Source organism: Streptomyces sp. Je 1-369 (genome assembly GCF_026810505.1).
Classification (GTDB): Bacteria; Actinomycetota; Actinomycetes; order Streptomycetales; family Streptomycetaceae; genus Streptomyces.
Genome location: NZ_CP101750.1, coordinates 3883096 through 3995070, shown reverse-complemented (window position 1 = coordinate 3995070; position 111975 = coordinate 3883096). Strand labels below are relative to the sequence as shown.

General features: G+C 72.4%; 104 protein-coding genes and 1 pseudogene (2 of these 105 cut by a window edge). 53 read left to right on the top strand and 52 right to left on the bottom strand.

Features of this window, described 5'->3' with window-relative positions; translation table 11 throughout:
- Both NOO62_RS18070 and NOO62_RS18065 read right to left on the bottom strand, forming a co-directional pair.
- Positions 1-726: the 5' portion of a glycosyltransferase 87 family protein gene (locus tag NOO62_RS18070; RefSeq protein ID WP_268775674.1), read on the bottom strand. Its footprint begins 432 nt before the window's first position; the window shows 726 of its 1158 coding nt (coding positions 1-726); it begins with the start codon at positions 724-726; the stop codon falls past the left edge of the window.
- A gap of 119 nt (positions 727-845) precedes the next feature.
- Entirely contained in the window at positions 846-1034 is a 189-nt protein-coding gene (locus NOO62_RS18065; protein WP_268771925.1) for a hypothetical protein, read from the bottom strand.
- A gap of 196 nt (positions 1035-1230) precedes the next feature.
- Between NOO62_RS18065 and NOO62_RS18060 the strand changes: the two genes are divergently transcribed.
- Complete coding sequence (locus tag NOO62_RS18060; RefSeq protein ID WP_268771924.1) at positions 1231-2349, top strand: HAAS signaling domain-containing protein; 1119 nt, start codon at positions 1231-1233, stop codon at positions 2347-2349.
- An 84-nt stretch (positions 2350-2433) separates the two neighbouring features.
- Here the strand turns inward: NOO62_RS18060 and NOO62_RS18055 are convergent, their stop codons facing one another.
- Genes NOO62_RS18055 through NOO62_RS18040 form a run of 4 tightly spaced genes read right to left on the bottom strand, consistent with a single transcriptional unit; the run spans position 2434 to position 6417 of the window.
- Positions 2434-3423: an ABC transporter substrate-binding protein gene (locus NOO62_RS18055; RefSeq protein WP_268771923.1), complete on the bottom strand. Its 990-nt coding sequence runs from the start codon at positions 3421-3423 to the stop codon at positions 2434-2436.
- Positions 3424-3434: 11 nt separating this feature from the next.
- Positions 3435-4298: an ABC transporter ATP-binding protein gene (locus NOO62_RS18050; RefSeq protein WP_268771922.1), complete on the bottom strand. Its 864-nt coding sequence runs from the start codon at positions 4296-4298 to the stop codon at positions 3435-3437.
- Positions 4295-5383 carry a FecCD family ABC transporter permease gene (locus NOO62_RS18045; protein ID WP_268771921.1) on the bottom strand — a complete coding sequence of 363 codons (1089 nt, stop codon included), beginning with the start codon at positions 5381-5383 and terminating at the stop codon, positions 4295-4297. The genes NOO62_RS18050 and NOO62_RS18045 overlap by 4 nt, the downstream gene beginning before the upstream one ends.
- Positions 5380-6417: a FecCD family ABC transporter permease gene (locus NOO62_RS18040; RefSeq protein WP_268771920.1), complete on the bottom strand. Its 1038-nt coding sequence runs from the start codon at positions 6415-6417 to the stop codon at positions 5380-5382. Before NOO62_RS18040 ends, NOO62_RS18045 begins: the two co-directional genes overlap by 4 nt.
- Before the next feature lie 83 nt (positions 6418-6500).
- Here NOO62_RS18040 and NOO62_RS18035 point away from each other — a divergent pair, with 83 nt between their 5' ends.
- On the top strand, positions 6501-7130 hold the full coding sequence (locus tag NOO62_RS18035) for an HAD family hydrolase (protein ID WP_268771919.1): 630 nt from the start codon (positions 6501-6503) through the stop codon (positions 7128-7130).
- 12 nt (positions 7131-7142) lie between these two features.
- Here the strand turns inward: NOO62_RS18035 and NOO62_RS18030 are convergent, their stop codons facing one another.
- Positions 7143-7394 (bottom strand): hypothetical protein, encoded by a 252-nt coding sequence (locus NOO62_RS18030; RefSeq protein WP_268771918.1) that lies wholly within the window; start codon positions 7392-7394, stop codon positions 7143-7145.
- Positions 7395-7587: 193 nt separating this feature from the next.
- Between NOO62_RS18030 and NOO62_RS39125 the strand changes: the two genes are divergently transcribed.
- Positions 7588-7971 carry a cold-shock protein gene (locus NOO62_RS39125; protein WP_076685560.1) on the top strand — a complete coding sequence of 128 codons (384 nt, stop codon included), beginning with the start codon at positions 7588-7590 and terminating at the stop codon, positions 7969-7971.
- A gap of 53 nt (positions 7972-8024) precedes the next feature.
- On the opposite strand, the gene NOO62_RS18020 is transcribed toward NOO62_RS39125, so the two are convergent.
- From NOO62_RS18020 to NOO62_RS18005, 4 genes are all read right to left on the bottom strand, one after another.
- On the bottom strand, positions 8025-8939 hold the full coding sequence (locus NOO62_RS18020) for a 1,4-dihydroxy-6-naphthoate synthase (RefSeq protein WP_268771917.1): 915 nt from the start codon (positions 8937-8939) through the stop codon (positions 8025-8027).
- Positions 8929-9579, bottom strand: coding sequence for a futalosine hydrolase (locus NOO62_RS18015; RefSeq protein WP_268771916.1), 651 nt, complete (start codon positions 9577-9579; stop codon positions 8929-8931). The genes NOO62_RS18020 and NOO62_RS18015 overlap by 11 nt, the downstream gene beginning before the upstream one ends.
- Positions 9580-9634: 55 nt before the next feature.
- A complete protein-coding gene (locus NOO62_RS18010) occupies positions 9635-10144 on the bottom strand; it encodes a DUF2771 domain-containing protein (protein WP_268771915.1) in 510 nt (169 codons plus the stop codon).
- A gap of 127 nt (positions 10145-10271) precedes the next feature.
- Positions 10272-11663, bottom strand: a complete 1392-nt coding sequence (locus NOO62_RS18005) for an MFS transporter (RefSeq protein WP_268771914.1) — start codon at positions 11661-11663, stop codon at positions 10272-10274.
- Between the two features lie 883 nt (positions 11664-12546).
- On the opposite strand from NOO62_RS18005, the gene NOO62_RS18000 reads away from it, so the two are divergent.
- A complete protein-coding gene (locus NOO62_RS18000; RefSeq protein WP_268771913.1) occupies positions 12547-13485 on the top strand; it encodes a DUF3027 domain-containing protein in 939 nt (312 codons plus the stop codon).
- A 32-nt stretch (positions 13486-13517) separates the two neighbouring features.
- Here NOO62_RS18000 and NOO62_RS17995 read toward each other — a convergent pair whose 3' ends face one another.
- Positions 13518-13994 carry a hypothetical protein gene (locus NOO62_RS17995; RefSeq protein WP_268771912.1) on the bottom strand — a complete coding sequence of 159 codons (477 nt, stop codon included), beginning with the start codon at positions 13992-13994 and terminating at the stop codon, positions 13518-13520.
- A 154-nt stretch (positions 13995-14148) separates the two neighbouring features.
- Here NOO62_RS17995 and NOO62_RS17990 point away from each other — a divergent pair, with 154 nt between their 5' ends.
- Entirely contained in the window at positions 14149-17406 is a 3258-nt protein-coding gene (locus NOO62_RS17990; protein WP_268771911.1) for a sacsin N-terminal ATP-binding-like domain-containing protein, read from the top strand.
- Between the two features lie 175 nt (positions 17407-17581).
- Complete coding sequence (locus NOO62_RS17985) at positions 17582-18427, top strand: calcium-binding protein (protein ID WP_268771910.1); 846 nt, start codon at positions 17582-17584, stop codon at positions 18425-18427.
- 15 nt (positions 18428-18442) lie between these two features.
- Here the strand turns inward: NOO62_RS17985 and NOO62_RS17980 are convergent, their stop codons facing one another.
- On the bottom strand, positions 18443-20845 hold the full coding sequence (locus NOO62_RS17980; RefSeq protein WP_268771909.1) for an HAD-IC family P-type ATPase: 2403 nt from the start codon (positions 20843-20845) through the stop codon (positions 18443-18445).
- A 106-nt stretch (positions 20846-20951) separates the two neighbouring features.
- Positions 20952-21209: a DUF2530 domain-containing protein gene (locus NOO62_RS17975; RefSeq protein ID WP_055568429.1), complete on the bottom strand. Its 258-nt coding sequence runs from the start codon at positions 21207-21209 to the stop codon at positions 20952-20954.
- Positions 21210-21426: 217 nt separating this feature from the next.
- On the opposite strand from NOO62_RS17975, the gene NOO62_RS17970 reads away from it, so the two are divergent.
- Complete coding sequence (locus NOO62_RS17970; protein ID WP_268771908.1) at positions 21427-22881, top strand: NCS2 family permease; 1455 nt, start codon at positions 21427-21429, stop codon at positions 22879-22881.
- A gap of 21 nt (positions 22882-22902) precedes the next feature.
- Here the strand turns inward: NOO62_RS17970 and NOO62_RS17965 are convergent, their stop codons facing one another.
- Complete coding sequence (locus NOO62_RS17965; RefSeq protein WP_079075028.1) at positions 22903-23085, bottom strand: ribbon-helix-helix protein, CopG family; 183 nt, start codon at positions 23083-23085, stop codon at positions 22903-22905.
- 143 nt (positions 23086-23228) lie between these two features.
- Between NOO62_RS17965 and NOO62_RS17960 the strand changes: the two genes are divergently transcribed.
- Positions 23229-23666 carry a MarR family winged helix-turn-helix transcriptional regulator gene (locus NOO62_RS17960; RefSeq protein WP_268771907.1) on the top strand — a complete coding sequence of 146 codons (438 nt, stop codon included), beginning with the start codon at positions 23229-23231 and terminating at the stop codon, positions 23664-23666.
- Positions 23667-23757: 91 nt separating this feature from the next.
- A complete protein-coding gene (locus NOO62_RS17955; RefSeq protein WP_268771906.1) occupies positions 23758-25104 on the top strand; it encodes an MFS transporter in 1347 nt (448 codons plus the stop codon).
- A gap of 37 nt (positions 25105-25141) precedes the next feature.
- Here NOO62_RS17955 and NOO62_RS17950 read toward each other — a convergent pair whose 3' ends face one another.
- Positions 25142-25666: a GNAT family N-acetyltransferase gene (locus NOO62_RS17950; protein WP_268771905.1), complete on the bottom strand. Its 525-nt coding sequence runs from the start codon at positions 25664-25666 to the stop codon at positions 25142-25144.
- 23 nt (positions 25667-25689) lie between these two features.
- Here NOO62_RS17950 and thpR point away from each other — a divergent pair, with 23 nt between their 5' ends.
- Entirely contained in the window at positions 25690-26280 is a 591-nt protein-coding gene (thpR, locus tag NOO62_RS17945; RefSeq protein WP_268771904.1) for an RNA 2',3'-cyclic phosphodiesterase, read from the top strand.
- Between the two features lie 202 nt (positions 26281-26482).
- On the opposite strand, the gene NOO62_RS17940 is transcribed toward thpR, so the two are convergent.
- Together NOO62_RS17940 and NOO62_RS17935 are read right to left on the bottom strand one after the other, a co-directional pair.
- Entirely contained in the window at positions 26483-27475 is a 993-nt protein-coding gene (locus tag NOO62_RS17940; RefSeq protein ID WP_268771902.1) for an aldo/keto reductase, read from the bottom strand.
- A 205-nt stretch (positions 27476-27680) separates the two neighbouring features.
- The gene (locus NOO62_RS17935) at positions 27681-28241 is read right to left on the bottom strand and encodes a MarR family winged helix-turn-helix transcriptional regulator (protein WP_268771901.1); all 561 of its coding nucleotides are present in this window, start codon (positions 28239-28241) and stop codon (positions 27681-27683) included.
- A gap of 23 nt (positions 28242-28264) precedes the next feature.
- Between NOO62_RS17935 and NOO62_RS17930 the strand changes: the two genes are divergently transcribed.
- Together NOO62_RS17930 and NOO62_RS17925 are read left to right on the top strand one after the other, a co-directional pair.
- Positions 28265-28771 carry a carboxymuconolactone decarboxylase family protein gene (locus NOO62_RS17930; protein ID WP_414930847.1) on the top strand — a complete coding sequence of 169 codons (507 nt, stop codon included), beginning with the start codon at positions 28265-28267 and terminating at the stop codon, positions 28769-28771.
- A gap of 66 nt (positions 28772-28837) precedes the next feature.
- Positions 28838-30016: a hypothetical protein gene (locus NOO62_RS17925; RefSeq protein WP_268771900.1), complete on the top strand. Its 1179-nt coding sequence runs from the start codon at positions 28838-28840 to the stop codon at positions 30014-30016.
- Here NOO62_RS17925 and NOO62_RS17920 read toward each other — a convergent pair.
- A complete protein-coding gene (locus NOO62_RS17920; RefSeq protein WP_268771899.1) occupies positions 29970-30968 on the bottom strand; it encodes an AraC family transcriptional regulator in 999 nt (332 codons plus the stop codon). The genes NOO62_RS17925 and NOO62_RS17920 overlap by 47 nt on opposite strands.
- A gap of 89 nt (positions 30969-31057) precedes the next feature.
- On the opposite strand from NOO62_RS17920, the gene NOO62_RS17915 reads away from it, so the two are divergent.
- Positions 31058-31960 carry an MBL fold metallo-hydrolase gene (locus NOO62_RS17915; protein ID WP_268771898.1) on the top strand — a complete coding sequence of 301 codons (903 nt, stop codon included), beginning with the start codon at positions 31058-31060 and terminating at the stop codon, positions 31958-31960.
- A 17-nt stretch (positions 31961-31977) separates the two neighbouring features.
- Here NOO62_RS17915 and NOO62_RS17910 read toward each other — a convergent pair whose 3' ends face one another.
- A complete protein-coding gene (locus tag NOO62_RS17910) occupies positions 31978-32688 on the bottom strand; it encodes a GDSL-type esterase/lipase family protein (RefSeq protein WP_268771897.1) in 711 nt (236 codons plus the stop codon).
- A 134-nt stretch (positions 32689-32822) separates the two neighbouring features.
- Here NOO62_RS17910 and NOO62_RS17905 point away from each other — a divergent pair, with 134 nt between their 5' ends.
- Positions 32823-33857, top strand: coding sequence for a WD40 repeat domain-containing protein (locus NOO62_RS17905; protein ID WP_268771896.1), 1035 nt, complete (start codon positions 32823-32825; stop codon positions 33855-33857).
- 36 nt (positions 33858-33893) lie between these two features.
- Here the strand turns inward: NOO62_RS17905 and NOO62_RS17900 are convergent, their stop codons facing one another.
- On the bottom strand, positions 33894-34661 hold the full coding sequence (locus tag NOO62_RS17900) for a TetR/AcrR family transcriptional regulator (RefSeq protein WP_268771895.1): 768 nt from the start codon (positions 34659-34661) through the stop codon (positions 33894-33896).
- A 135-nt stretch (positions 34662-34796) separates the two neighbouring features.
- Here NOO62_RS17900 and NOO62_RS17895 point away from each other — a divergent pair, with 135 nt between their 5' ends.
- Together NOO62_RS17895 and NOO62_RS17890 are read left to right on the top strand one after the other, a co-directional pair.
- Positions 34797-35822 (top strand): ATP-binding cassette domain-containing protein, encoded by a 1026-nt coding sequence (locus NOO62_RS17895; RefSeq protein WP_268771894.1) that lies wholly within the window; start codon positions 34797-34799, stop codon positions 35820-35822.
- Positions 35819-36670, top strand: a complete 852-nt coding sequence (locus NOO62_RS17890; protein WP_268771893.1) for an ABC transporter permease — start codon at positions 35819-35821, stop codon at positions 36668-36670. Before NOO62_RS17895 ends, NOO62_RS17890 begins: the two co-directional genes overlap by 4 nt.
- 64 nt (positions 36671-36734) lie before the next feature.
- Here NOO62_RS17890 and serC read toward each other — a convergent pair whose 3' ends face one another.
- From serC to NOO62_RS17855, 7 genes are all read right to left on the bottom strand, one after another.
- Positions 36735-37853: a phosphoserine transaminase gene (gene serC / locus NOO62_RS17885; RefSeq protein ID WP_268771892.1), complete on the bottom strand. Its 1119-nt coding sequence runs from the start codon at positions 37851-37853 to the stop codon at positions 36735-36737.
- Positions 37854-37940: 87 nt separating this feature from the next.
- Entirely contained in the window at positions 37941-39149 is a 1209-nt protein-coding gene (locus NOO62_RS17880) for a cytochrome P450 family protein (protein ID WP_268771891.1), read from the bottom strand.
- The gene (locus NOO62_RS17875) at positions 39146-40408 is read right to left on the bottom strand and encodes a cytochrome P450 (RefSeq protein ID WP_268771890.1); all 1263 of its coding nucleotides are present in this window, start codon (positions 40406-40408) and stop codon (positions 39146-39148) included. The genes NOO62_RS17880 and NOO62_RS17875 overlap by 4 nt, the downstream gene beginning before the upstream one ends.
- Complete coding sequence (locus NOO62_RS17870; RefSeq protein WP_414930846.1) at positions 40405-41061, bottom strand: GTP-binding protein; 657 nt, start codon at positions 41059-41061, stop codon at positions 40405-40407. Before NOO62_RS17870 ends, NOO62_RS17875 begins: the two co-directional genes overlap by 4 nt.
- On the bottom strand, positions 41042-41398 hold the full coding sequence (locus tag NOO62_RS17865) for a DUF742 domain-containing protein (RefSeq protein ID WP_268771889.1): 357 nt from the start codon (positions 41396-41398) through the stop codon (positions 41042-41044). The genes NOO62_RS17870 and NOO62_RS17865 overlap by 20 nt, the downstream gene beginning before the upstream one ends.
- Positions 41395-41853 (bottom strand): roadblock/LC7 domain-containing protein, encoded by a 459-nt coding sequence (locus tag NOO62_RS17860; RefSeq protein WP_268771888.1) that lies wholly within the window; start codon positions 41851-41853, stop codon positions 41395-41397. Before NOO62_RS17860 ends, NOO62_RS17865 begins: the two co-directional genes overlap by 4 nt.
- On the bottom strand, positions 41850-43328 hold the full coding sequence (locus tag NOO62_RS17855) for a sensor histidine kinase (protein WP_414930845.1): 1479 nt from the start codon (positions 43326-43328) through the stop codon (positions 41850-41852). The genes NOO62_RS17860 and NOO62_RS17855 overlap by 4 nt, the downstream gene beginning before the upstream one ends.
- A 370-nt stretch (positions 43329-43698) precedes the next feature.
- On the opposite strand from NOO62_RS17855, the gene NOO62_RS17850 reads away from it, so the two are divergent.
- From NOO62_RS17850 to NOO62_RS17840, 3 genes are all read left to right on the top strand, one after another.
- Entirely contained in the window at positions 43699-46518 is a 2820-nt protein-coding gene (locus NOO62_RS17850) for an FAD-binding and (Fe-S)-binding domain-containing protein (RefSeq protein WP_268775671.1), read from the top strand.
- Positions 46519-46626: 108 nt separating this feature from the next.
- On the top strand, positions 46627-47751 hold the full coding sequence (locus NOO62_RS17845) for an SPFH domain-containing protein (protein ID WP_268771886.1): 1125 nt from the start codon (positions 46627-46629) through the stop codon (positions 47749-47751).
- Between the two features lie 20 nt (positions 47752-47771).
- A complete protein-coding gene (locus tag NOO62_RS17840; protein WP_268771885.1) occupies positions 47772-48707 on the top strand; it encodes a C40 family peptidase in 936 nt (311 codons plus the stop codon).
- A 15-nt stretch (positions 48708-48722) separates the two neighbouring features.
- On the opposite strand, the gene NOO62_RS17835 is transcribed toward NOO62_RS17840, so the two are convergent.
- Positions 48723-49637, bottom strand: coding sequence for a LysR family transcriptional regulator (locus NOO62_RS17835; protein ID WP_268771884.1), 915 nt, complete (start codon positions 49635-49637; stop codon positions 48723-48725).
- A 206-nt stretch (positions 49638-49843) separates the two neighbouring features.
- On the opposite strand from NOO62_RS17835, the gene NOO62_RS17830 reads away from it, so the two are divergent.
- From NOO62_RS17830 to NOO62_RS17795, 8 genes are all read left to right on the top strand, one after another.
- Positions 49844-50866 carry an EamA family transporter gene (locus NOO62_RS17830; protein WP_414930844.1) on the top strand — a complete coding sequence of 341 codons (1023 nt, stop codon included), beginning with the start codon at positions 49844-49846 and terminating at the stop codon, positions 50864-50866.
- A gap of 78 nt (positions 50867-50944) precedes the next feature.
- Entirely contained in the window at positions 50945-51754 is an 810-nt protein-coding gene (locus NOO62_RS17825; protein WP_268771883.1) for a TIGR03084 family metal-binding protein, read from the top strand.
- Complete coding sequence (locus NOO62_RS17820; protein ID WP_414930843.1) at positions 51751-53460, top strand: acyclic terpene utilization AtuA family protein; 1710 nt, start codon at positions 51751-51753, stop codon at positions 53458-53460. Before NOO62_RS17825 ends, NOO62_RS17820 begins: the two co-directional genes overlap by 4 nt.
- A gap of 16 nt (positions 53461-53476) precedes the next feature.
- Positions 53477-55081 carry an acyl-CoA carboxylase subunit beta gene (locus tag NOO62_RS17815; protein WP_268771882.1) on the top strand — a complete coding sequence of 535 codons (1605 nt, stop codon included), beginning with the start codon at positions 53477-53479 and terminating at the stop codon, positions 55079-55081.
- An 11-nt stretch (positions 55082-55092) separates the two neighbouring features.
- Positions 55093-56961, top strand: a complete 1869-nt coding sequence (locus NOO62_RS17810; protein ID WP_268771881.1) for an acetyl/propionyl/methylcrotonyl-CoA carboxylase subunit alpha — start codon at positions 55093-55095, stop codon at positions 56959-56961.
- Positions 56958-58124 carry an acyl-CoA dehydrogenase family protein gene (locus tag NOO62_RS17805; RefSeq protein ID WP_268771880.1) on the top strand — a complete coding sequence of 389 codons (1167 nt, stop codon included), beginning with the start codon at positions 56958-56960 and terminating at the stop codon, positions 58122-58124. Before NOO62_RS17810 ends, NOO62_RS17805 begins: the two co-directional genes overlap by 4 nt.
- Positions 58125-58134: 10 nt before the next feature.
- Positions 58135-58869, top strand: coding sequence for an enoyl-CoA hydratase family protein (locus NOO62_RS17800; RefSeq protein ID WP_268771879.1), 735 nt, complete (start codon positions 58135-58137; stop codon positions 58867-58869).
- The gene (locus NOO62_RS17795; RefSeq protein WP_268771878.1) at positions 58857-59456 is read left to right on the top strand and encodes a TetR/AcrR family transcriptional regulator; all 600 of its coding nucleotides are present in this window, start codon (positions 58857-58859) and stop codon (positions 59454-59456) included. The genes NOO62_RS17800 and NOO62_RS17795 overlap by 13 nt, the downstream gene beginning before the upstream one ends.
- A 27-nt stretch (positions 59457-59483) precedes the next feature.
- Here the strand turns inward: NOO62_RS17795 and NOO62_RS17790 are convergent, their stop codons facing one another.
- Entirely contained in the window at positions 59484-60584 is a 1101-nt protein-coding gene (locus NOO62_RS17790) for a citrate synthase 2 (RefSeq protein WP_268771877.1), read from the bottom strand.
- A gap of 373 nt (positions 60585-60957) precedes the next feature.
- Here NOO62_RS17790 and pdxH point away from each other — a divergent pair, with 373 nt between their 5' ends.
- Positions 60958-61593 (top strand): pyridoxamine 5'-phosphate oxidase, encoded by a 636-nt coding sequence (gene pdxH / locus NOO62_RS17785; RefSeq protein WP_268775668.1) that lies wholly within the window; start codon positions 60958-60960, stop codon positions 61591-61593.
- A 73-nt stretch (positions 61594-61666) separates the two neighbouring features.
- Here the strand turns inward: pdxH and NOO62_RS17780 are convergent, their stop codons facing one another.
- Both NOO62_RS17780 and NOO62_RS17775 read right to left on the bottom strand, forming a co-directional pair.
- Positions 61667-62530 carry an alpha/beta fold hydrolase gene (locus NOO62_RS17780; protein ID WP_268771876.1) on the bottom strand — a complete coding sequence of 288 codons (864 nt, stop codon included), beginning with the start codon at positions 62528-62530 and terminating at the stop codon, positions 61667-61669.
- 480 nt (positions 62531-63010) lie between these two features.
- Positions 63011-63703 carry a metal-dependent transcriptional regulator gene (locus tag NOO62_RS17775; RefSeq protein WP_268771875.1) on the bottom strand — a complete coding sequence of 231 codons (693 nt, stop codon included), beginning with the start codon at positions 63701-63703 and terminating at the stop codon, positions 63011-63013.
- A gap of 150 nt (positions 63704-63853) precedes the next feature.
- Here NOO62_RS17775 and NOO62_RS17770 point away from each other — a divergent pair, with 150 nt between their 5' ends.
- On the top strand, positions 63854-64645 hold the full coding sequence (locus tag NOO62_RS17770; protein ID WP_268771874.1) for an SIS domain-containing protein: 792 nt from the start codon (positions 63854-63856) through the stop codon (positions 64643-64645).
- Here the strand turns inward: NOO62_RS17770 and NOO62_RS17765 are convergent.
- Together NOO62_RS17765 and NOO62_RS17760 are read right to left on the bottom strand one after the other, a co-directional pair.
- Positions 64633-65880 (bottom strand): sensor histidine kinase, encoded by a 1248-nt coding sequence (locus tag NOO62_RS17765; protein WP_268771873.1) that lies wholly within the window; start codon positions 65878-65880, stop codon positions 64633-64635. The genes NOO62_RS17770 and NOO62_RS17765 overlap by 13 nt on opposite strands.
- Positions 65881-65936: 56 nt before the next feature.
- Entirely contained in the window at positions 65937-66605 is a 669-nt protein-coding gene (locus NOO62_RS17760) for a response regulator transcription factor (protein ID WP_268771872.1), read from the bottom strand.
- Positions 66606-66726: 121 nt separating this feature from the next.
- Here NOO62_RS17760 and NOO62_RS17755 point away from each other — a divergent pair, with 121 nt between their 5' ends.
- Genes NOO62_RS17755 through NOO62_RS17740 form a run of 4 tightly spaced genes read left to right on the top strand, consistent with a single transcriptional unit; the run spans position 66727 to position 70245 of the window.
- Positions 66727-67239, top strand: a complete 513-nt coding sequence (locus tag NOO62_RS17755) for a hypothetical protein (protein WP_268771871.1) — start codon at positions 66727-66729, stop codon at positions 67237-67239.
- Complete coding sequence (locus NOO62_RS17750) at positions 67236-68306, top strand: peptidoglycan-binding protein (RefSeq protein WP_268771870.1); 1071 nt, start codon at positions 67236-67238, stop codon at positions 68304-68306. Before NOO62_RS17755 ends, NOO62_RS17750 begins: the two co-directional genes overlap by 4 nt.
- Positions 68303-69022, top strand: a complete 720-nt coding sequence (locus NOO62_RS17745) for an ABC transporter ATP-binding protein (protein WP_268771869.1) — start codon at positions 68303-68305, stop codon at positions 69020-69022. The genes NOO62_RS17750 and NOO62_RS17745 overlap by 4 nt, the downstream gene beginning before the upstream one ends.
- Positions 69019-70245 (top strand): ABC transporter permease, encoded by a 1227-nt coding sequence (locus NOO62_RS17740; protein ID WP_268771867.1) that lies wholly within the window; start codon positions 69019-69021, stop codon positions 70243-70245. The genes NOO62_RS17745 and NOO62_RS17740 overlap by 4 nt, the downstream gene beginning before the upstream one ends.
- A 210-nt stretch (positions 70246-70455) precedes the next feature.
- Here NOO62_RS17740 and NOO62_RS17735 read toward each other — a convergent pair whose 3' ends face one another.
- From NOO62_RS17735 to NOO62_RS17720, 4 genes are all read right to left on the bottom strand, one after another.
- The gene (locus NOO62_RS17735) at positions 70456-71841 is read right to left on the bottom strand and encodes a PAS domain-containing protein (RefSeq protein WP_268771866.1); all 1386 of its coding nucleotides are present in this window, start codon (positions 71839-71841) and stop codon (positions 70456-70458) included.
- 395 nt (positions 71842-72236) lie between these two features.
- The gene (locus NOO62_RS17730; RefSeq protein WP_268771865.1) at positions 72237-73856 is read right to left on the bottom strand and encodes a transporter; all 1620 of its coding nucleotides are present in this window, start codon (positions 73854-73856) and stop codon (positions 72237-72239) included.
- Complete coding sequence (locus NOO62_RS17725; RefSeq protein WP_268771864.1) at positions 73853-74767, bottom strand: ABC transporter ATP-binding protein; 915 nt, start codon at positions 74765-74767, stop codon at positions 73853-73855. The genes NOO62_RS17730 and NOO62_RS17725 overlap by 4 nt, the downstream gene beginning before the upstream one ends.
- Positions 74743-75402, bottom strand: coding sequence for a bifunctional DNA primase/polymerase (locus NOO62_RS17720; RefSeq protein WP_268771863.1), 660 nt, complete (start codon positions 75400-75402; stop codon positions 74743-74745). The genes NOO62_RS17725 and NOO62_RS17720 overlap by 25 nt, the downstream gene beginning before the upstream one ends.
- Before the next feature lie 376 nt (positions 75403-75778).
- On the opposite strand from NOO62_RS17720, the gene NOO62_RS17715 reads away from it, so the two are divergent.
- Together NOO62_RS17715 and NOO62_RS17710 are read left to right on the top strand one after the other, a co-directional pair.
- Positions 75779-77167, top strand: a complete 1389-nt coding sequence (locus tag NOO62_RS17715; protein ID WP_268771861.1) for a transcriptional regulator — start codon at positions 75779-75781, stop codon at positions 77165-77167.
- A 191-nt stretch (positions 77168-77358) separates the two neighbouring features.
- On the top strand, positions 77359-79833 hold the full coding sequence (locus tag NOO62_RS17710) for a hypothetical protein (protein ID WP_321170580.1): 2475 nt from the start codon (positions 77359-77361) through the stop codon (positions 79831-79833).
- 15 nt (positions 79834-79848) lie between these two features.
- Here the strand turns inward: NOO62_RS17710 and NOO62_RS17705 are convergent, their stop codons facing one another.
- Entirely contained in the window at positions 79849-81123 is a 1275-nt protein-coding gene (locus NOO62_RS17705) for an ABC transporter substrate-binding protein (protein ID WP_268771859.1), read from the bottom strand.
- Between the two features lie 118 nt (positions 81124-81241).
- On the opposite strand from NOO62_RS17705, the gene NOO62_RS17700 reads away from it, so the two are divergent.
- Both NOO62_RS17700 and purU read left to right on the top strand, forming a co-directional pair.
- Positions 81242-81742 (top strand): SCO4402 family protein, encoded by a 501-nt coding sequence (locus tag NOO62_RS17700; protein WP_268771858.1) that lies wholly within the window; start codon positions 81242-81244, stop codon positions 81740-81742.
- A gap of 79 nt (positions 81743-81821) precedes the next feature.
- The gene (gene purU / locus NOO62_RS17695; RefSeq protein WP_268771856.1) at positions 81822-82703 is read left to right on the top strand and encodes a formyltetrahydrofolate deformylase; all 882 of its coding nucleotides are present in this window, start codon (positions 81822-81824) and stop codon (positions 82701-82703) included.
- Positions 82704-82744: 41 nt separating this feature from the next.
- Here purU and NOO62_RS17690 read toward each other — a convergent pair whose 3' ends face one another.
- Positions 82745-84052: a zf-HC2 domain-containing protein gene (locus NOO62_RS17690; protein WP_268771855.1), complete on the bottom strand. Its 1308-nt coding sequence runs from the start codon at positions 84050-84052 to the stop codon at positions 82745-82747.
- Complete coding sequence (locus NOO62_RS17685; RefSeq protein ID WP_268771854.1) at positions 84049-84645, bottom strand: sigma-70 family RNA polymerase sigma factor; 597 nt, start codon at positions 84643-84645, stop codon at positions 84049-84051. Before NOO62_RS17685 ends, NOO62_RS17690 begins: the two co-directional genes overlap by 4 nt.
- A 298-nt stretch (positions 84646-84943) precedes the next feature.
- Between NOO62_RS17685 and NOO62_RS17680 the strand changes: the two genes are divergently transcribed.
- Both NOO62_RS17680 and NOO62_RS17675 read left to right on the top strand, forming a co-directional pair.
- The gene (locus NOO62_RS17680; RefSeq protein ID WP_150169152.1) at positions 84944-85318 is read left to right on the top strand and encodes an STAS domain-containing protein; all 375 of its coding nucleotides are present in this window, start codon (positions 84944-84946) and stop codon (positions 85316-85318) included.
- A gap of 110 nt (positions 85319-85428) precedes the next feature.
- Positions 85429-85941: an EF-hand domain-containing protein gene (locus tag NOO62_RS17675; RefSeq protein ID WP_268771853.1), complete on the top strand. Its 513-nt coding sequence runs from the start codon at positions 85429-85431 to the stop codon at positions 85939-85941.
- On the opposite strand, the gene NOO62_RS17670 is transcribed toward NOO62_RS17675, so the two are convergent.
- A complete protein-coding gene (locus tag NOO62_RS17670; protein ID WP_268775666.1) occupies positions 85925-87514 on the bottom strand; it encodes a class I adenylate-forming enzyme family protein in 1590 nt (529 codons plus the stop codon). The genes NOO62_RS17675 and NOO62_RS17670 overlap by 17 nt on opposite strands.
- A gap of 180 nt (positions 87515-87694) precedes the next feature.
- Between NOO62_RS17670 and NOO62_RS17665 the strand changes: the two genes are divergently transcribed.
- The 3 genes and pseudogenes from NOO62_RS17665 to NOO62_RS17655 form a co-directional block, all read left to right on the top strand.
- Positions 87695-88837, top strand: coding sequence for an acyl-CoA dehydrogenase family protein (locus tag NOO62_RS17665; protein ID WP_268771852.1), 1143 nt, complete (start codon positions 87695-87697; stop codon positions 88835-88837).
- A gap of 8 nt (positions 88838-88845) precedes the next feature.
- On the top strand, positions 88846-89685 hold the full coding sequence (locus tag NOO62_RS17660) for an acyl-CoA dehydrogenase family protein (protein ID WP_268771851.1): 840 nt from the start codon (positions 88846-88848) through the stop codon (positions 89683-89685).
- 442 nt (positions 89686-90127) lie between these two features.
- A pseudogene (locus NOO62_RS17655) lies at positions 90128-90535 on the top strand (ATP-binding protein); the annotation flags it as partial.
- 614 nt (positions 90536-91149) lie between these two features.
- Here NOO62_RS17655 and NOO62_RS17650 read toward each other — a convergent pair.
- Positions 91150-92100 (bottom strand): cyclase family protein, encoded by a 951-nt coding sequence (locus NOO62_RS17650; RefSeq protein ID WP_268771850.1) that lies wholly within the window; start codon positions 92098-92100, stop codon positions 91150-91152.
- 89 nt (positions 92101-92189) lie between these two features.
- On the opposite strand from NOO62_RS17650, the gene NOO62_RS17645 reads away from it, so the two are divergent.
- From NOO62_RS17645 to NOO62_RS17630, 4 genes are all read left to right on the top strand, one after another.
- Positions 92190-93101 carry an SDR family NAD(P)-dependent oxidoreductase gene (locus tag NOO62_RS17645; RefSeq protein WP_268771849.1) on the top strand — a complete coding sequence of 304 codons (912 nt, stop codon included), beginning with the start codon at positions 92190-92192 and terminating at the stop codon, positions 93099-93101.
- Between the two features lie 54 nt (positions 93102-93155).
- Positions 93156-94484, top strand: coding sequence for an acyl-CoA dehydrogenase family protein (locus tag NOO62_RS17640; RefSeq protein ID WP_268771848.1), 1329 nt, complete (start codon positions 93156-93158; stop codon positions 94482-94484).
- A 10-nt stretch (positions 94485-94494) separates the two neighbouring features.
- On the top strand, positions 94495-95544 hold the full coding sequence (locus NOO62_RS17635; RefSeq protein WP_268771847.1) for a Zn-dependent alcohol dehydrogenase: 1050 nt from the start codon (positions 94495-94497) through the stop codon (positions 95542-95544).
- A gap of 87 nt (positions 95545-95631) precedes the next feature.
- Positions 95632-96897, top strand: a complete 1266-nt coding sequence (locus tag NOO62_RS17630; RefSeq protein ID WP_414930842.1) for an MFS transporter — start codon at positions 95632-95634, stop codon at positions 96895-96897.
- Here the strand turns inward: NOO62_RS17630 and NOO62_RS17625 are convergent.
- Positions 96841-97890, bottom strand: coding sequence for a GlxA family transcriptional regulator (locus NOO62_RS17625; RefSeq protein WP_268771846.1), 1050 nt, complete (start codon positions 97888-97890; stop codon positions 96841-96843). The genes NOO62_RS17630 and NOO62_RS17625 overlap by 57 nt on opposite strands.
- A 71-nt stretch (positions 97891-97961) precedes the next feature.
- Here NOO62_RS17625 and NOO62_RS17620 point away from each other — a divergent pair, with 71 nt between their 5' ends.
- A complete protein-coding gene (locus tag NOO62_RS17620) occupies positions 97962-99299 on the top strand; it encodes an MFS transporter (RefSeq protein ID WP_268771845.1) in 1338 nt (445 codons plus the stop codon).
- A 25-nt stretch (positions 99300-99324) separates the two neighbouring features.
- Here the strand turns inward: NOO62_RS17620 and NOO62_RS17615 are convergent, their stop codons facing one another.
- The 4 genes from NOO62_RS17615 to NOO62_RS17600 form a co-directional block, all read right to left on the bottom strand.
- A complete protein-coding gene (locus NOO62_RS17615) occupies positions 99325-99939 on the bottom strand; it encodes a flavin reductase family protein (RefSeq protein WP_268771844.1) in 615 nt (204 codons plus the stop codon).
- 146 nt (positions 99940-100085) lie between these two features.
- Positions 100086-100943, bottom strand: coding sequence for an enoyl-CoA hydratase/isomerase family protein (locus tag NOO62_RS17610; RefSeq protein ID WP_268771843.1), 858 nt, complete (start codon positions 100941-100943; stop codon positions 100086-100088).
- Positions 100944-101100: 157 nt separating this feature from the next.
- Positions 101101-103326 carry an acetate--CoA ligase family protein gene (locus NOO62_RS17605; RefSeq protein ID WP_268771842.1) on the bottom strand — a complete coding sequence of 742 codons (2226 nt, stop codon included), beginning with the start codon at positions 103324-103326 and terminating at the stop codon, positions 101101-101103.
- A gap of 158 nt (positions 103327-103484) precedes the next feature.
- Complete coding sequence (locus tag NOO62_RS17600; RefSeq protein WP_268771840.1) at positions 103485-104642, bottom strand: flavin-containing monooxygenase; 1158 nt, start codon at positions 104640-104642, stop codon at positions 103485-103487.
- Between the two features lie 230 nt (positions 104643-104872).
- On the opposite strand from NOO62_RS17600, the gene NOO62_RS17595 reads away from it, so the two are divergent.
- Together NOO62_RS17595 and NOO62_RS17590 are read left to right on the top strand one after the other, a co-directional pair.
- A complete protein-coding gene (locus NOO62_RS17595; protein WP_268771839.1) occupies positions 104873-105352 on the top strand; it encodes a Zn-ribbon domain-containing OB-fold protein in 480 nt (159 codons plus the stop codon).
- Entirely contained in the window at positions 105343-106242 is a 900-nt protein-coding gene (locus tag NOO62_RS17590) for a GNAT family N-acetyltransferase (RefSeq protein ID WP_268771838.1), read from the top strand. Before NOO62_RS17595 ends, NOO62_RS17590 begins: the two co-directional genes overlap by 10 nt.
- On the opposite strand, the gene NOO62_RS17585 is transcribed toward NOO62_RS17590, so the two are convergent.
- Positions 106220-106909, bottom strand: coding sequence for a pyridoxal 5'-phosphate synthase (locus NOO62_RS17585; protein WP_268771837.1), 690 nt, complete (start codon positions 106907-106909; stop codon positions 106220-106222). The two genes, NOO62_RS17590 and NOO62_RS17585, sit on opposite strands and share 23 nt — an antisense overlap.
- 35 nt (positions 106910-106944) lie before the next feature.
- Positions 106945-107352 carry a hypothetical protein gene (locus NOO62_RS17580; RefSeq protein WP_268771835.1) on the bottom strand — a complete coding sequence of 136 codons (408 nt, stop codon included), beginning with the start codon at positions 107350-107352 and terminating at the stop codon, positions 106945-106947.
- 89 nt (positions 107353-107441) lie between these two features.
- On the opposite strand from NOO62_RS17580, the gene NOO62_RS17575 reads away from it, so the two are divergent.
- Entirely contained in the window at positions 107442-108281 is an 840-nt protein-coding gene (locus NOO62_RS17575) for a helix-turn-helix domain-containing protein (protein ID WP_268771834.1), read from the top strand.
- Positions 108278-108535: a DUF397 domain-containing protein gene (locus NOO62_RS17570; RefSeq protein WP_268771833.1), complete on the top strand. Its 258-nt coding sequence runs from the start codon at positions 108278-108280 to the stop codon at positions 108533-108535. The genes NOO62_RS17575 and NOO62_RS17570 overlap by 4 nt, the downstream gene beginning before the upstream one ends.
- On the opposite strand, the gene NOO62_RS17565 is transcribed toward NOO62_RS17570, so the two are convergent.
- A complete protein-coding gene (locus NOO62_RS17565; RefSeq protein WP_268771831.1) occupies positions 108509-109690 on the bottom strand; it encodes a thiolase C-terminal domain-containing protein in 1182 nt (393 codons plus the stop codon). The two genes, NOO62_RS17570 and NOO62_RS17565, sit on opposite strands and share 27 nt — an antisense overlap.
- 152 nt (positions 109691-109842) lie before the next feature.
- Between NOO62_RS17565 and NOO62_RS17560 the strand changes: the two genes are divergently transcribed.
- Both NOO62_RS17560 and NOO62_RS17555 read left to right on the top strand, forming a co-directional pair.
- Positions 109843-111114: an acyl-CoA dehydrogenase family protein gene (locus NOO62_RS17560; RefSeq protein ID WP_268771830.1), complete on the top strand. Its 1272-nt coding sequence runs from the start codon at positions 109843-109845 to the stop codon at positions 111112-111114.
- Positions 111114-111593 carry a nitroreductase family deazaflavin-dependent oxidoreductase gene (locus tag NOO62_RS17555; RefSeq protein ID WP_268771829.1) on the top strand — a complete coding sequence of 160 codons (480 nt, stop codon included), beginning with the start codon at positions 111114-111116 and terminating at the stop codon, positions 111591-111593. The genes NOO62_RS17560 and NOO62_RS17555 overlap by 1 nt, the downstream gene beginning before the upstream one ends.
- A gap of 92 nt (positions 111594-111685) precedes the next feature.
- On the opposite strand, the gene NOO62_RS17550 is transcribed toward NOO62_RS17555, so the two are convergent.
- Positions 111686-111975: the end of a TetR family transcriptional regulator gene (locus NOO62_RS17550; protein WP_268771828.1), read on the bottom strand. The gene runs 358 nt beyond the window's last position; the window shows 290 of its 648 coding nt (coding positions 359-648); its start codon lies off the right edge, out of view — the gene reads right to left on this strand; the stop codon is at positions 111686-111688.

The window sequence follows — 111975 nt, the reverse complement described above, 5'->3', positions numbered from 1 at the left end:
GGCCCACGCCGCACCCGGCTCCGCGTCGTGCAGGAGCCGCGCGACCAGGCCCTGAAGCGACTGGTTGTCGACGATCCACACCTTGCCGACGCGGCCCGTCTCGAAGATCCGCCGCGTCCAGAAGTCGACGCTCGCGGCGGGCAGCACCAGCGCGCCGAGCAGCACGGTGCCCGCGAACCCGGCGAACGCGACGGCCGCTTCGCGGACGCGCCCCCGCAGCAGGAGGTACACGACGAACACGGCGGGCGTCAGCTTGATGCCGGCCGCGACCCCGACCGCGAAGCCCTTGCCGACGGCGCCGGGCGGCCGGGTCAGGTCCCACAGGACCAGGCAGGCGAGCGCGAGGTTGATCTGGCCGAACAGCACGGTCTGGAAGACGGGTTCGAGCCACAGGGCGAGGGCGGTCGCGGCGCAGAGGAACGGCGCGCGGACGGGGAGACCGGCCAGCTTGCAGGAGAGGCGGACCAGGAGGGCGAGGAGGGCGACGTTGCCGACGAGGAAGACGGTCTTCAGGGCGCCCAGGGGCAGCCAGGTCGTCGGTACGAAGAGGATCGCGGCGAACGGCGGGTAGGTGGCGGGCAGTTCCCACTCGGTGACGGTGAACCCGTACAGGTCGCTGCCGTTGGCGACGGCGGCGCCCTCGGCCCGGTAGACCAGGGTGTCGGCCATCGGGACGTGCTGGACGACGCAGAGACCGGCCAGGGCGGTGAGAGAGACCGCGAGCAGCGTGCGGGCTGCGGTGGGTGAGGGAGTCGTCACGATCCGTGGTTTCACGGCGTGACTTTAGTGGACCGCGGGCTGTGGGCGGCGGAGAACGGGCGGGCGTGCCCCCGGCCGACGGGGCGTCAGCGGGGTCGTACGCCCGCTTCCTCGGCGAACTCACCGAGCACGACGACGCCGAACGCGGCGCTCACGAGGACCTTGGCGGCGCGCAGGGCACCGCCGATGCCGCGCGGGTGCGGGGCGCCGTGCGGCACGGCGCCGGGGTCGGCGGAGGAACAGGCGGACGCGGGGGTGAAGGTGGTTGCGCTCATGTGTCCATGATGGTTTTCGCGCGTCCCCCGCACATCGGCCTGCGGTGCAACCCGCCCCTCGGTCTGGGGTGCAACCTGCGGCGGAGCCCGTACGCCTCAAGACGGAGGCCGCCCCCTAGGGTCTCCGGAGAAGGTACCGTCGAGAGCGCTGGGTACAACCGCGGCGCGTCAACGCAGCCGCCCCGGAGGGGACTTCGTGGGGATCGAGAGCGATCAGCTGGTCTACGACTATCTGAGCCGGGTCGGAGACCTGGCCCAGCAGCGGCAATTGCCGTCGGGCGACCGGATGCGGCTGGTCGCCGAGCTGCGGAACCGGATCGACCGGGGCAGGGACAGGACCGTCGGCGACAACCCCGCCTCCGTCCGCCGCATCCTCGCCCGCCTCGGCACCCCGGAAGAGGTCGTGGAGGCGGCGGGCGGCGCCGCAGGTGACGTGACGAACGACGTACCCGGACACGCGCCGGGTGACGTACCGGGGCGCGCACCAGGTCACGCACCGGGACACGCGCCCGGCGACGTACCCGCGAAACCGCGCGCCCTCCGCGTACCGATGCCCCGCCGCGTCACCACCAGGAAGACACCGGCACCGGAGGCACCCGAGTCCTCCGACGCGTCCCGGATGCCCGACCCGCGCCGCCCGTCCGACCTCTTCGAGGGCGCCGCGCCACCCCACCTCGCGGGCGTCGACGAGTTGGGGCCCAGCGGCTCCCAGCCCGACTGGTGGCGCGTGGACAGCAGCCCGTTCGGCCTCGCCGACAGCGTCCCCGGCTTCGTCGGCGGCATCGAGATCCCCGAACTCCTCAAGTCCCCGCCCAAGGCGGGCGCCAAGAAGGCCCGCGACGAGGAGGCCGAGGACGAGGACGAGGGCGACGAGGAGGAGGGCGACGAGGAGGCCGCGTACGAGGAAGCGGCGGAGGAGCCGGGCCGGCGCCGGTGGCGGCTGCCCCGGGCCCGGACCGCCGTCGGCACGGGCCCCACGTTCAGCAACCCGTTGCTCCTGCTCGCCGCCGCGCTCCTCACCGTCGGCGCGGTCCTCGGCAACCTCGTGGTCCTCGGCGTCGGCTGGCTCATCGCCTACGCCTCGCGCAGGCTCACCCGTACCGAGGTGAAGTTCGCCGTGATCGGGCTGCCGACCCTCGCGGTGGCCGCGGGGATCACCTGGCTGTGGGGCCGGAGCGAGGGGCGCTGGGGCGACCCGATCAGCGAAGGGCACATGAGCGACGCCATCGCCGACACGTGGCCGTGGGTGGTGCGGGGGGCGGCCGTCGCCACCGCGCTGTTCCTGCTGTGGAGGTCGCAGCGGCAACGGTCGTGAACGGCGAGCGGCGACGGCCGTGAGCAGTCCGGCGGCCGTGAGCAGTCTCGTCGCTACTGCCTCTCCCGTTACTTCTTCTTCGTCTTACTTCTTCTTCGTCAGGTCCGCCTGCATCTCGTCCAGGATCCGGTCCGCGGCCGTGTAGCCGATGCCCTGGATCCACAGCTCGTCGTCGACGGTGTGGACGTTGCCGGACTTCACCGCCTTCATGTTCTTCCACAGGCCGCTGCCGACGGTCCGCGTCTCCTTGGACTTCTTCGGATCCCCGTACGTGGAGCGGAAGATGACGTCCGTGTCGGCGAGGTCGATCTTCTCGGGGGACAGGTCGTACGAGAAGCCGTCCTTGGCCTTCGCGGAGATCGGGGCGCGGCCGAGGCCGACGTCCTTGAGGAGGGTGGCGATGTAGCTCTGGTCGCCGTAGAGGCGGATGTCGGCGCCCTCGATGAAGCGCAGGACGTTGACCTCGGTCTGTTCGGCCTTCGCGGGGCCGCCGATGGCGGTGGTGACCTTCTTGGTGTGCGCCGTGTAGTCGGCGACCGCCTTCTTCGCCTCGGCCCGCTTGCCGAGCGCGTCGGCGTGCACCTGGAAGTTCTCCTTCCAGGGATAACCGGTCGTCTCCGTCATGACGGTCGGCGCGATCGCCCTGAGCTGGTCGTACTTGGCGGCGTGCCGGATCTTCGACGTCAGGATGAGGTCGGGCTTCAGGGCGGCGATGGCCTCCATGTTGGGCGTCATCATCTCGCCGACGTCCTTGATGCCGCTGACCTTGTCCTCCGGCAGGTAGCCGAGGAACCCGGACGACGCCTCGACGTGCGTGGAGCCGACCGGTTTCACGCCGAGGGTGATCGCGGAGTCCAGCTCGGCGGTGTCGAGGACGACGACGCGGCGCGGGTGCACGGGCACTTTCACGTCGCCCATGGCCGTCTTCACCGTGTGGGTCTCGCCGGAGCCCGCGGCCGTGTCGCCGGAGTCCGACGAGCCGCAGGCGGTCAGTGCGAGCGCGCAGGTGAGGGCCAGCGAGCCGGTGAGGAGCGCGCGGCGGCGCAGGGGGTGGGGGGCGCGGGAGCGGGGCATGGGGACGCCTTTCATGGGGTCAGGCGGGAGGGGTCGGGCGGGAGGGGGTCGGCTGGGAGAGGGTGGGAGGGGACGGGAGCGGTCGCGGACCAGGGCGCCCCGGGGACGACCAGCGGGGAGCCGGTCACGGGGTCCGGGACCACCACGCACTCCAGGCCGAAGACCTCGCGCACGAGCTCCTCGGTGACGATCTTCGCGGGCGGGCCCTCCGCGACGACCTCGCCCGCCTTCATGGCGACGAGGTGGTCGGCGTAGCGGGCGGCCTGGTTCAGGTCGTGCAGGACGACCACGATCGTGCGGCCGCGTTCGTGGTTCAACTGGCGTACCAGGTCGAGGACTTCCACCTGGTGGGAGATGTCCAGGTAGGTGGTCGGCTCGTCGAGGAGGAGCAGGCCGGTGTCCTGGGCGAGGGCCATCGCGATCCACACGCGCTGGCGCTGGCCGCCCGACAGCTCGTCGACGGGGCGTTCGGCGAGCGGGACGACGTCGGTACGTTCCATCGCCTCCGTCACCGCCTGCTCGTCCGCGTCGGACCACTGCTGCCACCAGCGCTGGTGCGGCTGGCGGCCGCGCGCCACGAGGTCGGCGACGGTGATCGCCTCGGGCGCCACGGGCGTCTGCGGGAGCAGCCCGATCTGCTGGGCGATCTTCTTGGTGGGGAGTGTGGCGAGGGAAGCGCCGTCGAGGAGGACGGCGCCGCTCCTCGGCTTGAGGAGACGGCCGAGGGCCCGCAGTGTCGTGGACTTGCCGCAGGCGTTGGGGCCGACGATCACGGTGACCCTGCCGTCGGGGATCGTGAGGTCGAGGCTCTCGACGACCGTACGGTCCTCGTAGGCGAGGGTCAGCTCGCGGGCCGTCAGGCGGGCGGCGGTCACGACGTGCCTCCGGTGCGGATGGAGCGGCTGTGGACGATGAGCCAGATCAGGTAGGGCGCTCCGACGGCCGCGGTGAGGACGCCGACGGGCAGCTCGGTGGGGGAGAAGAGCCGCCGGGCCAGCAGGTCGGCGAGGACGACGATCAGGGCGCCGAGCAGCGCCGAGCAGAGCAGCGGGAGCTGCGCGGTGCGGGTCAGCCTGCGGGCGGTCTGCGGGGCGAGGAGCGCCACGAAGTCGACGGGGCCCGCGGCGCCGGTCGCCACCGACGCGAGGACGACGCCGAGCAGGACGAGCCCGAGGCGTACGTGGCCGAGGCGCGTCCCGAGGGCCGTCGCCGTGTCGTCGTCCAGGCCCGCGGCGCGCTGGGCGCGGGCCGCCCACAGGACGAAGGGGAGCAGTACGAGCAGGGTCAGGGCGAGGGGGTTCGCCTCGGCCCAGCCGCGGCCGTTCAGGGAGCCCGTCATCCAGATCTGCGCCTGCTGGGCGACGAGGTAGTCGCCCTTGGTCATGAAGAGCGTCGTCACCGAGCGCAGGGCGATGGCGAAGCCGATACCGATGAGGACGAAGCGGGTGGCGTGCAGACCGCCGCGCCACGCGAAGACGTACACGAGGGCGGCCGCGGCGATCCCGCCGAGCACGGACAGGTAGGGCAGGACGGTGTACGAGGTGACGCCGAAGGTCATCGCGCCGACGGTCAGCGCGCTCGCGCCGTGGCTGATGCCGATGATGTCGGGGCTGGCGAGGGGGTTGCGGGCGACGGTCTGGATGAGTGCGCCCGCCACCCCGAACGCGGCGCCGACGAGCAGGCCGAGGACCATGCGGGGTTCGCGGAGCGTGCCGACGACCAGCTCGTCGGGGGAGGGCTGCCCGAGGACGACCTTCAGGGCCTCGGCGGGGTGGACGAAGGACTCACCGACACAGAGGTACGTGAGACAGCTCGCGGCGAGCAGCAGGGCGAGCGCCACGGCGACGGCGGCGGCCCTGCGGTGCACGAGGAAGGCGGCGCGACGCACCCGCAGCACCGCGTAACCGGCGGGCCGGACCCGGACCTTCTCCCGGTCCCGGACCGGGGCGACGGCGCTCACGCGGCCACCGCCTTCTTGCCGCGGACGAGCGTCACGAGGAACGGCACCCCGATGAGCGCGGTCATCACCCCTGCGGGCACCTCGCCGGGCGGGAAGACGATCCGCCCGACGGTGTCGGAGACCAGCAGCATCACGGGCCCGATGAGGGCGGCGAGCGGCAGCACCCAGCGGTGGTCGCCGCCGATGAGCGCGCGGGCGATGTGCGGGACGGCCAGGCCGATGAAGGCGATGGGGCCCGCGGCGGCCACGCCCGCGGCGGTGAGGACGGTCGCGCCGAGCCCGCCGACGATCCGTACCGCCGCGACGTTCTGGCCGATGCCCTTCGCGACGTCCTCGCCGAGCGCGAGCGCGTCCAGGCCGCGGGCGACCGCGAGGACGAGCAGCAGGCCCACGAGCAGGAACGGCCAGATCCGGCCGACGATGTCGGAGTCGCGGCCGGAGAGCGAGCCGACCTGCCAGAACCGGAACTCGTCGAGCGCGGACGCCTTCGTGGTGAGGACACCGGTGGTGACGGAGACGAGCAGCGCGTTGATGGCGGCGCCGCCGAGCGCGAGCTTCACGGGTGTCGCGCCGCCCCGGCCGCCGGACGCGATGGCGTGGACGGCGACGGACGCGAGCCCGGCCCCGGCGAACGCCCACCAGACGTATCCGGTGAGGGTGTGGACTCCGGCGTAGGCGATGGCGAGGACGACGGCGACGGAGGCGCCCTGGCTGATGCCGAGGATGCCGGGGTCGGCGATGGGGTTGCGGGTGATGCCCTGGAGGACGGTGCCGGCCAGTGCGAGGGAGGCGCCGACGAGTACGCCGGTCACGGTGCGCGGGAGCCGCATCTTGCGTATCACTTCCGCCGAGTTGCCGTGCCCGCCGTGCAGCAGCGCGTCGAACACGGCGGACGGCGCGATGGCGCGGGCGCCGACGGCGAGGCTGAGCAGGACGGCGAGGAGCAGGGCCACGACGGCCGCCGTCAGGACGGTGACGCGTCGGACGGGCAGTGACGGTCGGACGGGCGCAGGCGGTCGGACGGGCACAGACATCGGCCGGGCTCGTTTCACCGGGAGGTAAGGGTGGGCTAAGTCTAGGGGCGGGCGGGGTGCCCGCCCTCGGCACAATGGGGCGCATGACTGCACACACGCTGACCGTCGGCTTCGACCTCGACATGACCCTGATCGACTCCCGGCCCGGCATCAAGGCCGCCTATCAGGCGCTTTCCGCGAGGACGGGGACGTACGTCGACGCCGACCTGGCGGTCACGCGGCTCGGCCCGCCGCTGGAGGAGGAACTGCGGAACTGGTTCCCCGAGGAGGAGATCGCGGAGACGGGTGACCTCTACCGCGAGATCTACACCACACACGCCATCGAGCCGACCCTCGCGATGGCGGGCGCTCGCGAGGCCATAGCGGCGGTGCACGCGCACGGCGGCCGCGCGATCGTGGTGACCGCCAAGCACGAGCCCAACGCGAAGCTGCACCTGTCGCACCTCGGCATCGAGGCCGACGCCGTCATCGGCTGGCTGTGGGCGGAGGCGAAGGCGCAGGCGCTGCGCGAGCATGACGCGACGGTGTACGTCGGGGACCACACCGGTGATGTACGCGGCGCGCGTACGGCGGGCGCGCTCTCCGTGGCGGTGGCGACCGGACCGTGCGACGCAGCGGAACTGCGCGCGGCGGGCGCCGACGTCGTCCTCGGCGGCCTGGCGGAGTTCCCGGCGTGGCTGGACGCGTACGTGGCGGGGCAGGCCGTCAACTAGCGCGGGACGACGTCAGCCAGTGCCGGACCTGGCCTGCCGTCGTTGGAAGGCGATGCCGCGCAGCACCCCGATCCCCGCGATGAGGAACCCGACGCCCATCAGCATGCACACCGCGTACGCGATGGACGGAAAGGGATCGGTGCCCAGGAACAGCGGGGCCACCGTGACCAGTGTGGCCACGGCTCCGACGAAGAAGACGATTGCTCCGGTCCGGACCATTCCGTCGCCGGGCCCGGTGGAATTCGCTTGGGTTTTGTCACGCACCCGACCAGGGTAGTTCCCAGCGCGAAGGAAGAATCCGGGGACGTCTTGTCACCGGCCCACGGACCAATAGTCTTGGTTCCTGGCGGGTCGGGCGACCCGCTGTAGTGCTATCCAGAGCCGTTTTCGCCCGTCGTTCCCCGACGGGCGGACCCGGCACAGACGAGTACGACGAGTACGAGGACGAGGACTTCACGTGCCTACCGGCAAGGTCAAGTGGTTCAACAGCGAGAAGGGCTTCGGCTTTCTCTCCCGCGACGACGGCGGCGACGTCTTCGTGCATTCCTCAGTACTGCCCGCCGGCGTCGACACACTCAAGCCAGGCCAGCGCGTCGAATTCGGCGTCGTCGCGGGACAACGCGGTGACCAGGCCCTTTCCGTGGCGATTCTCGACCCCACGCCGTCGGTGGCGGCCGCGCAGCGGCGGAAACCGGATGAACTGGCGTCGATCGTCCAGGATTTGACGACCCTGCTCGAAAACATCACACCCATGCTGGAAAAGGGCCGCTACCCCGACAAGGCGTCCGGCGCGAAGATCGCGGGGCTGCTGCGGGCGGTCGCGGACCAGCTGGACGTGTAGAGCCGGGGCGCCGCTTGTTCTCCCTCGCGGCGCCTGCGGCGGCTCAAGTCCCGCTAGGGAAACGACAGAGCGTCCGGGCCGAGGGGCGGTATGAGTCCCTCGGCCGCGGCGCGCGTCAGCAGTCCGCGGACCGCCGCGTAGCCGTTCTCGCCGAGGTCGGCCGTGAACTCGTTGACGTAGAGACCGATGTGCTGGTCCGCCACCGCCGGGTCCATCTCCTGGGCGTGCTCGAGTACGTACGGACGCGAGGCCTCCGGATCGTCCCACGCCATCCGCACCGAGGTGCGGGCGGCGTCGGCGAGGGAGCGCAGCCGCTCCGCGCCCAGCGACCGCTTCGCGATGATCGCGCCCAGCGGGATCGGCAGACCCGTCGTGGACTCCCAGTGCTCGCCCATGTCGGCGAGGCAGTGCAGACCGTAGTTCTGGTACGTGAAGCGCGCCTCGTGGATGACCAGGCCCGCGTCGACCCTGCCGTCGCGCACCGCGGGCATGATCTGGTCGAAGGGCAGCACCACGATCTCACCGACGCCGCCGCCGGCGCCGCCGTCTCCGCCGCCGGACAGCGTGTCCGCGGCCCAGAGGCGGAAGAGCAGGTACGCCGTCGACTTCTCGCTGGGCACGGCGACCGTCTTGCCGGTCAGGTCGACACCCGGCTCCCGGGTCAGGACGAGCGGCCCGCAGCCACGCCCGAGCGCGCCGCCGCAGGGCAGCAGCGCGAAGGTGTCGAGGACGTACGGCAGCACGGCGTACGACACCTTCAGGACGTCCAGGTCGGACGTCTCGGCGGCGGACGCGGCGCGCTCCGCGATGCCGTTCGTGATGTCGATGTCGGCGAACGTGACGTCGAGGGCGGGCGCACCCGGCACCCGGCCGTGCGCCCACGCGTCGAAGACGAACGTGTCGTTGGGGCAGGGCGAGTACGCAATGCGGAGGGGGCGGTCGATGGGGGCCGCGGGGTTATCGGTCATGTGTGGTGCAACTCCTCAGTACCGGCGCGAACTTCCCGAACGCGTCGCTCAGCGCGGCCAGCGCGTCGCCGATCCGCCAGGCCGCACGGTCGCGCGGGCCCACGGGATTGGAGACCGCGCGGACCTCGATGACGGGCAGGCCGTGCAGTACGGCGGCCTCGGCGACACCGAAACCCTCCATCGCCTCGGCCAGGGCACGGGGGTGCCGCAACCGCAGGGCGGCGGCACGCTCGGCGGAGCCGGTCACGGTGGAGACGGTGAGGACGGTGCCGGTCGCGGCACCGCAGGCGTCGGCCAGCTCCCGTACGAGGGAAGGCGGCGGACGGTGGGTGACAGCGCCGAACCCCAGCTCGGTGACGGGCGCGAACCCCTCGGGGGTCTCGGCGCCCAGATCGGCGACGGTGATCTCGTCGGCGACGACGAGGGAGCCGACGGGCGCGGCGGGCAGGAAGCCGCCGCCGATACCGGCCGACACGACGAGGGTGTAGGGCCGCCCCTCGGCGGCGGCACGGGCGAGTGCGGTCGCCGTGCCCGCGGCGGCGGCCGCGGGGCCGACGCCGACGGCGAGGGTGTCGAAGGCGGGTGCCTCCGACAGCGCTCCGGCCACCGCGTCCCGTTCGGCAGGGACGGCGGTGGCCACGAGGACGCGTGGGGCGGGCGCGGCGTGCGGAGCGGGCGCGGCGTGCGGGGTCAGGTCAGGAGTCCTTCTCGAACTTGAACGACCACAGGCCCGTCGCCTTGGACTCCGAGCCCTTGCCGCCCTCGAGGAGGCTGACGGTCGACTTGTTGCCGCCACCGCCGTACTGCTGGTTGAAGAAGACGCTGCCCGGGATGACGACGTACGTCTTCTTGCTGGCCTCGGTCAGCGGCTGACCGTTCATCAGCAGGGTCCAGCCCTTCTCGGCCACCTCCGGGTCGACGCCGAAGCGGACCTTCTCGTCCGGGTCGATCTTCACGGACTTGACGTCCTTGTCCTGGAGGCAGGACTTGATCTGCGCCTCCTTCAGCTCCTCGCCGTCGTTGTAGCAGGACGCTTCGGTGTTCACCGAGTCGCTGCCGACGGTGACGGTGGCGAGCGGCGTCGGCTTGTCGCAGGCCGAGAGGACGAGGAGTCCGGCGGAGACGGCGCCAAGAGCGGCCGCGGTGCGGCGGCGGCGCGCCGCGCTGTTCACATTCGCGGCTCCGCCGCGGAGCAGGGAGGTCATGGGCGAAGGCTATCGGGCGCGCCGGGGGGTGCTGTTACGCGGGGGGCTTGGGCGTGCCGTTCGGGGTGGGGGAGGGGTGGGGGAGATGTGTAGGGGAGATGTGGGGGGGGGGGGGGGGGGGGGTGGGTCAGAGGACTCGGGGGCGGGGGCCCGCTCGGCGGGATGACGCGAGGAGGCCTCGTACGGTCGACAGCCAGCCCACCGCCACGATGCCCGCGGCCACCGAGAGCCCCAGCGTCCCGATCAGTGGCAGTGCGATGCCGATGCCGCCGCCGACCACCCACGCCATCTGGAGCAGCGTCTCGGAACGGGCGAACGCGGACGTGCGGACCTGCTCCGGGACGTCCCGCTGCAGCAGCGCGTCCAGGGACAGCTTCGACAGGGCCTGCGCGAACCCCGCGCAGGCGCCGAGACACGCGACGCCCACCGCCCCGAAGAACAGCGCGGACGTGATCGCCACGCCGAGCACCACCGCGACCACCGTCACGATGATCAGCTCCGGCGCGCGCGACTTCAGCCACGCGCCGACCGCCGTGCCCAGCGCGTTGCCCGCGCCCGCCGACACGCCCACTATGCCGAGCGACACCGCCGCGCTCTGGCCCGCGAGCGGATGCTCCCTCAGCAGGAACGCCAGGAAGAAGATGAGGAACCCGGAGAGACAGCGCAGTGACGCGTTCGCGGCCAGGGCGTGGGTGACGGCGGGGCCGACCGTACGTAGCCCGAGGCGTCGTTTGCGGGACGTGTCGGAGGCCGCCTCGGCGCGGGCGTGCAGATGCAGGTGCTCCTCGTCCGCGGCGAGCAGCGCCTTGCTCTCGCCCTTCGACGAGTCCACCTTGTGCGGCAGCGAGAACGACAGGAGCATCCCCGATACGAAGATCACGAAGGCGCCGAACAGCGGCCATCGTGGACCGACCATCTGTAGCCCCGCGCCCATCGGCGCCGCGACGGCCGTCGCGAGCAGGCCGCCGAGCGTGACCCGGGAGTTGGCCTTGACCAGGGAGAACCCTGGTGGAAGGAGGCGCGGCACGACCGCGCTTCTCACTACTCCGTACGCCTTCGACGCGACCAGCACGCCGAGCGCTGCCGGGTACAGCTCCACGCTGCCCGACACGACCGCGCCCGACAGGACGAGCGCGAGCAGGGCCCGTGCCAGCATCGCGCCCGCCATCGCGGCGCGGCGGCCGTGCGGCAGGCGGTCGAGGAGCGGGCCGATGACGGGGGCGAGGAGCGTGAACGGCGCCATCGTGATCGCCAGGTACAGCGCGACGCGGCCGCGGGCCTCGTCCGTCGGCACCGAGAAGAACACGGTCGAGGCGAGCGCGACGGTGATCATGACGTCGCCCGCGCCGTTCACGGCGTGCAGCTCGATCAGCTTGCCGAGCCCCGACTCACCCGCTCCGTGGGCGTGGGTGGCCTTGCGGATGCCGCGGGCGGTGCCGGTGAACGGGAGGTGGAGGGCGCGGCCGAGCGCGCGGGCGGTCCGTCTCGCCGGGCCTGGCGAGACTGTTCCTGCGGGCATCGTCCTGGTGGGGGCCACCCCGTCATAGTGCCCTGTTGGGGGGGCCACTAGTACGGATACTGGCTGTGAGCCCGTGGCGGCGTCTCTCCGCCGCTCCGCGGCGGGGGTGGGGTGGTTGCCCCGCGCCGCCGGGCGCAGGCGCTTCGCCGCTCCGCGGCGGGGGTAGGGGTGGTTGCTCCGCGCCGCCGGGCGCGGGTGCTTCGCCGCTTCGCGGCGGTTTTCCCTCCCGCCCGCCCGTTTACCCCGCACCGCAGGGTGGGCGTAGTGCTTCGCCGCTTCGCGGCGGCCGGTGGGGTGGTTGCTCCGCGCCGTCGGGCGCGGGTGCTTCGCCGCTTCGCGGCGGGGGTGGGGTGGTTGCTCCGCGCCGTCGGGCGCGGGTGCTTCGCCGCTTCGCGGCGGGGGTGGGGTGGTTGCTCCGCGCCGTCGGGCGCGGGTGCTTCGCCGCTTCGCGGCGGTTTTCCCTCCCGCCCGCCCGTTTACCCTGCACCGCAAGGTGGGCGCAGTGCCGCGCCGCTTCGCGGCGGGGTGGGTTTTTTGGGCGTCCACCCGATTGCCTCGCGCCGAGCGTTTCCGGGGGGATGGGGGCCGCAGGGGTGGGTTTCGGGCGGGTGTGTGGGGGGTTTGCGGGTGCGTGGGGGAGCGGAACGGCGCGTGGTGGCGTACGTCGGTGTAGGCCCAGGGGCCAGGAGAAGGTAGCGTGCGTAGCGCGCCTGCGGCGGTTGTTCTTGGCCGCGCGCCTCTCGGTCATCCCGCAGAATGGGTGACGTAGGCGCGCCCCGGAACGTCGGGCGCGGACGTTGACGCGGCCCTCTGGTCCGCTCCGTCCGCACCCCCGCGTAAAGGTGGCGCACTCGTGAGACGGCGTAGGAGAGAAGCGATACTTGTGAGCGCAGCGACAACGCGAAGCCGTACCCCGCGCACCCCGCGTACCCCCGACCGCCTCTGCGCCGAGGCGGTGGGCCTGGCACGTGCCGCGGCCGAGGAGGCCGCCGCGCCCGGTGTGGTCGGTGAGCATGTCGAGGTCGTCGTCGAGGGCGACCGCGTCGTCACGCACTTGTTCGAGTGCAAGGAATTCGGCTACCGGGGCTGGCGCTGGGCCGTGACGGTGGCCCGCGCCTCGCGGGCGAAGGTCGTCACCCTCGACGAGACCGTGCTGCTGCCGGGCCCCGACGCGCTCCTCGCCCCCGAGTGGGTGCCGTGGAGCGAGCGGCTCCGGCCCGGCGACATGGGTCCCGGTGACCTGCTGCCGACCGATGCCGAGGATCTGCGCCTCGAACCCGGGTACTCCGGTGAGGAGGAGCCGCCGCCGAACTCCGTCGTGTCGCAGGAGATGGCCGAGCTCGTCGAGGCCGAGGACGCGGAGGTGACGGCGGGGCCGCCCGCCGAGCTGCCCGTCCCGCCCGCCCGCGGCTCCATCGCGGCGGTCGCCGAGGAACTCGGCATGCGCAGGGAGAGGGTCCTTTCGCGGTACGGGCTGCATGTCGCGGCGGACCGCTGGGACGAGGCGTACGGAGCGAAGACCCCGATGGCGCAGGCGGCGCCGGCGGCGTGCGTCAGCTGTGGGTTCCTCGTGCGGATCGGCGGCTCGCTCGGGCAGGCGTTCGGTATCTGCGGCAACGAGTTCGGGCCCGCGGACGGGCATGTCGTGTCGCTGTCGTACGGGTGCGGAGGGCACTCGGAGGCCGCGGTCATGCCGAAGCCGCCGCGTCCGGCGCCGCCCGTCCTCGACGAGACCCGCGTGGACGTACTGCCGCTGCGGCCCGGGGCCGACTCCGGCTCCGTCAGCGCGGAGGGCCCCGGCGAGGACCTCGGCCACTCCTAGCCCCCCGGGGCACGCCAGTCCGACGGGGCACGCTAGTCCGTGACGAAAGGCGCGTAACCGACCGGGACCTCGCTGACCTCCAGGTCGGAGAAGACCAGCGTCAGGTCGTGCGCGTCGGTCTCGACGCGCACCTCGTGGAAGTCGATGCCGATCTCCTTCGACCAGCGGTCGGCCGCCTTCGAATTCCGGACCGGCTCCGCTCCGGGGTACATGGCGTGGCACTTCACGCCCCAGACATACCCGCCGAGGTCCGGATCGGCGTTCTCGTGGTCCAGGAGACGGTCGTCCAGCGATTCCCGCCAGGTCCCGGCGGCCACGGACGTCTCGCAGCGGGCCTCGACGCAGTACCGGAAGAGGTAGCGCAGGTAGGCCGGGGGTATGCCGGTGCGCGGGTCGGCCGTCGCGTAGATGATGAGCTCGTAGTCGCGCATGTAGTTCGTGTATCCGTGGTGCACGACGGCGTGGTCGAACGTCTCTTCCAGTTGCTGTTCGAGCAGAGCGGTGTCCATGCCTGCTTTCTATCCCACCTGACGAGCCGGTCGGCAGCGGGTTTCGCCGGGGCCGTCCGCCCCCCGGCCCCCCTCCCCGGACGCGATAGCGTTCGCCCGCAAGCACGTCGCTCCACCCCATGCACGTCCCATCCCCCAGAGGAGACAGTCGACCGTGAGCAAGACCGTGCGGCCGGCGGCCGAGGGTACGGATCCCTTCGGCACCGCCCGCCTCCGCCGCGGAGTACTCGACGCATGGGCCGCTGCCCCGGCCCGTTTCCGTGAGGACGCCAACGCCGAGGAGGACCTCGCCCTCGGCGGGTACCGCGACCGCCTCGTCGTCGAGCTCGCGCAGAACGCCTCGGACGCCGCCGCCCGCGCGGGCGTCCCCGGCCGCCTCGCGTTGACGCTGCGCGGCGGCGTCCTCGCCGCGGCCAACAGCGGCGCCCCCCTCGACGCCACCGGCGTCGAGTCCCTCTCCACCCTCCGCGCCTCCGCGAAGCGGGAGTCGCGAGGGGCGCCCACAGACACCGCCACCACCCCCGGCGCCGTCGGCCGCTTCGGCGTCGGCTTCGCCGCCGTGCTCGCCGTCTCCGACGAGCCCGCCGTCGTCGGACGCACCGGCGGCGTCCGCTGGTCGCTGTCCGAGGCGCGGGAACTGGCCGCGGAGACCGCCCGGTTCAGTCCGGGTCTCGGGGACGAGGTGCGGCGCCGTGACGGTCACGTGCCGCTGCTCCGCCTCCCCTTCGCCGCCGAGGGCTCCGCCCCCGACGGCTACGACACCGTCGTCATCCTGCCGCTGCGCGACGCCGCCGCGGAGGACCTCGTGGCCCGGCTCCTCGACGGCGTCGACGACGCGCTGCTCCTCGCCCTGCCGGGGCTCGCGGAGGTCGGCATCGAGACCCCGGACGGGACGACGCGCACGCTGCGCCGCCGTACCGAAGCCCCGTACACCGTCATCGAAGACAGCCGCGACGGCACCACCCGCTGGCGCACCGTCAGCAGGCAGGGGCCGATCGAGGCCGCCCTCCTGAAGGACAGGCCCGTCGAGGAACGGCTGCGCCCGCACTGGTCGGTGACGTGGGCCGTGCCCACGGGGGCCGACGGCGCGCCCGAGCGGCCGGTCACCAGTCCCGTCGTGCACGCGCCGACGCCGAGCGACGAGCCGCTGGACGTACCGGCGCTGCTCATCGCCTCGTTCCCGCTGGACACCGCACGTCGGCACGCCGCTCCAGGGCCGCTCACCGACTTCCTGGTGGAGCGGGCCGCGGACGCGTACGTCGAACTGCTCGCCGACTGGCGGCCGGTCGCCGAGGGGATCATCTCCCTCGTGCCGGGGCCGCTCGGCAAGAGCGAGCTGGACGGCGCGCTGCGCCGGGGCATCCTGGACCGGCTGCCCCGTACCGCCTTCCTGCCGCCCGCGCTGCCCCGCGCCGAGGGCGACGAGGACGAGCTGCCGGAGGCGCTGCGGCCGCGGGACGCGGAGGTCGTGGAGGGCGCGGGCGCCGAGACGGTCCGGGTCCTCGCCGAGGTGCTGCCGTGTCTGCTGCCCGCGGGGCTCGAGCGCCGCGCCGAGCTGCGCACGCTGGGCGTGGCGCGGATCGCGCTGACGGAGGCGGTGGACCGGCTCGCGGGTCTTGAGCGGGAGCCCGGCTGGTGGCGGCGGCTGTACGACACGCTGGCCGGGGTCGACCCGGACCGGCTCTCAGGGCTGCCGGTGCCGCTGGCGGGCGGGCCTTCCCCGTCGTCCGCGCGCACGCTTGAGCCCGAGGAGGAGTTGGCTTCGCGGGAAGGGTCCCGTGTCGCGCGTACCACCATCGGGCCCCGTCAGGTCCTTCTCCCCGCCCCCGGCGGTGCTGACGGGCACGGCAGTGACGGGCACGGCGATGGCGTCGGCCCCGCCGCCCCCGCCGTCCTCGCCCGCCTCGGGCTGAAGATCGCCCACCCGGACGCCGTCCACCCGCTCCTGGAGAAGCTCGGCGCGCTGCCCGCCACGCCCCGCGCCGTCCTCACGACGCCGCAGGTCCGTGCCGCCGTGGCCGCGTCGCTGGACGACGACACGTGGGACGAGGACGCCCTGGACGCCGAGGAGTTGGCGGACGTCGTCCTCGCGCTCGTGCGGGACGCGAACCTGTCGCCCGGCGACGAGCCGTGGCTGGCCGCGCTCGCGTTGCCCGACGAGGACGGCGAGCTCGCCCCGGCCGGTGAACTCGTGCTGCCGGGCAGCGACTTCGCGCAGGTCATGCGGGACGACGAACTGGCGCTCGCCGACCAGGAGCTGGCCGACCGGTGGGGCGAGCAGCCGCTCGCCGCGTGCGGTGTGCTCGCCGGGTTCGCTCTCGTACGGGCCACGGACGTCGTCCTGGACCCCGATGAACTGGAGCCCCGTGACGGGGACTTCCCCGAGCCGGACGACGCGGGTCTGCTGGACGCCGTGGACGTGTGGTGCGAGGACGTCCTCGACCGGCTGCCCGACACGCCGGTGCCGCCGGTGGCGACCGAGATCGTCGCCGTGCGGGACCTCGACCTGGTCGACGACGACTGCTGGCCGCAGGCCCTCGCGATGCTGTCGCGTCCGCCGCTGCGGGACGCGCTGACGCAGCCGCTGCGGGTGCTGCTGCCGGACGGGACGACGGAGACGGTCCGCTCGTACACGGCGTGGTGGCTGCGCGGGCATCCGGTCCTCGGCGGCCGCCGTCCCGCGGGGCTGCGGGCGGAGGGCGGCGATCCGCTGCTCGTCGGCCTGTACGACGCCGCGGACGCGTCCGGCTTCGAGGACGAGCAGGTCCTCCGGGCGCTGGGCGTGCGGACGTCGGTGAGCGCCCTGCTGGCCGAGCCGGGCGGCGCGGCCGAGCTGCTCGACCGGCTGGCGGACCCGGAGCGGCCCGTTTCCGCGGCCCAGCTCCACGCGCTGTACGGGGCGCTCGCCGACCTCGACCCGGAGCAGGTGACGCTCCCGGACGAGCTGCGCGCGGTGGTGGACGGCGAGGTCGTGGTGGTCGACGCGGCGGACGCGGTGGTCGCCGACGCCCCCGACCTGCTGCCGCTGGCCGACGGCGTGGCGCTGCTGCCGGTGCAGCCGGGCCGGGCGGCGGACCTGGCGGAGCTGTTCCAGGTGCGGCGGCTCAGTGAGACGGCGGCCGTGGAGCCGTCGGGGGAGGGCGTCGAGCACGACGTTCCCGAGTCGGTGCGGATCCTGCTGGGGGACGGTACGCCGGAGACGTACGTGGAGTACGACGAGCTGGTCGCGGGCGGCGTGGAGCTGGACTGGCGCCGCACGCCGGACGGCGCGGTGCACGCGGCGACGCTGGAGGGCGTGGCGGCCGGGCTCGCCTGGGCGGCGGGCCAGTGGCCGCGCCGCTTCGAGGTGGCGGCGCTGCTCGAAGATCCCTCACGCACGGAGGAGCTGGCGCGGGACCGCTGGTTCGACTGAGGGGCGGCCCTTTCCGGGCGGGTGATGTGACGTGGTCATATTTTCTTCACATCGTGTACAACCACTCGCCCCTGTCGAGAGTCTGATCTTGGGAGTCAACAGACTCCTAGATCACTCGGGACCCGCGTGACGCGCCTCGCGCTCCGCGGGACCCCTTCTCCACCTGGGGAAACACATGCGCATCCGTGCCACCGTGGCCGCACTGTCCGGCACCCTGGCCCTTTCCGCACTCGCCGTTCCGGCCGCGACGGCCGTCGACGGCCCGAGCACCCCGAAGCCCGCCGCCTCCGTCGCCAAGGCCACCAAGGCCGCGGGCGTCGCCAACGTCGGCCGCACCAAGATCACCAAGATCACCGTCAACGGTGGCAAGGACGTCGTGCTGGGCACGACCGAGAAGAAGAAGTTCACCGTCGCCGTCACCGCGACGGACCCGGAGGGCATCGTCGCGGGCAGCGCGTTCCTCTGGCACGGCCCCGACAAGGACCACGCCGACGGCATCATCACGCCCGATGACTTCGTGGGCAAGTGCGTGGTCGTGAACGCGACCACCTCGACCTGCACCGTCACCGTCGTCGCCGATCCGAAGATCGACCTCTTCTCGAACAACGCGGCCGGCGGCGGCTGGAAGGCCTTCGCCACCGTGAGCGCCGGCGGCACGGGCGAGGCCACCGTCGAGGGAGCCAAGACGGGCCTCCGCGTCCAGCGCGCCGCCAAGCTCACCACCAACGCCTCCCCGGAGCCCATCAAGAAGGGCAAGACCCTCACGGTCACCGGCGCCCTGGCCCGCGCCAACTGGGAGACCTCCAAGTACGCGGGCTACACCAAGCAGTCCGTGAAGCTGCAGTACAAGAAGAAGGGTGCCAGCAGCTACACCACCCTCAAGACGATCAAGTCCGACACCAAGGGCAACCTGAAGACCACGGTGAAGGCCTCGGCCGACGGCTACTTCCGTTACGTCTTCGCCGGTACGTCGACGACCCCGTCCGTGACGTCGGCCGCCGACTTCGTCGACGTGCGATAAGACCGCACCACACCCCTACGCCGGAAAGCGGCGGTCCACCCAGCGGTAGACGACCTCGATGACCAGTGAGGCCACCGCCGCTATCGCGACCGCCGCCCACGGCATGGTCGTGCCCACCAGCTTCAGCTGGAAGAAGTCCTGGAGCCAGGGCACGGTCAGTACGAGCAGGAAGCCGAGACCCATCGCGCCGATCAGGCCGATCCGCCACCACGTGTAGGGGCGGGCGATGATGGCGAGGACCCACATGGCGATCAGGAACAGCGCCAGGGTGGCCGCGCTGGTCTCGGCTTCTCGCGCGCCCGCGCCGTCGTAGTGGTGCCGGGCCAGCAGATACGTCACGAACGTGGCGACACCCGCGACGACGCCGCCAGGGATCGCGTACCGCATGACCCTGCGGACGAAGTGCGGTTTCGCGCGCTCCTTGTTGGGGGCCAGCGCGAGGAAGAACGCGGGGACGCCGATCGTCAGCGTGGAGAGCAGCGTCAGGTGGCGGGGCAGGAAGATGTACTCGACCTGCGAGCAGACGACGAGCAGCGCGATGATCACCGAGTAGACGGTCTTCACCAGGAACAGCGTGGCGACGCGCGTGATGTTGCCGATGACGCGGCGGCCCTCGGCGACGACGGACGGCAACGTCGCGAAGCTGTTGTTGAGGAGCACGATCTGCGCGACCGCTCGGGTCGCCTCCGAGCCCGAGCCCATCGAGACGCCGATGTCGGCGTCCTTGAGGGCCAGGACGTCGTTCACGCCGTCGCCCGTCATCGCGACGGTGTGGCCGCGTGACTGGAGGGCGCCCACCATGTCGCGCTTCTGCTGCGGGGTGACGCGGCCGAAGACGGAGTTGTCGTCGAGGGCCCGCCCCATCTCGTCCTGCTCGGTGGGCAGCTTGCGCGCGTCCACGGTGTTCTCGGCGCCGGGCAGGCCGAGCTTGCCCGCGACGGCGCTCACCGAGACGGCGTTGTCGCCGGAGATGACCTTCGCGGAGACGTCCTGCTCCTCGAAGTAGCGCAGGGTGTCTGCGGCGTCGGGCCGCAGCCGCTGTTCCAGGACGACCAGGGCCGTCGCCTTCGTGCCGGACGCCACGCCGGGGGCGTCCAGGTCCTTGTCCGCGCGGGCCAGGAGCAGCACGCGCAGGCCCTGCTTGTTGAGGTCCTCGATCTCGGTGAGTGACGGGTCGCCGTCGGGCAGCAGTACGTCGGGGGCGCCGAGCAGCCACGTCGACGTGGTGCCGTCGCCCTCGCTGAACGAGGCGCCGCTGTACTTGCGGGCGGAGGAAAAGGGCAGCGACTCCGTGCAGCGCCACTCCTCGCTGTCGGGGTAGGCGTCGATGATCGCCTGGAGCGACGCGTTGGGTCGCGGGTCGGATTCGCCGAGGGCGCCGAGGACCCTGCGTACGTACGCCTCGTCGGCACCGCCCAGCGGGCGCAGCTCCGTGACGTCCATGCCGCCCTCGGTGAGGGTGCCGGTCTTGTCGAGGCAGACCGTGTCGACGCGGGCGAGGCCCTCGATCGCGGGGAGCTCCTGCACCAGGCACTGCTGGCGGCCGAGCCGGATGACGCCGATCGCGAAGGCCACGGAGGTGAGGAGGACGAGCCCCTCCGGGATCATGGGGACGATCCCGCCGACCGTGTAGGCGATGGACTCCTTGAAGTTGTCGTCCTTGACGACGAGCTGGGAGATGACCAGGCCGATGGAGGTCGGCACCATCAGCCACGTCACGTACTTGAGGATCGTGGAGATGCCGGTGCGCAGCTCGGAGTGGACGAGGGTGAAGCGGCTGGCCTCCTCGGCGAGCTGGGCCGCGTACGCCTCGCGGCCGACCTTGGTGGCGGTGAAGGCGCCGCCGCCCGCGACCACGAAGGAGCCCGACATCATCTTGTCGCCGGGCTTCTTGATGACGGGGTCGGCCTCACCGGTGAGGAGCGACTCGTCGACCTCCAGGCTGTCGGTCTCGACGGCCTCGCCGTCCACGGGGATCTTGTCGCCGGGCCCGAGCTCCACGAGGTCGCCGAGGACGATCTCGGAGGCGGAGATCTCGGCGGCCCGTCCGTCGCGGCGCACGGTGGGTTTGGCCTCGCCGATGACGGCGAGGCTGTCCAGCGTCTTCTTGGCGCGCCACTCCTGGATGATGCCGATGCCGGTGTTGGCGACGATCACGAAGCCGAAGAGGCTGTCCTGGATCGGTGCGACGAACAGCATGATCACCCAGAGCACGCCGATGATCGCGTTGAAGCGGGTGAAGACGTTGGCCCGGACGATCTCGCCGAGCGAGCGTGAGCTCCGTACCGGTACGTCGTTGACTTCGCCGCGCGCGACCCGCTCGGCCACTTCCGCGGCGGTCAGGCCGGTGGCCCGCCCTTTGGGGGGCGGCACCGGGTGGACCGGGTCGAGCTCGGCGCCCGCGTCGATATGCGTCATGCATTCGACGGTAAGGGGGGTCTTGCGGCTTCACCCCTTGAATGCCCCAAAGATCCGACCAGGGTAGGACGTGACCCGTCCCATAGTTGTACGGACCGTCGGGGGGTTACTGCGGCTGTGTGACCTTCGACCTCTTGATCGCCGCGTCGCGCTTGCGTACGTACCAGATGCCGATGAGGCCGAGGCCCGCGCCGGCCAGGCAGGTCCACACCCACCAGGTCGCGTCGCGGTCGTCGAACCAGCCGTAGAACGGCAGCTGGACGAGGAAGAGGACGAACCAGAGGATCGTGCCACCGGTGATGGTGGAGACCACGGGGCCCTCCAGGGGCTCCGGCGCCTCGTGCTTGGGGGTCCACTTCGCCATGCGTACAGCTTACGAGGCGGGGCCGTCGGCTCGTACACGTGTTGCCCACTGCCCGTACACGCGTTGCCCCGTAGGGGTCTACGCGCGGAGATAGCGATTTCTGCTTCATGTATTCATACTGAAACAGCTCGTTAATGGCCGATTGCTTTCGTATGAAGGTACAAGTTCGCGAAGCTCGGCACTTCCCCTTCTTCATTCACAGGTCATGAGGTTCTCCATGTCTTCCTCGGCCAGCGCTCCGGTCGATGCCCGTAAAGAGCCGCCGAAGGCCCCGCAGAACGGCCTCGACGCGTTCTTCAAGATCTCGGAGCGCGGCTCGACCCTCGCCAGGGAAGTCCGCGGCGGCTTCGCCACCTTCTTCGCGATGGCCTACATCGTCGTGCTGAACCCGATCATCCTGGGCAGCGCGAAGGACATGTACGGGCATCAGCTCGACAACAAGCAGCTCGTCACCGCGACCGTGCTGACCGCCGCCTTCACCACGCTCCTCATGGGCGTCATCGGCAACGTGCCCATCGCGCTCGCCGCGGGCCTCGGCGTCAACACCGTCGTCGCCCTCCAGCTCGCGCCCCGCATGTCGTGGCCCGACGCCATGGGCATGGTCGTCCTCGCGGGCTTCGTCGTGATGCTGCTCGTCGCGACCGGGCTGCGGGAGCGCGTGATGAACGCCGTGCCGCTGGGCCTGCGCAAGGGCATCGCGATCGGCATCGGCCTCTTCATCATGCTGATCGGCCTCGTCGACGCCGGGTTCGTCTCGCGCATCCCGGACGCCGCGCACACCACCGTCCCGCTGCAGCTCGGCGGCGACGGGCACCTCAACGGCTGGCCCGTCCTCATCTTCGTGCTCGGCGTGCTGCTCACCCTCGCGCTCCTCGTGCGCAAGGTGCCGGGCGCGATCCTGCTCAGCATCGTCGTCATGACGGTCGTCGCGATGATCATCCACGCCGCCGCCGGGCTCGACAGCACGTCCTGGGGTCTGACCAGTCCGGAGTGGCCCGGCAACCCCGTCTCGACGCCGGACTTCGGGCTCGTCGGCCAGATCAGCCTGTTCGGCGGCTTCGAGAAGGTCGGCGTCCTGACCGGCGTCCTCTTCGTCTTCACCGTGCTGCTCTCGTGCTTCTTCGACGCGATGGGCACGATCATGGGCATCGGTGACGAGGCGAAGCTGACCGACGCCAACGGCAACATGCCCGGCATGAACAAGGTCCTCTTCGTCGACGGCATCGCCGTCGCCGCGGGCGGCGCCTCGTCCTCCTCCGCCACCACCTGCTTCGTGGAGTCCACGGCGGGCGTCGGCGAGGGCGCCCGCACGGGGTTCGCGAACGTCGTCACCGGCGGCCTCTTCGCCGTCGCGCTCTTCCTCACGCCGCTCGCCACGATGGTCCCGTCCCAGGCGGCCACGCCCGCGCTGCTCGCGGTCGGCTTCCTGATCCTGTCCGGGTCCATCGGGCAGATCGACTGGGCGGACCACACCATCGCGATCCCCGCGTTCGTGACGATGCTGATGATGCCGTTCACGTACTCGATCACGAACGGCATCGGCATGGGCTTCATCACCTTCACGGTGCTGCGGCTCGCGGCCGGGCGCGGGCGCGAGGTGCCGGTCGCGATGTACGCGGTGTCGGCGGTGTTCGCCTTCTACTACCTGATGCCCGCGCTGAACCTGACGTAGCGGCCGTCGGCGGAACGTGTCTCACGCGGCCCCGTAGAACTTCTCCGTCTCCTCGACCGACGCCTTGAAGCGTTCGTCGAAGTCGTCCCGAATGAGCGTCCGGACCACATAGTCCTGGACGCTCATTCCTCTTTTGGCCGCGTGCTGTCGGAGCCGGTCGAGCAGCTCACCGTCTATGCGCAGGCTGAGCACTGGCGATCCCATGTCCGACAGGGTCCTCGGCGGCCCCGGGCCGGTGCGTCACTTTCCGAAGTCACCTCACTCGTTCGGGTGACGAAATGGTTCGGTCTCGTACTTCTGGTAATCCAAGTGGTCTTTAGCTTGGGTAATGAGTTACGCTAACAAACATGCCGGACCTCTCCCATGGCGACAATGCCGCCGCCGTGAACGCCCTGCGCTCCGCTGTGATGCGCCTGTCCCGTCGACTCAAGCACCAGCGAGTCGACGAGTCGCTGAGCCCCACCGAGATGTCGGTGCTCGGCACCCTCGCCCGCTGCGGCTCCGCCACCCCGGGCGAGCTCGCCCGCAAGGAGCACGTGCAGCCGCCGTCGATGACCCGCATCGTGGCGCTGCTCGAGGCCAAGGGGCTGGTCCGGCTGGAGCCGCACCCCGAGGACCGCCGCCAGAAGGTGGTGACCCAGACCGAGACCGCCGAGGCCATGCTCGAAGAGAGCCGCCGCAAGCGGAACGCCTGGCTCGCCGGCCTGGCGGAGCACCTCGACGACGACGAGTGGGCGCGGCTCCGCGCCGCCGCTCCCGTACTGGAGAAGCTCGCGCACCTTTAGGGGGCTGCCCCCCCAAGCCCCGCGGCACCCCGCGGGCACTCCCGCCGCCCCGGCGGCGGGAGCCGTACGTACGCCAGGAGGCGAAGCCACTTTGAGTACGGGATCCGGAGCAGACTCCGCCCCCGCACCAACCGCCCTCGATAAGCCCGTCCGCCCCCACAAGACCTCGATGTTCAGCTCGCTGAAGATCCGCAACTACCGGCTCTTCGCGACCGGCGCGGTCGTCTCGAACACCGGTACCTGGATGGCCCGCATCACCCAGGACTGGCTGGTGCTCAGCCTCACCGGATCCTCCGCGGCCGTCGGTATCACCACGGCCATGCAGTTCCTGCCGATGCTGCTCTTCGGCCTGTACGGCGGCGTGATCGCCGACCGCTTCGCCAAGCGCAACCTGCTCTTTCTGACCCAGGGCGCGATGAGCCTCAGCGGGCTCTTCCTCGCGGCGCTGACGCTGAGCGGGCACGTTCAGGTCTGGCACGTCTACTTCGCGGCCTTCTTCACCGGCCTCGTCACCGTCGTCGACAACCCGACGCGGCAGTCCTTCGTGTCCGAGATGGTGGGACCCGACCAGGTCCGCAACGCCGTCTCGCTGAACTCCGCCAACTTCCAGTCCGCCCGCCTCATCGGCCCCGCCGTGGCGAGCGCGCTGACCGCTGCCGTGGGACCGGGCTGGGCGTTCCTCGCCAACGGCCTGTCCTTCCTCGCACCGCTCACCGGCCTGCTGCTGATGCGTACCGCCGAGCTGCACCACACCCCGCGCAAGTCGCGCGGCAAGGGGCAGCTGCGGGAAGGCCTGAACTACGTGTCGAAGAACCCCGAGCTGATCTGGCCGATCGTCCTCGTCGGCTTCATCGGCACCTTCGGCTTCAACTTCCCGATCTGGCTGAGCGCCTTCGCGGACGACATCTTCCACGGCGGCGTGGGGATGTACGGGCTGTTCAACACCCTCATGGCGATCGGCTCGCTGGCCGGTGCGCTGCTCGCGGCCCGGCGCGGCACCTCGCGGCTGCGGCTCCTCGCCGGGGCGGCCGTCGCCTTCGGCGTGCTGCAGATCGTGGCCGCGTTCGCGCCCGAGCTGTGGATGTTCGTCGCGCTGATCGTGCCGATCGGCATCCTCGGCCTGACGGTGAACGTCACCGCCAACTCCTCGGTCCAGATGGCCACGGACCCGGAGATGCGGGGCCGTGTCATGTCGCTGTTCATGATGGTCTTCACCGGCGGTACGCCGCTCGGCGGCCCGCTCTTCGGCTGGCTCGCCGACGCGTACGGCGTGCGGATCAGCATGGCCGTCGGCGGTCTCGTCTGCGCCCTCGCCGCGGCCGGTGTCGGCCTGATGCTGGCGCGCGCGGCGAACCTCCGGCTGAAGGTGGACCTCCGCCGCGGCCGCCGGCACGTGCAGTTCGTGCCGCGGGAGCGGGAGCTCGCGACGGCGGCGTAGCCGCCCGGCGGGTGTGTGGCGTGTGGGGAGGGCCCGGTCAGACGCGCTGTGCGAGTACCTGGCCGGGCCAGCTGCCGTCCGGGCCCGTGAAGGGCTCGGTGGCGGTGAAGCCGTTGCTCTCGTAGTACGCGACGAGGGCGCGGTCCTCGCCCCGGTAGCAGTCGACCCGCAGCAGCCGGACGCCCTGCCTGCGGGTCTCCTCGACGGCGTGCGCGAGCAGGGCGCGGCCCACGCCGCGGCCCGCGTGGCGGCGGTGGTCGGCGGCGAGGAGGTGGATGTACCGCTCGGGTTCGTCCGCGGCCGGGATGATGTCGCCGCCGGGCCCGTCGGTGAGCGTCACCGTGCCCGCCACCTCGCCGCCGATCTCCGCGATCCACGGTTCGCCCGTCGTCAGGTACTTCTCGACCAGGGCGACGGCCTTCGGGTTCTCCGACCACGGCTTGGTGCCCCACTGTCCCGTGCGGCCCTGCGACACGAGCCACTCCACGGCTCCGTCGAAGAGCGCGAGGACGGCGGGAACGTCGTCGGCCCCGCCCTGCCTGATCTCTATCGGCTCACTCATGCAGGGAGGCTAGCGTCACTCTCATGAGACTCTTCGCCGCGGTCCTCCCGCCGGACTCCGCGACCACCGAACTGGCCACCGCGGCGCACGCGTTGAAGGAGCTGCCCGGCGCCGACGGGCTGCGCTGGACGGCCCGCGTCAGCTGGCACTTCACTCTCGCCTTCATGGCTGAGGTCGACGACGCCACGGTCCCGGACCTCACCGCACGCCTGGAGCGGGCCGCGCACCGCACACCCCCGTTCTCCCTCGCCCTGCGCGGTGGCGGCCACTTCGGGGACCGGGCGCTGTGGGCGGGCGCCGCGGGGGACGTGGCGGCGTTGCGGCTGCTTGCCGCGCGGGCGGACGCGGCGGCGCGGAAGGCGGGCGTGCCGATGGAGGAGCACCGGCACTACCGCCCGCACCTGACGCTGGCGCGGACCCGGGGTGAGGGCGATCTCGGCCCGTACGCGGACGCGCTCGCCGCCTTCGAGGGCACCGCGTGGACGGTGCGGGAGCTGACCCTCGTACGCAGCAATCTGCCGAGCAGCGGGGTGGCGGGGGAGCGGCCCCGGTACGAGGTGGTCGGGCGCTGGGTACTGGGAGGCGGCGCGGGGGCGGCGGGCGGCGCCGGTTAACCTCGTCTGCGTGGACCCGAAAACCAGAAACCGGATCATGGCCGGTGTGCTCGTGCTGATGTTCGTCGTGGTGGCGGTGGCGGCCGCGCTCGGCGGTTAGCCGTGAGGCGGTCGGCCGTTGGGCGGTGAGCCGACGCGCGCGGCCGCCACCTTGCTTACTCCACCCGTACCCGTGCCCGTGCCCGTGCCCGCACCCTCACCCTCACCAGGCGAAGGACTCCGGTGAGGGGCCGGGGCCGGGGAAGATCTCGTCCAGTGCGTCGAGGACCTCGCCGGACAGTTCGAGCTCGACCGCGCGCAGTGCGGATTCGAGCTGCTCGGACGTGCGGGGGCCGACGATCGGCGCGGTGACGCCGGGCCGGGACAGCAGCCACGCCAGCGCGACCTCGCCGGGCTCGAGGCCGTGCTTGTCGAGCAGGTCCTCGTACGCCTGGACGCGCGCCCGGACCTCCGGCTTCGCGAGGTCGGCGGCGGCGCGGCCGCCGGTGCGGCGCGAGCCCTCGCCCTCCTTCTTCAGCACGCCCCCGAGCAGTCCGCCGTGCAGCGGCGACCACGGGATGACGCCGAGGCCGTAGTCCCGCGAGGCGGGGAGGACCTCCATCTCGGCGTCGCGGGCGGCGAGGTTGTAGAGGCACTGCTCGCTGACGAGGCCGTAGCCGCCGAGGCGCCGGGCGGTCTCGTTGGCCTGGGCGATCTTGTAGCCGGGGAAGTTGGAGGAGCCCACGTAGAGGATCTTGCCCTGCTTGACGAGGACGTCGACGGCCTGCCAGATCTCCTCGAACGGTGTCAGCCGGTCGATGTGGTGGAACTGGTAGAGATCGATGTGGTCGGTCTGCAGCCGCCTGAGGCTCGCGTCGACGGCGCGGCGGATGCTGAGCGCGGAGAGCCGGTCGTGGTTGGGCCAGGGCTCTTCCCCGTGCGGGGCCATGTCGCCGTACACCTTGGTGGCCAGCACGACCTTGTCGCGGCGGCCGCCTCCTTGTGTGAACCAGGTGCCGAGTATCTCCTCGGTACGGCCCTTGCCGACGCTCTGGCCGTAGGTGTTGGCGGTGTCGAAGAAGTTGACGCCCGCGTCGAGCGCGGCGTCCATGAGCGTGTGGCTGTCGGGTTCGTTGGTGAGCGGCCCGAAGTTCATGGTCCCGAGCGTGAGCCGGCTGACCTTGAGCCCTGTACGTCCCAGCTGCGTGTACTTCATGGGAGTCCAGCCAACGGGGTGGAGTGGGCTCCAGGCAAGGGGGTTACGGCGGTCCGGGGCGGGGCCGGGTCAGTCGCGGGGGAAGTCGTCGGTCTGGAGGACGAGGTCCACGGCGGTGCCGCGTCGTCGGCCATCTCGATCCTGTCGGTCATCACATCTACGACGGTCGTCGTAACGATACGCACGGTGACAAGGTCACGTCCGGTCACGAGCCGCCCAGCCACCCCGCCGCGTCGAGGCGGAACGCGTCCGGCGGTACGACCGCGCGGAGGGACGACTCCAGGTCGGCCAGGTGGTCCGCGCCCAGGGACGCCGCCCACTCCGCGCGCAGCTCGTCGAAGACCGTCGCCGAGCGGCGGAGCGCGTCGATGCCGTGCGGGGTGAGGCGGACGAGTTTGCGGCGGGCGTCGGCGGGGTCTTCGGTGCGGGCCGCGTAGCCGAGGGTGATGAGGCGGTCGACCGTCTTGCCCGCCGCCTGCTTGGAGACGCCGAGGCGGCGTCCGACCTCGCTGGCGGTGGCACCGTCCGGCCCGATCGCCTGCATGGCGAAGCCGTGGGCGGGGCGCACGTCGGGGTGGCCCTGGCGGGCGAGTTCGGCGTGGAGGCGGTCGATGAGGGTGCGGAAACCGGCGAAGAGGAGGAGGGGGAGCTCGTATCCCGGCCGGTCCGCGGTCCCCTTCCCGTCGGTCCCCTTCCCGTCGGTCCTCTTTCCGTCGCTCCCCTTGTCCGTTCCGACAACCTGGTTTACCTTCTTTTCGTCAACCATGTTGTCGATTTTAGGGGGTACTCGTGTTCACCGCGCACACACTGGAGACCGCACCGTCCGACTCCCGCCCCGCGATGGAGCGCACCGCCGCCGCCTTCGGGCAGGTGCCGGACGCCGTCGCGCGGCTCGCCGAGTCGCCCGAACTCCTCAACGGGTTCCTTGAGATGACCGCCGCCTTCGACCGGACGACCCTCGACCCCGTCGCCCGCGAGGTCGTCATCATGACCGTCGCCGCCCGCAACGAGTGTCACATCTGCGTCACCCTGCACACCGGCAAGCTGCGCAAGCTGGGCGCGGGGGCGGAGCTGGTGGCCGCCCTGCGCGAGCAGCGGCCCCTCGGCGACGAACGCCTGGAGGCCGTACGGGAGTTCACGCTCGCCGTCCTCGCGACGGCGGGCGGCGTCCCGGACGACGACCTCAAGGCGTTCCTCGCCCACGGTCACACCGAACGCAACGCCCTCGAAGTCGTCCTCGGCATCGGTACGTACACGATGTCGACGCTCGCGAACCGGCTGACGCGGGCGGCTTGACCGTCCATCGCCCGCGATGCGCGTCAACTCCATTGCGTCTGTAGTGACTTGACTGACAATGAGCCCATGGATGTCGTTGCTGAAGCGGTGCGCGTGGTGGCCGGGTTCGCCGGTGGTGCGGCGGGGGCCGTGGGGGCCGAGGTGGGGCAGAGCGTCTCCGACCTCGTGCGGCGGCGCGTCGGGGCCGAGCCGTCCGGGCAGGCCGCGCTGGCCGTCGTGGACGAGCGGCCGCGGGACCCGGAGGCGCTGGCCGCGCTGACGGCGGCCGTACGGGAGCGGGTCGCCGCGGACCCGGAGTTCGCCGCCGGACTCGCGCAGGCGTTGGCGCAGGCGCTCGCGGGCCCGCCTCCGGCCGTGCCGCCGCCACCGCCGTCCGATCCGCCACCGCAGTCCGAACCGGCACCCCCGCCCGACCCGCCGCGGCAGTACACGGGCAGCATCGTGATCGACGGCGGCGCGAAGGTGCGGGGCAGCACGCTGTCGCTGGGACCCGTGACCTTCAGCAACACCCCGGCCGGGCGCACGGCGCTCGTCGCGTGCCTGGCCGTCCTCGCCGCCCTCGTGGTCCTCGCCGTCTACGGCGGCACGAAGGCGTTCGACGGTGACGACTCGGCGGGCGGGGGCGGGGTGGCGGCCTCCGGGGTGGACGCGGGCGACGCCGCGGTGGGCGGCGCGGGGGACGGGTCGGGCAGCGGGTCCGGCAGCGGGTCCGGCAGTGCTGCGGGTGAGGGCGGCAAGGGCGGCGGGGACTGGAAGCCCGAGGCGCTCGCCGATGCCGACGCGGTCGTGCGGGTGCTGCCCGACGCGACCAGTCTGGCGTCGGGCTGGACGATGAGCAGTCCGCCCGCCGCTGAGGTCTCCTCGCAGGACGACGGCTCGACGTACGAGGGCAGGGCCGAGTACCTGCCGAGCTACGGCATGGACACCGAGTTCCGGGTCCTCGCGTACCCGAGTGTGGGCAAGGCCTCCGACGCCTTCCGCGCGCGGAGCCGGGAGGCGGCCGAGGAGGGTGCGCGGCGGATGACGATGCCGGCGGTCGGCGACGAACTCATCGCGTTCTCCCTGTCCGAGAGCCGCGGCGGGGGGTACGTCACCGAGACCACCAACCACACGATGGTCCGCACCGGCACCGTGATCACCTTCGTCAGCGGCAAGGACACGGAGAGCCGCCACTACGACAGCGACGACCTGCAGTTCGTCACCCGGCTGATGTCCGAACGGGCTCGGAGCGAGCAGTCGGGCTGAGGTCCTCCGCGCTCCGGGCCCGGTAGCGGCCGGGGGTCGTGCCGAACGCCCGCGTGAAGGCGTGGGAGAGGGCGTACGGGGAGCTGTAGCCGACCTGCCGGGCCACCGAGTCCAGGGAGGCCGTCGAGTCGCGCAGGAGGAGGGCCGCGCGGGACATGCGCCACCAGGTGAGGTACGCCATGGGGGCGCGGCCCACGAGGGTCGTGAAGCGGCGGGCGAGCGTGGCGCGCGAGACGCCCGTGCGGGCCGCCAGTACCTCGTTGGTCCACGGTGCTTCGGGGGCCTCGTGGAGGTGGCGCAGGGCGCGTGCGACGACCGGGTCGCTGAGTGCGGCGGGCCAGCGGGCCATGGAGTGGGAGTCGGCCTGGGAGGCCTCCAGCCAGGCGCGCACCATGTAGACCAGGAGCAGGTCGAGGAGGCCGGCCACGGCCACGTCGGCGCCGCAGCGGGACGCGCCCGCCTCCCTGCCGAGCAGGTCGATCGCGGCCTGCAGCTCGGGGTGGTGACCGGGGCGGCGGGGCAGGTGGACGATGTCGGGGATCTCGTCGAGCAGCGGGTGCGCCTGGCCGCGGTCCAGGTGGTACTTGCCGCAGAGCATCTCGACCGCGGGCCCGGGGGAGCCGCCGGGCGCGTGGTCGTGCGTCACCGGCAGGGCGTGCTTCTCCAGCCAGAGGTCGAAGGGCGTCGCCCGCTCCACCGCTCGTCCGTCGGCGGGCGAGTCCGCGAGGATGTGCCCCGAGCCGCGCGGCAGCAGCACCACATCACCCGCCGCGAGCACGAACGGGGCGCCGCCGTCGTCGGGCAGCAGCCAGCAACTCCCCTCCAGGAGTACGCGGAAGCCGAGTCCGTCGTACGAGGGGATCCTGGCGCACCACGAGCCCGACGCCCTGATCCGGTTGGAGACCGGCTGTCCGACCCGTGCCGCCGAGATCGCATCACTGACCACGTCCATGCCGGGAGCCTAATGCGTGAGACGTACGCGTATCCGGTTGAGGTGGGCGGGCATTGAGACACTCGCGCCGCCCTCCATAGGTTGAGTCCATGAGCGAACCGAGTGAACTGAGTGCGCAGACAGTCGTGTTGGGCGACGTCGAGGTCAGCCGGGTGGTGGAGGTCGCGAGGTTCCCGCTCGCGGCGGAGGTCATCGCGCCCGAGGTGCCCGATGAGGTGTGGCGCGGCAACGAGGAGTGGCTCGCGCCCGACCACTGGGACCCGGGCAGCGGCGACGCCCTCGCGGTCATCCAGACCTGGGTGCTCAGGAGCGAGGGCGGGACCGTCCTCGTCGACACGGGCATCGGCAACGGCAGGGAGCGGCCCGGGGTGCCCGCCTTCGAGGGCCTGGACACGGACTACCTGGACCGGCTCGCCGCGGTGGGCGTGCGCCCCGAGGACGTCGACGTCGTCGTCAACACGCACCTCCACGGTGACCACATCGGATGGAACACGCGCAACGTGGGCGGCAGTTGGGTGCCCACCTTCCCCAACGCCACCTACCTCGTTCCGGCCGCCGACCACGCCTTCTACGGCCCCGGGCGCGGGGACGCCGTCCGCGCGGACCACAGGTACGGCTTCGCGGACAGCATCGCCCCCGTCGTCGACGCCGGTCAGGCCGTGCTGTGGGAGGGCACGCACCGCATCGACTCCCACCTCACCCTGGAGTCCGCGCCCGGCCACACCCCCGGCTCGTCCGTGCTGCGGCTGAAGTCCGGCACCGACCGCGCGGTCTTCGCCGGTGACCTCCTGCACGTACCGGTGCAGATCCTCGAACCGTGCTGCAGCAGCGCCTTCTGCGAGGACCCGAAGGAGGCGGCCGCCTCGCGCGTCCGGGTCCTCGGGCGGGCCGCCGACGAGGGCGAGCTGGTGATTCCGGCGCACTTCGCCGGGCCGGGCGCCGTGGAAGTGCGCCGCGAGGGGCAGAAGTTCGCGATCAGCCGGTGGGTGTGATCAGCCGGTGGGTGTGATCACACGGTGGGTGTGAGGAGCGAGGCACGGTCGTAGGGGCCACCGATGTCCCACGCCTGGGACAGCGCGTCGGCGAAGGCCGCCGCCAGCCTGTGTTCACCGCTCGCGTTCGGGTGCGTGCCGTCGTACGTGTCGACGTGGATGTCGTACGACGGCGGGCGCGAGGCCAGCAGGAGCGGGGAGCGGGGCGTGTCCAGGTCCGTGGCCGCCTTCGCGAGGAGTTCGTTGAAGCGGGTGACCTCGGCGGCGAACGGGGCGTCCGATTCGGCGCGGATGTTCGGTATGACGGGGAGCAGGACCATCCGCACGTGCGGGTTGGCCGAGCGGGCCGCCGTGACGAAGGCGCGGACGTTGTCGGCGGTTTGCTCCGCGTTCGTGTAGAAGCCGAGGTCGATGAGGCCGAGGGAGACGAGCAGGACGTCGGCGGGGTCGCGGGTGAGCGCGCCGGCGATCTGCGGCGCCAGGTGCAGCCAGCCCTCGCCCCAGCCCGCGAGGTGGTTGCGGGGGAAGTCCGGGGACGTGGCGGGGTGGTGGTCGTGGGAGACCGGCTCTCCCGTCGCCTTGTCGTGGAGCGCCGTGCGCGGGCCGACCACGGCGACGCCCTCGGGGCCGAGGGTGCCGCGCAGGTGCTGCCACATCCGGAAGCGCCAGGTGTGTTCCCCGGCGCTTCCGATGGTCATCGAGTCGCCGACGAACATGAACCTGAGCATCCGCTCATCATCCCGGATGAGGGCGGTCGGCTGCGATGTGAGGCTGCGCACGCTCGCGGGCGGGGGGAGGCTCGCGGGCAGGGGGAGGGAGGACCGGGGGGAGGGAGGACCCGGGCTAGTGGCACGCTTGGCCCATGCGTTCGCTTCGGGCTTTTCCGTGTGCTCCGTCTGTTCCGTCTGTCCTCGCCGGTATCGGCGCCGCGCTGGTGCTCACCGTGGCCGCCGCCGTGCCCGCCGCGGCCGACGACCACGACGGGTTCACGATCGAGGACCCGCGCATCGTCGAGTCCAGCGGCCTCGCCGCGTCCCGCGCCCACCCGGGCGTCTACTGGACGCACAACGACCAGGACAAGGGCGCCTTCCTGTACGCGGTCGACTCGAAGACGGGGAAGACCGTCGCCACCGTGACGATGACCGGCGTGGGCGCGCCGCGCGACGTCGAGGCGATCTCGGTCGGCGGCGACGGCAACATCTACGTCGGCGACATCGGCGACAACCTCAACGGCACCTGGTCGAACGTCTGGGTCTACAAGCTCCCCGAGCCGAAGACCCTGAAGGACCAGACGGTCCGCGCCACGCAGTACGTCGTGAAGTACGCCGACGGGGCGCGGGACGCGGAGGCGCTGATGGTGCACCCGAAGACCGGCCGGATCTACATCGTGAGCAAGAACGAGGACGGCGGCGGCCTCTACGAGGGCCCGGAGCGGATGTCCGCGTCGAGCACGAACGTCTTCAAGCGGATCTCCGAGATCGACCTGTGGGTGACCGACGGTGCCTTCTCGCCCGACGGTGAACAGCTCGCGGTGCGCGGGTACTTCGGCGGCATCCGGTACGCGTGGCAGGGCGCCGGTCGGAAGCCGCAGCGCAAGGGCCGCCTGAGCGTGCCGTTGCAGCGGCAGGGCGAGTCGGTGACGTACACGCTCGACGGGACCACGCTGATGTACGGCACCGAGGGCGAGCAGAGCGAGGTCAAGCCCGTCGAGGCGCCGGGCGGCGGGTCGGGGGGCGACTCCGACGGATCGTCGGGCGGCGGTGCGGGGTCCGGCGACGGGGGCGGGGACTCCGGGGCCGAGGGAGGCCTCAAGACGGGCGCGATCGTCGTCGGGGCGGTGCTGCTCGCCGTGTTCGGCTGGAAGCGGCTGGGGAGGCGGGGCGGCCGTCACGGGTAGCGGTACCGGGCCAGGGGCGAGGCCAGGGCCAGACCCTCAGCTTTCGGCCCGGCGCCGGGCCACCAGGGCGTCCAGGCCGTCCAGGAGGCGCTGCAGACCGAACTCGAAGTGGTCGAAGTCCGGGCCGAACGAGTCGTCGGTGAGGTGGGCGAGGGTCGGGTAGCGGCCGCTCTTCATGATGCGTTCGAGGGTCGGGGCCTGGGCTTCCCAGAAGTCCTGCTCCGACAGGCCGCTCCTGGTCACGGCCTCCATCTCGTGCACCTGGGTGCGGGCGACCCCGGTGACGTACCCCTCTGTCATGACGATCACTCCGATCAGCTCGGGGTCGGTCAGCCCCATCGGCTTGATGCGGGACAGCACGCGGTCGAGGCCGCCGACGGCGCCGGGGCCGAGGACCGGGCGGGCCTGGTTGACGTGGAGCAGCCAGGGGTGGCGGCGGTAGAGGACGAGGGTCTCGCGTGCGAACGCCTCGACGCCCTCGCGCCACCCGCCGGTGAAGGGCTCGTCGTCCTCCGGCGGTGTGTTGACGCGGTCCAGCATCAGATCGACGAGGTCGCCTTTGCCGGGGACGTACCGGTAGAGGGACATCGTGCCGGTGCCGAGTTCCGTGGACAGGCGCCGCATGCTGACGGCCGCGAGCCCCTCGGCGTCCGCGAGTCGCACCGCCTCGGTGACGATCCGGTCCAGCGTGAGCCCCGGCTTGGGGCCCCGGGCCGGCCGGCCGCCCTCGCCCCAGAGCAGCTCCAGGCTGCGGGTGATGTCGCTGCCGGTGCGCCGGTCGTCGCCGCCGTTCGTGCTCGTCATGGGGCTCAGCCTAATCGCAGACACCGAAACTGGGTACGGCGTACGCGCAAAACTGGGTACGGTGTACTCTCAATTGAGTACGGCGTACCCAGATGGTGTGCGCCGGATGTGGGCCGGTGTGGGAAGGGGCAGTCGATGGACGCGGTCAAGGGAAACGGCTTCGCGGTGCGGGCCGAGGGGCTGGAGAAGCGGTACGGGGAGAAGCGGGCGCTGGACAGCTTCGACCTGCACGTCGAGCAGGGCACGGTGCACGGGCTCCTAGGACCCAACGGCGCGGGCAAGACCACCGCCGTACGTATCCTCTCCACGCTCGTCAGGCTCGACGGCGGCCGCGCCGAGGTCGCGGGCGCCGACGTCATGCGTGAGTCCGCGCTGGTCCGCGGCCGCATCGGCCTCACCGGTCAGTACGCGGCGGTCGACGAGATCCTCACCGGTCGGCAGAACCTGGAGATGTTCGGCCGCCTCTTCCACCTGGGCGGGAAGCGCGCGGCGCGGCGCGCCCAGGAGCTCCTGGAGCAGTTCCATTTGGAGGACGCGGCGGAGAACGGCGCGGGCCAGTACAGCGGCGGCATGCGGCGCAGGCTCGACCTCGCCGCGTCGATGATCCTCTCGCCCGCCGTCCTCTTCCTGGACGAGCCGACCACCGGCCTCGACCCGCGCAGCCGCCTCGAAGTGTGGGACACGGTCAGGGGGTTGGTGGCGGACGGCACGACCGTGCTGCTCACCACCCAGTACCTGGAGGAGGCCGACCGGCTCGCCTCCCGCATCACCGTCATCGACCGCGGCCGCGCCATCGCGGACGACACCCCCGACGGCCTCAAGAACACGGTGGGCGGCAGCCACCTCGACGTCGTCGTGCGCGACCACGCCGACCTGCCCGCGGCCGTGCGGGCCGTCTCCCGCGTGTGTGACGGCGAGCCGCTGGCCGTCGACGTGGAGCGCCGCGTGCAGGGCGCGGTGACGGACCGCGTCGCCGCCCTGACGGAGGTGGCGCGGACCCTGCGGGACGAGGGCGTCGCGGTCGAGGACATCGGCCTGCGCAGGCCCAGCCTCGACGACGTGTTCCTGCGGCTCACGGGCCAGACGTCCGAGACGAAGGAAACGACCGAAGCAACCGGAACGACCGAAGCGACGAAGATGAAGGAGGAGGTCGCGGCATGAGCGCAACCCTCGCACCGGCCGCCGCGCCCCAGGCCCCTTCCCCGGCGCACGGACGCCTCTTCTGGGCCCTGGCCGACTGCTGGAACGTCACCCGCCGCTACCTCACGCACTTCCTGCGCCAGCCCGTCACCATCGCCTGGCAGCTCGGCTTCCCCATCATCAGCGTGCTGCTGTACGGCTTCGTCTTCGGCGAGGCGATGAAGGTGCCCGGCGGCGGGGAGGACGGCGACTACAAGCAGTTCCTGATGCCCGGCATGTTCGTGATGACGATGGCGTTCGGCTTCATGAACACCGCGATGGGCGTCGTCACCGACTCGACGAAGGGCGTCATCGACCGGTTCCGCTCGATGCCGATGGCTCCCTCGGCGGTGGCGTCGGGCCGCGGCCTCGCCGACCTGATCGTGGCCTGCGCCGAGCTGACCATCCTCGCGCTGACGGCACTCGCCATCGGCTGGCGCTCCGGCGCGGACGTCGTCGACACGCTGCTCGCCTTCGCCCTGCTGCTGCTCCTGCGCTTCAGCCTGATCTGGGTGGGCGTGTACCTGGGCCTGGTGGTCCCGACCCCGGAGGCGGCGGGCGGCCTCTACGCGGTGGCGTTCCCGCTCACGATGATCTCCAGCGTCTTCGTGGCGCCGTCCCTGATGCCGGACTGGCTGGCCCCGGTCGCCGCGTGGAACCCCGTCTCGTCGACGGGCACGGCCACGCGCGAACTCTTCGGCAACCCCGGCGCCGGCGGCACGAGCTGGGTCGAACAGCACGCGGTGCTGATGGCGGTGGTGTGGCCGGTGGTGATCTCGCTGGTGTTCCTGCCGATGGCGGTACGGAGGTTCAGGCGGCTGAGCCGGTAGAACGCGCTTCGGGGCGCCCGTCCTGGTGGGACGGGCGCCCCGAAGGGTGCTGTTGAGGGTGCTGCTACAGCTTCTCGATGACGTAGTCGATGCACTTGGTCAGCGCCTCGACGTCCGCGGGGTCGATCGCCGGGAACATCGCGACGCGCAGCTGGTTGCGGCCCAGCTTGCGGTACGGCTCGGTGTCCACGATGCCGTTGGCGCGCAGCGCCTTCGCCACCGCGCCCGCGTCGATCTCGTCGGCGAAGTCGATCGTGCCGATGACCTGCGACCGCTTCGCCGGGTCCGTGACGAACGGCGTCGCGTACTTGGACTCCTCGGCCCAGCCGTACAGCGTGCGCGACGACGCGGCCGTGCGGCCCGTCGTGAACTCCAGGCCGCCCTGCGAGTTCATCCAGTCCAGCTGCTCGGCGAGCAGGAAGAGCGTGGCGAGCGCCGGGGTGTTGTACGTCTGGTTCTTGCGGGAGTTGTCGATCGCCGTGGGAAGCGAGAAGAACTCCGGCACGTGGCGGCCCGACGCGTGGATCCGCTCGGCACGCTCGATCGCCGCCGGGGAGAACGCGGCCAGCCAGAGGCCGCCGTCGGAGGCGAAGGACTTCTGCGGCGCGAAGTAGTAGACGTCCGTCTCGGCGATGTCGACCGGCAGGCCGCCCGCGCCGGACGTGGCGTCCACGAGGACGAGGGAGCCGGCGTCGGCGCCGTCGACCCGCTCGATGGGCGCCGCGACGCCGGTCGAGGTCTCGTTGTGCGTGAAGGCGTAGACGTCGACGCCCGCCTCCGCCTTCGGGTCCGGGTGCGTACCCGGGTCGCTCGTGATCACCGTCGGCTCGGCGAGCCACGGGGCGAGCTTCGACGCCTTCGCGAACTTCGAGGAGAACTCGCCGAAGTTGAGGTGCTGCGACTTGTTCTCGATCAGGCCGTGCGTCGCCACGTCCCAGAACGCGGTGGAGCCGCCGTTGCCGAGGATCACCTCGTACCCCTCGGGGAGGGAGAAGAGGCTGTTGATGCCCTCACGCACGCGGCCGACCAGGTTCTTGACCGGGGCCTGCCGGTGGGAGGTGCCGAGGAGGGAGGTGCCGGTGGCGGCCAGGGCGTCCAGCGCCTCCGTACGCACCTTGGAGGGGCCCGCGCCGAAACGGCCGTCGGCGGGCTTCATGTCAGCGGGAATCTGGATCTCAGCCACGGGGCGAGCCTAGCGGCTCGGGGGACGGGGTTCCGGTGGTGTCCGTCGACTGAGATCGCGCCCCCACCCGGCGTGGACGGCCCGAGTTCAGGGGCGCAGCCGTACCGGCAGGTCGTACAGGTCGTTCTGGGTCACCACCGGCTTGTTGCGGAGGTCCGAGTGCGGGACCGCCAGGGTCAGGGTGGGGAAGCGGGTGTAGAGGGCCGGGAGGGCTACGCCTGCCTCCAGGCGGGAGAGTGCCGCGCCGGGGCAGACGTGCGGGCCGTGGCCGAACGAGATGTGGCGGGTCGGCGACGTGCGGGTGATGTCGAACGCGTCCGCCGTGGGACCGTGCGCCTGCTCGTCGCGGCCTATCGCACCGTACGAGACGATCAGCGCGTCACCCTTGGGGATCACCTTGTCCCCGACGGGGACGTCCTCCGCGGCGAAGCGGATCAGGACGTGCGAGGTGGGGGTCGCGTAGCGCAGGGTCTCCTCGATGACCGCGTCCCAGCCGACCTCGCCCGCGAGGACCAGGGCGAGCTGGTCGGGGTGGGCGGAGAGGTTCACGACCGCGTTGACGATGAGGGAGATCGTCGTCTCATGGCCGGCCGCGACCATCAGCTGCAGGGTGGAGAGGATCTCCGCGTCCGTGAGGTGGTCGCCGTCCTCGGAGGCCAGGATCAGCGCGCTGGTGAGGTCGTCGCCCGGCTCCGCGCGGCGTGCCGCGACGACCTTGCCCATCATCTCGGCGAGTTCGCCGAGCGTCGCCATGACCTCCTCCGGCGGCGTCTGCGTCGAGAAGAACTTGTCGAAGAGGACCTTCAGGCGAGGGTGGTCCGCCTCGTCGATGCCCATCAGGTCACTGATGACGTACATGGGGAGCGGGTAGGCGAACTCCGCCTTCAGGTCCACCGGGTCCGGGCCCTCGGGAAGCTTGTCGAGGAGGGCCGCCGTCAACTCCGCGATGCGGTCCCGCATCCGCTCCACCCGCCGCGGCGTCAGCGCCTGCGCGACCAGCGTGCGCATCCTGCGGTGCTCCTCGCCGTCGACCGTCAGCATGGAGCGGCCGGGGTTGGCGAGGCCGATCAGCGGCCAGTCGGCGGGGATCTCGCCGCGCTGCCAGGCGCCCCAGACGTTGATGTCCTTCACCAGCCGCTTGTCGGTGAGGAGTTGCCGGGCCTCCGCGTGGTGCGTGACCGCCCACACCGGTACGCCGCCCGGCAGCTCCGCCTCGGCGAGCGGGCCCGCCGCGCGCAGCCGTGCGCTCTCGCCGTCGAGGTCGGTGACGAACGGATCCAGGGCGATACGCGTCATCTGGGGTCTCCAAGGACTGAGGTCGGGGTCGGGGTGAAGCTCACCGGCAGATCGCTCAGGCCGCGCAGCCAGGGCGACGGGCGGCGGGTCAGGGCATCGGCCGGTACCGCGAGGTCGAGATCGGGCAGCCGGTCGAGGATGACCTCGATGCCGGTCCGCGCGATGACCTCGGCGACCTCCTGCGCCGGGAAGGGGCAGCGGTGCTCGCCGTGGCCGAAGGAGAAGTGGGCGCTGTTGCCGCCGGTCAGGGCGGAGCCGTCGGTACGGACCTGCGGGTCGGCGTTGGCGGCGGCGAGGCCGAGGAGGAGCAGGTCGCCGGAGTTGATGCGGCGGCCGCCGAGCTGCGTGTCGCGCGACGCCCAGCGCCCCGCGACGTTCTGCGTCGGGGTGTCCTCCCACAGGACCTCGTTCATGGCCTCGGCGACGCTGTGCCTGCCGCCGAACAGGGACGCGGCGAAGCGGTGGTCGGTGAGCATCAGGCGCAGCGAGTTGCCGATCCAGTCGGCGGTCGGCTGGTGGCCCGCGGCCATCATCACCATCAGGTCCTGGGCGATCTCCTCGTCCGTGAAGCCGTCGGCGCCGTCGGACGCCTGTGTCTCCAGCATGTACGAGGCGACGTCCGCGTCCGGCCGCACGTGTTTGTCGGCGATGAGCCGCGCCATCGACTCGGCCAGGTGCTGGGCGCCCGCCAGGGCCCGCTCGCGGCCGTCGATCATGTCGTTCATGGCGGTGACGAGGCCGGGGCCCTGCTCGTCGGGGAAGCCGTAGATGCGGGCGAGGACGCGGACCGGGAGCAGCATCGCGTACTCGGCGACGATGTCCGTGGTGCCCCTGCCGCAGAAGCGGTCGATGAGCTCGTCCGCGAACTGCTCGGCGTGCACCTTGAGTTCGAAGGGGTCGACCGCTTCGAGTGCGTGCGAGATCATCGCGGCGCGCCGGGTGTGCCGCTCGCCGACGGTGTAGAGGATCGACGGCTGCTTGTGGCCGATCATCGGGAGGAGCGGCCAGTCGGCGGGGATGTGCGGCCACTGGTTCCACAGCTCGGAGTCGCGGCTGTAGAGGACCGGGTCGCCGGTGACCTGGTGCAGTTCGCGGTAGCCGAGGACCAGCCAGGCCGGTATGTCACCGTCGAGCAGGACGGGGGCGACGGGGCCGTGGTCGCGGCGCATCTCCCGGTACAGCTGGGTGGGTTCGGTGGCGAACCGCGGTCCGGAGAGCGGTACGGGCGTGGCGCCGGCGCCGGTAACGGGGCAGGTCACTGGACGGTCTCCTGTGGGGCGTTGCGCTGGGCCGCGTAGAGCGACTGGAGGTGTTCGACGAGCGTGATCAGCACGTTCTTGCTGGACTCGCGCGAGCGGGCGTCGCAGTCGACGAGCGGCACGCCCGGGTCGAGGTCGAGCGCCTCGCGGAGCTGCTCGGGGGTGTGCGCGCCGTTGCCGAAGTCGTTGCGGGCCACGATGAACGGCGTGCCGTGGTGCTCCAGGCGGTCGATCGCGTACCAGGAGTCCTCCAGGCGGCGGGTGTCGACGAGGACGACCGCGCCGAGCGTGCCGGAGAAGAGGCGGTCCCACAGGAACCAGAAGCGTTCCTGGCCGGGGGCGCCGAACAGGTAGAGGATGTTGTGCGCGTCGAGCGTGATGCGGCCGAAGTCGAAGGCGACGGTCGTGGACGTCTTGCCGCCGAGGCCTTCGAGGCCGCCCGTCTCGTCGATGCCCTGCCCGGCCTGCGTCATCGTCTCCTCGGTGTTGAGGGGACGGATCTCGCTGACGGAACGGACCAGCGTCGTCTTGCCGACGCCGAAGCCCCCCACCACGACGATCTTCAGACCGTTGTCGGCGGTGGCGGTCAGTTCTCTGCGGGTGGCCCCGGTGGTGGCCCCCGTAGCGCTGCGTTCAGAGGTTGCGGAGTCCAACGAGCACCTGCTCCAGGATGTCGGGGTCGGGAAGGCTGTGGTCGGCGGCCGCGCGCGGGTGGCGGGCGCTGATCCGGCCCGCGTCGAGCAGGTCGGACAGCAGGATGCGGGTGATGCTCACCGGCAGGCCGAGTTCGGCGGCGATCTCCACGACCGCCGTGGGCAGCCCGCACAGCCGCAGGATCGCGGCGTGCTCGGACTGCATGCCGGGCACCGGACCGGACTCGGCGACGATCAGGGTCACCAGGTCGAAGGGGGCGTCGGGCGCCGACCGGCTGCGTCCCCCGGTGAGGGTGTACAGCCGGTCGGGGGAGTCGTCCCGGCCGGGGCGGCTCATGAGGCGGGCAGCGAGCGGGGGCCGCCGTCGGCGCGGGGCGCGGCGCGCAGGTGCTCGCCGAGCTGCTCCACCAGCTCGGCCATGGTGTGGCCGACGAGGCCCGCGTCGGCGTCCTCGGCGGCGATGACCGCGAGGTGCGCGCCCTCGCCCGCCTCGACGATGAAGAGGATGCCGCCGTAGAACTCCGCCATCGCCGAGCGGACGCCGCCGCTGCCGTCGCCGAACTCGGCGGACGCGCCGTGCGACAGGGACTGGATGCCGGCGGCTATCGCGGCGAGCTGGTCGGCCTGGTCGACGGAGAGCTCGGGGGTGCGGCACAGCTTCAGGCCGTCACGGGAGAGCACGAGGGCGTGGCGTGCGCCGGGCGTGCGCTCCAGGAGCCCTTCGAGCAGCCAGGTGAGCTTGGCGTCGGTGGTGCTGCCGGGGGCGGCGGCGGGGGTGGTGCCGTTGGTCATCGGGGGGTGTCGCCTTCCGGGTGCGAGGGGGTTGCGGTGGCGTCCGCGGCCACGTCCTCGGAGGGGTCCGTGGGCGTGGTGCGGACGGCCTGGCGGAAGCTGCTGAAGCGGGCCGCGGTGTCCGCGGCGGTGGCGGCGCGGGGGCGCCGGGTCTCTCCCGTGTCGCTGTCGGCGCGGGCGCGCTCGGCGGCGGCGAGGGTGCGGCCTCGGGGGCGCTTGGGGAGGGGGGTGTCAGGGGTCGCGGGGTCAGGGGTGGCGGTGTCAGGGGTGGCGTCGGAGGTGGCGCCGGGAGTCGCGTACTCGCCCTCCCTGCGCCGCGTGGGAAGTTCCTGGACGTCACGGTCGGCCCGGTGCTCCGTACGCACATCCTCCCGCGTCCCCTCCGGCGCGCTCGCGGGTGCGGGCGGGAGCGCCGCCGTGGTCGTGGGCGACGCGGCCGTCAGGGAGGCCGGGACCGGGGTCGGGGCCGTCTCCGAGGGGCGGGAGAGCAGTTCCTGCGGTATCAGCAGGAGTACGCCCGTGCCGCCTCGCGCCGACGGCCTGAACGACACCGTGAGCCCGTGCTTGCGGGCCAGCCTGCCGACCACCGCGAGCCCGAGCCGGGTGCCCGACAGACCGCCGAGTCCCTTGGTCTCGCCGGACACGGCCTGCTCGGCGCGGCGCTGCTGCACCGGACCCATCACCAGGCCGCTGTCCTCGACGGAGATGATGACGCCGGCCGCGACCTCCTCGATGTAGACGTGCACTTCGGAGGTGGGCGGCGAGAAATTGGCAGCGTTGTCGAGGAGTTCGGCGAGGGCGTGCATGACGCCCTCGGCGGCGTGGCCCGCGACGGCGACCTCGCTGGCCGAGTGGACGCGCACGCGCTGGTAGCCGCCGATGCGGCCCATCGCGCCGCGCAGGATCGACTCCATGACGATGGGGCGGGCCCAGCGGCGGCCCGAGCGGGCGCCGGTCAGCACGGCCACCGAGTCGGCGATGCGGCCGGCCTGCGCGGTTCTGTGGTCGAGGTGGAGCAGGTCGGTGAGGACGTCCTCGTCCGCGTGCCTGCCCTCCATCTCGCGCAGGTCGGCGAGCATGCCGGTGGCCAGGGCCTGCATGCGGCCCGCGGCGTTGGCGCTGGCGGCGAGGGCGGCCGCGCGCTCGGACTCGGCGGCGCGGGCGCGCACCGTCAGCTCGTTGCGCTCACGGACGAAGTGCTCGGTGAGGGCGGCCCGTTCGCGGTGGAACTCGTCGGTGCGGGCGGCCTGTTCCTGTACGAGCCGTCCGGCGTCCTGCTGGACGGCGGCCAGACGGCGGCGCAGCAGGGCGTTGGCGCGTACGGAGTGGAAGGCGAGCGTCACGGACGCGCTGAGCGCGACGGACGCGGCGCCCGCGCCCCAGGCCAGGGGGGCCTGTACGGAGTCGGGCGCGAGGGCGACGGCGGCTCCGGTGAGCGCCGCGGTGACCAGGGCGCTGGCCAGCAGGACGAACACGGACGGACGCAGCGGAGGTTGCTCCGTCCCGGGGCGCGCTGGGGGGGTTGGCGCGGTCATCAATCGGGGTCCTCGATCGGAAGCGACACACTCTGCTCAAGTCGAGATCACTATAGGAGAGTTAGTGACCGAGTTGGGAATCTTCCCGTCCGGATCGTGAAAAAAGGGGTGAGGCGGGGTGGCCGGGAGGGGCCCGCGCGGGGGCATCCTGGACGGCATGAGCGATCTCGACGGCGATCACGGCGGTGTCCTCGGCAGTCATCACGGCGGTCCACTCGGCAGTGAAGACGGCGGTGTCCTCGGCAGCGATCTGCGTGCCGTCGTCCGTGGTGACGTGGACACCTCCGTCACCGCCCGCGCCCTGCACACCATGGACGCCTCCAACTACCGCCGCGTCCCCGCCGCCGTCGTCGCCCCGCGCGACGCCGACGACGTGGCCGCGGCCCTCGCCGTCTGCCGGGAGCGCGGCGTTCCCGTGGTGGCGCGCGGCGCGGGGACCTCGATCGCCGGGCAGGCCACGGGAGTCGGCGTCGTCCTCGACTTCACCCGGCACATGAACCGCATCGTCTCCCTCGACCCCGAGGCCCGTACCGCCGTCGTCCAGCCGGGCGTCGTCCTGGACGACCTGCGTGCCGCCGCCGCCCGGCACGGCCTCACCTTCGGCCCCGACCCCTCCACCCACAACCGCTGCACTCTCGGCGGCATGATCGGCAACAACTCCTGCGGCTCGCACTCGGTGGCCTGGGGCACCACCGCCGACAACGTCGCGGCCCTCACCGTCCTCGACGGCACCGGCGCCCGCCGCCGCCTCGCCCGCGGCTGGGACGGCGCCCCCGAAGGCCTGCGCCCCCTGGTCGACGGCGGCCTGGCGCTCCTGCGCACCGGCTATCCCGAACTGCCGCGCCGCATCTCCGGCTACGCCCTCGACGCACTGCTCCCCGAGAACGGCACGGACCTCGCCCGCGCCTTCTGCGGCTCGGAGGGCACGCTCGGCGTCCTCACCGAAGCCGCCGTACGCCTCGTCGAGGCGCCCCGCGCGCGAGCGCTCGCCGTCCTCGGTTACGCCGACGAGAGCGCCGCGGCGGAAGCGGCGGCCGGACTCCTCCCGCACGGCCCGCTCACCGTCGAGGGCATGGCCGCCGACCTGGTGCGCGAACCCGCGCAGAGGGACGGACTGCCCAGGGGCGGCGCCTGGCTCTTCGTGGAGACCGGCGGTACGAGCCCGGCCGAGGCACGTGCGCGCGCGGAGACGATCGTGCGGGCCGCCGATGCACTGGACGCCCAGGTCGTCGACGACCCGGCGGGGCAGCGGGCGCTGTGGCGCGTACGGGAGGACGCCAGCGGCACGGCCACCCGGATGTCGGACGGTGGGGGCACCTCCCTGTCCGAGCGAAGCCCGGGACTTGGGGGAGAAGCGTGGCCGGGGTGGGAGGACTGCGCGGTGCCGCCCGCTCGGCTCGGCGCCTACCTGCGGGACTTCAGGGCGCTGCTCGCCGACCACGACCTGCGCGGCACCCCGTACGGGCACTTCGGGGACGGCTGCATCCACGTACGCATCGACTTCGACCTCATCAGCCGCGAGGGCGTCGCCCGCTTCCGCACCTTCTCCGAAGACCTCGCCGAGCTCGTCGTCGCGCACGGCGGCTCGCTCTCCGGCGAACACGGCGACGGGCAGGCGCGCGCGGAGCTCCTGCCGAAGATGTACGGCCCCGAGCTCGTCGGTCTCTTCGAGCGCGTGAAGGACGTCTGGGACCCGGCGGGCCTGCTCAACCCCGGCATGCTCGTACGTCCCGCGCCCCTCGACGCCGACCTCCGCTTCGCACCCCTGCCGCGCGAACCCGTCGACGTCGCCTTCGGATACCCGCACGACGGCGGCGACTTCTCGGCGGCGGTCAGGCGCTGCGTGGGCGTGGCCAAGTGCCGTACGACCACAGCCGGTTCACCGAGCGGCGTCATGTGCCCCTCCTTCCGCGTCACCGGCGAGGAGGCGCACTCCACGCGCGGCCGCGCCCGGCTGCTCCACGAGATGCTCGCCGGTGAGGTGGTGACGGACGGGTGGCGCTCGACGGAGGTCAAGGACGCCCTCGACCTCTGCCTGTCCTGCAAGGGCTGCCGCTCGGACTGCCCGGTGGGCGTCGACATGGCCACGTACAAGGCGGAGTTCCTGCACCACCACTACGAAGGCCGCCGCAGGCCCGCCGCCCACTACACGATGGGCCGCCTGCCGCGCTGGCTGCGGGCCGTCGCGGCGACCCGCACGGCAGGCGTCGTCAACACCTTGGCCCGGGTCCGCCCGCTGGCCGCGCTCGGCAAGCGGATCGGCGGGATCGCCGCGGAGAGGGACGTGCCGGAGGTGGCGTCGCAGACGTTCCGGCGGTGGTGGGGGAGGCGGGCGCGGGGTGCGGGTGCCGGGTCGGCGGCGACCGTACCGGTGGATCGCCCTGACGTCGTCCTCTGGCCGGACACCTTCACCGATCACCTCTCCCCGGCGGTGGGGCGGGCCGCGGTGGCGGTACTGGAGGACGCCGGACTCACCGTCGCGGTGCCGCCCAGGGGCGTGTGCTGCGGACTGACGTACGTGTCGACGGGCCAGCTCGACCGGGCCCGCGGGGTGCTGCGGGCCACGCTGGACCGGATGGAACCGCTCCTCGACGCGGGTACGCCGGTCGTCGTCCTGGAACCGAGCTGCGCGGCGGCCCTCCGGACGGACCTGGCCGAATTGCTCGGCGACGACCCGCGCGCGGGCCGCCTCGCCGCGTCGGTCCGCACGTTCGCCCAGGCCGTCGAGGAACTGGCCCCGCGGTGGCGGCCGCCGCACATCGGCCGCGCCGCCGTCGGCCAGACCCACTGCCACCAGCACGCGGTCCTCGGCGACGCGGCGGAACGGCGCCTGCGGACGAAGGCGGGCCTCACGGGCGAGCTGAGCGGCGGCTGCTGCGGCCTCGCCGGGAACTTCGGCTTCGAGCGTGGCCACTACGACGTGTCGAAGGCCTGCGCGGAGGAGCAGTTGCTGCCCTCGGTCAGGGAGGCGGACGCGGAGGCGGTGGTCCTGGCGGACGGCTTCTCCTGCCGGACGCAGCTGGAGCAGCTGGCGGGGGTACGGGGGCGGCACCTGGCGGAGGTTCTTGCGGACGGGATCGCGGCGAGGGACTCCGGGGCCGCCAGGGACCAAAGTCCCCGGGACAGGTGACCTTTGCGGGCGCGGGGCGGTGTCCGTTTGCGGCAGGATCGAGGTGGTTCATGATCATCTGTCGTGGCGTCAGCTCCGCTGCGCCCGCGAGAAGTCAGGACAGCCACCGTGCCGGAAGAACCGAAGGCTCCCCGAGAGCTCGTCGTACGCAACCGGCGCGACTCCATACCCATGGATCTCCTCTTCCGTGGGGACACGGTGGAACTGCCGAAAACGTCGAAGCCGCCGGAGTCGCCCAAGGTCCCGCATGACGTGCCGGAAAGTGTGCGGCCGTCCGCGGGGGCGCCTCCCCGTCCCGGCCGTGAGGTCGTCGAGCGGCGCGGGCGCGCGTGTTCCGGGTGGTGGGCCGTGTCCGTGGCGCTGCTCGCGCTCGCCGGGGCGGGGTGGATCGTATGGGCCGGTGGGGTGCTGCCCGGTGCGGTGACAGAGTTCCTGCGCCTGCCCGCGCCGCCGCAGCCGCGGCACGAGCTCGACGCGGCATGGTGGGCGGCCGTCGGCGGGTGCGGGGTCGTCGCGCTGTTCGCGCTCGGCGGGCTCACCCGGGGGCGCGTGGGCAGCGCGTGGACCCTGTCGCTCTTCGGGCGGTACCGCGGCAGCGTACGGCGCACCGGACTCCTCTGGATCAGCCCACTCGTGCTGCGCGAACGCGTCGACGTACGGCTGCGGCACTGGCGGAGCGAACCGATGCCCGCCGTCGACGCGCAGGGCGTGGCGCTGCGGGTGGTCATCCTCGTGGTGTGGCAGGTCAAGGACACGGCACGGGCACTCCTCGCGGTCGACGACCACACCGCGTACCTGCGGGAACAGGTCGAGGCGGCCACCGTGCGCGTGGTGTCACGGCTGCCCGCGGACTCGTTCCGGGACCCCGCCGACGGCGGAGGGGACGGTGACGTACCGACCCTGCGGGACGTCGAAGCCGTCGGCGACGCGCTCACCAGGGCGCTGGCCGCGGAGTGCAGGGCCGTCGGCATCGAGGTGTTCTCCGCCCGGCCCACACGCGTGGAGTACGCCCCGGAAGTCGCCGCGGCCATGCAGCGCCGCCGAATCGCCGCGATCGACGCCAAGCACCGGGACAGCGTGCTGACGTCGGTCCTGGACGCCGTGGACGACACGGTCCGCAGGCTCACCGAACGGGGACTCGTCGCACTCGACGACTACGAACGGAAGGCCCTGGTCAAGGACTTGACCGTGGCCTTCTACACGGCGCGGGGGAACGCCGTCGACACCCACTGACCGGAACGAGAGGGCTTTACGTGCAGACTCCCCGATTCCAGACTCCCCGATTCATCGAAGCAACCCCCGCCGACTGCACCTGCGGACATTGCACCGCGGCACCCGGCCCCGGCAGCACCGGACAGCAGCGCTGTGGCACCGTGCGCGGCGCCGTCGTCGCAGCCGTCGGCGCTGCCGTCCTCGTGGGCGCCGCCTCCGGGACGGCGTCGGCGGAACCCGCCCCGAGCCACGCGGGCTGGGACGGCTCCAAGTACTGGTACAAGGACGCGACCGGCTGGTGGCGCTGGACGTCGCACTACGACAAGTACGTGGCGCGCGGCGGCAAGGGAGCCGTAGTCCCGAAGGTGAAGAAGGCGTCGAAGGGGACGGGCGTGTCCACCGGTACGCGCCGGTCCGCGTCCGCCGCCGAGCCCGTCTTCCGCGGCCGCCAGGGCTGGGACGCCACCGACCGCGTCTACTGGTACCGGAAGGGCGGTCACTGGTACTGGACCGGCCATCAGTACAAGTACGAGCGGTACGCGGGCCGGGGTACGAGTGCCACCGCACCCAGCACCCCGCCCCGACCGTCCACCAACCCCGGCACCCCCCGCCGCCACGGCACCGAGGCCGCCGTCTCGTACGCCATGCGCCACCTCGGCGACCCCTACGTATGGGGCGGCAACGGCCCGCACGGGTGGGACTGTTCGGGCCTCGTGATGGCGGCGTACCGGCAGGCCGGGATCGCCCTGCCCCGCGTCGCCGACGCCCAGTACCGCGCCACGCAGTCCATCTCGCGGGGGCAGCTGCGCCGCGGCGACCTCGTGTTCTGGAGCAGCGACGGCAGCGCGTCCGGCGTCCACCACGTGGCGATCTACCTGGGCGGCGGCCAGTACCTGGAGGCGCCGCGCCCCGGCAAGAGCGTCCGGGTCTCGTCCTTCGGCTGGTACGCCCCGAACCTGTACGGGCGGGTCCGCTGAGGCCTGCGCCGCCCGCTACTGCCCGTGCCGTGCGTCCTGGCCCGTGATCTCGCGGACCAGGGCGCACAGGTCGCGCAGGGCCGGGTGGCTGGGCGGGCCGTCGCGGCGGGCGAGGAGTACGGGGACGTGCGGGGCGCCGGGCAGGGGGACGTAGGCGACGCCGGGGTGCGGGTGCAGGTCCGCCGTCGCGGTCGTGGTCACGCCGACCGCGCGGGACGCGGCGATCGCCGCGAGCCAGTCGTCGGTGTTGGCGACGGTGATCATCGCGGTGGGGCGGGCTCCGGCGGGCCACAGGTCCGCCGTCGTGGTGCCGGACACCGTGTTGAGAGCGATCGTGTGGTCCGTCAGGTCGGCGAGGTCGAGGCCGAGGCCGAGGCGGGCGCGGGAGGCGAGGGGGCTGTCGGCGGGGACGGCGGCCACCCGGGCCTCCGTGTGGAGCAGCTCCGTGACCAGGCCCGGAGTGTCGACGTGCCCCCGGAGCAGCGCGGCGTCCACCGCGCCACGGGTGAGGCCCGCCGTGCGGTCGTCGATGCGCAGCAACTCCAGGGGGACGTCGGGGTGCGTCTCGCGCCAGCGGCGCAGGAGGGGCGTCGTGTACGGGCCTGCCGCCGACCACGCGTGCCCGAGCCGCAGCGGGCGGTGCGCCGAGCGGCCCGCGTCGAGGGCGTCCTCGAAGGCGGCGACGGCGACGGCGGCCTTGTCGCGGAAGGCGCGGCCCGCCGGGGTGAGTCGCAGGTGATGCGTGGAACGGTCCACCAGACGCGAGTCCAGCGCCTCCTCCAGCGCGGCGAGCGTGCGGGACGCGGCGGGCTGGGTGATGCGGAGGCGGGTGGCGGCGCGGGTGACGCTGCCCTCCTCGGCGACGGCGAGGAAACAGCGCAGGTGGCGGAGCTCGACCGGCGGACTGGTCGGGCTGGTCGGACTGGTCATGTCCGCGGAGCATAACGGGAGCGCAAGCGGCATTTCACAAGGCGTGCGAGGCGCCGTAGCTTCGGTATGCGGACATGGGTTGCGTACAGCAGCGTAAGACCCCCACAATCCTGTCCTAGTGCACTGCTTTGGACGACAAAGTCCATGACACTAAACCACGCCGCCGGCCACGCCGCTCACCGTGCCGCATCAGGAAAGGCTCCCCCGTGAACGTCTCCGTCTCCCGCAGCGACCAGGCACCACCCGCCGCGCCCCCCGCGGGGACGGCGGGCCTCCGGGGCCGCATCGGCGCACTCGGTCCCGTCGGGCTCGTCCTCGCGGGCGGGATCTCCGTGCAGTTCGGCGGCGCGATCGCCGTGAGCGTGATGCCGAGGGTGGGCGCCGTCGGCATCGTGGCGCTGCGGCTCCTCTTCGCCGCGCTCGTGCTCGTCGTGGTCTGCCGGCCGAAGGTGCGGGGGTACACGCGGGCCGACTGGGGCACGGTCGTCGCGTTCGGCGTGGCCATGGCGGGCATGAACGGCCTCTTCTACCAGTCCGTCGCCCGTATCCCGATGGGTCCCGCCGTCACCCTCGAGGTCCTCGGCCCGCTCGCGCTCTCCGTCTTCGCCTCGCGCCGCGCGATGAACCTGGTCTGGGCCGGGCTCGCCCTGTGCGGCGTCTTCCTGCTCGGCGGCGGGGGCGGCTTCGACGGCCTCGACCCGGCCGGTGTGGCCTACGCGCTCGGCGCCGGTGCGATGTGGGCGACGTACATCCTGTTCAGCGCGCGTACGGGACGGCGCTTCCCGCAGGCCGACGGTCTTGCCCTCGCGATGGTCGTCGCGGCGGTGCTCTTCCTGCCGCTCGGGGTCGCGGTGTCCGGGCCGAAGCTCATCGAGCCGGGCGCGTTGGCGCTCGGCGCGGCGGTCGCGGTGATGTCGTCCGTACTGCCGTACACCCTCGAACTCCTCGCGCTGCGGCGGCTGCCCGCGCACACCTTCGCGATCCTGATGAGCCTGGAACCGGCCATCGCGTCGATCGCCGGATTCCTGATCCTGAGCCAGTCCCTGTCCCTCGCCGAGGCGCTTGCGATCACGCTGGTCATCGCGGCGAGCATGGGCGCGGTGCGGACGCAGGTGGGGCGGCGCGGGGCGCGCCGGGGCCACGCGGGGGAGGACCCGGTGGCGGATGTCGTGGCGGGGCCGGTCGCGGTGGTCGACGCGGACCTCGCCCCGGAACCGTCCGGAAAGTAATGCAAGCACGCTTGCTTGTTTCTGTCGCCGCTGCCATGCTCCCAGGCACACCGCACCGTGCCCCGATGGGAGCGTTCCGTGCCCGATGCCCTGCCCGTGCTGGACGACCTGCGCAGCGAGAGCGAAGAACTCGACGGTCTGGTAGCGGAGTCGAGCGGGGAGAGGTGGTCCCTGCCCACCCCCGCCCCCGGCTGGACCGTCGCCCACCAGATCGCGCACCTCACCTGGACGGACCGGGCGGCCCTGCTCGCCGCGACCGACCCGGACGCGTTCACCGTCGAGGTCGAGAAGGCGGCCGCGGCGCCCGGCTCGTTCGTGGACGAGGGCGCGGCGGAGGGCGCGGCGCTGCCGCCCGCCGAGCTGCTTGCCCGCTGGCGGGCGGGCCGCGACGACCTGTGGCGGACCCTGAGCGAGGCCCCGGCCGGTACGCGTCTGCCCTGGTACGGGCCGCCGATGGCCGTTCCGTCGATGGCGTCGGCGCGGCTCATGGAGACGTGGGCGCACGGCCAGGACGTGGCGGACGCGCTCGGTGCGACGCGGGCGCCGACGGACCGGCTGCGGCACGTGGCGCGGATCGGCGTGCGGGCCCGTGACTTCGCCTTCGCCGTACGGGGACTGAGCGCTCCGGGCGACGAGTTCCGGGTCGAGCTGACGTCACCGGTGACGGGGGAGGTCTGGGCGTACGGCCCCGAGGACGCCGCCCAGCGCGTGACGGGCCCCGGCCTCGACTTCTGCCTCCTGGTCACCCAGCGGGCCCACCGATCGGACCTGGCGGTACGGGCGGAGGGCCCCGACGCGGACCACTGGCTGGACATCGCGCAGGCCTTCGCGGGGCCACCGGGCGCGGGGCGGGCACCCGGGCAGGGAGGCACGGGGGTGGGCCGGTGACCCGCCGCCCCCTCCGCATCGGCAACGCCTCCGGTTTCTACGGGGACCGGTTCGACGCCATGCGCGAGATGCTCACCGGTGGCGAACTCGACGTGCTCACCGGCGACTACCTGGCCGAGCTGACCATGCTCATCCTCGGGCGCGACCGGCTCAAGGACCCCGCTCGCGGGTACGCCAGGACCTTCCTGCGGCAGCTGGAGGAGTGCCTCGGGCTCGCCCGGGAACGAGGCGTCCGCATCGTCGCCAACGCGGGCGGGCTCAACCCGGCCGGGCTCGCCGGAGCCGTGCGGGAGCTCGCCGGGCGGCTCGGGCTCGACGTGCGGGTCGCGCACGTCGAGGGCGACGACCTCCGCGACCGCTTCCCCCACGCCCTCACCGCCAACGCCTACCTGGGCGGCGCGGGCATCGCCGCGTGCCTGGACGCGGGCGCCGACGTCGTCCTCACCGGACGCGTCACCGACGCCGCCCTCGTCACCGGGCCCGCCGCCGCGCACTTCGGATGGGCCCCGGACGCGTACGACGAGCTCGCGGGAGCCGTCGTCGCCGGGCACGCCCTGGAGTGCGGATCGCAGGCCACCGGCGGCAACTACGCCTTCTTCGCCGAGCAGACGGCGGGGCGCGGCGCGGACGCCCTGCGGCATCCCGGCTACCCCCTCGCCGAGATCCACGAAGACGGCTCCTGCGTCATCACCAAGCACGACCGCACCGGCGGCTTCGTCGACGTCGGCACGGTCACCGCGCAGCTCCTCTACGAGACGCAGGGCGCCCGGTACGCGGGTCCCGACGTCACCGCGCGCCTCGACACCGTCACCCTCACCCGGGAAGGCCCCGACCGCGTCCGCATCGACGGCGTACGCGGCGAGGCGCCGCCCCCGACGCTCAAGGTGGGCCTCAACCGCCTCGGCGGCTTCCGCAACGAGGTCGTGTTCGTCCTGACCGGACTCGACATCGAGGCCAAGGCCGCCCTCACCCGTGCCCAGATCGAGGACGCCCTCGACCGCGCCAAGGCCCGCCCCGCCGACGTGCGGTGGGAGTTGGCCCGCACCGACCGCCCCGACGCGCCCACCGAGGAGGGCGCCAGCGCCCTGCTGCGGCTCGTCGTACGGGACGCCGACGCGGACACCGTCGGCCGCACCCTCAGCGGCGCCGCGATCGAACTCGCCCTCGCCGGCTACCCGGGCTTCCACGTGACGGCACCGCCGGGAAAGGGCTCCCCGTACGGGGTCTTCGAGGCCGCGTACGTCGAGCGAGACACCGTCGACCACGTGGCCGTCCTGCCCGACGGGCAGCGCCTCTCCAACCCCTCCGGCGCCCACACCCGCGTACTCGAAGACCCGCCCACCGCACCCCTGCCCCCGCCCCTCCCGCCCGGCCCCACCCGCCGCGCCCCCCTCGGCCTCGTCGCCGGAGCCCGCAGCGGCGACAAGGGAGGCGACGCCAACGTCGGCGTATGGGTGCGGTCCGACGACGCCTGGCGGTGGCTCGCCCACGAGCTCACCGTCGAGCGGCTGCGCGAACTCCTCCCGGAGGCCGCGGAGCTGCGCGTCGTCCGCCACGACCTGCCCAACCTGCGGGCCCTGAACTTCGTCGTCGAGGGGCTGCTCGGCGAGGGCGTGGCCGCGCAGGCCCGCTTCGACCCGCAGGCCAAGGGCCTCGGCGAATGGCTGCGCGCCCGCCACCTCGACATACCGGAGGTACTGCTGTGACACCGGAGGTACTGCTGTGACCGTCCTCGCCTCCGCGCTCGACCCCGCGAGCGCCGAGTACGCCGAGCACCGCGAGGCCATGCTGGACCGGCTCGCCGAGCTCGGCCCCGAGCAGGGCAAGGCGCTCGCGGGCGGCGGCGAGAAGTACGTCGCCCGGCACCGCAAGCGCGGCAAGCTGCTCGCCCGGGAGCGCATCGAGCTTCTCCTCGACCCGGACACGCCGTTCCTTGAGCTGTCGCCGCTCGCCGCCTGGGGCAGCGACTACCCCGTCGGCGCCTCCATGGTCACCGGCATCGGCGTCGTCGAGGGCGTGGAGTGCCTGATCACCGCCAACGACCCGACCGTCAGGGGCGGCGCCTCCAACCCCTGGACGCTGAAGAAGGCCTTCCGGGCGCACGAGATCGGGCACGCCAACCGGCTGCCGTCCATCCACCTCGTGGAGTCCGGGGGCGCCGACCTGCCCTCACAGAAGGAGATCTTCATCCCGGGCGGCGCCCTCTTCAAACACCTCACGCAGTCCTCGGCGGCCGGGATCCCGACCATCGCCGTCGTCTTCGGCAACTCCACCGCGGGCGGCGCCTACGTACCCGGCATGAGCGACCACGTGATCATGGTCAAGGAGCGCGCGAAGGTCTTCCTCGGCGGGCCGCCCCTGGTGAAGATGGCGACCGGCGAGGAGAGCGACGACGAGTCGCTCGGCGGCGCCGAGATGCACGCCCGCACCTCCGGCCTCGCCGACCACCTCGCCGAGGACGAGCGCGACGCGCTGCGCCAGGCCCGCCGGGTCGTGTCGCGCCTCAACTGGCACAAGGCGTACGCCGATCCGGACCCGGCATCCGTCACGGAGCCCGCGTACGACGCGGACGAACTCCTCGGCATCGTCCCCGGCGACCTGAAGAAGCCCTTCGACCCGCGCGAGGTCATCGCCCGCATCGTCGACGGCTCCGACTTCGACGAGTTCAAGCCGCTGTACGGGAGCTCGCTCGTCACCGGGTGGGCCGCCCTGCACGGCTATCCCGTCGGCGTCCTCGCCAACGCCCAGGGCGTCCTCTTCAGCGAGGAGTCGCAGAAGGCCGCCCAGTTCATCCAGCTGGCCAACCAGCGCGACATCCCGCTGCTCTTCCTGCACAACACCACCGGCTACATGGTCGGCAAGGAGTACGAGCAGGGCGGCATCATCAAGCACGGCGCGATGATGATCAACGCGGTCAGCAACTCGCGGGTGCCGCATCTGTCCGTGCTCATGGGCGCGTCGTACGGCGCCGGGCACTACGGCATGTGCGGCCGCGCCTATGACCCCCGCTTCCTCTTCGCCTGGCCCAGTGCCAAGTCCGCGGTCATGGGCCCGCAGCAGCTCGCGGGCGTCCTGTCGATCGTCGCCCGCGCCTCCGCCGCCGCGAAGGGGCAGCCCTACGACGACGAGGCGGACGCCGGTCTCCGCGCCATGGTGGAGCAGCAGATCGAGGCCGAGTCGCTGCCGATGTTCCTGTCCGGGCGGCTGTACGACGACGGAGTCATCGACCCGCGCGACACCCGCACCGTCCTCGGTCTCTGCCTGTCCGCGATCCACACCGCCCCCTACGAGGGCGCGCGCGGCGGCTTCGGCGTCTTCCGGATGTGAGGAACTCCCCCATGATTACTTCACTGTTGATGGCCAACCGGGGCGAGATCGCCTGCCGCGTCTTCCGTACCTGCCGCGAGCTCGGCATCGCCACCGTCGCCGTGTACTCCGACGCCGACGCGGACGCCCTGCACGTACGGGAGGCCGACACGGCGGTTCGGCTGCCGGGGTCCGCGCCCTCGGACACGTATCTGCGCGGCGACCTCGTCGTGAAGGCCGCGCAGGCCGCGGGCGCCGACGCGATCCACCCCGGTTACGGATTCCTCTCCGAGAACGCGGGCTTCGCGCGCGCCGTCCTGGACGCCGGGCTCGTCTGGATCGGGCCGCCGCCCGAGGCGATCGAGGCGATGGCGTCCAAGACGCGCGCCAAGGAGCTGATGGGCGTCGCGCCGCTCGGCGAGGTCACCGAGGCCGACCTGCCGGTCCTGGTGAAGGCGGCGGCCGGGGGCGGCGGGCGCGGCATGCGCGTCGTACGCGAACTGCCCGACCTGGCACGGGAGATGGCGGCCGCCCGGTCCGAGGCCGCCAGTGCCTTCGGGGACGGGGAGGTGTTCGTCGAGCCGTACGTCGAGGGCGGGCGGCACGTCGAGGTGCAGATCATGGCGGACGCGCACGGCACCGTGTGGCCGCTCGGCACCCGCGACTGCAGTCTCCAGCGCAGACACCAGAAGGTCATCGAGGAGTCCCCGGCCCCGGGGCTGGCCCCGTCCCTCGTCGGTGAACTGCACGCGCAGGCGGTGCGCGCCGCACGCGTCACCGACTATCGCGGCGCGGGCACCGTCGAGTTCCTGGTGGCGGGAGGGCGCGCGCACTTCCTGGAGATGAACACGCGCCTCCAGGTCGAACACCCGGTGACGGAAGCCGTGTTCGGCCTTGACCTCGTCGCGCTGCAGATCCGCATCGCCGAGGGCGACGCCCTGGAGAAGGACCCGCCGACCGCCCACGGGCACGCCGTCGAGGCCCGCCTCTACGCCGAGGACCCCGCCGCCGACTGGGCCCCGCAGACCGGCACCCTGCACCGCATCGACGTCCCCGGCGCCGTCCGCCTCGACAGCGGATACGCGACGGGCGACACGGTCGGCGTGCACTACGACGCGATGCTCGCCAAGGCCGTCGCCCACGCCCCGACCCGCGCGGAAGCCGTACGCAAACTCGCGGGCGCCCTGGAACGCGCCGCCGTCCACGGCCCCGTCACCAACCGCGACCTGCTCGTACGCTCCCTGCGGCACCCCGAGTTCGCCGAGGCCCGCATGGACACCGGCTTCTACGACCGGCACGCCGACGCCCTCACCACCCCCGCACCCGACCCGCACGCCCCGCTGGCCGCCGCGCTCGCCGACGCGCACGGGCGGTCCCGGTTCGGCGGCTGGCGCAACCTCAGCTCGCAGCCGCACCTCAAGCGGTACCGCACCGAGCCCGACGGCACGGAGCACGAGGTCCGCTACCACCACACGCGGCAGGGCCCGGCCGCCGACGGCGTGACCGTGATCGCGGTCGGTCCGGGGCGTGTCGTCCTCGAAGTGGACGGCGTACGGCGGCAGTTCACCGTGGACCGGTACGGAGGCCGCGTACACGTCGGCACACCCGGCGGCGACACCGCCCTCACCCCGCTGCCCCTGCTCCCCGAACCCACCACCCGCCGCGCGCCCGGCTCGCTGCTCGCCCCCATGCCCGGCACGGTCGTACGCGTCGCGGACGGCATCGCCGAAGGGCAGCGGGTCACCGCCGGGCAGCCGCTCGTCTGGCTGGAGGCCATGAAGATGGAGCACCGCATCTGCGCCCCCGCCTCCGGCACGCTCACCGCCCTGCACGCCGTACCGGGCCGCCAGGTCGAGGTCGGCGCGCTGCTCGCCGTAGTCCAAGAGGGAGAGTCGTCATGAGTACCGTCCTCGAAACCGAAGAGCACCAGGCCCTGCGTGCCGCCGTCGCCGCGCTCGGACGCCGGTACGGCCGCGACTACATCGCCCGGGTAGCCGGCAGCGGCGGTCACCCCGACGAACTGTGGGCGGACGCCGCCAAGCTCGGCTACCTGGGCGTGAACCTGCCGGAGGAGTACGGGGGCGGGGGCGGCGGCATCGCGGAACTCTCCATAGTGCTGGAGGAGTTGGGGGCGGCGGGCTGCCCGCTCCTCATGATGGTCGTCTCGCCCGCGATCTGCGGCACGGTCATCGCCCGCTTCGGTACCGAGGAGCAGAAGCGCACCTGGCTGCCGGGGCTCGCCGACGGCACCCGCACCATGGCGTTCGGGATCACCGAGCCCGACGCGGGTTCCAACTCGCACCGCATCACCACCACCGCACGCCGCGACCCGGACTCCGGCGACTGGCTGCTGACCGGCCGCAAGGTCTTCATCTCCGGTGTCGACATCGCCGACGCGACGCTCATCGTGGGCCGTACGTCCGACGCGCGCACCGGCAGCCTCAAGCCGTGCCTGTTCATCGTCCCGCGCGACGCCCCCGGCTTCGAGCGGCGGCAGATCGACATGGAGCTCCAGGCCGCGGAGAAGCAGTTCGAGCTGGTCCTCGACGACGTACGGCTCCCGGCGGACGCGCTCGTCGGCGACGAGGACGCGGGCCTGCTCCAGCTCTTCGCCGGGCTCAACCCCGAGCGGATCATGACGGCCGCGTTCGCGCTCGGCATGGGCCGGTACGCGCTGTCCCGCGCCGTCGAGTACGCCAAGGAACGCAGCGTGTGGAAGTCCCCGATCGGCGCCCACCAGGCCATCGCGCACCCCCTCGCCCAGTCCCACGTGGAGATCGAACTGGCGCGCCTGATGATGCAGAAGGCCGCCAGGCTCTACGACGAGGGCGACGACGTCGGCGCGGGCGAGGCCGCCAACATGGCGAAGCTCGCCGCCGCCGACGCGTGCGTGAAGGCCGTCGACCAGTCCGTGCACACGCTGGGCGGCAACGGTCTGACCAAGGAGTTCGGGCTCGCGTCGCTGATCGTCGCGTCCCGCGTGGCACGGATCGCCCCGGTGAGCCGGGAAATGATCCTCAACTACGTCTCGCACCAGACGCTGGGCCTGCCCAAGTCCTACTGAGGAGCCCCCCATGAGCCTCTCCGTCTCCTCCCCGGCCCGCGGCATCACCACCGTCACCCTGGACGCCCCCGAGCGCCGCAACGCCCTCTCGGCGGACCTGGTCAAAGGCCTCGCCGAGGCGCTGGACGACCTCGGCGAGGACGGCGCGACCCGCGCGGTCCTCCTCACCCACACGGGGACGACGTTCTGCTCGGGCGCCGACCTGAAGGCGCCGCCGGACCCCGCCCTGTTCGTGGCGCTGCTCCGGCAGATCGTGGCGCTGCCCAAGCCGGTCGTCGCACGGGTGGACGGGCACGTGCGGGCGGGCGGGCTCGGGCTGCTCGGCGCGTGCGACCTGGCGGCCGCCGGGCCCGCCTCGACCTTCGCGTTCACGGAGGTGCACATCGGCGTCGCCCCCGCCGTGATCTCCCTCCCCCTCCTGCCCCGCCTCGATCCGAGCGCCGCCTCCCGCTACTACCTCGCCGGCGAGCGCTTCGACGCGGCGGAAGCGGCCCGCATCGGCCTGGTCACGGTCGCGGGACCGGGCGTCGACGCCACCCTCGCCCCCCTCCTCGAAGGGCTCCGCGCGGCGGCGCCGGGAGCCCTGGCCGCGACGAAGAAGCTGCTCACGGCTAGGGTGCTCGACGCATTCGACGACCAATCGGACGCCCTCACGGCCCTGTCCGCGCGGCTCTTCGGCTCCGCCGAGGCGCGCGAGGGAATGGCGGCGTTCCTCGAACGACGGGAGCGCCCATGGGTGCTGTGACCGCCGCCGACCGGGCGCCCAAGCAGGACCGCAGCCGCGCGACCCGGCAGAAACTCCTGGAGGCCGCGGTGTCCTGCCTGGCCGAACACGGCTGGGCGGGCTCCACGGTCTCGGTGGTCGCCGAGCGGGCGGGCGTCTCGCGGGGCGCGGCGCAGCACCACTTCCCCACGCGGGAGGACCTGTTCACGGCGGCCGTGGAGTACGTCGCCGAGCAGCGCTCCACGGCGCTGCGTGCCCTGCCCGCGCAGGACAGGGCGTCCGTGGTCGCGGCCCTCGTCGACCTCTACACGGGCCCGCTCTTCCGCGCGGCGCTCCACCTGTGGGTGGCCGCGTCGAACGAGGCCGCGCTGGGGACGCGGGTGACGGAACTCGAATCCCGCGTGGGCCGCGAGACGCATCGCATCGCGGTGTCCCTCCTCGACGCGGACGAGTCGCGCCCCGGCGTCCGGGAGACGATCCAGGGCCTCCTGGACATGGCGCGGGGCCTTGGCCTGGCGAACCTGTTGACGGACGACGGGGCGCGGCGGGACCGGGTGGTGACGCAGTGGACGGTGCTGGTGGAGGCCGCGTTGCGGGCGGAGGACTGAGCCCGGGGACGTCAGCGCACGACGGCGTCAGCGCGCGATGTCGTCATGGCCCTCGATCTCCCGAGGGCTGCGGGAGCTGGGCCCCACGTAGCGGGCGGACGGCCGCACCAGGCGCCCCGTCCGCTTCTGCTCAAGGATGTGCGCCGACCAGCCCGCGGTCCGCGCACACGTGAACATCGACGTGAACATGTGCGCGGGGACCTCCGCGAAGTCCAGGACGATCGCCGCCCAGAACTCCACGTTCGTGGCGAGGACGCGGTCGGGCCGACGGGCGTGCAGCTCGTCGAGGGCCGCCTTCTCCAGCGCCTCCGCGACCTCGAACCGCGGCGCCCCCAGCTCACGGGCGGTGCGGCGGAGCACCCGCGCCCGCGGGTCCTCGGCCCGGTACACCCGGTGCCCGAAGCCCATCAGGCGCTCACCCTTGTCCAGGGCCTGCTTCACGTACGCCACCGCGTCACCCGTGCGCTCGATCTCCTCGATCATGCCGAGGACCCGGGAGGGCGCGCCGCCGTGCAGCGGCCCGGACATCGCGCCGACCGCCCCGCTCAGCGCCGCCGCCACGTCCGCGCCGGTGGAGGCGATGACGCGGGCGGTGAACGTGGACGCGTTCATGCCGTGCTCGGCGGCCGACGTCCAGTACGCGTCGACGGCCTGGACGTGCTTGGGGTCCGGCTCGCCGCGCCACCGCTTCATGAACCGTTCGACGACCGTCTCGGCCTTGTCGATCTCCCGCTGCGGGACCATCGGCAGGCCCTGCCCGCGGGCCGACTGGGCCACGTACGAGAGCGCCATGACGGCGGCCCGTGCCAGGTCCTCGCGGGCGCGCTCCTCGTCGATGTCGAGCAGCGGCCGCAGGCCCCACACGGGGGCGAGCATGGCGAGGGCGGACTGCACGTCGACGCGGATGTCACCGGAGTGCACGGGGATCGGGAAGGGCTCGGCGGGCGGCAGACCGGGGTTGAACGCGCCGTCGACGAGCAGGCCCCACACGTTCCCGAAGGAGACGTGGCCGACCAGGTCCTCGATGTCGACGCCCCGGTAGCGGAGCGCGCCGCCTTCCTTGTCCGGTTCGGCGATCTCCGTCTCGAACGCGACGACTCCCTCAAGGCCAGGTACGAAGTCGGACATCAGGCGGCTCCTCGTGATGGGTTCGACATGATGGTGGCGAGATCCGGGTTGCGATCGGCTCATGACCATGTGTCAAAAGTGGGCGTTTCCGGCCCGGTTCCACGGTCGTGTCCGCCGAAGTGCGGCGAATCCGGCGACTCGCGGTCCGGAACGGTCTTCCCGGTATGCCCCGTGAGGCTGGTGGTCACCCAACCGATGCGGCAGCAGGACGATATCTGTTGGTGCCATCTTTGGCGATGGAATGCGGCACTCAGTGCCACACGTCACCTGCCCGTGGGCCGGTGCGCCTCCTCGGACGCCCCTGTGGCCGTGGCAAATACGGCAAGATGACCGCGTGACCGACTCCAGCGCCCCTCTTCCGGAACCGGCTGACATGCGGGAGCAGTACGCCGCCGGCGGGCTCTCCGAAACCGAGCTGCCCGCCACGCCCATGGACCAGTTCGCGCTCTGGTTCAAGGAGGCGGCGCGCGACAGGGGCGCCGTCCACGAGCCGAACGCCATGGTCGTCTCCACGGCCGACGCGGCGGGCCGGCCCAGCTCCCGCACGGTGCTCCTGAAGGGCTTCGACGAGCGGGGCTTTGTCTTCTTCACCAACTACGAGTCCCGCAAGGCTCGCGAGCTCGACGCGAACCCGTACGTCTCGCTGCTCTTCCCGTGGCACGCGGTGGCCCGCCAGGTGATCGTCTCGGGCACGGCGGAGCGCGTCGGCCGCGAGGAGACGGTCGCCTACTTCCGCACCCGCCCGCACGGCTCCCAGCTCGGCGCCTGGGCCAGCGCGCAGTCCTCGGTACTCACCTCACGCACCGAACTCGACCGCGCCTACGCCGACCTCGCGTCCCGCTACCCCGAGGGCGAACAGGTCCCGGTCCCCCCGCACTGGGGCGGCTACCGGGTCCACCCCCGAGCGGTCGAATTCTGGCAGGGCCGACCGGACCGCCTCCACGACCGCCTGCGGTACGTGCGGGAGGAGGCCGACCGGGCCTGGCGGGTGGAACGCCTGAGCCCATAGAGCCCGTCCGGCGATTGGGGACGAGCAGGCCGAAGGCCACGATCAGGCGGCGCCCCACGCACGGGGCAGCGTTTCACCGCGCAAGGACCCCGTCCAGAAACGGTTCGACGGCGGCCCGCCACGCCTCCGGCTGGTCGTAGTGCACGAGGTGCCCCGCGTCGGCCACCTCCGCGTACTCCCCGCGAGGGAGCACCCGCACCATCTCCTGGGACTCCGCGCGGCCGAGCTCGCCGTCCTGGCCGCGCACGACGAGTGCGGGGCAGCGGACCTGGATCAGCTCCTCCCAGTGCGCGTCGTGCACCCACGTCTCGCGGGAGCTGAGCATCTGGGCGCGGTCGAAGACGGGCCGCCAGCCGTCGGGGCCCTCCGTCATCACCTCGGCGAAGAACTCCCCGCGCGCGGGGTTGGGCCGCTCCACCCAGGGGTCGTCCTCGCCGAACCACTTGCGTACGTCGGCGAGCGTCGCGAACGGCACCGGCCAGGACTTGAACCAGTCCTCCCACTCCCGCTGGGAGGCGGCCCCGAGCGCGGAGGCCCGCATGTCGCAGATGATGAGGCCCCGGACGAGGTCGGGGCGGCGCGCGGCGAGCTGCCAGGCGGTGAGCGCGCCCATGGAGTGGCCGATGAGGACGGCGGGCGCGAGGTCGAGCTGGACGAGGGCGGCTTCCGCGTCGTCCACGTAGGCATCGCGGGTGTAGGGGCCGTCGGTGGGCTTCTCGCTCCTGCCGTGGCCGCGCTGGTCGAGGGCGACCGCGCGGTGCCGCTCGGAGAGCCAGCGGGCGGTGCCCGTCCAGTGGGAGGCGCGGCCCATCAGGCCGTGCAGTAACAGCACCCCGCCGGGTGCCGCGTCGGCCTCCCTGAGTTTGGGAGGGTCGGCGTACTCCCAGGCGGCGAGGTGTACGCCTCCCGCGCCCGTCACGTCGATGCGCCGCACCATGATTCCTGGCACCCCCCTTGGTTCCGCCCGGGTTTCACGCCTGGTACTGCCTCACACCCCCGCACGCTATCGAACCTGTTTTCGAAAGCGGCCGGTTCGCCGATAACACCCCTCGTTCGGGTGACCACGCTCAAGGATTGACCGGCGTGGCCGAGGGGAGATCTCCAACGGGAGGCGGGCCGCTCGGGGAAACCGGCCCGTGGGGAATGACCTTGAGAGCTCGGGGCTCCGGGTCAGCACAGGGGAGGACAGGCCCCGGCGCTCTTGAGCGCCGGGGCCCTCGCCTTGTTCGCGCTCACCAGACGGGCACATCCTCCAGCCCCTTCCGAGCCCTCAGGTCATATGCCTCTCGCGACAGCCTGGCACGCAAAACGCTCCGCCGCTGCGATTCCGCACACTGAATCTTCGATTCCGCGAGATCCGGCGCAGCTCGCGGAACCCTGTCAACTACCTCTCCGACAACGGAGGTTGACTGCCTTCTCAGCGCTTGGCGACGAAGACGTGCGACGCGGTCTCCGCGGTCAGCTCGGCGGCCTCGCCGCTGCTGCCCACCAGGACGCCGCCCGCGGACTCCGTCACGCTCACCACGGAGCCCGGCTGGACACCGGCCCGCCGCAGCGTGTACATCAGCTGGGCGTCCGTCTGGATCGGCTCGCCGATGCGGCGCACCACGACCGTCTTGCCCTCGGAGCCCGGGTCGAGCTCCGTCAGGGAGACCATGCCCTCGTCCAGGAACGGGTCCGCGCCGTCCTTCTCGCCCAGCTCCTCCAGGCCCGGGATCGGGTTGCCGTACGGAGACTCGGTGGGGTGGCGGAGCAGCTCCAGGACGCGGCGCTCCACGGCCTCGCTCATCACGTGCTCCCAGCGGCAGGCCTCGGCGTGCACCTGCTCCCATTCGAGCCCGATCACGTCGACGAGCAGGCACTCCGCCAGGCGGTGCTTGCGCATCACGCGCGTGGCGAGCCTGCGGCCCTCCTCGGTGAGCTCCAGGTGACGGTCGCTCGCGACGGCCACCAGGCCGTCGCGCTCCATGCGCGCCACGGTCTGGCTCACCGTCGGTCCGCTCTGGTCCAGCCGCTCCGCGATCCGGGCGCGCATGGGGACCACACCTTCCTCCTCCAGCTCGAGGATGGTGCGCAAATACATCTCAGTGGTGTCAATCAGCCCCGACATGGGTGCCCCTCAGAATTCGCTCGTGCGCTGGCCCTGCCCTCAATTCTGACGCATACCACTGACAACCGTGCCGCGCCGGTGGAATTCCCGCCCAGTACCGGCCTGTGACGGTGTTGACAGGGCACTGGTCCAGACCGCAACGTGATGCGAATGAGCTCGAAGAGCGGGAGCAGTGTGAGCGGCGAAGACGGCGTGAGCAAGACGGCGGACCGGTATTTCGAAGCCGCCATCGGACTGCTCCGGAAAGTACGTGACGAGGAGTCCGGCAGCGTGGCCGACGCGGGCGCGCTGCTCGCCGACGCCGTCGAGTCCGGCGGGCGGCTCTTCGCCTTCGGCGCCGGGCACTCCTCGCTGGCCGCCCAGGACGTCGTCTACCGCGCGGGCGGCCTCGGCCTCATCAACCTGCTCGCCGTGCCCGGAGTGGTCGGCGTGGACGTGATGCCCGCCACGCTGGGCTCCGCCCTGGAGCGGGTCGACGGCCTCGCGGGCGCGGTCCTCGACTCCTCGCCGGCCCGCCCCGGCGACGTACTCGTGATCATCTCGCTCTCCGGGCGGAACTCGCTGCCCGTGGAGATGGCCATGAACGCCCGCGCGCTCGGCCTGAAGGTCATCGGCGTGACGTCGGTGGCGTACGCGACGGAGACCCGCTCCCGGCACGTCTCCGGCACCTTCCTGAAGGACCACTGCGACGTGATCGTCGACTCCAAGGTCGGCGTCGGCGACGCGGAGCTCTCCCTCGAAGGGGTCGATGCTCCGTTCGGGCCCGCGTCGAGCGTCGTCACCAACGCGCTGATGCAGGCCATGACGGCCGCGGCGATCGAGAAGCTCGCCGAGCGCGGCATCCAGCCGCCCGTGCTGCGGTCCGGGAACGTGGACGGCGGGCACGACTGGAACGGCCGGGTCTTCCAGGAGTACCGGGACCGCATCTTCTACCGGCACTGAGTGCCGCCCGAAGCCGAAGCCGGAGCCGGGGCGGAGGCAAGGGCGGAGGCAGGGGCGAAGACCACCCGCACCGTCAGACCGCCGCCCGCCCCGTTCGCCTCCGCCGTCACCTCCGCCTCGTGCGCCCGCGCGATGGCCGCCACGATCGACAGACCGAGGCCCGCCCCCTCGCCCCGCGCGTGCGTCCGCTCGTGCAGGCGCCGGAAGGGTTCGAAGAGGTGCGGGACGGTGTCCTGCGGGACCGCCGGGCCCGTGTTGGCGACCTCCAGCGTGCCGTCCTCGCCGACGACGACGCTCACCCGGCCCTCCGGGGTGTTGTAGCGCACCGCGTTCGCCACCAGGTTGTGGACCAGCCGGTCGAGGAGCACGCCGTCGCCCGTCACCGTAAGCGGCGCCGCCCGCACCGACACCGTGACGCCGCGCCGTACCGCCTCCTCGGCGAGACCGTCCGCGACGGCGTGCGCCAGGACGTCCACCGCGACGGGCTCGCGCCGCTCCAGGCCCTGCTCGGAGTCGGCGAGCAGCAGCAGCCCCTCGATGAGGTGCTCGCTGTCGTCGGCGACGGAGATGAGTTTCGTACGGATCCTCGCCACGCGTTCCGGGTCCGGGTCACCGGCGAGACCGATCTCGGCGGCCGCCCGCTGCACGGCCAGCGGGGTGCGCAGCTCGTGCGCCGCGTTCGCCGCGAACCGCTGCTGCGCGCCGACCAGACGCTCTATGCGGTCCAGCATCTCGTCGAAGGTGTCCGCGAGGTGCTTCAGCTCGCCCGGCGGCGCGTCCAGGGCGATCCGCTCGTGCAGGTTGGCGCCGGAGAGCCGCCGCGCGATGTTGGTGATCACCGCGACCGGGCGGAGCACCCGGCCCGCCATCCACCAGGCGAGGGCGATCGACAGGACGGCGTACACGGTGAAGACGATCACCGAGACCGTCAGGAGCCGGCTGAGCGCCGCCTCGCCCGCGAGATCGCTGATCCTCGTCACGGCGAGACCGCTCTTGTCGACGTCCAGGGTCGTGCCCTGGAGGCGCTGCGCGGGCACCGCGGACGCCACCGGCATCGGGGAGGCATGCCGCCACGGCGGCAGCGGATCGCGCGGCACCGCCGTGGTCACGGCCGAACTGATCGACGTGTACAACCCCTGCTGCACCAGCAGGTACACGAGCCCCGTGAGCAGCGCCCCCGCCAGCACGAGCAGCCCTCCGTAGAGGGCGGTCAGGCGGGCCCGCTCGCTGCTCATCCGCGCCCCGGCGGTTCGTAGCGCCGACGTGTTCGCCGAAGTGTTCGCCGACGTGTTCACAGGGACCGCCCCGCGATCCGGTATCCGGCCCCCGGCACCGTCTCCACCACCGGCGGCTCGCCCAGCTTCGCGCGGAGCTTGGAGAGGGTGACGCGGACCGCGTTGGTGCGGTAGCTGGTGTCCTCCTCCCAGACCTGCTCGATCAGGTCCTCGCCGCTGACCACCGCGCCGTCCGCCCGAAGGAGCGCCTCCAGGACCGCGAACTCCTTGCGGGACAGCGCCAGATGCCGCCCATCCCTGCTTGCCTGGCGGCGCGCGGTGTCCAGGACGAGCCCGGCCCGTTCGATCACCGGCGGCAGCGCGGGCCGGGCCCGGCGGCCGAGGGCGAGCACGCGGGCGAGCAGCTCGTCGTACACGAACGGCTTGGTCAGATAGTCGTCCGCGCCGAGCCCCAGACCCGCCACCCGGTCACGCACCGTGCCCGCCGCCGTCAGCATCAGGACCCGGGTCAGGAGCCGCTGCTCGACGACCCGGCGGCACACCTCGTCGCCGTGCACGCCCGGCAGGTCGCGGTCGAGGATCAGTACGTCGTACTCGCCGAGCTGCAGTTTCCGCAGCGCGGTGAGGCCGTCGGCGGCGACGTCGACGGCGAGCGCGTCACGGCGCAGCCCGTCGGCGATCATCTCGGCCAGGAATTCCTCGTCCTCCACCAGCAGTACGCGCATGCCGCCCTGTGTACCCGAGAGTGACCTTTCGCCGGTGTAAGCGTCTCCGTTGAGAGAAACGAAACCCGGCTCCCCGCCAGCCTGTGCGCGTCAGTCACGCCACATGTGAAGGGGAAGCCTCATGAGGACCGCCCGTACGACCCGCCCCGCCCGTACGACCCGCGCCCGGTCGGTGGCCTTCGCGTCGGGGATCGCCGCGCTCGCGCTGTTCGCCGGGGCCTGCTCCGGTGACTCCGGCTCGGACTCCGCGAACAGCGCCGACGGCGGCAAGGGCGCCGACGCCGACAAGGCGTTCAAGGAGCGCGAGTGCCTGCGCAAGCAGGGCCTCAAGGTGTCCGAGCCCAAGTCCGGTGAGGACGTCCGCGGCATCACCATCGGCGGCGACATGAGCAAGGAGAAGATGGAGGCCGCCCTGAAGAAGTGCGGCGCGGGCGGCGGCCGGTCGGGCAAGGGCCCCTCGCAGGCCGACAAGGACAAGATGCTCAAGTACGCCCAGTGCATGCGCGAGAACGGGTTCAACATGCCCGACCCGAAGTTCGACGGCGGCGCGATGCGGGCCCAGCCCATGCCGAAGGGCGCCGAGGCCAAGAAGATGGAGAAGGCCGCCGAGGCGTGCAAGGGCATCGTCAAGTGAGGCGCCGTACCGCCGTCGTCGCCACCGTCGTCGCCCTCCTCGCCGTCACCGGCGGCGGGATCGCCGTCAGCGCGCTCGCCGACGCGGGCGGCAAGGAGAACGCAGGCCACCGCGAGGCGGGCCTGCCACCGGCCACCGCGTCCGTCGACCGCGGTGACCTCAGCAGCGGCACGCAGGTCGACGGCACGCTCGGCTACGCCAAAGAGCGCAAGATCAACGCCGGTACGACGGGCACGCTCACCTGGTCCCCCGGCACTGGCTCCACCATCGGGCGCGACGGGCGGCTCTACGAGGTCAACGGTCTCCCCGTCCGCCTCATGTACGGCACCGAGCCCATGTACCGCACGCTGAAGAGCGGCGACAAGGGCAACGACGTGCGCCAGCTGGAGGAGAACCTCGTCGCCCTCGGCTACGGCGCCGGGCTCGCCGTCGACCAGACGTACACCGACGGCACCGCGGCCGCGGTCAAGCGGTGGCAGAAGGCCCACGACGGCAAGCAGACCGGCCGTGTCGGCCCCGAACAGATCTCCTTCCAGTCCTCCGCGGTCCGCGTGAAGTCGGCGGGCTCGACCGTCGGCGACCAGGTCGCGCCGGGCAGGCCGGTCCTCTCGACGACCGGCTCCGAACGTGTCGTACGCGTCCAGCTCGACGTGGCGGAGGGCGGTTCGGCGAAGAAGGGCACGAAGGTCACCGTGACGCTCCCGGACGGCACCACGGTCAAGGGCGAGGTCGCCGCCGTCGGCAAGACCGCCGAGCCCGGCGACGACCCCAGCGACAAGACCCCCAGGATCCCCGTCACCGTCACCTTCGACGACCCCGGCGAGGTCGACGGCCTCGACCAGTCGCCGGTCACGGTGAACCTCACCGGCGAGACCCGCGAGAACGTCCTCTCCGTCCCCGTCAACGCCCTCCTGGCACTGCCGGGCGGCGGCTTCGGCGTCCAGGTCGTCGAGGGCGGCCGCACCCGTGACGTGCAGGTCGAGCTCGGCATGTTCGGGCAGGGCAGGGTCGAGGTGAGCGGCGGGGGGCTGCGGGAGGGCACGAAGGTAGGAGTACCGAAACCATGACCAACTCTTCTACGCCGATCAGCGCGGCTCCCACCGTCGTGGAACTGTCCGGCGTCACCAAGGAGTACCCGGGCGGGGTCGCCGCGCTCCGCGGTGTCGACCTGACCGTCGACGCGGGTGAACTCCTCGCCATCGTCGGCCCGTCCGGCTCCGGCAAGTCGACGCTCCTGCACATCGTGGGCACGCTGGACCGCCCCACGCAGGGCTCGGTGGCCATCGCGGGCCACGACATCGCGACGCTCACCGACCGCAGCCTCTCCGCCCTGCGGGCCCGCCACATCGGCTTCGTCTTCCAGGCGTTCCACCTGGTCCCCGGCATCAGCGCCCGCGACAACGTCGCCGAAGGACTCCTCTACTCCGGTCTCTCCCGCGCGGAACGGCGCCGCAGGGCCGCGTACGCCCTGGAACGCGTAGGCCTCGCCGACCGCATGCGGCACCGCCCGCACGAACTCTCCGGCGGCCAGAAACAGCGCGTCGCCATCGCCCGCGCCGTGGTCGGCGAACCCGACCTGCTGCTGGCCGACGAACCCACCGGCGCGCTCGACTCCGAATCCGGCGAGGCCGTCATGGCCCTGCTGCACGACCTGAACGCGGAGGGCGCGACCATCGCCGTCATCACCCACGACACGGAGATCGCCGGGCGCCTGCCGCGGCAGGTACGGATCAGGGACGGGCAGGTCGTCGCGGACACGCGGGGCGCGGAGGTCGCGGCGTGAGGGCGCGCAACGGTGAGCGGGCGCGCGGCCGCCGCGCCCTCCGAGCGGCACGCCTCGGCCCCCGCGACGTCCTGCACGTGGGCTCGGCGGGCCTGCGGAGCCGCCCGGTGCGGGTGGTCCTGTCGGCGCTGGGCATCGCGATAGGCATAGCGACGATGGTGGCGGTGGTAGGGATCTCATCGTCGAGCAAAGCCCAACTCATGCGTGAGCTGGACGAGTTGGGTACGAACATGCTGGTGGCGTCGCCGGGGGAAGCGATGTTCTCCGGTGAGAAGGTGACGCTGCCGCGGGACGCGGCGGGGCGGGTCGGGCGGGTCGACGGGGTCGAGTCCGTGGGCGCGACCGGTGACCTCGAACGGTCGGTCCGGCGCAGCGAGAAGATCCCGAAGGACGAGACCGGCGGCATCTCGGTACGGGCCTCCACGGAAGGCCTCCTGAAGGTGTTGCGGGGCCGCATGGCGCACGGCAGCTGGTTCAACGCGGCGAACAGCCGCTACCCGTCGGTGGTCCTGGGCCACGTGGCGGCGAAACGCCTGGGCATCGTGTCACCCGGCCGGCAGGTCTGGCTGGACGACCGCTACTTCACGGTGATCGGCATCCTGGACCCGCTCCCGCTCGCACCCGACATCGAACGGTCGGCGCTTACGGGTTGGGACGCGTCGAAGAAGTTCCTCGACTTCGACGGCCACCCGACCTCGGTGTACGAACGCTCCACCGACGCCACGGTCAACAGCGTCCGCAAGCTCCTCGCCGCGTCCATCGACCCGGAGAACCCGCGAAACGTGCAGGTCACCGACCCGTCGGCGGCGCTTCAGGCGAAGGCGGCGACGGAGGGCGCGTTCTCGACGCTCCTCCTGGGCCTGGGCGGAATAGCCCTGCTGGTAGGAGGGGTGGGCGTGGCCAACACCATGATCATCTCGGTCCTGGAGCGCCGCTACGAGATAGGCCTGCGCCGCTCACTGGGCGCGACGCGGGGCCAGATCCGCATCCAGTTCGTCACGGAGTCCCTGATGCTGTCGGGCCTGGGCGGCGCGGCAGGCGTAGCCCTCGGAGCCGCCGCCACGGCAGCGTACGCACTCTCGGGCGACCTCCCGTGGGTGGTCCCACCCTGGGCCATGGCAGGCGGCTTCGCGGCAACCCTGGCGATCGGCACGGTGGCGGGCCTGTACCCGGCGGTGCGGGCGGCCCGCTTGTCCCCAACGCTGGCGCTCCACGCAACGTGATCTGGCGGGACGCCTCGGACGGGACCCACCCCCGCCCCCCTGCCCCTACTCCCACGGGACGTCGCGGGGTAAACGGGCGGGCGGGTGGGAGGCATCCGCCGCGAAGCGGCGGTCTTGGTGCCCCTAGTCCCACTGGACGTCGCGGGGTGAACGGGTGGGCGGGTGGGAGTGATCCGCCGCGAAGCGGCGGGAGAGGTAGGCCACCGGACCCTAGGGAGAGAGGGCCTGGGACAGGTCGAGGGACGCGGCGACGCGGGACGCGACGCTCTCCGCGTACATCGCGTCCGACCGGTCGAACGCCCCCCGCCCCGCCCCACGGAGAAACGTCACGACGCCCACCGTGCGACCCCGGCTCCGCAGGACGGCACACAGCGCGTGGACCGAGTCCTCGGGCCACTGCCGAGCCGCCGCCCACTCCCGCGCCCGCTCCGCCGACGCCCCCACCCCCGCACTGGCCCGCACGGACCCCACCCGCTCCACGCTCTGCGGCGCGGGATGCCCTTCGGGGTAGCGGACGGGAACGCCCGCCGTGGCGACGGGACGGCAGGGTCCCGGCGGTCCCGCGGGCGTCGCCGCCGTACGGACCAGACGTACCGGATTCTCGCCCGCCACCAGATCCACCAGCGCGTGGTCGGCGAACCCGGCGAGCGCGAAGTCCAGTTGGACCGTCGCCGCCTCCAGCGGGTCCTCGCACTCCGCCGTGGCCCGCGCCGCCCGGTGCAGCTGCTGGGAGCGGAACCGCAGCTGCGACGCGAGCTGCTCCGTCTGCTTGGCCTCCGTCACGTCGAGGAACAGCCAGCCGACGCCCAGCGGCACCGGCTCCTCCGCGAGCGGCGAGGCGAGCCGGAGGAAGCCGCTGCGCCAGCACCGGCGCGGGTCCCCGTCGTCCTCCCCCTCCCCGCCCCCGGGCGCCCGCACCGTCACCCACAGCTCCGCGGGCGCGGGCGGCGTCCCCTCGGCGAGGACGTGCGTCAGCGCGCTCTCGACCTCCTCGACGCCCTGCCCGAGCAGATCGGCGAGCGGCCGCCCGAGGACGGCGCTGCGGCCCACTCCGAAAGCGCGGGCCGCGTGTTCGTTGACGACGGCGGGCCGCAGATCCGCGTCGACGAGGACCACGCCCCACGACGCCGTCTCGAACAGCGCCTCGCTCAGCGCGATGGACCGTTCCAGGTCGATCTGCGCGTGGACCTCGCTGAACGCGCAGTACACCCCGGAGGACTTCCCGTCCCCGCCCCGCACGGACGCCGACTGCATCCGCACGAGCACCCGCCCGCCGTCCTTGGTGACCAGCGCGAACTCGTGCACCTGCCGCCCCGGCGCGTCCATCGCGGACAGCAGCCGCTCCTCGACGTCCCCGGCGTCGGCGGGCCGCACGGCCCACCCGGTGAACCCGTGCCGCCCGACGGCCTCCGCTGCCGTCCACCCGAGGATCCGCTCGGCCTCGCGGTTCCAGTGCGTCACCACACCGTCGGCGTCGAAGGCGCAGAGCGCGGCGTCCATCCCGTCGAGCAGCGCCGCGAGCAGCTCGGCGCTCCCGGGCTCGGGTTCTTCAGGACCGAGTTCGTCAGTGGTTCCGCTCCGCCGCGAAGCACTCACGTGGCACCCCCTACAGGCCTGCGCGATCTGCCCGTACCGCATGTCAGATCATTCAACTCGAACGTGACGCAGCCCACAGGAAGTTCCCGGAAGTTGGAGAGAAATCGTTGTGCGAACGTCTACCCGAAAAATCGGTTGAGCCGCCCGACGTAGCTTCCTAAGGTGTCATCACTCGAAGAAAGGAGGTGATCCGGCAGTGATTTCATTGCGGACGCGAGAGGTGGCTGCGGGCTAGCGGCCTGCCACCACACCCAGTGCGGTGCCTGGCCGGCACGAGTGACGAGCGTGCGGCCGGCCCAGACTCAAGCAGTCACCCGACCCGCGAGCCGCCGGTACGTCCGGCCGGCTTCCTCCGCCCCGGGGCGGCAGGGACCCAGGCTCGCGGGTCGCCTGCGTCATCCTCTGCTCACCGCCGTGAGGATCTCCGGCAGGCGCCTCGCGAGCCGCGGCGCCGAGAGCCGCAGCCCCAGCTCCGTGACCGTCGCGCCGTAGACCGCGCCCAGCGGCAGCAGCAGCCAGGTCCAGGACGTGGCGCCCGACGCGTGCAGCCAGATCGTGAGGGCCAGGACGGGCGCGCACAGCAGCCCCGCCGCGACCATGCCGCCGACGATGGAGATCCAGGCGAGACCGGCCTGACCGGGGGCGACGTTCTTGTAGCCCTCCTGCGGGATGGAGTACGGGAAGCGGGCCGAGGACCACGCGCCCGTGGCCAGCATCGCGCCGAGCAGCGCGAAGGAGAGGCCGAGCACCTCCGGCAGGGCGGGCCAGTCGCCGAGCATCGCGGTCGTCAGGGCGGTGACGAGTGCGGCGTACGGGAGGGTGATCAAGAGGAGCGCGAGGGCTCGGCCGCGCAGCTCCACGTACGCGTCGCGGGGCGACGAGATCGTCATCGCGACCATCCAGAACGCCGACGTGTCCTGCCCGAACTGGTTGTACATGAGGACGCCGAGCATGCCCGCCGCGAAGCACGCGAAGTAGACGGACCCGGTGCCTTGCAGGGCGTTGAAGAGCGGCACGATCAGGCCGATGGCGAGGGACGTCACCCAGGCGGCCTTGGTCTTCGGGTCGCGCCAGACGTAGCGGAGGCTGCGTTCCATGACCGTTCCGGTGCGGCCCGCGGGCAGTAGCCCGCCGAGGGCGCCCGACGTGCGGGACGTGCCCTTGTCCGGCTGGGCGGCCGCGATCGTGGAGCCGTCCGGTGTCGTCATCAGACGGGTCAGGCTGCGCTGCCAGACGGTGAGGAGCGCCAGGAGGGCCGCGGCGGTCAGGGCGAGTTGGGCCGCCGCCGTCGCGTACGCGCCCTCGCTGACCGCGTCGACCGCGCCGAGCGCCGCGGACGGCGGGATCCAGCGCACGACGTCAGCGGCCGGGTCGAGCGTGGACAGGCCGGACGAACCGAGCTTCTGCGCGCCGAAGTTCACCACCTGCGCGCCGACGGCGACGACCAGGCCGCTGAGGACGGCGAGGTCGCGGCCCTTGCGGCTGGTGAGGAGGCGGATGTTGGCGGCGGCGACCGCGCGGGCCAGCGCCACGCAGACGAGGAGGGTGAGGACGACCGCGAGGACACCGGTGACGGCCGCCGCCGCACCGTGGGCCAGGGCCACCGCCGCGCCCGCCGCGAGGCAGAGCGTGAACAGGGGGCCGATGCCCACGAGGGAGGCGGCGAGCAGTGCCCGTACGAGCGGGCGCGGCCGCAGCGGCAGCATCACCAGGCGCGTCGGGTCGAGGGTCTCGTCGCCGCTCGGGAAGAACAGCGGCATGACCGCCCAGCCGAGGGCGAGCACTCCCACGAGCAGGACGCAGACCGTCGCGGCGTGCGTGTTGCCGCGCAGCGCGATGAGGCCGAGGAGTTGGAGGGCGGCGAAGAGGAGCGCGACGGTGACGGACGCGATGTAGGCGGCGCGGCGGCCCGTGGACTGGCGCAGGCCGTTGCGCAGGAGGGACAGCTTCAGGCGGATGAGGACGGGCGTGATCGCCGGGGACGTGCGCGCCGTCGGGGTGTCGGTCGTGGTCATCGGGGGCCGCCGCCCAGCCAGTCGAGGTCGGTGCCCGCGGTGCGGCCGTGCGCGCCGACGAGTTCGAGGAACGCCTGCTGCAGCGAGGGTGCGGCGCCCCGCACCTCGGCGAGGGTGCCGTGTGCGCGGATGCGTCCCGCGGCCATGACGGCGACCCAGTCGCAGAGGGATTCGACGAGCTCCATGACGTGCGAGGAGAAGACGACGGTCGCGCCGGAGGCGGTGTAGCGCTCCAGGACGCCGCGGATGGTCTGTGCGGAGACGGGGTCGACGCCTTCGAACGGCTCGTCGAGGAAGAGTACTTCGGGGTTGTGGAGGAGCGCGGCGGCGAGGCCGGTCTTCTTGCGCATGCCGGTCGAGTAGTCGACGACGAGTTTGTGCTGGGCGCCCGCGAGGTCGAGTACGTCCAGGAGCTGGGTGGCCCGTTTGTCGACCTCGGCGCCGGGCAGCCCGCGCAGCCTTCCGGTGTACGCGAGTAGTTCGCGCCCCGAGAGCCGCTCGAAGAGGCGCAGGCCCTCGGGGAGTACGCCGATGCGGGCCTTGACCTCGACGGGGTCGCGCCACACGTCGTGGCCGACGACCTCGACGGTGCCCTGGTCGGGCCGCAGGAGGCCGGTGACCATGGAGAGGGTGGTGGTCTTGCCCGCGCCGTTGGGTCCGACCAGGCCGATGAACTTGCCCGCGGGCAGGGAGAGATCGATCCCGGCGACGGCGACCTGCTCACCGAACCGCTTCCAGAGCCCCTGGATCCGTACCGCCGACGTTTCCGTCCCCGCGCCCGTCGCCGCTTCCGTCACCGTGCCGCCCTCCACTGAGCCCGCCGTGTCCGTGGTGTCCGCCGTGTCCGCACGATACGTCGGCGGCGGCTCCCCCGGGCGGGCGTCGTTCAGCGGCGCGCTTCCCTGCCGCATGCGTAGGCCAGCGGCGAGATGATCTCCTCGGCGTCCGGCAGCCAGCGGTTGGCGACGGTGGGGCGGCAGGCCCACTGGACGGCGCCGATGGCTCCGAAGCGGGTCGGGGGCCCGGCGACGTACGTCCCCTCGCCGAGCGCGATCAGGTCGATGGCGGCGGGCGGCCACCCCAGCTTGCGCACGAGGTCGGGGACCTTGGCCGTGGCGCCGGGCAGTACGAAGAACTGCATGCGGCGGTCGGGCGTGCAGGTCACGGGGCCGAGGGTGAGCTCCATCCGCTCCATGCGGGCGAGCGCGAGGAAACCGGCGGTCTCGGGCACGTCGATCGCGTCGAACGTGCGCCCGGTGGGCAGCAGGATCGACGCCTTGGGCTGCTTCTGCCAGAGCCGCCGGGCCACGGTCGCGCTGCCGGTGGCCTGGGTCGCCCAGTCCTCGCGCGCGGGGTGTGCGCCGGGCGCGTCGCACGCGGTTTCCCCGCACGAGCACTGCTCGACGCCCTCGACGGACTCGAGCCAGGTCCCGGGGAACACGTCCCAGTGACGCTCCTCCGCGTACCGCACGGCCGTGTCGAGCAAGGCTTCTCCGCGCTGCTTCGGGATCTGCGCGGCTGACGTGACTCCGATGGTCTCTTCCACGACGTTCTCAACTCCCGGTGCCACCTCGGGTTACGGGCGCACGCGAGGGCGGGGGAGGAGCATCGATCCTGCGAGTGGGGCGCATGGGTGCATGGGTGGGGGCGCGCGGGGGGATTGACTGCCGGGTGCGGGTAGCCACGTGTCGGGCAATCGAAGGACGCCTGGGAGGAACCTTAAGAGGAACCCTGAGAGGAACCCTCGTAAGGACACCTCGGAGGAACCCAAGACCGCACAGTTTGGCGCTTGTAGTTCTTTATGGGTTCTTTTGCTTCTTTTGTGGCGCATCTTCACCCTGCCCCAAGGGCATTGATCACCCTGAGGCGGTCCACGGCGGCCGCCCGTTCCGATGGTCCACGGTGCACACAGGGGGTACGCCATGGCCGCCAGGCCACTCGTCGCGCGACAGCCCAATGAACGGCTGCAGGCGCTCATTCAGGAAGCCGGCTGTTCCAACGCCGGTCTGGCCCGCAGGGTCAACATGTGCGGTGCCGAGCACGGCCTCGACCTGCGCTACGACAAGACGTCCGTGGCCCGCTGGCTGCGCGGTCAGCAGCCGCGCGGACGGGCTCCCGGCATCATCGCGGAGGCGCTCGGCCGCAAGCTGGGCCGTACCGTCACCATCGACGAGATCGGCATGGCGAACGGCAAGAACCTCGCCTCCGGTGTCGGTCTGCAGTTCTCGCCGACCGTCCTTGGCGCCATTGAGCAGGTCTGCGAGCTGTGGCGCAGCGACGTCGGCCGTCGCGACTTCCTCTCCGGGTCGTCCGTGGCCGCGTCCGCGCTCGTCGAACCCAGCCGCGACTGGCTGATCTCCTCGCCGGACTCGCAGGTCGGCAGGTCCGCGGGGCCGGGCGTCGGGATGGCGGACGTGGCGGCGGTCAAGGCGATGACGGAGGCGCTGACGCAGCTGGACCACCAGTTCGGCAGCGGTCATGTGCGGCCGGTCGTCGTGCACTACCTCAACTCCGTGGTCTCCGGGCTGCTCGCGGGCTCCTACCGGGAGGCGGTCGGGCGGGAACTCTTCGCCGCGGTCGCCCGGTTGACGGAGCTCGCCGGGTACATGGCGGTCGACACGGGGCAGCCGGGCCTCGCCCAGCGCTACTACATCCAGGCGCTCCGGCTGGCCCAGGCGGCGGGCGACCGGGGGTACGGAGGGTACGTACTTGCGGCGTCGATGAGTCACCTCGCCGCGCAGCTCGGGAACCCGCGCGAGATCGCGCAGTTGGCGCGGGCCGCACAGGAGGGGACACGCGGGAGGGTCACGCCCCGCGCGGAGGCGATGTTCTACGCCGCGGAGGCGCGGGGGCACGCGCTGCTCGGGGACGTGCGGGCCACGCAGGCGGTGGCGGGGCGGGCGGTCGAGGCGATGGACCGGGCGGCCGTCGCGGACGACTCCGGCGACGACCCGGTCTGGATCCGCCACTTCGACCACGCATATCTGGCCGATGAAATGGCGCATTGTCACCGGGACTTGGGCCAGGCGGACGCGGCGGCGCGGAGTGCCCAGGAGTCCCTGGACGGTCACCCGGAGACGCGGGCGCGCCGCAGGGCGATCGGCCTGGTCCTCCTGGCGACGGCGCAGGTGCAGCGGCGCGAGGTGGAACAGGCCTGCCACACGGGCCTGAAGGCGGTCGAACTCCTCGGCACGCTGCGGTCGAACCGGGGTGCGGAGTACCTGGAGGACTTCCAGGAGCGGCTGCATCCGTACCGGGAGGAGCCGGTGGTACGGGAGTTCGGAGCGCGCCTGGACGTCCAGGCGGCATGAATTCCGAGGGGTACGCCCCTGTACCGCCCCACTACCGCCCACTACCACCCCACAACAGCGTCTGACAGGGAGGTTTTGTTACTGCCGCCCCCGCGCGGAGAGCGGCGTTCTGAGCTGCGTGGCAGAGGGATGTGGCGACCCGGTAGCGTGACCCGACGGTTCCGTAGGTCCCCCCAGGTGTAGGAGTCCCGGTGACGCAGCAGAGCGGTCAGGGCGCTGCTTCTTCCGATCCGCAGCAGCGGCCCGCCCACGAGGGCGTGGTGCTGCCCGCGGACGGCAGCGAGCCGCTGTTCCCCGGCACCGCGGGCCGGCACACCACCCCGGCGGGCGGCACGCCGTGGGGCGAGCCGTGGGGCCCCGACTCATCGGGCCCGCCCTCCCCGGGCCAGGGCCAGGAATGGTCCACACCCCCCGCCCAGCCCCTCCCCCCGGAGACCGACTACACCCAGCAGGGCGGCCAGCACGGAGGGCCGTACGGCGGCCAACAGCAGAACTACGGCACCCCACAGCCGGGGTACGGCGCGCAGCCCCCGGGCCAGGGCATACCGCAGCCGGGGTACGGCTTCCCGCAGACGGACCCCGGCACCCAGCCGCCCGGATACGGCTACCCGCAGTCGGGCCCCGGCGCTCAGCAGCCCGGTTACGGTGCGCCGCAGCCCGGCCCCGGCGGCAGGCCCGAAGCCGCGCAGTCCGGTTACGGCTTCCCGCAGACGGACCCCGGCGCCCACCCGCCCGGCGCCGTCAGCGACCAGCAGCTCGGCCCTGGCACCCCCCAGCCCGGCTACGGCTACCCGCAGTCGGGCCCTGGCGCCCAGCAGCCCGGGTACGGCGCCCAGCAGCCCGGACAGGGCTACCCCCAGTCGGGCCCCGGCGCCCAGCAGCCCGGTTCCGGTGCTCAGCAGTTCGGTCAGGGTGCTCAGCAGCCCGGCGCCGCGCAGCCCGGCTACGGCTACCCGCAGTCGGGCCCCGGCGCCCAGCAGCCCGGTTCCGGCGCCCCGCTGCCCGCGCACGGCGCCCCGCAGGCCGGACAGGGCTACCCCCAGTCGGGCCCCGGCGCCCAGCAGCCCGGTTCCGGTGCTCAGCAGTTCGGTCAGGGTGCTCAGCAGCCCGGCGCCGCGCAGCCCGGATACGGCTACCCGCAGTCGGGCCCCGGCGCCCAGCCGTCCGGCGTCGGCGGCGGCCATCAGTCCAGCCCCGCCGCTCCCCAGCCCGGCTACGGCTACCCCCAGTCAGGCCCCGGTGCTGCCCCGCAGGGCGGCTACGACTCCCAGGTCGGCCCCTACGGGCAAGGCGCGCACCAGCCCCAGCCCGGAGCGGGCCACGGCGCGCACGCCGCCCCGCAGGGGCAGGGCGCGTACGGGGCGCAGCAGGCGCACGGTGCGCATGCCGCCCCCCGCCCCGAGCAGCCGCAGCCCCCCTCCTCGCAGCCCAGACACGGCGCGCACGCCGCGCCGCAGGCCCCCGACGCGCAACCGCAACCGCAACAGCTGCCGCCCGCATCCGCGGGCCGGAGCGTGCCGTTGCCGGCCGTCGACGCGCCGGGTGTCGGTTCCGACAGCGACGCCACGCAGTACATACCGCCCGTCGCCGCCGACGAGGGCGCCACGCAGTACATACCGCCCGTCGCCGCCGACGAAGGCGTCACGCAGTACATACCGCCCGTAGGGCCCGGCGCCCTGCCCCCCGAGGCTCCCGCCGGCGATGCCACGCAGTTCCTGGGGCGGGGCAACGGGCGGGCCAACGGGCCGGGCGCCGGGTCCGACAGTGATCCCACCCAGTTCATCGCGCCCGTACCCGCGGGGCCCACGGCACCCGCCACGCCGCCCGAGCCCGCCGCCGCCCCCTACGGCATCCGCCCCGGCGCCCCCGGCGACCGGCAGCCGCCCGCCGAGTTCGACAGTCTCTTCCGTACCGAGCCGGAGGCGGAAGGCCCCGCCTCGACCCAGCAGATGCCCCGCGTCCAGGCACAGGGCCCGGCGCCCACACCCGCCCCCGAGCCCGTCGGTGGCGGCCGCGGAGGCGGAGGGCGGCGCAACCGCACCGGGTCGAAGGTGCCGCTGATCGCCGCCGTCGGCGTCGGCATCGCCGTGCTCGGCATCGGCGCGGGCGCACTCCTCAGCTCCGGCGGCGGCGAGGACGACAAGAGTGACGACGGGCAGCCCGTCTCCGCCTCCGGCGAGCCCGACGAGCGCCCCTCGCCGTCCGCCGACCCCGCCGAGGAGCAGGCCGTCGCCCTGGACAAGCTGCTCGCCGACAGCAACAACAGCCGCGACTCGGTCATCGCCGCCGTACGCAACGTCGGCAAGTGCCAGAACCTGGGCCAGTCGGCCAAGGACCTCCGTGCCGCCGCCAAGCAGCGCAACGGCCTCGTCACCCGGCTCGCCGGTCTGAAGGTCGACAAGCTGCCCGCCAACGACCAGCTGACGGCCTCCCTCAACAAGGCATGGAAGGCCTCCGCGGCGGCCGACAACCACTATGCCGCCTGGGCGGACCAGGTCGCGGGCAAGAAGGGCTGCCACAAGGGCCGCGCCCGCAACACCCCGCAGGCCGCGGCCGGCAACCGTGAGAGCGGCTCGGCGACCACGGCCAAGGAGCAGGCCGCCAACCACTGGAACGCGATCGCCCGGAAGTACACCCTCACCGAGCGCAACAAGACCCAGCTGTAGGGAGACGCGGGCGGGTTACGCCGTCTGCTCCAGCGTCTTCTCCACGTTCACGAAGCCCTCCCGCGCCGGTACGAGCCTCCCGTCCCGCACCATCTGGAACGTGACGCCCGAGTTGATCAGGCGCGGGAACTCGCTGGCGGCGAGCAGGTCCTCGAAGCGCCAGCTCAGCGGCGGCGTGAGGCCGCCCGTCTCGACCCGCAGGCCGCCGTCGAGGGCGCGGCGCAGCGTGCGGGACGACACCTCGCCGCCGTCGAGCGACTCGACGGCCTGCTTCAGGACCGTGTACGCGATCCACGTCGTCTGGACGCCCGCGTCCGAGGCGTCGACCCGGTTGTCGCCGAACGCCTGCTCACGGATGACGTCCCGCATCCGGTCCCACCGCGCGTCGCCCGCCGCCGGGTACCAGCCGGTGACGTACGCCCCTTCGTAGGGCCCGCTCGCGCCGCCCGTGCGGTCGATCAGGGACTGGTCGACGCTGCCGAGCACGGAGGAGATGCGGACCGGCGGATAGTCGTCCTTGGTTCGCCGGAACGAGTCGTAGAACGTGTCCGTGCGCGCCCCGAGCGCCGCCGTCACACAGCCGTTGTCCGCCCCCGCGTCCTTCAGCGCCCGCTCGGCCTGCGGCGTGAGGTCGGTGCCGTCCTCGGGGGCGCGGATGTCGGAGACGGGCTTGTGGTGGCCGTCGGCGAGGCCCTGGTTGAGCAGCTTGGGGAGCTCGTCCCCGGCGAGGGTGTCGGGGCGGACGAGAGAGACCCGGTCGCAGCGGGCGGCGAGCTGTCGGCCGTTGCCCGCGAGGAGGGCCGGTTCGCCGCCGTTGACGGGGTACGAGAGGGGGCTGCTGAACTCGTCGTCGGTGACGCCGTAGCCGCCGATGTAGGGGATGCCCGCGACTTCGAGCGGGCCGAGGAATGAGCGGCCGTGCTGGCTGTACGCGCCGACGACCGCCACCACGTCGTTGTCGACCGCCTGCCGCGCGCACTCCGCGGCGCCGACCGGGTCGTTGTGGTCGTTGCAGGTGAGGACCTTGAGCTCGCGCCCGCCGAGCCCGCCGTGGGCGTTGACCCAGCGGGCGTACGCCTGCGCCATGGCGGGGACGCCGGGCTTGTTGGTGGCCTTGGTCTTCTCGGGTGCCCAGGTCATCACGGTGACGGGGCCGTCCCCGGAACCCCCCGTGGTTCCGGGGATGACCCCACAGCCGGATATGAGCGACGCACACGCCGCCACGGCGGCCGCCGAGAGCGCTGCGGTTCGGGAGGGGCGGGGGAGGAAGGTGCGTCGCCAGCCGGTCATGTCCCTGCACGATTCCGTTGCGCGGCCAACCGTGGAGTGACTCGTCTTCAACGGACAGTGACATGAAAGTGAACGGGCGGGGTCCGGTTCGCGTGCGTGGAGTGGGAACGTACGATCCATGACCGTGCAAGATTCGGAGAAGTCTTCCCGTCGCGGCCGTCGCTCCAGCACCATGGGCGGCATGCCGACCAACGACATGCCGTGGTGGCGCTGGCGCAGCAACGTGCGCTCGGCGCTGCACATGCTCTCCGACCCCGACTTCCAGCGGGAGTGCTGGCTCGCGGGGCGCGAGGAGTACGGGGACGTGACCGACGCCGTGTACCGGCTGGTCGAGGACACGTGGCTGGACAACTGGTCCGCGGAGAAATACGTCGGGACGATCTTCCGTGACCCGCAGGAGGCGGCGCTCGTCGACACGGCCGTGCTGAGGGTGCTGCGGATCATGCACGAGGTCGGGCCCGACGCGCTGGTCTCCGTCTATCTGGAGCACCCGGGGTGGCCCGAGGCGGTCCGCGCGGCCCGCGACGCGCACGTGCGTCTCGCGGCCGGTGACGGCGAGGACCCGGACGTACCGCCGCAGACCCTGGAGGTGCTGCGGATCATGACACGGTCCGCCTGACGGCACGGCCCGCGTGACGGCACGTCCGCCTGACGGGACGATTGCCGTCGGCGGTGTCCGCTGTGGGAACCTTGGCCGCATGAACGAGCAGTCCACCGCGCCCGCCGCCCCCGCTGAGCAGTACGTCCTCACCCTCTCGTGCCCCGACAAGCAGGGCATCGTGCACGCCGTGTCGAGCTACCTCTTCATGACCGGCTGCAACATCGAGGACAGCCAGCAGTTCGGCGACCACGACACCGGACTGTTCTTCATGCGCGTCCACTTCTCGGCCGAGGCCCCGGTGACCGTCGAGAAGCTGCGGGCGAGCTTCGCCGCGGTCGGCGACTCGTTCCACATGGACTGGCAGATCAACCGCGTCGAGGACAAGATGCGCGTGGTCCTGCTGGTGTCGAAGTTCGGGCACTGCCTGAACGACCTGCTGTTCCGCTCCCGGATCGGCGCGCTGCCCGTGGAGATCGCCGCGGTCGTCTCCAACCACCGGGACTTCGCCGAGCTCGTCGCGTCGTACGACATCCCCTTCCACCACATCCCGGTGACGAAGGAGAACAAGCCCGAGGCCGAGGCGCAGCTGCTCGACCTCGTGCGTTCGCTGGACGTGGAGCTCGTCGTCCTCGCCCGCTACATGCAGGTCCTCTCGGACGACCTGTGCAAGGAGCTCAGCGGGCGGATCATCAACATCCACCACTCGTTCCTGCCGAGCTTCAAGGGCGCGAAGCCGTACCACCAGGCGCACGCCCGCGGCGTGAAGCTGATCGGCGCGACCGCGCACTACGTGACGGCCGACCTCGACGAGGGCCCGATCATCGAGCAGGAGGTCGAGCGGGTCGGCCACGGCGTCACCCCCGACGAGCTGGTCGCGATCGGCCGTGATGTGGAGTGCCAGGCGCTGGCGCGGGCCGTGAAGTGGCACGCCGAGCGCCGGATCCTCCTGAACGGCCGCCGCACGGTCGTCTTCGCCTGAGCCGAGCCGGAGGGCCGAAGCCCGGGGAACCCCGGACCGCGCTACATCCGGCTCAGCGACGCCGCCGCGAACAGCACGTCGCGGATCGCCTCGCGGTCTCCGTCCTGGCCCGCGGCCGCCTCCTCCGGCGATACGTGGCCCGCGGCGAGCCGGCAGAACTCGACGCCGTCCAGCGCCACGTGCGCGACCTCGTGCTCCCGCGAGCCGGTGGCCGCGGGGGAGTCGAGCGGGATGAGCCACTCGCCGCCGCCGAGACCCTCGATCTCCAGGCGCAGGCTGCGGCCCGGTGCGCCCGCCGCGACCAGCCGGCGCGGCGGGGTGGCGAGCCCGGAGCGGCGGCGCTCGGCGAGCGTGCCGGGGAGCAGCCGGGCGGCGAGGTCGATCATGCGGTGGAGGTGCCGGGGCGCGGGCGGCGCGTACGGGTAGTCGACCGCGTCGGCGATGTCGCCCGCGTGGATCCAGCACTCGAAGGCGCGGTCCACCAGGGAGTCCCGCAGCGGCAGCTCGATGGTCTGCTGCTGCTCGGGTCCGGTGCCGCCGGGGACGGGCACCGTTCCGTACGGCACCGGGAGGCGCCCCGACCCGCCGCCCGCGAACGACACGGTGCGGATCAGTTCGTGCGTCTGGTCGCGCCACGGGGTGCGCACCGCGCGGGTGGGCGGGAAGTGCGACGCCCGCCAGTACGCCTCCGTGCGGTGGGAGGGGTCCTGCGCGACTCTGACCTGCGGGCCGAGCGGGTCGTCGAGGCCGAGGGCGAGTCCGACCATGCCGTCGACCGCGAGGAGGTGCGAGATGACCCCGGCGACGGTGGTCTTCCTGCTGACCGGCCCGTCGTCGTCGAACCAGCGGAGCCGCACCGGTGCGTGCCATTCCGCGTCGCCGATGTCCTGGAGCAGCGCGTCGAGGCGGGCGGTCTCCGCGTCGTACGGAACGGCCCACTCCGGCACCGGGATGCGCGGCGGGCGGCGGCCGAGGCAGCTCTCCAGGACGCGGGTGCGCAGACCGGGGTCGAGGTCGAGGCTCTCCTCGGGGTGGAGCAGGCCGACGGCGTCGCGCAGCCGGAGCGCTTCCTCCGCGCACGGGCCGCAGTCGCCCAGGTGCTCCTCGACGGCGGTGGCCTCCTCCGTGGAGCAGGCGGCGAGCGCCCAGGCGCCGAGCAGGGATTTCAGGACGCGGTGCTCCAGGACGAGCGGCTCGGGTGCCGGCGGCGGGTCGGGCAGGGTCTTTCCGGTGTCCTCCAGGGAGGCGCGCGGCATCGGTATGCGTGGCGCGGTGCCGTCCGTGTGGTCCGCGTGCTGGTGGCGGTCGGGCTGTTCCTCGTGCGGTTCGGGGCGGTCGGTGCCGGTCACAGCGCGGCTCCGGGACCGGGCGGGGTGTCGTGGGTGCGGGTGGCGGGCGGGGGCCCGGTGTCGTTGGCCGTGGCGAGGAGTTGCAGGCCGAGCCGGAGTCTGCGACGGGCCTCGTCCTCGGTGACGCCGAGGTCGGCGGCCGTCTGGCGGTAGTCGCGGCGCTGGAAGTAGGCCAGTTCGAGGGCGGCGCGCAGCGGGGTGGGCATGGCCGTGACGATGTAGTCCGCGCGGGCGGCGGCCGAGGCGCGGCGGACCTTGCGCTCCAGGTCCTCCTCGGTGCCCGCGCCGCCGAGGGCGAGGGCGGCGGACTCGGTCTGGCGGAGCCGGTGGACGGCGCGCTGGTGGGTGAGCGTGGCGATCCAGGAGCGCAGTGGGCCCTGCCGCGGGTCGTACGCGTCGGGGTTCTCCCAGACGTGGCCGAAGACCTCGCGGGTGATGCGGTCGGCGGCGCTCTCGTCGCCGAGGACGCGGTGGGCCAGGCCGTGCACGAGCGAGGCGAACCTGTCGTACAACTCGCCCAGCGCGGCGGCCTCCCCGTGCGCGAGCCGCTGCTGCATGCGGCGGTCCCAGCGCCGCGGCGCGTCCATCGGCATGCGGCCCCCTCGTGCGCTTGCCTGGTACTGCTTCTGCTCTGCTTCTGCTGCCTACTCGAACGGTACTTCGGGTTCTGCCCTCTCCTGAATGTAGTCGGCACCGCTGACAGCGCACTCCTGTTTGCGGCAAAGCGCGCACTCTGCCGGAGGCCGGATGATATTGACGGTGGCCTGCTGGTGTTTCATGGGGGACAGGTGGGGCAGCTGAAGCAGAACGAAACGTAAGGACTGCTTCCGGATCACTCCGCAATCACTCCGCAGGCGCGGAGCAGGCAACGGCGAGCGAGAGGCGTGGCGCGTGACGCTCAAGGTGACCGTGGGCGAGCAGGAGGGCTGGGCCGTGCTGTGCGTGTCCGGCGAGATGGACCTGCTGACCTCGCCCGTGCTGCGCCAGCGCGTGCACGACGCTGTCGCCGACGGCCGCCGCCGCATCGTGCTCGACCTCTCCGAAGTGCTGTTCTGCGACTCCAGCGGCGTCGGCGTGCTGATCGCCACGCGCCGCCTCATCCGCTCCTTCCAGGGCAGGCTGCGGCTGATACTGCCCGCCAAGGGCGCGGAGGACGGCTCACACGTGAACCGCGTCCTCGCGGCACTCGGCGTACGCCGCCTCTTCGAGGTCTTCCCCGACGTGCCGGCGGCCCTGGACGACGGCGCCACCCCGCTCTCCGCCTGACACAAGCGCCGCTTTCCCGCCTCCGGGCGGCCGTCAGCACGTACGCTCGCAGCTGGGGAAACAGCCCCTGAACACGTACCCAACCGCGGAAGTGAGGCGGCCCGAAAATCATGGACAGTGCCGAGTACGAGCGTAGGATCGCGGCCCGGTTCGCCACCTTCGACCAGGACGGCAACGGCTACATCTCCCGTGAGGACTTCAGCACGGCGGCGGCCGCCCTGTGCGCGGAGTTCGGCGCCACGGCGCGGTCCGAGAAGGGCCAGGCCCTCTACATCGGGGCCGAGGCGTTCTGGCAGGGCATGGCGGGGATCGCGGACCGTGACGGTGACCAGCGGATCACCCGCGACGAGTTCGTGGGCGGCGCGGTGAAGCGGCTGCGCGACAACCCCGAGCGGTTCGCGGAGATCGCGCGGCCGTTCCTGCACGCCGCGATCGGCGTCGCGGGCGCCGACGCGGACGGCACGGTGGCCCCGGCCGAGGCCGGGCGCGCGCTGAGGGCACTGGGCGTGCCCGAGGACGTCGCGTCCGCGGTGGCCGGTGCTCTGGACGCGGACGGCGACGGCCGCGTCTCGGAGCAGGAGGTCGTGACGGCCTTCGCGCAGTACTTCACCGTTCCCGAGTAGCGGACGCGGCGGAGAAGCGCTCCCGCAGCTTGTACTTGAGGACCTTGCGCAGTGTCTCGTTGCGGGGAAGCGCCTCGACCAGCTCCAGCTGTTCCGGCAGCTTGTAGGTGGAGAGGCCTTCCCCACGCAGGTACGCGGTGATGACCGCGAGGGACAACTCACCGGTGCCCGCACGCTGTTCGACGACCGCGCAGACGCGTTCCCCGCGTTCGGGGTCGGGCAGGCCGATCACGGCCGCCTCGCCGACGGCCGGGTGCTGGTGGAGCAGATCCTCTATCTCCTTGGCGGAGATGTTCTCCCCCTTGCGGATGATGATGTCCTTCGCCCGTCCGGTGAGGACGAGGTGGCCGGTCTTCCTGAGGTGCCCGAGGTCTCCGGTGATCAGGAATCCGTCGGCGTCGAAGGCGTCCGCGCTCTGCGCCGGGTCCAGATAGCCCTGGCAGACGGCCTCCCCGCGCAGCCGCACCGCGCCGTCCGTGTCGGGCGGCAGCTCGTTGCCCGCCGCGTCCGTGATGCGGATCTCCATGCCCTCTGGGGGCAGGCCTTCCGTCGTGGCGAGGTTCTCCGGAGTGTCGTCGGGGGCGCCCATCGTGATCATCGGCACCTCCGTCATGCCGTACCCGTGCGTGAGCTGACACCCCATCTCGCGCACCACCGCGTGGTACACCTCCGGCGGCTTGGGCGCGCCGCCGCCCGCGAGGAGTCGCAGCGTAGGGATGACCTTCTGCCCTTCGGGCAGTTGGCGCTGCTCGGTGAGGAACATCGAGTAGAACGCCGTCGAACCGCCCGCCACGGTCACGCCGTGCCGCCGGTAGCCGTCGAGTGAGGCGGGCAGCGCGAAGTGCTCGAACATGACGGCGGGGAAGCCGTAGAGCAGCAGCATCACGGTGTAGTCGGGGCCCGCGATGTGGGCGAAGGGGAACGCCATCGAGCCGACGTCCGACTCCGCGAGGTGCAGGGCGTGGGCCAGGCACGAGCCGCCCGCGATCAGTGAACGGTCGGTGTGCAGGACGCCCTTGGGGTCGGACGTGGTGCCGGAGGTCCAGTAGATCCAGCGCACCGCCGTGCCGTCGGAGGGCGGCGGTGGCAGTACGGCGGGGTCGGCCTCGGGCAGCGACGCGTACACCTCGAAGACCTCGATGTCGCTCTCGCCCTCCGCGCAGAGCCTGCGGGCCATCTCCGTGTGGTCGAAACCGCGCCAGACGCCCGGCACGGCGAAGAACTCCGCCTTCGACTCCCGCAGCGCGTAGCCGACCTCGCGGTCCCGCAGGAAGGGGATCAGGGGCGACTGGACGGCACCTATCCGGGCGAGGGCGAAGGAGAGCAGGGCGGTCTCGATGCGGGTGGGCAGCTGCCAGGCGACGACCGTGCCGGGCCGCACGCCCCTCTCGTACAGTCCGGCGGCGACGCGCTCGGCGCGGTCCCGCAGCCCGCCGAAGGTGAGCGTGCGGTCGGCGGAGGGCTCGGCTGCCGCCTCCACGAGGACGGGCCTGTCGGGGGTGAGGTCGGCGCGGCGCGCGATGAGTTCCCAGAGGGTGCGGGACTCGCCCAGTGCGTACGCGGTCTCGTTCACCGAGGTCCTCATGCGATCCCCTCCCGGGCCCACACACCCCGACCTGACACATCGTCAGTTCGTGCCGCGAGCGTAAGCCCCGGCGCCTTGTCGGTCCAGGGGTGCGGGGCTAGCCTGCCGCCTGACGAACCATCAGTTCAGCCGTCAGTCGTGACGACCGAGGCCGGAGGTACGCACCGCATGGACCTCACGTACACCGACGAGGAGGAGGCCTTCCGGGCCGGGCTGCGCGACTGGCTCTCCCTCGTGCTGCCCAAGCTCCCCGCCAAGCCCTCCCCCCAGGACTGGCCGGGACGGCGCGCCTACGACACCGCGTGGCAGCGCCTGCTGTACGACGCGGGCTACGGAGAGGTGCACTGGGACGCATCCCCCACGCAGCGCCTCATTTTCCTGGAGGAGACGGAAAAGGCGGGCGCCCCCTACGTAGGGGCCAATTTCGTGGGCCTGCTCCACGCGGGCCCGACCATCGCCTCCGAAGGCACACCGGAACAGCGGGACCGCTGGCTCGCGCCCGTTCTGCGCGGCGACGAGGTGTGGTGCCAGGGCTTCAGCGAGCCCGACGCCGGATCCGACCTCGCGTCGCTGCGCACGCGCGCGTGGCGGGACGGCGACCACTACGTGGTGAGCGGCTCCAAGATCTGGACCTCCCACGCGGAGGTCGCCGACTGGTGCGAGCTCCTGGTGCGGACGACACCGGTCAGCGAGGCCGTACCGAAGCACCGGGGCATCACCTGGCTCGCCATGCCGATGGACGCCCCCGGCATCACCGTGCGGCCGCTGCGCACGCTCGCGGGGTCCACGGAGTTCGCCGAGATGTTCCTCGACGACGTGCGCGTCCCGGTGGCGAACCGGGTCGGCGAGGAGAACGACGGCTGGCGCGTGACGATGGTGACCCTGTCGTACGAGCGGGGCACCGCCTTCGTGGGGGAGGTGGTGGCCTGCCGGCGCGTCCTCGGCGAGCTGGCCCGCGAGGCCCGCGGGAACGGCCGCTGGGGCGACCCGGCGCTGCGGCGCAGGCTCGGGCGGCTGAGCGCCGAGTTCGCCGCGCTGTGGCGGCTCACGCAGTGGAACGTGAGCGAGGCGCAGCGCACCGGCGGGGTCCCCGGCGTGGGCGGCTCGGTCTTCAAGCTGAGCTACTCGCACGCGCGGCAGGAGCTGTACGACGCCGCCGCCGAGGTGCTCGGCGCGGGCGCACTCGACCTCGCCCACGAGTGGACCCTCGACCGCCTCTCCTCGCTGTCGTACACGATCGCCGCGGGCACCTCGCAGATCCAGGAGAACATCGTGGCCGAGCGCATCCTGGGCCTCCCGAAGGGACGGTGAGGGTCGGTATGGACTTCCAACTCAACGACGACGAGCGGGCGTTGAAAGCCGGGATGCGGGAGCTCCTCGAGGGTCGCTTCTCGCTGCGGGACGCCACGGACCGGATCGACCGCGCGCTCTGGCGCGAGCTGGGCGACGCGGGCTTCTTCTCGCTCGCGCTGCCCGAGGCGGAGGGCGGGGTCGGACTGGGGCTGCCGGAGGCCGTGTTGGTCTTCGAGGAGGCGGGGCGGGCGCTGCTGCCGGGACCCGCCGTCGCGACGTTCCTTGCGGCGGGGGTCGTCCCGGGGGCCGCGACGGGGGAGGCCGTGGTGACCGCCGTCGACGGCGCGCTGGTGCCGTGGCTGGAGGAGGCGGACGTGGTCCAGGGCGACACGACCGGCGCCGTCCCCCTGCGGTCCGTCGACCCGCTGACGCCGCTGCACCGCGTCCCCGACGTCGGCAGCCTCGACCGCGGCGCGCTCCTCTACGCGGCGGAACAGCTCGGCAGCGCCGCACGCACCTGTGAGACGGCCGTCCAACACGCCCGGCGGCGCGAGCAGTTCGGGCGGCCGATCGGCGCGTTCCAAGCGGTGAAGCACCTCTGCGCACAGATGCTCGTACGCGCGGAGCTCGCCCGCGGCGCCGTGTACGCGGCGGCCGTCACCGGGGACCGCCTGGACGCGTCGGCCGCCAAGCTGCTGGCCGACGACGCGGCGGTGCGCAACGCGCGGGATTGCCTTCAGGTGCACGGCGGCATGGGATTCACCTGGGAGTCCGACGTACATCTGCACCTCAAGCGGGCGTGGGTGCGGGCCGAGCTCGGGCGGTCGGCGCGGGCCGCCGAGGAGGAGCTCGCCGAGGCGCTCTGAAAAATTGGTCTGCCCGATATCAGGTGCTTTGCCCGTTGTTTCGTACCTCTGACGCTGCCCCGGCGGGGACTACTCAGCGTCGATATCGGGTTGTGTCCTACGCGTGACTCGTCACGGCATGGAGTCGGTGTCCGGCTCGGGTACCTTGTGTGAGATGCGAGTGGTCCTGAGGCCGAACCATGCCGGTGTTGCCCATGTGGTGGCGCCGGATCCGGCGATGCGCACCGCTCGTGGCGCAGGGCGGGGCCCAGCCGCCGCCTGTTCGACCCCCCGCGGCACGCGTCGCACAGTATGCAGTACGCGTACTCCTTCGCGCTGGAATATGCCCGAAGCGCTTGTTGGGGTGACTGAACGTCAATCATGCTGTCTCCCAAGGGGATCACGTTCCGTGACCCTGTGGAGTCGCGAGGCGATGTGTCCGCCGGTTCGGATGGTGTGAGCGGTGCAGGTGCTTCAAGTTCAGCTGGAGGTCGGGGCCGACCCCGCAGAGGTGGGGAGGGCCAGGCGATGGGCGCGGTCCAGGCTCGCGGGCTCCGGGATAGAGGCCGATGAGCCGGTCGCCGAGACGCTGATCCTGTTGATCTCGGAACTCGTCACCAACGCGGTTGTGCACACCGGCTGTCCGGCCGTGCTGCGCATGCTGCTCCCGCGCGTCCTCGCCGACGCCCCCGGGACGGTCAGGGTCGAGGTGGCCGACACCAGCTCATGCCCGCCCGCACAGCGGCACGCGGACGGTGACGACACCAACGGCCGCGGCCTGGAACTGGTCGACGGTCTCGCCGACCGCTGGGGCTGGCAGCCCGAGGGTGCGGGCAAGAGCATCTGGTGCGAGGTCGACCGGTGCGAGCCGGGCGTCGCGGCGGTGGAGTTCGAGGGCACGACCCACGACGGGCCGACGTACGACGAGGCGTGCGCCCCGGCCGCGCGCGGTCCGGCGGGCGGCCTGGTGCGGGACCCCGTCCACGACCCGTCCCACGACTTGGCCTACGGGGGGGTGGCGTATGGAGGCGCGGCATACGGCGGCGGCATGGCGTACGGGCCGACGGCCTGCGATGCGACGACACCCCACGGCGTGACCGCGTGCGACGGGGCCGCGTACGACAAGGCGGTCCGCAACCGGGTGGCGTTCGGGGACGCCGACATCGCCTACGAAGCGGTGTGACGCCGTCGGGAGCCCGCATGCGCCGTCCTGTGCTGCCGTGCGCGCTCCCGTGCGCTGGTGGGGCAAAAGGGACGTAGTTCATTAATCCCCGACACGGTATTGACGTACCGTGTCCGATTGATCACGCTTGTGTGCAGCGATTCGCCGTGAGGGGACGTCGAGGGCTCGCGGGCGCAGATCCGCGGGTCCTTGGCGCAATGTGGGTCGCCCTTTCGAAGCCGGTCGGCGGCGTGCGTGGTGGCGTACTGGGGGCGACATCCGACGCGCCGCCTTCCGTGGTTTCGCGGTTCGGCGGGTGAGCGTCAGAGAATCGCGACCGGCGCCACCGGAGTGCCCGTTCCGCCCGTGAACGGCTCCGGCATCGCGCACAGCAGGAACGTGTAGCGGGAAAGTTCTGCACAGGCTGTGGACAAGTTTTCCAGATTCCAGTTCTGGCCCTGGATCATGCCCATCTCGACGAGGTGGAGCGCGTGCACGGGCAGCCACAGGTTCTCGATCTCCGGCGGGAAGATCTCGAAGGTCAGGGTGTCGTTCGCGACCGCCGCGACGTCCCGCGCGTGGAACCACTCGGGCGTACGCACCGAGAGGCCGGGCGACGGATAGCCGTACGCGTGTTTGTCACCCGCGAGATAGACCTGCATCTGCCCCGTGCGTACGAGCACGATGTCGCCCGCGCGGACCGTGACACGCCCGAACTCCGCGGCTTCGTCGAGGTCTTCGGGCGTGACGGCGTGGTCGCCGGACAGCCGGTCGAGCCCCTTGGCGCGGGCCACGTCCAGGAGGACGCCGCGCGAGACGACGTGCCGGGCCTTGTCGATGCCGCTGTAGCGGGCGCCCGCGTGGGCCGTGATGCTGTCCGCGGGGCGGCCGTTGTAGATCTTTCCCGAGTGTGAGGCGTGGGTGAGGGCGTCCCAGTGGGTCGCCGTCTGGAGCCCCATCGTCACGGCGTCGTCGCTGGTGGCGACCGTGCCGGGCCCGAAGAGCTCCTGGTTGATCTGCACCATGGTGTGCAGGGGATTCACGCGCCCGGGGATCAGTCCCGTCTGTACGCCGTCCTCCTTCAGTGGGAGCGCGAGCGGGATGCGGCGGCCGGTGCGGACCTCGGCGGATGCGGCGCGTACGACGTCGTCGGTGATGAGGTTGAGCGTCCCGATCTCGTCATCGGCGCCCCAACGGCCCCAGTTCGACACGCGTTTGGCGATGTCGTGGAACACGGGAGGGAGGGGCGGGGGCTTGGCGCTGGGGACTGGCATGGTCTGGGTCCTCCGCGGGGCTTGTCTTCGGGTGTCTGACGGGTCATAGAATCTAACGGTCCGTCAGAAACCTCGGGAAGGGGCCGGGCGTGGGGAACTTCTTGGCAGGCAAGGTGGTCGCCGTGACCGGCGCCGGACGCGGCATCGGCAGGGCCGTCGCCCTCGCCGCGGCGACCGAGGGGGCGAAAGTCGTCGTCAACGACTACGGCGTCTCCATGGAGGGCGCCGAGCCGGCCAGCGAGATAGCGGACGCCGTGGTCAAGGAGATCCGGGCCGCGGGCGGCGAGGCCGTCGCCGTCGCGGACGACATCTCGACCATGGCGGGCGGCCAGCGCGTCGTCGACGTCGCACTCGCCGAGTACGGGCGGGTGGACGGAGTGGTGTGCGTCGCCGGGATCCTGCGCGAACGGATGCTGTTCAACATGTCCGAGGAGGAGTGGGACCCGGTCGTCGCCACACACCTCAAGGGCACGTTCACGGTGTTCCGCGCGGCGTCCGCGGTGATGCGGAAGCAGGGCTCGGGCACGTTGGTCGGCTTCACCAGCGGCAACCACCAGGGCTCGGTCGCGCAGGCCAACTACAGCGCCGCGAAGGGCGGCATCATCTCGCTGGTGCGGAGCGCGGCGCTGGGGCTGCACAAGTACGGGGTGACCGCGAACGCGGTGGCGCCCGTCGCCCGTACGCGGATGTCGGCGAACGTTCCCATGGAGCTGAAGGAGATCGGTGAGCCGGAGGACGTCGCCGCGCTCGTCGTCTATCTGCTGAGCGACCGGGCCCGCGAGGAGAGGATCACCGGCCAGGTCTACACGATCGCGGGCCCCAAGATCGCCGTCTGGGCACAGCCGCGCGAGCTGCGCGCGGGGTACGCCGACGGGGCCTGGACCCCCGAGAAGATCGCGGACTTCCTGCCCGGGACGGTCGGCACCGACCCGATGCCGTTGCTGGCGCAGCTGGAGGCGATGGCGAAGGCGGCGGCGGGCAAGGAGCGGCCGAACGCGTAGGCAGGGCGTCCGGCTGGCTGGCTGGCTGGCTGGCGGAAGGGTGGGGATGGGCTGATGGAGTTTGGGTTCGGGGCCGCGGACGAGGCGTTCCGGGCGGAGGCGCGGGCGTGGCTCGCGGAGCACCTCACCGGGGAGTTCGCCGCCGCGGTGGGGCGGGGCGGGCCGGGGAGCGAGCACGAGGGAGGCGCTCAGCGTCGGGCGTGGGAAAGGGAGTTGGGCAGCGGGGGATGGATCGGGCTCGGGTGGGACGGGGGCTCGGGTGCGGGCTCCGGTACGGAGTCGGGTGCGGGTGTGGGCGTGTACGGGAATCGGCGGGCCACGCTGACCCAGCAGGTGGTCTGGGCCGAGGAGTACGCGCGCGTGCGGGCGCCCGGGCGGTACGGGCACATCGGCGAGAACCTGCTCGCGCCGACGCTCCTCGCGTACGGGAGCCAGGAGCAGCGGGACGAGTTCCTGCCGCCGATCGCGCGGGGCGAGGCGCTGTGGTGCCAGGGGTACAGCGAGCCCGGCGCCGGGTCCGATCTCGCGGGCGTGCGGACGCGGGCGGAGCGGGACGGGGCGGGCGACTTCCGGGTGACCGGGCAGAAGATCTGGACGTCGCTGGCGCATGAGGCGGACTGGTGCTTCGTGCTGGCGCGGACGGAGGGGGCAGGGGGTTCGGGGGGTTCAGGGGGAGACGGGAACGGGGGTGGAGGTGGGGCGCGGCCTCACGAAGGGCTGTCGTTTCTGCTCGTGCCCATGGACCAGCCCGGGCGGATCGAGGTCCGGCCCATCCGGCAGCTGACCGGGACCAGTGAGTTCAACGAGGTCTTCTTCGACGGTGCACGCGCGCGTGCGGCCCATGTGGTGGGCGGCGTCGGCAACGGGTGGCGGGTCGCCATGGGGCTCCTCGGCTTCGAGCGGGGCGTGTCCACGCTGGTGCAGCAGATCGGCTTCGCGGAGGAGCTGGCGGCGGTCGTACGGGAGGCCGTGGCGGGCGGGGCGGTCGACGACCCGGTGGTGCGGGAGCGGTTGGTGCGGCAGTGGGCGGAGCTGCGGGTGATGCGGTGGAACGCGCTGCGGACGTTGGGGAGTGCCGGGGCGGCCGAGGCTGGGGTCGGGGTCGGAGGCGGCGCGGCCGTCGGTGCGCCCAGTGTGGCCAAGTTGCTGTGGGGGCGGTGGCATCAGCGGCTCGGGGAGCTGGCGATGGCCGTACGGGGGCCGTCGGCGGCGGTGGGGCCGGGGGACTGGCGCGCGGACGCTCCGTACGAACTCGACGCTCTGCAACGGCTGTTCCTGTTCAGCCGTGCCGACACCGTCTACGGCGGATCGGACGAAGTGCAGCGGAACATCATCGCCGAGCGGGTGCTCGGTCTGCCGAGAGAGGCCAGGGGGCCTCGGTGAGGGGTGCGGGATGAGGGGCGTTGTCTTCGACGGGGCGCGGGTCGAGGTCGTCGACGATCTGGAGGTACGTGCTCCGGGGCCCGGGGAGGTGCTGGTCGCGGTGGCGGCGGCCGGGCTGTGTCACAGCGACCTGTCGGTGATCGACGGGACCATTCCGTTTCCGCCGCCGGTGGTGCTCGGGCACGAGGGCGCGGGGGTCGTCGAGGCGGTGGGGGCGGGGGTGGCGCATGTGGCGCCGGGGGACCACGTGGCGCTGTCCACGATCGCCAACTGCGGTGCGTGCGGGGAGTGCCACCGTGGGCGGCCGACCATGTGCCGCAAGGCCATCGGGACGCCGGACCAGCCGTTCACGCGGGGCGGCAAGCCGGTGTACCAGTTCGCGGCGAACTCCTCCTTCGCGGAACGCACGATCGTGAAGGGCGTACAGGCCGTGAAGATCCCGGACGACATTCCGCTGACGTCCGCGGCGCTGATCGGCTGCGCCGTGGTGACGGGGGTGGGCGCGGCGCTGAACCGCGCGAAGGTCGACCGGGGCGACACGGTGGTGGTGATCGGCACGGGTGGGATCGGGCTCAACGTGTTGCAGGGCGCGCGGATCGCGGGGGCGGGGGTGATCGTCGCGGTCGACGCGAACCCGGAGAAGGAGGCGGTGGCGCGGCGCTTCGGGGCGACGCACTTCTTCGCCTCGACGGAGGGGGTGCGGGAGGTGCTGCCCCACGGAGTGGACCACGCCTTCGAGTGCGTGGGGCGGGTCGAGCTGGTACGGGAAGCGGTGAACCTCCTGGACCGGCACGGTCAGGCCGTGCTCCTGGGGATGCCGGGGGCGACGGCCGAGGCGTCGTTCGTGGTCGCGTCGATGTTCCTGGACAAGTCCATTCTGGGCTGTCGGTACGGGAGTTCGCGGCCGCAGCGTGACTTCGCGCTGTACGCGGACCTGTACCGGGACGGACGCCTGCTCCTGGACGAACTGGTGACGGCGACGTATCCGGTGGAGGACTTCGCGGCGGCGGTGGCGGACGCGGCGGCGGGGAGGGTGGCGCGGGGGGTCCTGACGTTCTGAGAGGCGTGCCCCCCCGGCACCCTCGCGCGGAAGCCCTCGCGGAAAAATCGCGAGGCTCCGCGGGGCGGGGGTCGGTAGGTTCGGGGGGTGGGGTATTCGGCGGTCAGGTCGTGGGGTGTCGTCCGGTGGGGGATCGTGGCTGTCGGGGCGCGCATGCCCGTCGCGGCCGCGCCCCTCGCGCTCGTGTTCCTCGTGCGGGAGCGGCCCGGTGGGTACGTGCTCGGTGCCGTGCTCGCCGCCGCGTACGTCGTGGGGGAGATCATCGGCGCCCCTCTCCTGGGGATGCGGATCCGGGCGGAGCGGGCGCGGACCGAGATGGCCGTGGGGCTCGGGATCGGCGGCCTCGCCTTCGTGGGGCTCGGGGTCCTGCACGACGCGCACCCCGTCGCCCTGGGCGCCTGCGCCTTCGTCGCAGGTGCCGCCCCGGCCGCCGCCCCGGGCGCCTTCCGCACCCTGCTGACGAGCATCGTGCCGGAGGCGGCCGTCGCCCAGGCACTGGCCGTCGAGTCGATGCTGACGTTCACCATCTGGGCGGTCGCGCCCGCCGCCGTCACGGGGCTCGCCCTCGGCGTCTCCCCGGCGCTGCCCCCGCTCCTGGCCGGACTGCTGATGACCGGCTCCGTGGCGGGCCTCTGGATGCTGCCCGCGGGCTGGCGGGCGGACGCCGACGACCGCGGCGGCGAGTCCATGGCGCGGATCCTCGCGCGCGCCTGGCCGCTGTTCGTGACGGGCGCGGCGAGCCTGTCGATGCTGGCGCTCGCCGAACTGGTGCTGCCCGCGCTCCTGGAGCAGCGCGGCATCGACATCGGCTGGGCGGGCCCGCTGCTCGTGGCGCTCGCGGTCGGCTCGGCGGTCGGATCGTTCGTGTACGGGCTGCGGCGCTGGCCGGGACGGCTGCGTACGCAGAGCATGGTGCTGATGTTCGGCGTCTCCGGATGTCTCGCCCTCGTCGCCGTACTGCCCGGCGTCGCCTGGCTGTTCGCCGCGCTCGCGGCCGCCGGTGTGCTGCAGGCGGGCGTCATGCTGACCCGGAACCTGTCGCTGCGCGACGCGCTGCCGCCCAGCGCCCTCGCCGCGGGCTACTCGGTGATGTACGCGGCCGTCGGCGCCGGTTACGCGGCCAGCGGGTCCCTCGCCGGTGGCCTGCTCAGCGTCGTGTCGCCGTCGACGGCGATCCTGGCGGGCGTGGGACTGGGTGTCGCCCTCACCCTGGTGGGGGTGGCGGGCGAAGTGAAGCCGGTCGTCGTCCGGTACGCGGACGCAGACGCGGACACGGGGGCGGATGCGGGGGCGGGCTCAGTGCGTGGGGACGTCGCGGAAGGTTCGGCGGTAGGCCGTCGGCGTGACCCCTAGCGCGGCCTGAAGGTGCTGCCGCATCGACTGCGCCGTACCGAAGCCCGCGTCCGCCGCCACCTGGTCGACGGAGAGGTCCGTCGATTCGAGGAGGTGCCGCGCCCGCTCCACGCGCTGCTGCGTCAGCCACTGGCCGGGGCTCACGCCGACCTCCTCGCGGAACCGCCGGGTGAACGTGCGGACCGACATCGACTCCTGCGCGGCCATGTCGCGCAGTTGCAGCGGCCGGTCGAGCCGGCCGAGCGCCCAGGCGCGTACCGAACGCGTCGTGGCCAACTGCGGTTCGGGCAGCGGGCGGTGGATGTACTGGGCCTGACCGCCGTCCCTGTGCGGCGGTACGACGGTACGGCGTGCCACCTCGTTGGCGACGGCGGTGCCGTGGTCGCGGCGTACGACATGCAGGCACAGGTCGATGCCCGCGGCCACGCCCGCCGACGTGAGGATGTCGCCGTCGTCGATGAACAGCACGTCAGCGTCCACCTCGACCCGGGGGAAGAGTGCCTGGAAGTGGTCGGCGGACGACCAGTGCGTGGTGGCGGGTCGTCCGTCCAGGAGACCTGCCGCCGCGAGGATGTACCCGCCCGTGCAGATGGCCATCAGCCGCGTACCCGGCCGGATGTGACCGAGGGCGTCGGCCAGTTCGTCGGTGAGGCGGCCCTCCTCGTGCACAGGGCCCAGCTCGTACGACGCCGGGATGACGACCGTGTCCGCGGTGGCCAGTGCCTCGGGGCCGTGCTCGACGACGATCGCGAAGTCGGCGTCCGTGCGGACGGGGCCCGGCGGGCGGACGGAGCAGGTCACCACCTCGTACAGCCGTCGCCCCTCCGGAGTGCGCGCGCCCTTGAAGATGCGTTGCGGGATGCCGAGTTCGAAGGGGATCACGCCGTCCAGGGCGAGGACGACGACGCGGTGGCGCCGACCGGGCGTGCCGTCGGGGGCGGTGGACGAGGTGGCGGTGGTGGACGAGGTGGCGGGAACGGCTGGATCGGCCATGGCCCGATCCTAGCGAAGGCTGTCCTCCGGGCCACTCGTTCCGGCACGGCCGATTCTCGATCCTTTATGACGTGACCCAGACAACCGAGACGCCCGCGCGGGATGCCGGGGACGGCAGCTCCACCCCGCCGGGCGCGCCCAGGCGCCGTACACCCCGTATCCACCGCGCATGGTTCGTCGCCGCCGTCACGTTCGTGACGATCATCGGCGCCGCCGCGTTCCGTTCCCTCCCCGGTCTGCTCTTCGACCCGCTCAATGACGACTTCGGCTGGTCGCGCGGCACCGTCGGACTCGCGGTCTCCGTCAACCTCGCGCTGTACGGCCTGACCGCGCCGTTCGCCGCCGCGCTCATGGACCGCTTCGGCATCCGCAAGGTCGTCGCGGTCGCGCTGGTCGTGATCGCCTGCGGCTCCGGCCTGACCGTGTTCATGGACTCCGTGTGGCAGCTGCTGCTCTGCTGGGGGCTGCTCGTCGGGCTCGGGTCGGGTTCGATGGCGCTCGCCTTCGCCGCCACCGTCACCAACCGGTGGTTCACCGAGCGGCGCGGGCTCGTCAGCGGCATCCTCACCGCGGCCTCCGCGTCGGGTCAGTTGATCTTCCTCCCGCTGCTTTCCTGGATCGTGGACACGTACAAGTGGCGGCCCGCCGCCGTGACGGTCGCGCTCGCGGCCCTCGCGGTCGTCCCCTTCGTCTGGCTGCTGCTGCGCGACCACCCGGCGGACGTCGGCCAGAAGCCGTACGGGTCGCAGGAGTTCGTCCCGAAGCCGCCGCCCGTACCCGGCGCGGCACGGCGCGCGATCACCGTGCTGTTCAAGGCCGCCCGCACCGGCCCCTTCTGGCTGCTCGCCGGGTCCTTCGCGATCTGCGGCGCCTCGACGAACGGGCTCATCCAGACCCACTTCATACCTGCCGCGCACGACCACGGCATGGGGCCGCGGGCCGCCGCCTCCCTGCTCGCCGTCATAGGGATCTTCGACATCGTCGGGACCGTCGCGTCGGGCTGGTTCACGGACCGCTTCGACTCGCGGCGCCTGCTCGCCGTCTACTACGCGCTGCGCGGCGTCTCGCTGCTCTTCCTGCCGATGCTGCTCGCGCCGGACGTCCGGCCGCCGATGATCTTCTTCATCGTCTTCTACGGCCTGGACTGGGTGGCGACCGTCCCACCCACGCTCGCGCTCTGCCGCGAGCAGTACGGCGACGACAGCGCGATCGTCTTCGGCTGGGTGCTCGCCTCGCACCAGGTGGGCGCGGGTCTCGTCGCGTTCCTCGGCGGGGTGGCGCGGGACGTCTTCGGCTCGTACGACGTGATCTGGTACGCCTCGGGGGCGCTGTGCGCGGCGGCGGCGCTGATGGTGCTGGTGATCCGGCGGGCCGGGACGGTACCGGGTGCGGTCGCCGTCAGCGGGTGAGGCGCGCCCTCAGCGGGTGAGGCCCTCAGCGGGTGAAGCGGCCGAACGTTCCCCGGTGGAACAGGAGCGGGTCGGCGTCGTCCGCGGTCGCGCCGAGGGCGTCCACCCGGCCGACGACGATGAGGTGGTCGCCGCCGGTGTGCACGGCCTGGATCGTGCAGTCGACCCAGGCGGGCGCCCCGGCGAGGCGCGGCGATCCGGAGACCGGCGCCGCGTCGTACACCACCCCGGCGAACTTGTCGGCGCCGCTCACCGCGAAGCCGCGGCACAGGTCGCCCTGGTCGGCGCCCAGGATGTTGACGCAGAAGACACCGGCGCGCGCGATGCGCGGCCACGTCGTCGACGTACGCGCCACCATGAACGACACGAGGGGCGGGTCCAGGGAGAGCGAGGCGAACGACTGGCAGGCGAAGCCCGCGGGCCCGCCGTCCTCGTCGGGCGGCGACGTGATGACGGTGACGCCCGTCGCGAAGTTCCCCAGCACACGCCGGAACTCGCCCCGGTCGAGCGGCGCGCGCTCGTCGTCGCCGACCGCCCGCAGCTGAGGGCGCGGTAGCACCTCGACGGGCGCCGTGGTGGTGCGGGCCCCGACCGACCTGAGGTATCGAACAGCGGTGGCCGCCATCCCTGCGTGTCCCATCACGCCACCCATTGAAGCTGACGGGCCGTCAGATGGGAACCCCGTGGCCGAAAGGCTTTGGTCCGGACCCGCGGGCGTCAGCGGCCGCGGTACGTGGATGTCAACGACCGCGGTACGTGGATGTCAGCGGCCGCGGTACATGGATGTCAGCGGCCGCGGTACGTGGGTGTGCGGCGTTCGACGAAGCTCGTCACACCTTCCCTCGCGTCCGCCGTCGTCATGTTGATCTCCTGCGCCGCGGCCTCGGCGGCGAAGGCGGTCGCGCGGTCCGACTCCAGGGACGCGTTGACCAGCTGCTTTGTCAGGGCGAGGGCGCGGGTGGGCCCGACGGCGAGGCGTTCCGCCCACTCCCGTGCCGTCTTCTCAAGATCGTTGGCCGGTACGACACGGTTGACGAGCCCCATCCTCTCGGCGTCGGCGGCCGGCACGGCGTCGCCGAAGAACATCAGCTCCTTGGCGCGCTGCGGCCCGACGAGCCGCGGCAGCAGATACGCGCCGCCGCCGTCCGGCACGAGTCCACGGCGTACGAACACCTCCACGAACTTGGCGTGTTCGGCGGCAACGACCAGATCGCAGGCGAACGCGAGGTGCGCGCCGATGCCGGCCGCCGTGCCGTTCACCGCGGCGATGACCGGCTTCTCGCAGTCGAGGACCGCGGATACGAGCCGCTGGGCGCCCTGCTTGATGGTGCGGGCGACGTCACCGGCCATGCGCTCCTGCCCGGCCGTGGCGGCGGGGACACCACGCAGGTCCGCGCCCGCGCAGAAGCCCTTGCCGGTCGCGGTGATCACGACGGCTCGTACGGCGGGGTCGGCGGAGGCGTCGCCGAGCAGCGCGATGACGCGTTCGCGCTGGTCCCAGGTGAGGGCGTTCATGGCATCGGGCCGGTTGAGCGTGATCCACGAGACGGCGTTGTCAGTGGTGTGCCGTATCAATGTGGTGAGGGGATCGGCCGCGTGCTCGGCCGGTCGGTTGTCGGGGGCGGGGGCGGGGGAGGCGGTCATGGGCAAGTGGCTCCGTTTTGGGTGGGTTGCGGCGCGGAAGCGTGTACGTGAGCGCAGGGCGCTGAGACGTGCGGGGGCCCGGCCCGGGGCGTTGCGCGGCTGGTTGTCCGGGGGCCGGGTCCGAGTCCGGGTCCGGGCCTGTGCCCTCGGTGGCGGGCTAGCGGCAGACGGCCAGTGCGTCGAGTGCCACCGCTCCCTGCCCCCGCGGCAGCACCATCAGCGGGTTGATGTCCAGCTCCGCGAGGTCGTCGCCGAGTTCCAGGGCCATGCGCTGCACCCGCAGCACGACCTCGACGAGCGCGTCGACGTCGGCGGGCGCCGCGCCCCTGACCCCGTCGAGCAGCGCACGCCCGCGCAGCTCCGACAGCATCGCCTTCGCCTGGTCCTCCCCGAAGGGCGGCACCCGCACGGCCGCGTCCCGCAGCACCTCCACGAGGACACCGCCGAGCCCCACCGTCACCGTCGGCCCGAACAGCGGGTCGTGCGCGACGCCGACGACCATCTCGACGCCCCGCTCGACCATCTGGCAGACCAGGATGCCGTCGAGCTCGACGCCCTCGTAGCGGGCGATGTCCGTGAGCTCCCGGTAGGCGTCCCGCACCTGGCTCGCCGAGGTCAGGCCGATCTTCACCAGGCCCAGCTCGGTCTTGTGCGCGAGCCGCGCCCCCGAGGCCTTCATGACGACCGGGTAGCCGACGAGCCCGGCCGCCCTGACGGCCGCCGCCGCGCTGGTCACCAGCTGCTCGCGCGGCACCCTGATCCCGTACGCGCGCAGCAGCTGCTTCGCCGCGTGCTCGCTGAGCTGCTGGCCCGGCCGCATCAGGGCCTGAGCCTTGCGGAAGGACGGGGAGGGGGTGCGCGGCGCCTCGTCGAAGGGCGAGCGGTAGTGGGCCGTGAAGCGGTGGTGGTCCAGATAGGCGCGTACCGCCGTGATGCAGTTGGCGAAGGTGCGGAACGTCGCGACGCGCGAGGAGCCGAGGAGCGTCGTGCGGTAGGCCTCCTCCGTGCCGACCGGCGAGCCCCACACCACGCACACCAGTTTGTCCGTCTGCTCCGCCGCGTCCACCAGGTCCTGCGCGAGCTTGTCGCTCATGGGAGGGAACGGTCCGGTGATGGGGCAGATCAGCACCCCCACCTCCGGGTCGTCCAGGATCGCGTCGATGATCTTCCGGCCGCGCCAGTCGCCGACGGGATGCCCGCCGTTGTCGACGGGGTTGGCGACGTTCAGGTACTCGGGTATCCACTGGTGCAGCTCCGCCTGCCGGTCGGCGGAGAGCGTGGGCAGGGCGAGCCCGGCCTCGGTCGCCAGGTCCGCGAAGTGCGCGCCCGTGCCGCCCGAGATCGAATACACGACGACGCCGTCCGCCATCGGCTTCCGCGCCCGCGCGAGGAGCGCGGAGGTGTCCTGGAGCTCGTCGAGCCCGTCGACGCGGATCACGCCGAACTGCCGCATCGCCGCGTCCACCACCGTGTCGGCGCCGGTCAGCTTGCCGGTGTGTGAGGCGGCCGTGCGGGCGCCGGTCTCGGTGCGGCCGACCTTCACGGCGACGACGGGCACCCCGCGCCGGGCCGCCCGGTCGGCGGCGAGCAGGAAGGCGCGGCCGTCCTTGAGGCCCTCGACGTAGCAGGCGATGGCGCCGACCTCGGGGCGCTCGGCGAAGTAGGAGATGAAGTCGGAGGTCTCCAGGTCGGCTTCGTTGCCGGTGGGCGCCCAGTGCGAGAGGCGTACGCCGAGTTCCTGCATCGTGAAGAGGGGGCGCCCCTGGTGGCCGGACTGGGTGATCAGCGCGATGGCGGGTCCTTCGAGGTCCTCGCGGAACTCCTCGAAGGCGTTGAGGTTGGTGTTGGGGCCGAGCAGCCTGAGGCCGGAGCGCTGGACGGCGGCCGTGAGCCGCGCCTGGGCGGCCGCGCCCTCCTCGCCGGTCTCGGCGAACCCGGAGGCGAAGGCGACGGCGAACCGCACCTTCTCCTCGGCGAGCCGCTCGATGACGGGCAGCGGGTCGCCGACCAGGAGTACGGCCAGGTCGACCTGTTCGGGCAGGTCCGCGACGGAAGGGAAGCAGGGGATGCCGAAGACCGACTGACGGGTGGGGTGCACGGGGTGCAGGCGCGCGCCGACGCGTTCGGCCCAGGCGATGAGCTGCCGGGTGATGCCGGTGTTGGGGCGCCCCTCGGCGTCCGACGCGCCGACGACGGCGACGGAGGCGGGGCGGAAGAAGCGGTCGAGGTCGGGTACGCCGGCGTACAGCGGTCGGCCGCTGACGTCCAGGTCGTCCGCCGTGACGGCTCTGCCGTGGACGGCGTGGGGAGGGAGTTCGCCGCAGGCCACGACATGGGCGCGGCGGGGGTCGGTGGTGAAGGTGCCGTGAGTAGATCCAAGCATCGGTCCGCCCGCTCCTGTGTGACAGCACTTACCTGACGCCTTGCCTGAGGCCCTGAGGCCTTACCTGACACACAGTCAGATTACTGAACTGACGCCACGTCAGGAATGGTGCTGCGCGTAAAGGCTGCGCGGGCCCGGGATCTTCTCGTCGGGTGCGGTCAGTGGGCTATCGCCTTCGCGATCTTCTCGGCGTCGCGGGCCAGTTCGCGGAGCATGCCGCTGATGGGGTTGGTGAAGCCGGTGAAGTACAGGCCGGGGGTGTGCTTCGGGGTGCGGCGGCCGTGGCAGGTCGGGCGGCCGCGGGTGTCGAGGACGCCGAGGTCGCCGACGAGCCCTTCGAGGGCACGCCGGTAGCCCGTCGCCGCGATGACGACGTCCGGGCCGATTCTCGTGCCGTCGGCGAGGGCGACCTTGCCGTCCTCGAACGACTCGACCGCCGCGACCGGCTCGACCCGCCCCTTGCGCACGGCGTCTATCAGGCCGACGTCCTGCACCGGGATCGAGCCCTGCTTGGCGCGTGAGTACAGGCCGGTGTCGGGGCGCGGCAGCCCCCGTGTGGTGAGGTCGGGCACGCCGACCCGGGCGATGGGCCGCGCGAGCCGGTCCACCAGGGCGACCGGCAGCCTGCGGCACAGGATGCCGGTGCGCTGGGCGGGCCAGCCCAGCGTGGAGCGGCGCACGATGTGCGGCGCGGTGCGCACCGCGAGGCGGACCCGGGTGGCGCCGCCCTCGGCGAGGTCGACGGCGATCTCGGCGCCGGTGTTGCCGACGCCGACGACGAGGACGTCCTTGCCGGTGTGGGGGCGGGGGTTGCGGTAGTCGGCGGCGTGCAGGAGTTCGCCGGTGTAGGTGTCGCGGCCGGGCCAGTCCGGGAGGTGGGGCGTGTGGTTGTAGCCGGTGGCGATGACCACCGCGCTGCCCAGGAGTTCGCGCCCGCCCGTGGCGCGCAGCAGCCAGCCGGTGCCGTCGTCGGTGCGTTCCAGGCCGGTCACCTCGACGCCGGTGACGACGTCGAGCTGGTGGTGCTCCGCGTACTTCTCCAGGTAGCGGACGACGTCGTCGCGCGACACCCAGCGGCCGGACGACCGTGGGATGGAGAGCCCGGGAAGAGCGGAGAGGCGGCGCGTGGTGTGCAGGTGGAGGCGGTCGTAGTGGCCGCGCCAGGAGGCGCCGACGTGGTCGGCCTTCTCCAGGACGACCGCGCGGACGCCGCGTGCGTGCAGGGCTGCCGCGGCGGCGAGCCCGCCGGGTCCGCCGCCGATGACGTACACGGGGCGGTCCTGCACGAGCGTAAGCGGAGGGGTCGAGTCGGCCATGACTGGAGAGTAACCGTGTGATTACTTGATGGGTGACGGTCAAGTCCGAAAGCGATTGCGAATTGATCACGGGTGTGCGGGGTGTGTGTGCGGGGTGGCGTACGGCTCTTGCGGACTTGGTGGCTCGTACGTTGAACTGACCTACCGTCAGATCTGCGTGGCCGACGGTCGAGGTACGCCGGGCGCGGCTTTGGCCGGTTCTCTTCCCCTTCCGCGATCGGACTCCTCTTATGGGCACGGAGAAGCTGAGTACGGAGAAGCTGAGTACGGAGCCGAGCGTCGAGCCGCGCTTCGATCTTCCTGAGGTCGACGCCTTCACCCGGCCCTACTGGGACGCGGCCGCCGAGGGGCGTTTGCTGGTTCGCCGCTGCGGGGCGTGCGGGGCGGCGCACCACTACCCGCGCGAGTTCTGCCCGCGCTGCTGGAGCGAGGACGTCTCCTGGGAGGAGGCGAGCGGCCGCGCCACGCTCTATACGTGGTCGGTCGTGCACCGCAACGACCTCCCACCGTTCGGCAGCCGCGTCCCCTACGTCGCCGCGGTCGTCGATCTCGCCGAGGGCCCCCGCATGATGACGGAGGTCGTCGACTGCGAGCACGGGGAGCTGCGGATCGGGATGCCCGTGTGCGTGACGTTCCGTGAAGCGGCGGAAGGGGTGGAAGGGGTGGCGGTCGCGCTGTTCCGGCCTGCGGATACTGGTGCATGCGCATAGAGACGATGGAGACAACGGAATCCGCCGACTGGCGGCTGACCACCGACCTCGACGGGTTCCTCGCCCGGGCCGAGGAGTTCCTGCACTCCGAGCCCGCCGTGCACACCGTCCTGCTCAGCGTCACGGAGACCCTCCGGCAGCGTGGGCTTCGGGCGTACGGCGACGGGGAACCCCTCTTCGGTACGTACGCCGACTCCGACGGCACCGTCCGCGGCGCCTTCCTCCGGACGCCCCCGCACCGCGTCGCCCTCGGCCCCGTCGCCCCCGAGGCCGCCGAAGCCCTCGCCCGGCAGCTCGCCGAGGTCGGCCCGGACCTGCCAGGCGTCGCCGCCGACCGCGCCACAGCGGAGACGTTCGCCCGGGCCTGGGAGAAGCACACCGGGGCCTCCGTCGCCCTCGGCATGCGCCAGCGCCTGTACCGGCTCGACGCCCTCACCCCGCCCGACCCCGCACCGTCCGGCCGTGCCCGCGTGGCCACCGCGGCGGACCGGGACCTGCTGGCGCGCTGGTACGAGGAGTTCGGCCGGGCCGCCCACGAACGCCCCGCGATGGATCCGCACGCGTGGGCGGACTCCCGTATCGCCTACGGCGGCGTCACCCTCTGGGAAACCCCCGACGGCACGCCGGCCGCCATGGCCGGCGCCACCCACCGCATCGCGGACCAGGTCCGCGTCGCCCCCGTCTACACCCCCGCCGACCTGCGTGGCCGCGGATACGGAGGCGCCGCCACCGCGGCGGTCACCCGTGCCGCGCTCGACGCGGGCGCGGCGGAGGTCCTGCTCTTCACGGACCTGGCCAACCCGACGAGCAACCGCCTCTACCAGCGTCTCGGGTACCGGCCGGTCGTGGACTTCGCCCAGTGGGACTTCACGGCCACAGCAACTCCTTGACCCAGCCGTCGCCGCCGTCGCCACCGTCGCCCCTCCGGTACCGCAGCCGTACGTGACGGCGTTGTGCGTCGCCCTGGAAGAACTCCGCCTCCACGGGGTCCAGGACGTACAGCGTCCACGTCGGCGCGTCCGCGTCCGGCTCCGCCCGCGCGCGCTCCCAGGCGGTGGCGGACGACGCCGCCAGCTCCTCGTACGAGGAGAGGACCTCGCTCTGGCGGCCCACCAGCGCCGCCGCCAGCGCCCCGGTCGACCGGGCGTGCAGGTCGGCGAGGCTCTCGGCGTGCGGGGCCGTCGTGACGCGGCCCCTGACCCGGATCTGGCGACCCTGCGCCGCCCAGTAGAAGTGCAGGGCGGCCTCCGGGCGGGCCGCGAGCTGGCGGCCCTTCGTGCTGCTCGCGTGCGTGGCGAAGTGCCAGCCGTGCTCGTCCGCGTCGTGCAGCATCACGGTCCGTACGTCGGGACCGCCGTCCTCCGCGACCGTCGCCAGCTGCATGGTGTGCGGCTCGGGCTGCCCGGCCGCGACCGCCGACGCGAACCACGCGTGGAAGAGGGGCAGCGGTTCGGCCGGGGCATGTGCCGCGTCGAAGGCCGGGAGTTCGGTGTCCCAGACCTTCTGGGACCGGAGCAGCGTACGGAAGGTCTCCTGCTGAGGTGCGGGTGCAGTCATGCGTCGATTGTGGCGCGGACCGCCGACTGCTTCGTTCACTCCGGTTCTCCGACGAGCTGCGCCATGAGTACGCCGTGCAGCAGCTCGCCGTCCACGAACACCCCCTGCCGTGGCGGCCCGCACCGCCAGCTCAGCGGAAAGGTGTTGCCGTGCGGCGCGGGAACGCCGACGTACTGGTCCCGCGCGGCGGGCCCGAGACACGTGGCCCCCGGCGGCCAGTCGAAGTCCTTGCTCGTCCCCGGCGCGAGCAGGAAGTAGTTCCAGCGGCCGCCCGACACCTCGCGGATGACGGGCCCGGGGTCGCCCTCCGTGAGCGTGCCGAGGTGGTGCAGGACGGCCTCCCCGCGTACGCCTCGAACCCGGATGGCATCAAAGTGCACGCCGGTGAGACGGAGTTGGAGGCCGGAGGCGGGTACCCAATCAGGGGTGTGTTCGGTCGTCATGACTACGAGAGTCGGGGTGACTGCGTAGCGTTACCAGAGGCGCAGGGAACACATCGGCAGGGCGTGGACAGGACGGTGGCGTTGTGGTGATGGGTGAGAAGACGACGACCGAACGGGCGGACACGGCCGTGCCGTCCCCGGCCCGGAGGCTGGTGGGAGGCCTGCTCAGGAACTTCCGCGAGCGGTCAGGGCTGTCCCGCAAGGACGTCGCCGGGCGGCTCCTGGTGTCGGAGTCCCTGGCGGGCGCGTACGAGCGGGCGGAGCGCATCCCGACGTCCAACTACTTGGACGACGCGGACTCGGTTCTGGACGCGCGGGGTGCGCTGAAGTCCTGCATCCCGCTGATGGAGGAGGAGAAGTATCCGCCTACGTATGTGGGCTGGGTGCGGCTCCAGAAGACGGCGGCCAGTGTCGACGGATACGAAACCATGGTCTTCCCAGGGCTATTGCAGACCGAGGACTACATCCGTGCCCTGTACGAGGAGCGCGTGCCGCAGATGACCGAGGGCGAGATCGAGAAGAACGTGGTGGCACGGCTGGAGCGACAAGCGGTACTGGCCCGTACCCCACCGCCCATGATCGGTTACGTCATCGAGGAGTCGGTACTCAGGCGCCCTATCGGTGGTCGTGAGGTGCTGCGGAAGCAATTGCTGCATGTGCTGGAGTGCGTGCGCACCCTGCGTCACCTGAAGGTGCAAGTGATGCCGACGGAAACCCGTGAGCATGCGGGAGTCCACGGGGCGATCCAACTGCTGAGCACGCCCGAAGGCCGTAACTTCTCCTACGACGAAGGGCAGATCACCGGTAGGTTGATCTCAAAGCCACAAGAGGTAAATCAACTCATCGGCCGTTTCGGCGCCTTGCGGGCGCAGGCACTTACGCCACGAGCGTCTGCGGAACTGATCGAGAGAATGGCGGGACAGCTATGAACGCCGAGCTGGCGTGGTTCAAGAGCAGCTACAGCGGCAATGAAGGCACTAATTGCGTCGAAGTCGCCTACACCTGGCGCAAGTCGAGCTACAGCAGTAACGAGGGCGGCGAGTGCGTCGAGGTAGCCGCCTGCCCCCACGCCATCCACATCCGCGACTCCAAGACCGCCCACGAGGGCGGTCCCACCTTCACGGTCACGCCCACCGCGTGGACCACGTTCCTCGGGTCAGCGCCCGAGTACGACCGTCCCTGACGAGCAGAACCACCCGCCCGTTCCTGACGCCACCGCCAGTTCGGGCAGGGTGCCGTCAGGTCGGCGGACCTGGCCGTCGCCCGCCTGCCCCCTGAGTTGACGTACCGCCTCGACCAGCAGGAACAGGCCCCGCATGCCGGGGTGCTGGGCGGAGAGGCCGCCGCCGTCCGTGTTCGTCGGCAGGCCACCGTCCCGGAGCAGGCGGCCCTTCTCCACGAAGGGACCCCCCTCGCCCTTCTCGCAGAAGCCGAGGTCCTCCAGCGTCACCAGGGTCATGTACGTGAAGGCGTCGTAGATCTCCGCGATGTCGATGTCCGAAGGCCGTACCCCCGCCCGCTCGAAGGCGAGGCGGCCGCTGACCGCCGCCGGGGACACCGTGAAGTCGTCCCACTCGGACATCGTCGTGTGCGAGACGTGCTCGCCCGCGCCGAGCACCCACACCGGCGCGGACGCGCAGTCCCGTACGTACTCCTCCGCCACGAGCAGCACCGCCGCGCCACCGTCGGACCGAATGCAGCAGTGCAGCTTCGTAAAGGGGTCGGCGATCATCGGGCCGCCCAGGACGTCGTCGACCGTGATCGGGTCGCGGAACATCGCGTCGGGGTTGGTGGCCGCGTTCGCCCGCGCCTGCACGGCGACGGAGGCGAGCTGTTCCAGCGTCGTGCCGTACTCGTGCATGTGGCGGCGGGCGGCCATCGCGTACTTGGCGATCAGGGAGTGCCCGTACGGGACCTCGAACTGGAGCGGGCCGCGCGCGCCGAAGGAGAGGTTCGACGTACGACGGCGTGCCTTGATGTCGGCGCGGGCCGTCGAGCCGTAGACCAAGAGTACGGCGTTCGCCCGGCCCGCCGCTATCGCGTCCGTCGCGTGCGCGGCCATGACCTCCCAGGTGGCGCCGCCGACCGAGGTCGAGTCCACCCAGCGCGGACGCAGGCCCAGGTACTCGGCGACCTCCACCGGGGCCAGCGTCCCGAGGCCCGCCGACGCGATGCCGTCGATGACGTCGCGGGACAGGCCGGAGTCGGTGAGTGCGCGGCGGGCCGCCTGGGCGTGCAGCGCGTACGGCGTCGCCTCGTCGACGCGGCCGCAGTCCGAGAGGGCGACACCGACGACGGCGACCTTGCGGGCGGAGCCGGAACGGGCGGCAGGGGTCATAAAACTGACGGTACATCAGGTAGACGCCTACGGAGGAGGGGTGCGGTCACGGTCCACACTCTGTGCATATCGTCGCCACCGGCCTAACATGACGGCCCGTCAGATCTGGCACCCGGGCCGCCGTGCCCGGGGCCTCGGGGAGGAGCCTGCCGATGGACGCCGCCTTCAGCGCGGAGCAGGGCGAGATCCGCCGCACCCTTCGCGAAGTGATCTCCAAACGGTGCGGGCCCGACGAGGTCAAGGCGGCCGTGCGCACGCCGGACGGCCACGACACCGCCCTGTGGACCGCGCTCGCCGAACAGCTCGGGCTGCCCGGCCTCGCTCTGCCCGAGGCCTGCGGCGGCGTGGGCTGCACGGTCGCGGAGCTCGCCCTCGGCGTCGAGGAACTGGGACGCGCCCTCGCGCCGACACCGCTCCTCGCCACCGCCGTACTCGCCGCCCCGCTGATCCTCGCCCTCGGCACCGCCGAGCAGCGCGCCGCCCACCTGCCGCGCATCGCCGCCGGTGAGCTGAGTGCCGCCCTCGCCGTCCCCGGCACCGGGCTCGCCACGGCCCTCGGGCTCGTCGGCGACAACCGCGGCGACTGGGCGGGCGGCGGCCGGGCGGGCGGCGTGCAGGCGCGGCCGGTCGACGGGACGTGGCGGCTGTACGGGCAGGCCGAGCAGGTCATCGACGGGCACAGCGCGGGGCTGCTCGTCGTCGCCGCGCACGCGGGCGGGTTCGCCCGGTCCCGTACGCTCCTCTTCCTCGTACGGGAAGGCGCGCCGGGCATGGTGCGGGCCCGGCAGACCTGCCTCGACGAGACCCGTACGCAGGCTCGCGTCGAACTGCGCGATGTCGAGGCGGAGTTGCTGGGTGCCGACGACGCGGACGTGCCGGGCGCGCTCGCCGCCGTGGGGGACGTCGCGGCCACCGTCGTCGCCGCGGAGGCCGTCGGGGCGGCCGAACGCGCTCTGGAGCGCACTGTCGAGTACGTGCAGCAGCGCGAGCAGTTCGGGCGCACGATCGGGTCCTTCCAGGCGGTCAAGCACCGGCTCGCCGACGTGTACGTACAGGTGCAGGCGGCGCGGTCGGCCGCCTACTACGCGGCGTGGGCCGCGGGCGCCGAGGCCGCCGGGTTCGGCGGACAGGGCGCCGAGCGGGCGGGCGGGCTGGCGCTGGCGCAGGCGCTCGACGCGCTGCGGACCGCCGCGTCCGAAGCGGTGCAGCTGCACGGCGGCATCGGCTTCACCTGGGAGCACGAGGCGCACCTGTACTTCAAGCGGGCGTCCGGCGACGACCTCCTCTTCGGTCCCGTGCACCGGCTGCGGGCTCGGGCGGCGGAGCGGGCCGGTCTCTTCGAGTCCGCCGAAGCCGAAGCCGAAGCCGAAGCCGAAGCCGAAGCCGAAGCCGAAGCCGAAGCCGAAGCTGAGGAGGCCGTCTGATGGCGGGGGCCGGGCTGCGGCTCGTGCAGAAGGTGTCGTCCACCCGCGCCTTCGCCAAGGTCGCGCCGCACTTCATCCCCGCCATGGACCGGACCGTGCACCGGCTGACCCGGGGCAAGGTGCTGCCGAGCGCGCGAATGCTGCCCGGCGTCATCCTGACCGCGCGCGGCGCGAAGAGCGGGGTGCCGAGGCGGACGCCGCTGGCCTGCATGCCGGAGGAGGGCGGGCGGAGCTGGGTGCTCGTCGGGTCGAACTTCGGGCGGCCCGGGCATCCCGCGTGGACCGTCAATCTGCTGGCCGACCCCGAAGTCGAGGTGAACTGGCGGGGCACCGACATCCCGGTGCGGGCGCGGCTCCTGTCGGGGGAGGAGCGGGCCGAGGTCTGGGCGGCGGCGCTGAGGTTCTGGCCGCCGTACGCCGCGTACCAGGCGCGGGTGGAGCGGGAGATACGGCTGTTCCGGCTGGAACGCCGGGGTTGAGTACGGGCGGGTCCCGACCACAACGGCGGACCACCGAAGTGATCCGCCGTCGGGCTGACAGGACCGGGTAAGAGGAAGAACGAGGGAAGCGGCTACTTTGTGGGCTTCTTACCCGTTACGCCCAGATGTACCAACATCGCCAGGTTGGGCTTGAGTTCGGCCTGCTTCACGCCCCACGTCTGGAAGCCCCGCTGGTGGGAGGCGACCGCCGCGAGCATCGCGACCAGGGAGCCCGCCATCGCCGTGGGGCTGATGTCCTTGTCGACCTTGCCCTTGGCCTGGAGTTCCTTGACGGTGTCCGTAAGGGAGTTGTTGACCGAGTTGAGGATCTTCATCCTGATTTTGTAGAAGCGCTTGTCGCCTTCGGCGGCGCCCAGATCGA

Excerpts from the sequence above, each read along its gene's own strand:
- NOO62_RS17835 (WP_268771884.1), bottom strand. The coding sequence starts at position 49,637 with ATGACCAGTCCGACCAGCCCGACCAGTCCGCCGGTCGAGCTCCGCCAC.
- NOO62_RS17700 (WP_268771858.1), top strand. The coding sequence starts at position 81,242 with ATGACCGTGCAAGATTCGGAGAAGTCTTCCCGTCGCGGCCGTCGCTCC.
- NOO62_RS17685 (WP_268771854.1), bottom strand. The coding sequence starts at position 84,645 with ATGCCGATGGACGCGCCGCGGCGCTGGGACCGCCGCATGCAGCAGCGG.
- NOO62_RS17810 (WP_268771881.1), top strand. The coding sequence starts at position 55,093 with ATGATTACTTCACTGTTGATGGCCAACCGGGGCGAGATCGCCTGCCGC.
- NOO62_RS18010 (WP_268771915.1), bottom strand. The coding sequence starts at position 10,144 with ATGACCTCCCTGCTCCGCGGCGGAGCCGCGAATGTGAACAGCGCGGCG.
- NOO62_RS17580 (WP_268771835.1), bottom strand. The coding sequence starts at position 107,352 with ATGACGACCGAACACACCCCTGATTGGGTACCCGCCTCCGGCCTCCAA.
- NOO62_RS17940 (WP_268771902.1), bottom strand. The coding sequence starts at position 27,475 with ATGAAGTACACGCAGCTGGGACGTACAGGGCTCAAGGTCAGCCGGCTC.
- NOO62_RS18065 (WP_268771925.1), bottom strand. The coding sequence starts at position 1,034 with ATGAGCGCAACCACCTTCACCCCCGCGTCCGCCTGTTCCTCCGCCGAC.
- NOO62_RS17705 (WP_268771859.1), bottom strand. The coding sequence starts at position 81,123 with ATGACCGGCTGGCGACGCACCTTCCTCCCCCGCCCCTCCCGAACCGCA.
- NOO62_RS17960 (WP_268771907.1), top strand. The coding sequence starts at position 23,229 with ATGCCGGACCTCTCCCATGGCGACAATGCCGCCGCCGTGAACGCCCTG.
- NOO62_RS17890 (WP_268771893.1), top strand. The coding sequence starts at position 35,819 with ATGAGCGCAACCCTCGCACCGGCCGCCGCGCCCCAGGCCCCTTCCCCG.
- NOO62_RS17995 (WP_268771912.1), bottom strand. The coding sequence starts at position 13,994 with ATGGACACCGCTCTGCTCGAACAGCAACTGGAAGAGACGTTCGACCAC.
- NOO62_RS17900 (WP_268771895.1), bottom strand. The coding sequence starts at position 34,661 with ATGACGAGCACGAACGGCGGCGACGACCGGCGCACCGGCAGCGACATC.
- NOO62_RS17590 (WP_268771838.1), top strand. The coding sequence starts at position 105,343 with ATGCGCATAGAGACGATGGAGACAACGGAATCCGCCGACTGGCGGCTG.
- NOO62_RS17745 (WP_268771869.1), top strand. The coding sequence starts at position 68,303 with ATGACCAACTCTTCTACGCCGATCAGCGCGGCTCCCACCGTCGTGGAA.
- NOO62_RS17980 (WP_268771909.1), bottom strand. The coding sequence starts at position 20,845 with ATGACGCATATCGACGCGGGCGCCGAGCTCGACCCGGTCCACCCGGTG.
- NOO62_RS17780 (WP_268771876.1), bottom strand. The coding sequence starts at position 62,530 with ATGGTGCGGCGCATCGACGTGACGGGCGCGGGAGGCGTACACCTCGCC.
- NOO62_RS17770 (WP_268771874.1), top strand. The coding sequence starts at position 63,854 with ATGAGCTCGAAGAGCGGGAGCAGTGTGAGCGGCGAAGACGGCGTGAGC.
- NOO62_RS17725 (WP_268771864.1), bottom strand. The coding sequence starts at position 74,767 with ATGCGGCAGGGAAGCGCGCCGCTGAACGACGCCCGCCCGGGGGAGCCG.
- NOO62_RS17950 (WP_268771905.1), bottom strand. The coding sequence starts at position 25,666 with ATGAGTGAGCCGATAGAGATCAGGCAGGGCGGGGCCGACGACGTTCCC.
- NOO62_RS17880 (WP_268771891.1), bottom strand. The coding sequence starts at position 39,149 with ATGACGCGTATCGCCCTGGATCCGTTCGTCACCGACCTCGACGGCGAG.
- NOO62_RS18055 (WP_268771923.1), bottom strand. The coding sequence starts at position 3,423 with ATGCCCCGCTCCCGCGCCCCCCACCCCCTGCGCCGCCGCGCGCTCCTC.
- NOO62_RS17625 (WP_268771846.1), bottom strand. The coding sequence starts at position 97,890 with ATGGCCGATCCAGCCGTTCCCGCCACCTCGTCCACCACCGCCACCTCG.
- NOO62_RS18020 (WP_268771917.1), bottom strand. The coding sequence starts at position 8,939 with ATGACCGATAACCCCGCGGCCCCCATCGACCGCCCCCTCCGCATTGCG.
- NOO62_RS17925 (WP_268771900.1), top strand. The coding sequence starts at position 28,838 with ATGGATGTCGTTGCTGAAGCGGTGCGCGTGGTGGCCGGGTTCGCCGGT.
- NOO62_RS17570 (WP_268771833.1), top strand. The coding sequence starts at position 108,278 with ATGAACGCCGAGCTGGCGTGGTTCAAGAGCAGCTACAGCGGCAATGAA.
- NOO62_RS17775 (WP_268771875.1), bottom strand. The coding sequence starts at position 63,703 with ATGTCGGGGCTGATTGACACCACTGAGATGTATTTGCGCACCATCCTC.
- NOO62_RS17595 (WP_268771839.1), top strand. The coding sequence starts at position 104,873 with ATGGGCACGGAGAAGCTGAGTACGGAGAAGCTGAGTACGGAGCCGAGC.
- NOO62_RS17560 (WP_268771830.1), top strand. The coding sequence starts at position 109,843 with ATGGACGCCGCCTTCAGCGCGGAGCAGGGCGAGATCCGCCGCACCCTT.
- pdxH (WP_268775668.1), top strand. The coding sequence starts at position 60,958 with ATGCGGGAGCAGTACGCCGCCGGCGGGCTCTCCGAAACCGAGCTGCCC.
- NOO62_RS17910 (WP_268771897.1), bottom strand. The coding sequence starts at position 32,688 with ATGCTCAGGTTCATGTTCGTCGGCGACTCGATGACCATCGGAAGCGCC.
- NOO62_RS17975 (WP_055568429.1), bottom strand. The coding sequence starts at position 21,209 with ATGGCGAAGTGGACCCCCAAGCACGAGGCGCCGGAGCCCCTGGAGGGC.
- NOO62_RS17565 (WP_268771831.1), bottom strand. The coding sequence starts at position 109,690 with ATGACCCCTGCCGCCCGTTCCGGCTCCGCCCGCAAGGTCGCCGTCGTC.
- NOO62_RS17800 (WP_268771879.1), top strand. The coding sequence starts at position 58,135 with ATGAGCCTCTCCGTCTCCTCCCCGGCCCGCGGCATCACCACCGTCACC.
- NOO62_RS17640 (WP_268771848.1), top strand. The coding sequence starts at position 93,156 with ATGGAGTTTGGGTTCGGGGCCGCGGACGAGGCGTTCCGGGCGGAGGCG.
- NOO62_RS17935 (WP_268771901.1), bottom strand. The coding sequence starts at position 28,241 with ATGGTTGACGAAAAGAAGGTAAACCAGGTTGTCGGAACGGACAAGGGG.
- NOO62_RS17765 (WP_268771873.1), bottom strand. The coding sequence starts at position 65,880 with ATGAGCAGCGAGCGGGCCCGCCTGACCGCCCTCTACGGAGGGCTGCTC.
- NOO62_RS17635 (WP_268771847.1), top strand. The coding sequence starts at position 94,495 with ATGAGGGGCGTTGTCTTCGACGGGGCGCGGGTCGAGGTCGTCGACGAT.
- NOO62_RS17585 (WP_268771837.1), bottom strand. The coding sequence starts at position 106,909 with ATGACTGCACCCGCACCTCAGCAGGAGACCTTCCGTACGCTGCTCCGG.
- NOO62_RS17895 (WP_268771894.1), top strand. The coding sequence starts at position 34,797 with ATGGACGCGGTCAAGGGAAACGGCTTCGCGGTGCGGGCCGAGGGGCTG.
- NOO62_RS17615 (WP_268771844.1), bottom strand. The coding sequence starts at position 99,939 with ATGGGACACGCAGGGATGGCGGCCACCGCTGTTCGATACCTCAGGTCG.
- NOO62_RS17605 (WP_268771842.1), bottom strand. The coding sequence starts at position 103,326 with ATGCTTGGATCTACTCACGGCACCTTCACCACCGACCCCCGCCGCGCC.
- NOO62_RS17920 (WP_268771899.1), bottom strand. The coding sequence starts at position 30,968 with ATGGACGTGGTCAGTGATGCGATCTCGGCGGCACGGGTCGGACAGCCG.
- NOO62_RS17985 (WP_268771910.1), top strand. The coding sequence starts at position 17,582 with ATGCGCATCCGTGCCACCGTGGCCGCACTGTCCGGCACCCTGGCCCTT.
- NOO62_RS17795 (WP_268771878.1), top strand. The coding sequence starts at position 58,857 with ATGGGTGCTGTGACCGCCGCCGACCGGGCGCCCAAGCAGGACCGCAGC.
- NOO62_RS18040 (WP_268771920.1), bottom strand. The coding sequence starts at position 6,417 with ATGTCTGTGCCCGTCCGACCGCCTGCGCCCGTCCGACCGTCACTGCCC.
- NOO62_RS17970 (WP_268771908.1), top strand. The coding sequence starts at position 21,427 with ATGTCTTCCTCGGCCAGCGCTCCGGTCGATGCCCGTAAAGAGCCGCCG.
- NOO62_RS17555 (WP_268771829.1), top strand. The coding sequence starts at position 111,114 with ATGGCGGGGGCCGGGCTGCGGCTCGTGCAGAAGGTGTCGTCCACCCGC.
- NOO62_RS17865 (WP_268771889.1), bottom strand. The coding sequence starts at position 41,398 with ATGAGCCGCCCCGGCCGGGACGACTCCCCCGACCGGCTGTACACCCTC.
- NOO62_RS17905 (WP_268771896.1), top strand. The coding sequence starts at position 32,823 with ATGCGTTCGCTTCGGGCTTTTCCGTGTGCTCCGTCTGTTCCGTCTGTC.
- NOO62_RS17675 (WP_268771853.1), top strand. The coding sequence starts at position 85,429 with ATGGACAGTGCCGAGTACGAGCGTAGGATCGCGGCCCGGTTCGCCACC.
- NOO62_RS17790 (WP_268771877.1), bottom strand. The coding sequence starts at position 60,584 with ATGTCCGACTTCGTACCTGGCCTTGAGGGAGTCGTCGCGTTCGAGACG.
- NOO62_RS17730 (WP_268771865.1), bottom strand. The coding sequence starts at position 73,856 with ATGACCACGACCGACACCCCGACGGCGCGCACGTCCCCGGCGATCACG.
- purU (WP_268771856.1), top strand. The coding sequence starts at position 81,822 with ATGAACGAGCAGTCCACCGCGCCCGCCGCCCCCGCTGAGCAGTACGTC.
- NOO62_RS17760 (WP_268771872.1), bottom strand. The coding sequence starts at position 66,605 with ATGCGCGTACTGCTGGTGGAGGACGAGGAATTCCTGGCCGAGATGATC.
- NOO62_RS17755 (WP_268771871.1), top strand. The coding sequence starts at position 66,727 with ATGAGGACCGCCCGTACGACCCGCCCCGCCCGTACGACCCGCGCCCGG.
- NOO62_RS18005 (WP_268771914.1), bottom strand. The coding sequence starts at position 11,663 with ATGCCCGCAGGAACAGTCTCGCCAGGCCCGGCGAGACGGACCGCCCGC.
- NOO62_RS17850 (WP_268775671.1), top strand. The coding sequence starts at position 43,699 with ATGGACGCCTCCAACTACCGCCGCGTCCCCGCCGCCGTCGTCGCCCCG.
- NOO62_RS17575 (WP_268771834.1), top strand. The coding sequence starts at position 107,442 with ATGGGTGAGAAGACGACGACCGAACGGGCGGACACGGCCGTGCCGTCC.
- NOO62_RS17650 (WP_268771850.1), bottom strand. The coding sequence starts at position 92,100 with ATGCCAGTCCCCAGCGCCAAGCCCCCGCCCCTCCCTCCCGTGTTCCAC.
- NOO62_RS17665 (WP_268771852.1), top strand. The coding sequence starts at position 87,695 with ATGGACCTCACGTACACCGACGAGGAGGAGGCCTTCCGGGCCGGGCTG.
- NOO62_RS17805 (WP_268771880.1), top strand. The coding sequence starts at position 56,958 with ATGAGTACCGTCCTCGAAACCGAAGAGCACCAGGCCCTGCGTGCCGCC.
- NOO62_RS18035 (WP_268771919.1), top strand. The coding sequence starts at position 6,501 with ATGACTGCACACACGCTGACCGTCGGCTTCGACCTCGACATGACCCTG.
- NOO62_RS17600 (WP_268771840.1), bottom strand. The coding sequence starts at position 104,642 with ATGGCCGACTCGACCCCTCCGCTTACGCTCGTGCAGGACCGCCCCGTG.
- NOO62_RS17915 (WP_268771898.1), top strand. The coding sequence starts at position 31,058 with ATGAGCGAACCGAGTGAACTGAGTGCGCAGACAGTCGTGTTGGGCGAC.
- NOO62_RS17610 (WP_268771843.1), bottom strand. The coding sequence starts at position 100,943 with ATGACCGCCTCCCCCGCCCCCGCCCCCGACAACCGACCGGCCGAGCAC.
- thpR (WP_268771904.1), top strand. The coding sequence starts at position 25,690 with ATGAGACTCTTCGCCGCGGTCCTCCCGCCGGACTCCGCGACCACCGAA.
- NOO62_RS17860 (WP_268771888.1), bottom strand. The coding sequence starts at position 41,853 with ATGACCAACGGCACCACCCCCGCCGCCGCCCCCGGCAGCACCACCGAC.
- NOO62_RS17965 (WP_079075028.1), bottom strand. The coding sequence starts at position 23,085 with ATGGGATCGCCAGTGCTCAGCCTGCGCATAGACGGTGAGCTGCTCGAC.
- NOO62_RS17660 (WP_268771851.1), top strand. The coding sequence starts at position 88,846 with ATGGACTTCCAACTCAACGACGACGAGCGGGCGTTGAAAGCCGGGATG.
- NOO62_RS17715 (WP_268771861.1), top strand. The coding sequence starts at position 75,779 with ATGGCCGCCAGGCCACTCGTCGCGCGACAGCCCAATGAACGGCTGCAG.